General features: G+C 71.0%; 117 protein-coding genes (2 of these 117 running past the window's edge). 56 read left to right on the top strand and 61 right to left on the bottom strand.

The window, feature by feature from the left end; translation table 11 throughout:
• The 3 genes in view from bchB to bchF are tightly spaced (at most 4 nt apart) and all read right to left on the bottom strand, a layout consistent with a single transcriptional unit that may run on beyond the window.
• On the bottom strand, positions 1-1455 hold the 5' portion of the coding sequence (bchB, locus tag AC3WSN_RS04810) for a ferredoxin:protochlorophyllide reductase (ATP-dependent) subunit B (RefSeq protein ID WP_492536569.1). It extends 138 nt beyond the left edge of the window; only the first 1455 of its 1593 coding nucleotides appear in the window; its start codon is at positions 1453-1455; its stop codon lies beyond the left edge, outside the window.
• Positions 1456-1459: 4 nt separating this feature from the next.
• Positions 1460-2734 carry a ferredoxin:protochlorophyllide reductase (ATP-dependent) subunit N gene (locus tag AC3WSN_RS04805; protein ID WP_492536568.1) on the bottom strand — a complete coding sequence of 425 codons (1275 nt, stop codon included), beginning with the start codon at positions 2732-2734 and terminating at the stop codon, positions 1460-1462.
• Complete coding sequence (gene bchF, locus AC3WSN_RS04800; RefSeq protein ID WP_192710294.1) at positions 2731-3237, bottom strand: 2-vinyl bacteriochlorophyllide hydratase; 507 nt, start codon at positions 3235-3237, stop codon at positions 2731-2733. The genes AC3WSN_RS04805 and bchF overlap by 4 nt, the downstream gene beginning before the upstream one ends.
• Before the next feature lie 321 nt (positions 3238-3558).
• Between bchF and AC3WSN_RS04795 the strand changes: the two genes are divergently transcribed.
• The 10 genes from AC3WSN_RS04795 (at position 3559) to AC3WSN_RS04750 (ending at position 15177) form a co-directional block, all read left to right on the top strand.
• On the top strand, positions 3559-4455 hold the full coding sequence (locus tag AC3WSN_RS04795) for a cobalamin B12-binding domain-containing protein (RefSeq protein WP_192710295.1): 897 nt from the start codon (positions 3559-3561) through the stop codon (positions 4453-4455).
• A 29-nt stretch (positions 4456-4484) separates the two neighbouring features.
• Positions 4485-5942, top strand: a complete 1458-nt coding sequence (gene ppsR, locus AC3WSN_RS04790) for a transcriptional regulator PpsR (protein WP_492536567.1) — start codon at positions 4485-4487, stop codon at positions 5940-5942.
• A 440-nt stretch (positions 5943-6382) separates the two neighbouring features.
• The gene (gene chlG / locus AC3WSN_RS04785) at positions 6383-7267 is read left to right on the top strand and encodes a chlorophyll synthase ChlG (RefSeq protein ID WP_492536566.1); all 885 of its coding nucleotides are present in this window, start codon (positions 6383-6385) and stop codon (positions 7265-7267) included.
• Positions 7267-8598 (top strand): BCD family MFS transporter, encoded by a 1332-nt coding sequence (locus tag AC3WSN_RS04780; protein ID WP_492536565.1) that lies wholly within the window; start codon positions 7267-7269, stop codon positions 8596-8598. Before chlG ends, AC3WSN_RS04780 begins: the two co-directional genes overlap by 1 nt.
• 4 nt (positions 8599-8602) lie before the next feature.
• Positions 8603-9829, top strand: a complete 1227-nt coding sequence (locus AC3WSN_RS04775) for a geranylgeranyl diphosphate reductase (RefSeq protein WP_492536564.1) — start codon at positions 8603-8605, stop codon at positions 9827-9829.
• Positions 9826-10326, top strand: a complete 501-nt coding sequence (locus AC3WSN_RS04770; RefSeq protein ID WP_492536563.1) for a TspO/MBR family protein — start codon at positions 9826-9828, stop codon at positions 10324-10326. The genes AC3WSN_RS04775 and AC3WSN_RS04770 overlap by 4 nt, the downstream gene beginning before the upstream one ends.
• On the top strand, positions 10326-10670 hold the full coding sequence (locus tag AC3WSN_RS04765) for a hypothetical protein (protein ID WP_192710300.1): 345 nt from the start codon (positions 10326-10328) through the stop codon (positions 10668-10670). Before AC3WSN_RS04770 ends, AC3WSN_RS04765 begins: the two co-directional genes overlap by 1 nt.
• Before the next feature lie 35 nt (positions 10671-10705).
• Positions 10706-12295 carry a c-type cytochrome gene (locus tag AC3WSN_RS04760; protein ID WP_492536562.1) on the top strand — a complete coding sequence of 530 codons (1590 nt, stop codon included), beginning with the start codon at positions 10706-10708 and terminating at the stop codon, positions 12293-12295.
• Positions 12296-12701: 406 nt separating this feature from the next.
• The gene (locus AC3WSN_RS04755) at positions 12702-12875 is read left to right on the top strand and encodes a YqaE/Pmp3 family membrane protein (RefSeq protein WP_192710302.1); all 174 of its coding nucleotides are present in this window, start codon (positions 12702-12704) and stop codon (positions 12873-12875) included.
• Positions 12876-13014: 139 nt separating this feature from the next.
• On the top strand, positions 13015-15177 hold the full coding sequence (locus AC3WSN_RS04750) for a molybdopterin-containing oxidoreductase family protein (protein ID WP_192710303.1): 2163 nt from the start codon (positions 13015-13017) through the stop codon (positions 15175-15177).
• 206 nt (positions 15178-15383) lie between these two features.
• Here the strand turns inward: AC3WSN_RS04750 and AC3WSN_RS04745 are convergent, their stop codons facing one another.
• The 4 genes from AC3WSN_RS04745 to AC3WSN_RS04730 form a co-directional block, all read right to left on the bottom strand.
• Positions 15384-16868 (bottom strand): L,D-transpeptidase family protein, encoded by a 1485-nt coding sequence (locus tag AC3WSN_RS04745; protein WP_492536561.1) that lies wholly within the window; start codon positions 16866-16868, stop codon positions 15384-15386.
• Between the two features lie 198 nt (positions 16869-17066).
• Positions 17067-17798: a DUF1796 family putative cysteine peptidase gene (locus AC3WSN_RS04740; RefSeq protein ID WP_492536560.1), complete on the bottom strand. Its 732-nt coding sequence runs from the start codon at positions 17796-17798 to the stop codon at positions 17067-17069.
• Entirely contained in the window at positions 17795-18757 is a 963-nt protein-coding gene (locus AC3WSN_RS04735; RefSeq protein ID WP_192710306.1) for an acetyl-CoA carboxylase carboxyltransferase subunit alpha, read from the bottom strand. Before AC3WSN_RS04735 ends, AC3WSN_RS04740 begins: the two co-directional genes overlap by 4 nt.
• A 116-nt stretch (positions 18758-18873) precedes the next feature.
• Complete coding sequence (locus AC3WSN_RS04730) at positions 18874-20082, bottom strand: DUF2252 family protein (RefSeq protein WP_192710307.1); 1209 nt, start codon at positions 20080-20082, stop codon at positions 18874-18876.
• A gap of 177 nt (positions 20083-20259) precedes the next feature.
• Here AC3WSN_RS04730 and AC3WSN_RS04725 point away from each other — a divergent pair, with 177 nt between their 5' ends.
• Positions 20260-20478, top strand: coding sequence for a hypothetical protein (locus AC3WSN_RS04725; RefSeq protein ID WP_192710308.1), 219 nt, complete (start codon positions 20260-20262; stop codon positions 20476-20478).
• 247 nt (positions 20479-20725) lie between these two features.
• Here the strand turns inward: AC3WSN_RS04725 and AC3WSN_RS04720 are convergent, their stop codons facing one another.
• Together AC3WSN_RS04720 and AC3WSN_RS04715 are read right to left on the bottom strand one after the other, a co-directional pair.
• A complete protein-coding gene (locus AC3WSN_RS04720) occupies positions 20726-22099 on the bottom strand; it encodes a PleD family two-component system response regulator (protein ID WP_192710309.1) in 1374 nt (457 codons plus the stop codon).
• A gap of 135 nt (positions 22100-22234) precedes the next feature.
• A complete protein-coding gene (locus tag AC3WSN_RS04715) occupies positions 22235-22606 on the bottom strand; it encodes a response regulator (protein WP_007560977.1) in 372 nt (123 codons plus the stop codon).
• A 74-nt stretch (positions 22607-22680) separates the two neighbouring features.
• Here AC3WSN_RS04715 and AC3WSN_RS04710 point away from each other — a divergent pair, with 74 nt between their 5' ends.
• The gene (locus AC3WSN_RS04710) at positions 22681-22983 is read left to right on the top strand and encodes a DUF3572 domain-containing protein (RefSeq protein WP_373622396.1); all 303 of its coding nucleotides are present in this window, start codon (positions 22681-22683) and stop codon (positions 22981-22983) included.
• Between the two features lie 242 nt (positions 22984-23225).
• Here AC3WSN_RS04710 and AC3WSN_RS04705 read toward each other — a convergent pair whose 3' ends face one another.
• Together AC3WSN_RS04705 and AC3WSN_RS04700 are read right to left on the bottom strand one after the other, a co-directional pair.
• Entirely contained in the window at positions 23226-24131 is a 906-nt protein-coding gene (locus tag AC3WSN_RS04705) for a cell envelope integrity EipB family protein (RefSeq protein ID WP_192710311.1), read from the bottom strand.
• A gap of 238 nt (positions 24132-24369) precedes the next feature.
• On the bottom strand, positions 24370-26217 hold the full coding sequence (locus AC3WSN_RS04700) for an ABC transporter ATP-binding protein (RefSeq protein ID WP_492536559.1): 1848 nt from the start codon (positions 26215-26217) through the stop codon (positions 24370-24372).
• A 380-nt stretch (positions 26218-26597) separates the two neighbouring features.
• On the opposite strand from AC3WSN_RS04700, the gene AC3WSN_RS04695 reads away from it, so the two are divergent.
• Positions 26598-26906, top strand: a complete 309-nt coding sequence (locus tag AC3WSN_RS04695; RefSeq protein WP_492536558.1) for a helix-hairpin-helix domain-containing protein — start codon at positions 26598-26600, stop codon at positions 26904-26906.
• Positions 26907-27077: 171 nt separating this feature from the next.
• Here AC3WSN_RS04695 and trpB read toward each other — a convergent pair whose 3' ends face one another.
• Complete coding sequence (gene trpB / locus AC3WSN_RS04690; RefSeq protein WP_192710313.1) at positions 27078-28319, bottom strand: tryptophan synthase subunit beta; 1242 nt, start codon at positions 28317-28319, stop codon at positions 27078-27080.
• Positions 28320-28459: 140 nt separating this feature from the next.
• Here trpB and msrA point away from each other — a divergent pair, with 140 nt between their 5' ends.
• Positions 28460-29176: a peptide-methionine (S)-S-oxide reductase MsrA gene (msrA, locus tag AC3WSN_RS04685; RefSeq protein ID WP_492536557.1), complete on the top strand. Its 717-nt coding sequence runs from the start codon at positions 28460-28462 to the stop codon at positions 29174-29176.
• 125 nt (positions 29177-29301) lie between these two features.
• Here msrA and AC3WSN_RS04680 read toward each other — a convergent pair whose 3' ends face one another.
• Both AC3WSN_RS04680 and AC3WSN_RS04675 read right to left on the bottom strand, forming a co-directional pair.
• Positions 29302-30243, bottom strand: coding sequence for a prephenate/arogenate dehydrogenase family protein (locus tag AC3WSN_RS04680; RefSeq protein ID WP_492536556.1), 942 nt, complete (start codon positions 30241-30243; stop codon positions 29302-29304).
• Positions 30236-31351, bottom strand: a complete 1116-nt coding sequence (locus AC3WSN_RS04675) for a pyridoxal phosphate-dependent aminotransferase (RefSeq protein ID WP_192710316.1) — start codon at positions 31349-31351, stop codon at positions 30236-30238. Before AC3WSN_RS04675 ends, AC3WSN_RS04680 begins: the two co-directional genes overlap by 8 nt.
• A gap of 215 nt (positions 31352-31566) precedes the next feature.
• Between AC3WSN_RS04675 and AC3WSN_RS04670 the strand changes: the two genes are divergently transcribed.
• The 7 genes from AC3WSN_RS04670 (at position 31567) to cysC (ending at position 36782) form a co-directional block, all read left to right on the top strand.
• Complete coding sequence (locus AC3WSN_RS04670) at positions 31567-31860, top strand: hypothetical protein (protein WP_192710317.1); 294 nt, start codon at positions 31567-31569, stop codon at positions 31858-31860.
• 142 nt (positions 31861-32002) lie between these two features.
• A complete protein-coding gene (locus AC3WSN_RS04665; RefSeq protein ID WP_192710318.1) occupies positions 32003-32170 on the top strand; it encodes a hypothetical protein in 168 nt (55 codons plus the stop codon).
• A gap of 109 nt (positions 32171-32279) precedes the next feature.
• Positions 32280-32459, top strand: a complete 180-nt coding sequence (locus AC3WSN_RS04660; RefSeq protein WP_192710319.1) for a hypothetical protein — start codon at positions 32280-32282, stop codon at positions 32457-32459.
• A gap of 150 nt (positions 32460-32609) precedes the next feature.
• Positions 32610-33815, top strand: a complete 1206-nt coding sequence (gene metX, locus AC3WSN_RS04655; protein WP_192710320.1) for a homoserine O-acetyltransferase MetX — start codon at positions 32610-32612, stop codon at positions 33813-33815.
• Between the two features lie 5 nt (positions 33816-33820).
• Positions 33821-34525 carry a methionine biosynthesis protein MetW gene (gene metW / locus AC3WSN_RS04650; protein WP_373622394.1) on the top strand — a complete coding sequence of 235 codons (705 nt, stop codon included), beginning with the start codon at positions 33821-33823 and terminating at the stop codon, positions 34523-34525.
• A 468-nt stretch (positions 34526-34993) separates the two neighbouring features.
• The gene (locus AC3WSN_RS04645; RefSeq protein ID WP_492536555.1) at positions 34994-36052 is read left to right on the top strand and encodes a hypothetical protein; all 1059 of its coding nucleotides are present in this window, start codon (positions 34994-34996) and stop codon (positions 36050-36052) included.
• An 82-nt stretch (positions 36053-36134) separates the two neighbouring features.
• On the top strand, positions 36135-36782 hold the full coding sequence (cysC, locus tag AC3WSN_RS04640; protein ID WP_492536554.1) for an adenylyl-sulfate kinase: 648 nt from the start codon (positions 36135-36137) through the stop codon (positions 36780-36782).
• Between the two features lie 185 nt (positions 36783-36967).
• Here the strand turns inward: cysC and AC3WSN_RS04635 are convergent, their stop codons facing one another.
• Genes AC3WSN_RS04635 through AC3WSN_RS04625 form a run of 3 tightly spaced genes read right to left on the bottom strand, consistent with a single transcriptional unit; the run spans position 36968 to position 39306 of the window.
• The gene (locus AC3WSN_RS04635) at positions 36968-38311 is read right to left on the bottom strand and encodes an ATP-binding protein (protein WP_492536553.1); all 1344 of its coding nucleotides are present in this window, start codon (positions 38309-38311) and stop codon (positions 36968-36970) included.
• Positions 38308-38976: a response regulator transcription factor gene (locus tag AC3WSN_RS04630; protein WP_238197382.1), complete on the bottom strand. Its 669-nt coding sequence runs from the start codon at positions 38974-38976 to the stop codon at positions 38308-38310. Before AC3WSN_RS04630 ends, AC3WSN_RS04635 begins: the two co-directional genes overlap by 4 nt.
• A gap of 12 nt (positions 38977-38988) precedes the next feature.
• Positions 38989-39306 (bottom strand): PepSY domain-containing protein, encoded by a 318-nt coding sequence (locus tag AC3WSN_RS04625; RefSeq protein ID WP_492536552.1) that lies wholly within the window; start codon positions 39304-39306, stop codon positions 38989-38991.
• Positions 39307-39418: 112 nt separating this feature from the next.
• Here AC3WSN_RS04625 and AC3WSN_RS04620 point away from each other — a divergent pair, with 112 nt between their 5' ends.
• Together AC3WSN_RS04620 and AC3WSN_RS04615 are read left to right on the top strand one after the other, a co-directional pair.
• Positions 39419-39997, top strand: a complete 579-nt coding sequence (locus AC3WSN_RS04620) for a thermonuclease family protein (RefSeq protein ID WP_192710327.1) — start codon at positions 39419-39421, stop codon at positions 39995-39997.
• A gap of 88 nt (positions 39998-40085) precedes the next feature.
• Entirely contained in the window at positions 40086-40340 is a 255-nt protein-coding gene (locus AC3WSN_RS04615) for a hypothetical protein (RefSeq protein ID WP_492536551.1), read from the top strand.
• A 181-nt stretch (positions 40341-40521) separates the two neighbouring features.
• Here AC3WSN_RS04615 and AC3WSN_RS04610 read toward each other — a convergent pair whose 3' ends face one another.
• Both AC3WSN_RS04610 and AC3WSN_RS04605 read right to left on the bottom strand, forming a co-directional pair.
• Positions 40522-41508, bottom strand: a complete 987-nt coding sequence (locus tag AC3WSN_RS04610; protein WP_492536550.1) for a catalase family peroxidase — start codon at positions 41506-41508, stop codon at positions 40522-40524.
• 353 nt (positions 41509-41861) lie between these two features.
• The gene (locus AC3WSN_RS04605; protein WP_492536549.1) at positions 41862-44201 is read right to left on the bottom strand and encodes a lytic transglycosylase domain-containing protein; all 2340 of its coding nucleotides are present in this window, start codon (positions 44199-44201) and stop codon (positions 41862-41864) included.
• A gap of 200 nt (positions 44202-44401) precedes the next feature.
• On the opposite strand from AC3WSN_RS04605, the gene dapA reads away from it, so the two are divergent.
• The 3 genes from dapA (at position 44402) to AC3WSN_RS04590 (ending at position 46496) form a co-directional block, all read left to right on the top strand.
• Entirely contained in the window at positions 44402-45301 is a 900-nt protein-coding gene (gene dapA, locus AC3WSN_RS04600) for a 4-hydroxy-tetrahydrodipicolinate synthase (RefSeq protein ID WP_492536548.1), read from the top strand.
• 15 nt (positions 45302-45316) lie between these two features.
• Positions 45317-45790: an SsrA-binding protein SmpB gene (gene smpB / locus AC3WSN_RS04595; RefSeq protein WP_020095208.1), complete on the top strand. Its 474-nt coding sequence runs from the start codon at positions 45317-45319 to the stop codon at positions 45788-45790.
• A 136-nt stretch (positions 45791-45926) separates the two neighbouring features.
• Positions 45927-46496, top strand: coding sequence for a peroxiredoxin (locus tag AC3WSN_RS04590; protein ID WP_492536547.1), 570 nt, complete (start codon positions 45927-45929; stop codon positions 46494-46496).
• A gap of 4 nt (positions 46497-46500) precedes the next feature.
• On the opposite strand, the gene AC3WSN_RS04585 is transcribed toward AC3WSN_RS04590, so the two are convergent.
• From AC3WSN_RS04585 to rpoZ, 3 genes are all read right to left on the bottom strand, one after another.
• Entirely contained in the window at positions 46501-47142 is a 642-nt protein-coding gene (locus AC3WSN_RS04585) for a LabA-like NYN domain-containing protein (RefSeq protein WP_492536546.1), read from the bottom strand.
• A gap of 351 nt (positions 47143-47493) precedes the next feature.
• Complete coding sequence (locus AC3WSN_RS04580; RefSeq protein ID WP_192710365.1) at positions 47494-49743, bottom strand: RelA/SpoT family protein; 2250 nt, start codon at positions 49741-49743, stop codon at positions 47494-47496.
• A gap of 205 nt (positions 49744-49948) precedes the next feature.
• The gene (gene rpoZ / locus AC3WSN_RS04575; protein WP_010685409.1) at positions 49949-50359 is read right to left on the bottom strand and encodes a DNA-directed RNA polymerase subunit omega; all 411 of its coding nucleotides are present in this window, start codon (positions 50357-50359) and stop codon (positions 49949-49951) included.
• A 449-nt stretch (positions 50360-50808) separates the two neighbouring features.
• Between rpoZ and fabD the strand changes: the two genes are divergently transcribed.
• The 4 genes from fabD to fabF all read left to right on the top strand — a co-directional run bounded on the left by fabD (position 50809) and on the right by fabF (position 54527).
• Positions 50809-51753 carry an ACP S-malonyltransferase gene (gene fabD, locus AC3WSN_RS04570; RefSeq protein ID WP_492536545.1) on the top strand — a complete coding sequence of 315 codons (945 nt, stop codon included), beginning with the start codon at positions 50809-50811 and terminating at the stop codon, positions 51751-51753.
• Between the two features lie 18 nt (positions 51754-51771).
• Complete coding sequence (gene fabG / locus AC3WSN_RS04565; RefSeq protein WP_238197372.1) at positions 51772-52509, top strand: 3-oxoacyl-[acyl-carrier-protein] reductase; 738 nt, start codon at positions 51772-51774, stop codon at positions 52507-52509.
• Positions 52510-52829: 320 nt separating this feature from the next.
• On the top strand, positions 52830-53069 hold the full coding sequence (locus tag AC3WSN_RS04560) for an acyl carrier protein (protein ID WP_007559070.1): 240 nt from the start codon (positions 52830-52832) through the stop codon (positions 53067-53069).
• Positions 53070-53264: 195 nt separating this feature from the next.
• Positions 53265-54527, top strand: a complete 1263-nt coding sequence (gene fabF, locus AC3WSN_RS04555) for a beta-ketoacyl-ACP synthase II (protein WP_492536544.1) — start codon at positions 53265-53267, stop codon at positions 54525-54527.
• Positions 54528-54893: 366 nt separating this feature from the next.
• On the opposite strand, the gene AC3WSN_RS04550 is transcribed toward fabF, so the two are convergent.
• The 4 genes from AC3WSN_RS04550 to AC3WSN_RS04535 all read right to left on the bottom strand — a co-directional run bounded on the left by AC3WSN_RS04550 (position 54894) and on the right by AC3WSN_RS04535 (position 58625).
• A complete protein-coding gene (locus tag AC3WSN_RS04550; RefSeq protein ID WP_492536543.1) occupies positions 54894-55607 on the bottom strand; it encodes a YidB family protein in 714 nt (237 codons plus the stop codon).
• Positions 55608-55934: 327 nt separating this feature from the next.
• Positions 55935-56141 carry a hypothetical protein gene (locus AC3WSN_RS04545; RefSeq protein ID WP_192710338.1) on the bottom strand — a complete coding sequence of 69 codons (207 nt, stop codon included), beginning with the start codon at positions 56139-56141 and terminating at the stop codon, positions 55935-55937.
• A 107-nt stretch (positions 56142-56248) separates the two neighbouring features.
• Entirely contained in the window at positions 56249-56518 is a 270-nt protein-coding gene (locus AC3WSN_RS04540) for a hypothetical protein (RefSeq protein WP_492536542.1), read from the bottom strand.
• Between the two features lie 85 nt (positions 56519-56603).
• Positions 56604-58625: a hypothetical protein gene (locus tag AC3WSN_RS04535; protein WP_492536541.1), complete on the bottom strand. Its 2022-nt coding sequence runs from the start codon at positions 58623-58625 to the stop codon at positions 56604-56606.
• Between the two features lie 183 nt (positions 58626-58808).
• Between AC3WSN_RS04535 and AC3WSN_RS04530 the strand changes: the two genes are divergently transcribed.
• The 3 genes from AC3WSN_RS04530 to AC3WSN_RS04520 all read left to right on the top strand — a co-directional run bounded on the left by AC3WSN_RS04530 (position 58809) and on the right by AC3WSN_RS04520 (position 60509).
• The gene (locus AC3WSN_RS04530; protein ID WP_492536540.1) at positions 58809-59783 is read left to right on the top strand and encodes a hypothetical protein; all 975 of its coding nucleotides are present in this window, start codon (positions 58809-58811) and stop codon (positions 59781-59783) included.
• A 79-nt stretch (positions 59784-59862) separates the two neighbouring features.
• Complete coding sequence (locus AC3WSN_RS04525) at positions 59863-60111, top strand: hypothetical protein (RefSeq protein ID WP_492536539.1); 249 nt, start codon at positions 59863-59865, stop codon at positions 60109-60111.
• 71 nt (positions 60112-60182) lie between these two features.
• Positions 60183-60509 carry a hypothetical protein gene (locus AC3WSN_RS04520; RefSeq protein WP_492536538.1) on the top strand — a complete coding sequence of 109 codons (327 nt, stop codon included), beginning with the start codon at positions 60183-60185 and terminating at the stop codon, positions 60507-60509.
• Positions 60510-60544: 35 nt separating this feature from the next.
• Here the strand turns inward: AC3WSN_RS04520 and AC3WSN_RS04515 are convergent, their stop codons facing one another.
• Positions 60545-60772 carry a hypothetical protein gene (locus AC3WSN_RS04515; RefSeq protein WP_492536537.1) on the bottom strand — a complete coding sequence of 76 codons (228 nt, stop codon included), beginning with the start codon at positions 60770-60772 and terminating at the stop codon, positions 60545-60547.
• A gap of 411 nt (positions 60773-61183) precedes the next feature.
• Between AC3WSN_RS04515 and AC3WSN_RS04510 the strand changes: the two genes are divergently transcribed.
• Positions 61184-61441: a hypothetical protein gene (locus AC3WSN_RS04510; protein WP_492536536.1), complete on the top strand. Its 258-nt coding sequence runs from the start codon at positions 61184-61186 to the stop codon at positions 61439-61441.
• 86 nt (positions 61442-61527) lie between these two features.
• On the opposite strand, the gene AC3WSN_RS04505 is transcribed toward AC3WSN_RS04510, so the two are convergent.
• From AC3WSN_RS04505 to AC3WSN_RS04495, 3 genes are all read right to left on the bottom strand, one after another.
• Positions 61528-61770 (bottom strand): hypothetical protein, encoded by a 243-nt coding sequence (locus tag AC3WSN_RS04505; RefSeq protein WP_192710346.1) that lies wholly within the window; start codon positions 61768-61770, stop codon positions 61528-61530.
• Positions 61771-61837: 67 nt separating this feature from the next.
• Positions 61838-62314, bottom strand: a complete 477-nt coding sequence (locus AC3WSN_RS04500) for a phasin (protein WP_492536535.1) — start codon at positions 62312-62314, stop codon at positions 61838-61840.
• Positions 62315-62402: 88 nt separating this feature from the next.
• Positions 62403-62597 (bottom strand): hypothetical protein, encoded by a 195-nt coding sequence (locus AC3WSN_RS04495; protein ID WP_492536534.1) that lies wholly within the window; start codon positions 62595-62597, stop codon positions 62403-62405.
• 119 nt (positions 62598-62716) lie between these two features.
• Between AC3WSN_RS04495 and AC3WSN_RS04490 the strand changes: the two genes are divergently transcribed.
• The gene (locus AC3WSN_RS04490) at positions 62717-62908 is read left to right on the top strand and encodes a hypothetical protein (RefSeq protein WP_010685423.1); all 192 of its coding nucleotides are present in this window, start codon (positions 62717-62719) and stop codon (positions 62906-62908) included.
• Positions 62909-62919: 11 nt separating this feature from the next.
• On the opposite strand, the gene AC3WSN_RS04485 is transcribed toward AC3WSN_RS04490, so the two are convergent.
• From AC3WSN_RS04485 to AC3WSN_RS04450, 8 genes are all read right to left on the bottom strand, one after another.
• Positions 62920-63225, bottom strand: coding sequence for a hypothetical protein (locus AC3WSN_RS04485; RefSeq protein WP_492536533.1), 306 nt, complete (start codon positions 63223-63225; stop codon positions 62920-62922).
• A gap of 115 nt (positions 63226-63340) precedes the next feature.
• Positions 63341-63592, bottom strand: a complete 252-nt coding sequence (locus tag AC3WSN_RS04480) for a hypothetical protein (RefSeq protein WP_492536532.1) — start codon at positions 63590-63592, stop codon at positions 63341-63343.
• A gap of 65 nt (positions 63593-63657) precedes the next feature.
• Entirely contained in the window at positions 63658-63837 is a 180-nt protein-coding gene (locus AC3WSN_RS04475; RefSeq protein ID WP_192710350.1) for a hypothetical protein, read from the bottom strand.
• 87 nt (positions 63838-63924) lie between these two features.
• Entirely contained in the window at positions 63925-64224 is a 300-nt protein-coding gene (locus tag AC3WSN_RS04470) for a PilZ domain-containing protein (protein WP_373622389.1), read from the bottom strand.
• A gap of 230 nt (positions 64225-64454) precedes the next feature.
• Positions 64455-64637 carry a hypothetical protein gene (locus tag AC3WSN_RS04465; RefSeq protein ID WP_192710351.1) on the bottom strand — a complete coding sequence of 61 codons (183 nt, stop codon included), beginning with the start codon at positions 64635-64637 and terminating at the stop codon, positions 64455-64457.
• Between the two features lie 250 nt (positions 64638-64887).
• Positions 64888-65148 carry a hypothetical protein gene (locus AC3WSN_RS04460; protein WP_492536531.1) on the bottom strand — a complete coding sequence of 87 codons (261 nt, stop codon included), beginning with the start codon at positions 65146-65148 and terminating at the stop codon, positions 64888-64890.
• A 205-nt stretch (positions 65149-65353) separates the two neighbouring features.
• On the bottom strand, positions 65354-65629 hold the full coding sequence (locus tag AC3WSN_RS04455; RefSeq protein WP_192710366.1) for a hypothetical protein: 276 nt from the start codon (positions 65627-65629) through the stop codon (positions 65354-65356).
• A 280-nt stretch (positions 65630-65909) separates the two neighbouring features.
• The gene (locus tag AC3WSN_RS04450) at positions 65910-66377 is read right to left on the bottom strand and encodes a Ros/MucR family transcriptional regulator (protein WP_492536530.1); all 468 of its coding nucleotides are present in this window, start codon (positions 66375-66377) and stop codon (positions 65910-65912) included.
• 341 nt (positions 66378-66718) lie between these two features.
• Here AC3WSN_RS04450 and AC3WSN_RS04445 point away from each other — a divergent pair, with 341 nt between their 5' ends.
• The 5 genes from AC3WSN_RS04445 to AC3WSN_RS04425 all read left to right on the top strand — a co-directional run bounded on the left by AC3WSN_RS04445 (position 66719) and on the right by AC3WSN_RS04425 (position 68330).
• Positions 66719-66925: a hypothetical protein gene (locus AC3WSN_RS04445; protein ID WP_192710353.1), complete on the top strand. Its 207-nt coding sequence runs from the start codon at positions 66719-66721 to the stop codon at positions 66923-66925.
• A gap of 34 nt (positions 66926-66959) precedes the next feature.
• Positions 66960-67145 (top strand): hypothetical protein, encoded by a 186-nt coding sequence (locus AC3WSN_RS04440; protein WP_492536529.1) that lies wholly within the window; start codon positions 66960-66962, stop codon positions 67143-67145.
• 52 nt (positions 67146-67197) lie between these two features.
• Positions 67198-67452, top strand: a complete 255-nt coding sequence (locus tag AC3WSN_RS04435; RefSeq protein ID WP_492536528.1) for a hypothetical protein — start codon at positions 67198-67200, stop codon at positions 67450-67452.
• 117 nt (positions 67453-67569) lie between these two features.
• The gene (locus AC3WSN_RS04430; RefSeq protein WP_492536527.1) at positions 67570-67803 is read left to right on the top strand and encodes a DUF6894 family protein; all 234 of its coding nucleotides are present in this window, start codon (positions 67570-67572) and stop codon (positions 67801-67803) included.
• Between the two features lie 98 nt (positions 67804-67901).
• Positions 67902-68330, top strand: coding sequence for a hypothetical protein (locus AC3WSN_RS04425; RefSeq protein ID WP_492536526.1), 429 nt, complete (start codon positions 67902-67904; stop codon positions 68328-68330).
• A 32-nt stretch (positions 68331-68362) separates the two neighbouring features.
• On the opposite strand, the gene AC3WSN_RS04420 is transcribed toward AC3WSN_RS04425, so the two are convergent.
• The 4 genes from AC3WSN_RS04420 to AC3WSN_RS04405 form a co-directional block, all read right to left on the bottom strand.
• The gene (locus tag AC3WSN_RS04420; RefSeq protein WP_192710357.1) at positions 68363-68656 is read right to left on the bottom strand and encodes a hypothetical protein; all 294 of its coding nucleotides are present in this window, start codon (positions 68654-68656) and stop codon (positions 68363-68365) included.
• A gap of 356 nt (positions 68657-69012) precedes the next feature.
• On the bottom strand, positions 69013-69147 hold the full coding sequence (locus tag AC3WSN_RS04415; RefSeq protein WP_492536525.1) for a hypothetical protein: 135 nt from the start codon (positions 69145-69147) through the stop codon (positions 69013-69015).
• Between the two features lie 143 nt (positions 69148-69290).
• Positions 69291-71318, bottom strand: a complete 2028-nt coding sequence (gene thrS, locus AC3WSN_RS04410) for a threonine--tRNA ligase (RefSeq protein WP_492536524.1) — start codon at positions 71316-71318, stop codon at positions 69291-69293.
• A 1238-nt stretch (positions 71319-72556) separates the two neighbouring features.
• A complete protein-coding gene (locus AC3WSN_RS04405) occupies positions 72557-73951 on the bottom strand; it encodes an RsmB/NOP family class I SAM-dependent RNA methyltransferase (RefSeq protein ID WP_492536523.1) in 1395 nt (464 codons plus the stop codon).
• Positions 73952-74008: 57 nt separating this feature from the next.
• Here AC3WSN_RS04405 and AC3WSN_RS04400 point away from each other — a divergent pair, with 57 nt between their 5' ends.
• On the top strand, positions 74009-74230 hold the full coding sequence (locus AC3WSN_RS04400) for a DUF1674 domain-containing protein (protein WP_238198866.1): 222 nt from the start codon (positions 74009-74011) through the stop codon (positions 74228-74230).
• Positions 74231-74289: 59 nt separating this feature from the next.
• Positions 74290-74598: a cupin domain-containing protein gene (locus tag AC3WSN_RS04395; RefSeq protein ID WP_492536522.1), complete on the top strand. Its 309-nt coding sequence runs from the start codon at positions 74290-74292 to the stop codon at positions 74596-74598.
• 13 nt (positions 74599-74611) lie between these two features.
• Here the strand turns inward: AC3WSN_RS04395 and AC3WSN_RS04390 are convergent, their stop codons facing one another.
• Positions 74612-75121 (bottom strand): L,D-transpeptidase, encoded by a 510-nt coding sequence (locus tag AC3WSN_RS04390; RefSeq protein ID WP_492536521.1) that lies wholly within the window; start codon positions 75119-75121, stop codon positions 74612-74614.
• Positions 75122-75555: 434 nt separating this feature from the next.
• Here AC3WSN_RS04390 and AC3WSN_RS04385 point away from each other — a divergent pair, with 434 nt between their 5' ends.
• On the top strand, positions 75556-77160 hold the full coding sequence (locus AC3WSN_RS04385; RefSeq protein WP_492536520.1) for a Na+/H+ antiporter: 1605 nt from the start codon (positions 75556-75558) through the stop codon (positions 77158-77160).
• 47 nt (positions 77161-77207) lie between these two features.
• On the opposite strand, the gene AC3WSN_RS04380 is transcribed toward AC3WSN_RS04385, so the two are convergent.
• Together AC3WSN_RS04380 and AC3WSN_RS04375 are read right to left on the bottom strand one after the other, a co-directional pair.
• The gene (locus AC3WSN_RS04380) at positions 77208-77486 is read right to left on the bottom strand and encodes a hypothetical protein (protein WP_192711036.1); all 279 of its coding nucleotides are present in this window, start codon (positions 77484-77486) and stop codon (positions 77208-77210) included.
• Between the two features lie 144 nt (positions 77487-77630).
• Positions 77631-78089 carry a GNAT family N-acetyltransferase gene (locus tag AC3WSN_RS04375; protein WP_492536519.1) on the bottom strand — a complete coding sequence of 153 codons (459 nt, stop codon included), beginning with the start codon at positions 78087-78089 and terminating at the stop codon, positions 77631-77633.
• Positions 78090-78235: 146 nt separating this feature from the next.
• On the opposite strand from AC3WSN_RS04375, the gene AC3WSN_RS04370 reads away from it, so the two are divergent.
• Positions 78236-79144, top strand: coding sequence for a glycine--tRNA ligase subunit alpha (locus tag AC3WSN_RS04370; protein ID WP_492536518.1), 909 nt, complete (start codon positions 78236-78238; stop codon positions 79142-79144).
• Between the two features lie 14 nt (positions 79145-79158).
• Here AC3WSN_RS04370 and AC3WSN_RS04365 read toward each other — a convergent pair whose 3' ends face one another.
• Together AC3WSN_RS04365 and AC3WSN_RS04360 are read right to left on the bottom strand one after the other, a co-directional pair.
• Positions 79159-79500 carry a DUF6883 domain-containing protein gene (locus AC3WSN_RS04365; RefSeq protein WP_192711033.1) on the bottom strand — a complete coding sequence of 114 codons (342 nt, stop codon included), beginning with the start codon at positions 79498-79500 and terminating at the stop codon, positions 79159-79161.
• Between the two features lie 5 nt (positions 79501-79505).
• Positions 79506-79745: a DUF4926 domain-containing protein gene (locus tag AC3WSN_RS04360; protein WP_192711032.1), complete on the bottom strand. Its 240-nt coding sequence runs from the start codon at positions 79743-79745 to the stop codon at positions 79506-79508.
• Between the two features lie 141 nt (positions 79746-79886).
• Between AC3WSN_RS04360 and AC3WSN_RS04355 the strand changes: the two genes are divergently transcribed.
• Both AC3WSN_RS04355 and glyS read left to right on the top strand, forming a co-directional pair.
• A complete protein-coding gene (locus AC3WSN_RS04355) occupies positions 79887-80330 on the top strand; it encodes a DUF3828 domain-containing protein (protein ID WP_492536517.1) in 444 nt (147 codons plus the stop codon).
• 51 nt (positions 80331-80381) lie between these two features.
• Entirely contained in the window at positions 80382-82481 is a 2100-nt protein-coding gene (glyS, locus tag AC3WSN_RS04350; protein WP_492536516.1) for a glycine--tRNA ligase subunit beta, read from the top strand.
• A 36-nt stretch (positions 82482-82517) separates the two neighbouring features.
• On the opposite strand, the gene bluB is transcribed toward glyS, so the two are convergent.
• A complete protein-coding gene (gene bluB / locus AC3WSN_RS04345) occupies positions 82518-83156 on the bottom strand; it encodes a 5,6-dimethylbenzimidazole synthase (protein ID WP_492536514.1) in 639 nt (212 codons plus the stop codon).
• A 356-nt stretch (positions 83157-83512) separates the two neighbouring features.
• On the opposite strand from bluB, the gene AC3WSN_RS04340 reads away from it, so the two are divergent.
• On the top strand, positions 83513-83887 hold the full coding sequence (locus AC3WSN_RS04340; RefSeq protein WP_192711028.1) for a DUF2794 domain-containing protein: 375 nt from the start codon (positions 83513-83515) through the stop codon (positions 83885-83887).
• Positions 83888-83980: 93 nt separating this feature from the next.
• Here the strand turns inward: AC3WSN_RS04340 and AC3WSN_RS04335 are convergent, their stop codons facing one another.
• The 5 genes from AC3WSN_RS04335 to AC3WSN_RS04315 form a co-directional block, all read right to left on the bottom strand.
• The gene (locus AC3WSN_RS04335; RefSeq protein ID WP_492536512.1) at positions 83981-84874 is read right to left on the bottom strand and encodes a dihydrodipicolinate synthase family protein; all 894 of its coding nucleotides are present in this window, start codon (positions 84872-84874) and stop codon (positions 83981-83983) included.
• Between the two features lie 92 nt (positions 84875-84966).
• The gene (locus tag AC3WSN_RS04330) at positions 84967-85737 is read right to left on the bottom strand and encodes a Bax inhibitor-1/YccA family protein (protein ID WP_091786357.1); all 771 of its coding nucleotides are present in this window, start codon (positions 85735-85737) and stop codon (positions 84967-84969) included.
• A gap of 338 nt (positions 85738-86075) precedes the next feature.
• Positions 86076-87203, bottom strand: a complete 1128-nt coding sequence (locus AC3WSN_RS04325) for an L-talarate/galactarate dehydratase (RefSeq protein WP_492536511.1) — start codon at positions 87201-87203, stop codon at positions 86076-86078.
• 292 nt (positions 87204-87495) lie between these two features.
• Positions 87496-90072: an ABC transporter permease gene (locus AC3WSN_RS04320; RefSeq protein ID WP_492536509.1), complete on the bottom strand. Its 2577-nt coding sequence runs from the start codon at positions 90070-90072 to the stop codon at positions 87496-87498.
• Positions 90072-90773, bottom strand: coding sequence for an ABC transporter ATP-binding protein (locus AC3WSN_RS04315; RefSeq protein ID WP_492536508.1), 702 nt, complete (start codon positions 90771-90773; stop codon positions 90072-90074). The genes AC3WSN_RS04320 and AC3WSN_RS04315 overlap by 1 nt, the downstream gene beginning before the upstream one ends.
• Positions 90774-90974: 201 nt before the next feature.
• Between AC3WSN_RS04315 and AC3WSN_RS04310 the strand changes: the two genes are divergently transcribed.
• Together AC3WSN_RS04310 and thpR are read left to right on the top strand one after the other, a co-directional pair.
• A complete protein-coding gene (locus tag AC3WSN_RS04310; protein ID WP_492536506.1) occupies positions 90975-91574 on the top strand; it encodes an arylesterase in 600 nt (199 codons plus the stop codon).
• Positions 91574-92113: an RNA 2',3'-cyclic phosphodiesterase gene (gene thpR, locus AC3WSN_RS04305; protein ID WP_492536504.1), complete on the top strand. Its 540-nt coding sequence runs from the start codon at positions 91574-91576 to the stop codon at positions 92111-92113. The genes AC3WSN_RS04310 and thpR overlap by 1 nt, the downstream gene beginning before the upstream one ends.
• A 229-nt stretch (positions 92114-92342) precedes the next feature.
• Here the strand turns inward: thpR and coaA are convergent, their stop codons facing one another.
• The 3 genes from coaA to AC3WSN_RS04290 all read right to left on the bottom strand — a co-directional run bounded on the left by coaA (position 92343) and on the right by AC3WSN_RS04290 (position 94724).
• Entirely contained in the window at positions 92343-93332 is a 990-nt protein-coding gene (gene coaA, locus AC3WSN_RS04300; RefSeq protein ID WP_192711022.1) for a type I pantothenate kinase, read from the bottom strand.
• A complete protein-coding gene (locus AC3WSN_RS04295) occupies positions 93329-93652 on the bottom strand; it encodes a phosphoribosyl-ATP diphosphatase (RefSeq protein ID WP_192711021.1) in 324 nt (107 codons plus the stop codon). Before AC3WSN_RS04295 ends, coaA begins: the two co-directional genes overlap by 4 nt.
• Positions 93653-93776: 124 nt before the next feature.
• A complete protein-coding gene (locus AC3WSN_RS04290; RefSeq protein ID WP_132369350.1) occupies positions 93777-94724 on the bottom strand; it encodes an aspartate carbamoyltransferase catalytic subunit in 948 nt (315 codons plus the stop codon).
• A 168-nt stretch (positions 94725-94892) separates the two neighbouring features.
• On the opposite strand from AC3WSN_RS04290, the gene AC3WSN_RS04285 reads away from it, so the two are divergent.
• The 3 genes from AC3WSN_RS04285 to topA all read left to right on the top strand — a co-directional run bounded on the left by AC3WSN_RS04285 (position 94893) and on the right by topA (position 99533).
• Positions 94893-95753: a cytochrome b/b6 domain-containing protein gene (locus AC3WSN_RS04285; RefSeq protein WP_492536502.1), complete on the top strand. Its 861-nt coding sequence runs from the start codon at positions 94893-94895 to the stop codon at positions 95751-95753.
• Complete coding sequence (locus AC3WSN_RS04280) at positions 95750-96685, top strand: molybdopterin-dependent oxidoreductase (protein ID WP_492536500.1); 936 nt, start codon at positions 95750-95752, stop codon at positions 96683-96685. The genes AC3WSN_RS04285 and AC3WSN_RS04280 overlap by 4 nt, the downstream gene beginning before the upstream one ends.
• A 163-nt stretch (positions 96686-96848) precedes the next feature.
• Positions 96849-99533 carry a type I DNA topoisomerase gene (gene topA, locus AC3WSN_RS04275; protein ID WP_492536498.1) on the top strand — a complete coding sequence of 895 codons (2685 nt, stop codon included), beginning with the start codon at positions 96849-96851 and terminating at the stop codon, positions 99531-99533.
• Between the two features lie 181 nt (positions 99534-99714).
• Here the strand turns inward: topA and AC3WSN_RS04270 are convergent, their stop codons facing one another.
• Positions 99715-99903 carry a hypothetical protein gene (locus tag AC3WSN_RS04270; protein ID WP_238198890.1) on the bottom strand — a complete coding sequence of 63 codons (189 nt, stop codon included), beginning with the start codon at positions 99901-99903 and terminating at the stop codon, positions 99715-99717.
• A gap of 357 nt (positions 99904-100260) precedes the next feature.
• On the opposite strand from AC3WSN_RS04270, the gene parE reads away from it, so the two are divergent.
• Positions 100261-102318, top strand: coding sequence for a DNA topoisomerase IV subunit B (gene parE, locus AC3WSN_RS04265; protein ID WP_492536496.1), 2058 nt, complete (start codon positions 100261-100263; stop codon positions 102316-102318).
• A 61-nt stretch (positions 102319-102379) separates the two neighbouring features.
• Here the strand turns inward: parE and AC3WSN_RS04260 are convergent, their stop codons facing one another.
• Together AC3WSN_RS04260 and AC3WSN_RS04255 are read right to left on the bottom strand one after the other, a co-directional pair.
• Positions 102380-102874: a PRC-barrel domain-containing protein gene (locus AC3WSN_RS04260; protein ID WP_492536494.1), complete on the bottom strand. Its 495-nt coding sequence runs from the start codon at positions 102872-102874 to the stop codon at positions 102380-102382.
• A 220-nt stretch (positions 102875-103094) separates the two neighbouring features.
• Positions 103095-103964, bottom strand: a complete 870-nt coding sequence (locus AC3WSN_RS04255; protein WP_192711015.1) for an outer membrane protein — start codon at positions 103962-103964, stop codon at positions 103095-103097.
• A 402-nt stretch (positions 103965-104366) separates the two neighbouring features.
• Between AC3WSN_RS04255 and AC3WSN_RS04250 the strand changes: the two genes are divergently transcribed.
• The 3 genes from AC3WSN_RS04250 (at position 104367) to AC3WSN_RS04240 (ending at position 107488) form a co-directional block, all read left to right on the top strand.
• Positions 104367-104699 (top strand): hypothetical protein, encoded by a 333-nt coding sequence (locus tag AC3WSN_RS04250; protein WP_492536492.1) that lies wholly within the window; start codon positions 104367-104369, stop codon positions 104697-104699.
• A gap of 187 nt (positions 104700-104886) precedes the next feature.
• A complete protein-coding gene (locus AC3WSN_RS04245) occupies positions 104887-106326 on the top strand; it encodes a DEAD/DEAH box helicase (RefSeq protein WP_492536490.1) in 1440 nt (479 codons plus the stop codon).
• A 103-nt stretch (positions 106327-106429) separates the two neighbouring features.
• Complete coding sequence (locus AC3WSN_RS04240; protein WP_492536489.1) at positions 106430-107488, top strand: GGDEF domain-containing protein; 1059 nt, start codon at positions 106430-106432, stop codon at positions 107486-107488.
• Between the two features lie 11 nt (positions 107489-107499).
• Here AC3WSN_RS04240 and AC3WSN_RS04235 read toward each other — a convergent pair whose 3' ends face one another.
• Positions 107500-107877 carry a HesB/IscA family protein gene (locus AC3WSN_RS04235; RefSeq protein WP_192711012.1) on the bottom strand — a complete coding sequence of 126 codons (378 nt, stop codon included), beginning with the start codon at positions 107875-107877 and terminating at the stop codon, positions 107500-107502.
• A 223-nt stretch (positions 107878-108100) separates the two neighbouring features.
• On the bottom strand, positions 108101-108382 hold the end of the coding sequence (locus AC3WSN_RS04230; RefSeq protein WP_492536452.1) for an IS110 family RNA-guided transposase. Its footprint extends 687 nt past the window's final position; the window shows 282 of its 969 coding nt (coding positions 688-969); its start codon lies beyond the right edge, outside the window — the gene reads right to left on this strand; the stop codon is at positions 108101-108103.

Genomic DNA, 108382 nt, shown 5'->3' with positions numbered 1-108382 from the left:
GGCTTCCGGCGACCAAGGGGCCGCACGGTCCAGTAGAATCGGAACGGGCCCCGGCGTCGGAGGGGTGTCGGCCGGCGCCCGTTCCGCGGCCTCGAACGCCCGGTCCGCCGGAGTCTCGAAGGACTTGCCGCCGAGATGCGAGGGGCCGACGCCGTCGTGAAATTCGGGATCCTCCCGGAACATGCCGAGGAGGTGCTCTTCGAGGCCCATCATCAGCGGATGGACCAGGGTGTCGAACAGGACGTTGGCGCCCTCGAAGCCCATCTGCGGGGCGTAGCGCGCCGGGAAATCCTGGACGTGGACCGGCGCGGAGATCACCGCGCACGGAATGCCGAGCCGCTTGGCGACGTGGCGCTCCATCTGGGTGCCGAGGACGAGTTCCGGCGCGGCCGCGCGGATCGCGGCCTCGACGTCCAGGTAATCGTCGGTGATCAGCGCCTCGATGCCGTGCTCGGCCGCCTCGGCGCGGACCTCGCGGGCGAATTCGCGGCTGTAGGTCCCGAGCCCGACGACGGTGAAGCCGAGTTCCTTCGCGGCGACCCGGGCGATGCCGATGGCGTGCGTGGCGTCGCCGAACACGAAGACGCGCTTGGCCGTGAGATAGGTCGAATCGACCGAGCGGGAGTACCAGGGCAGGCGCGAGCCGGCACCGTCGAGTACGGGGGCCGGATCGATACCGGCCAGCGCCGCCACCTCCTCGACGAATCGGCGCGTGCCGCCGACGCCGATCGGGACGGTCTGCGTGAACGGCTGCCCGAAGCTCTTCTTCAGGTAGTCCGCCGCCGACCGGGCGGTCTCGGGATAGAGCACGACGTTGAAGTCGGCCTCCCGGAGCTGGCCGAGATCGGCGGGCGTGGCCCCCAGCGGCGCCACGACGTTCACAGCGACGCCGAGCGAATCCAGCAGCCGGCGGATCTCGATCAGGTCGTCCCGGTGGCGAAAGCCCAGTGCCGTCGGCCCGAGGATGTTGCAGAGCGGGCGCTGTCCGGGCTCGCGCGCGGGGCGCTGACCGGGGGCACCGGCGAGCGCGCGGACGAGCCGATAAAACGTCTCCGACGCGCCCCAGTTCTCCTTCTTCTGGTAGGCCGGCAGCTCCAGCGGGATCACCGGGATCGGCAGGTCCAGCGCCTTGGCCAGCCCGCCCGGATCGTCCTGAATCAGCTCGGCCGTGCAGGAGGCGCCGACGACCATCGCCTGCGGCTGGAACCGCGCGTGGGCGGCCGAGACCGCCTGCTTGAACAGCTCGGCAGTGTCGCGGCCGAGATCCTGGGCGCGGAAGGTCGTGTAGGTCACGGGCGGGCGGGCGTCCCGCCGCTCGATCATCGTGAACAGCAGGTCGGCGTAGGTGTCGCCCTGCGGCGCGTGCAGAACGTAGTGCAGCCCGGACATCGCCGTGGCGACGCGCATCGCGCCGATATGGGGCGGGCCCTCGTAGGTCCAGAGGGTGAGCTGCATGGCGCTACACCTCCAGCAGGGCGCGGCGCCGGAGCGGGCGCACGAACAGCTCGGCGAGGTCGCCGGCCTGCTCGTAGCCCTGCACGGGCGTGAACAGCAGCTCGATCGACCACTTGGTCGACAGCCCCTCCGCCTCCAGCGGGTTGGCCAGCCCGAGACCGCAGACCGTCAGATCCGGCCGGGCCGCCCGGCAGCGGTCCATCTGGTCGTCGAGGCTCTGGCCCTCGGTCACCCGCGTGCCCGCAGGCAGCAGCTCGATCTCGGCGGCGAGGTGCCCCCGGTGTAGGTAGGGCGTCCCGACCTCCACGAGCTCCGCGCCGAGTTCCCGGGCGAGGAAACGGGCGAGCGGCACCTCCAATTGCGAATCGGGGAAGAAGAACACGCGCTTTCCGCCGAGTTTTTCGCGCTGGGGCGCCAAGGCGGTCTCGGCGCGGGCGCGACCCGGGGCGGTCGCAGCCTCGAAGGTTTCGTCCGAGACGCCGAACGACTCGGCGGCCGCCCGCAGCCAGCCGGTGGTGCCCTCGGCGCCCAGCGGGAACGGCGCGGGCAGGCGGCGGGCGCCGCGCTCCTCAAGGGCACGGGCGGTGTCGGTCAGGAAGGGCTGGGCGAGCAGGTAGCGGGTAGCCCGCCCCACCGCTGGCATCGCGCTGGCCCGGCGGGCGGGCAGGAACCGGACATCCGCGATACCCATCGCGGCGAAGATCCGGAGAAACTGGTCCTCGACCACGTCGGCCAGCGCGCCGATCACGAGGAGCGACGGCGCGGCCGTCTCGATCTCGCGCGGCAGGTCCGGCACCAGGGCGGCGAGGCAGGCATCCTCGCCCTGCGTGAAGGTCGTCTCGATGCCGGAGCCCGAATAGTTCAGCACCCGCACCGGGGCGAGCCGGCCCGACAGGCGCTGCGCCGCCCGGGACAGGTCGAGCTTGATCACCTCGGACGGGCAGGAGCCCACCAGGAACAGGAGCTTGATGTCCGGCCGTCGCTCGATCAGCCGGGTGACGACGCGGTCCAGTTCCTCGTTGGCGTCGGCGAGGCCGGCGAGATCGCGCTCGTCGATGATCGCGGTCGCGAAGCGCGGCTCGGCGAAGATCATCACCCCGGCCGCAGACTGGATCAGGTGCGCGCAGGTGCGCGAGCCGACCACGAGGAAGAAGGCGTCCTGGATCTTCCGGTGCAGCCAGACGATGCCGGTGAGCCCGCAGAACACCGCCCGCTGGCCCTGCTCCTGATGCAGGTCGATGCCGCCGCAGGAGGCCGCGTGCGCCAAGGGGGCGTTCATGACAGCGCCTCGGCGAGGCGCGCCGTGCGGCGATCGCCGCCCTCCAGGCGGGCGGCCCGCAGCTTCAGCAGGAACTGGCCGGCATTGACCACGTAGCTCGCGTAGGCGGCCAGCGCGAGGAGGAGGAGTGTCCGACCATCGATGGCGTGCGTGGCGAGGGCGGCGAGGTAGGCGGTGTGGAGGGCCAGCACCAGCATGCTGACCACGTCCTCCCAGAAGAAGGCGGGCGCGAACAGCCAGCGGCCGAACACGACTTTCTCCCAGACCGATCCGGTGATCATGATCGCGTAGAGCGCCAGGGTCTTGAGCACCACCGAGGCTTCGGCGGCGAACAGGCCCGCGCCGGTGGTGAGGGCGCGCAGCACAAGGATCAGGCTGACGAGGAAGATTGCGAATTGCAGGGGCGCCAGGATCCCCTGGACCAGCGTCCACGGCGTCGCGTCGCGCCGCTCCCGCTCGGCGGGCGTGTAGAGCGGTCGTGCCGATCGGTCCCTGGGACCCATGCATCCGCCCCCCATGCACCCGGCGGCGCCTGCGGCTCCGTCGTTGACAGAGGCTAGGGCGTCGTTCCCAGAAGTGTCAAGTGCGCTTGACGGTATCCTGCTCTGACAGGGGGTGCGATCTTTTTTCTTCGTCTAAGATCATTGCCAAGTTCGTCAGGAAGCGTATCGTCGCGCTGCTACCGGAGACTGTGGCGACTTGGCTGGTCAGATTTAGGGACCAACGAAGACGAAGAATAGACAGGCGAGCAACGCCGCACCCGATTCGCAAGCGGGGGGGCGCCGGACCTTTGATGGCCGGGGCCGTTTCAGGGAGGGATGCCGATGGGAGACTGGAGGCATTTCGGTGAGCGCCTGGAATACGGCCCGCCCTCGGCAGGCTGCGGACCCGCGTGCGATGCCCTTCCCCTCTACCGTGATGTGCCCGCCGCCTGGCCTGACCGGCAGTCGCCTCTGCCCGAGGCGCTCGCGCGGGTCGTCGAAGCCGAGATCCTGCCCCGGCTGATGCTGGCCCACCGCCCGGTCGCCGGGCGTCGGGCGCAGCAGGCCGGGCGTGCACCGAGCCTGCATGAGATCGCGGCGTTCAGCGCCCTGCTCCTGGCCCCCGGACCGGTCGATCTCGACGCCGAGGTGGAGGCTCTGCGGGACGGCGGTCTGCCGCTGGCGCGCCTGCTCCTCGACCTGCTCGCCCCGGCGGCGCGGCACCTCGGGGCTCTCTGGGAGGAGGATGCCTGCGACTTCCTGGCCGTCACGGAGGCGCTCGGCCGGCTCCAGACGATGAGCCGGCACCTCTGCGCGGAGCTGGAGAGCGAAACGGTCTCCGCGAACGGGCGCAGCGTCCTGCTGCTGCCCTGCCCCGGCGAGACTCATCGATTCGGCCTGTCGATCGTCGCGAGCTTCTTTCGGGAGGCCGGCTGGGACGTGACCACGGCGGCGCCGGGACCCGATCTCGATCCCCTGGACCTGCTCGGCATCGAGTGGTTCGACGTGGTCGGGCTGTCGCTCTCCTCGGATGTCCTCCTGCCGGCCCTGGCGACCGCCGTCGCGGATGTGCGCCGCGTCTCGCGCAATCCGGGAATCCGCGTGCTCGTCGGCGGCCCCTATTTCGCGCGCCCCGGCGGCGATGCCGGGATCGTCGGCGCCGATGCCTGCGCGGCCGATGCCTGCCTCGCACCCGCCGCGGCGGAAGCTTTGCTGGACAGACAGGCATTGGCCTGCTGAAAGGGTTGTAACCCGAACATCACATTACGGTGACCGTGACTCTCCAGCCTCGCCCCACCCCGCAGCAGCCGCCGGCGGCCCTGCAGCAGGTGGCCGGTCACCTCGACGGAGAGGTGGCCGGGCGCATCGTCGCGGCCTCTGCCGACCTGTCCCTGGTGATCGACGCCGACGGCGTGATCCGCGACGCGACGGTCGGCACGGATCTCGATGCGGAGAACATCCCCGGCTGGCTGGGCCGGCGCTGGGTCGACACCGTGACGGTGGAGAGCCGGCCCAAGGTCGATGCCCTGCTGCGCGACGCCCGGCCCGAGGGCATCACGCGCTGGCGCCAGATCAACCATCCTTCCCCCAGCGGCATCGACCTGCCGATCCGCTACGCCTCGATCCGTCCGGCCGAAGGCGGTCCGATCCTGGTTCTCGGGCGCGACATGCGGGCCGTATCGGCGCTCCAGCGCCGGCTGGTGGAAACCCAGCAGGCGCTGGAGCGGGATTACGACCGCCTGCGCGCCGCCGAGACCCGCTACCGGCAGCTGTTCCAGATCTCCGGTGAGCCGGTTCTGGTGGTCGATGTCGGCACGCGGCGGGTCGCCGAGGCGAACCCGGCTGCCGCACGCCTGCTCGGGCGCCCCGCCAAACGCATCGTCGGCCAGGACGCGGTCGATCTGTTCGATGCCGCCAGCACCCGGGCCCTCGAAGCCCAGTTCGCCGCCCTTCGGGCGACAGGGCAGGCCGGGGAGATCCGGGCCACCCTGCCGCACGGGCGCGGCGAGGTGACCGTCTCGGCCTCGCTGTTCCGCGGCGAGGGCGGCGCCAGCGCGCTGATGCGGCTCGTGGCCGATCCGGTGACCGCCGAGGCCGGGGCCGATCAGGAGGCGCCCACCCGCGCGGTGATCGAAGCGATGCCAGAGGGCTTCGTGGTCACCGACCCGTCCCGGCGGATCCTCACCGCGAACGCGGCCTTCCTGGAATTGGCGCAGCTCGCCACCGAGGGGCAGGCGCGGGGGCGGACCCTGGACCATTGGCTCGGCCGCGAGGAGACCGAGGCGCAGGCCCTGTTCGCCACTCTCGTCGACCACGGGGCCGTGCGCCGGTTCGCCACAGTGATCCGCGGCACGTTCGGCGGAATCGAGGACGTGGAGGTCGCCGCCGTCTCGGTGGCGGGCGCGCGGCCCTGCCTCGGCTTCGCGATTCGGCCCGCACCGCGGCGGATCCCCGAAGGGCGGTTCGAGGGCCGCATGCCGGGCGGGCGGGAGGTGCCGCGCTCGGTGGAGCAGATGGCCGAGCTGGTCGGGAGGGTCTCGATGAAGACCCTGGTGCGCGAGACGACCGACCTGATCGAGAAGCTCTGCATCGAGGCAGCCCTGCGGATCACCCGGGACAACCGGGCCTCGGCGGCCGAGATGCTCGGCCTCAGCCGGCAGGGCCTCTATGCCAAGATGCGCCGCTACGGCGTCGGCGATCTCGACGGTCCGGTCGAGGAGGACTGAGGCCTCCGGCGGCGATCTGCGCCTTCGGCCGTCACCCGGGGCCGCGGAGCGGAGCCCAGGATCCAGATCTACCAACATGCCTGGAACCTGCACTCACGGCGGCTCTGGATTGCCCGCCTCCGGCGTGACCCTCCGGGTCCGGGCTCTCCTACGGCGCCCCGGAAGGACGAAGTCCATATCGGCGCGCAACGCAGGCCGCATCCGCAAGGCAGCGCATTGCCGACAAGGGTGCGCGCCGCAGGCCCTGTCGAGGAACGCGCCCCGCCCCGATTTCGCATTGCATCGAGGGTAGCTTCCTGCCCTTCGGCCCGCCACTCCGCGGTGCGCTGAATAATGTATTTTCAACTCGCGGCTGTATTCGCGAGACAAATGACGCGCACGCCGAAACCCGATATGTAAATCTCACTTGACACTCGGTGCCGCGCCGGTAGCCTCCTGCCATGGCCGCCACGCCCGCCCCGAGCGCAGTCATCGAGCTGCTGAAGCCGCTGACATGGTTCGCACCGATGTGGGCGTTCGCCTGCGGCGTGATTTCGTCGGGCCAGCCGGCGAGCGGCCAATGGCCGGTGATCGCCGCCGGGGTGCTGCTGGCCGGCCCTCTGGTCTGCGCCACCAGTCAGGCCGCCAACGACTGGTTCGACCGCCACGTCGACGCGATCAACGAGCCGGACCGGCCGATTCCCTCCGGGCGCATCCCGGGCCGCTGGGGCCTCTACCTCGCGCTCGGCTGGACGCTGCTGTCGCTGGTGGTGGCCGCCGCCCTCGGACCGTGGATCCTCGGAGCCGCCCTGTTCGGCCTGGTGCTCGCCTGGATCTACTCGGCCCCGCCGGTGCGGCTGAAGCGGAACGGCTGGTGGGGCAACGCCGCGGTGGCACTCTGCTACGAGGGGCTGCCCTGGTTCACGGGCGCCGCCGTCATGGCCGCCGCCCTGCCCGACCGGCGGGTGCTCCTGGTGGCGCTGCTCTACGCCGCCGGCGCCCACGGCATCATGACGCTCAACGATTTCAAGTCGGTGGAGGGCGACCGGCGCATGGGCCTGCTGTCCCTGCCGGTGCAGATGGGCTCGGAGCGCGCCGCGCGCTTCGCCTGCCTGGTCATGGCCCTGCCGCAGGTGGCGGTGATCGCGCTCCTCGTCGGCTGGGAGCGGTACTGGCATGCCGGCCTCGTCGCGGCGCTGCTCGCCGGCCAAGTCGCCCTGATGGCCCGGTTCCTCGAGAATCCCCGGGAGCGGGCGATCTGGTACAACGGCACCGGCACCACCCTCTACGTCCTCGGCATGCTGGTCGCGGCCTTCGCGCTGCGCCCGCTGGTGGGAGGGGCGTGATGGCACCGGACCCGAACGCAGGCCTCGGCTGGCCCCAGATCGTCCGCCTCGGACTCGTCCAGACCGCGCTCGGCAGCGTCGTCGTGCTGATGACCGCCACCCTCAACCGGGTGATGGTGGTGGAGCTGGCGCTCCCCGCCGTCGTGCCGGGCCTGCTGGTCGCCCTGCACTATGCCGTGCAGGTCCTGCGCCCGCGCTGGGGCTACGGGTCCGACCACAGCGGCCGGCGCACCCCCTGGATCGTCGGCGGCATGGCGGCCCTCTGCCTCGGCGGATTCGGCGCCGCCTGCGGCACCGCGCTGGCCGCCGAGAACCTCGCTCTGGGGCTGGCGCTGGCCGCCCTCTCCTTCCTGTGCGTCGGGATGGGCGTCGGCGCGGCCGGGACCTCGCTCCTCGTCCTCCTGTCGGGGGGCGTCGCGCCGTCCCGGCGGGGCGCGGCCGCCACCATCGTCTGGGTGATGATGATCGTCGGCTTCGCCGTCACGGCGCCGCTTGCCGGGCACTTCCTCGACCCGTTCTCGGGCCTGCGACTCGTGGCGGTGTCGGGCACGGTCTCGCTCGTCGCCTTCTGCGTGGCGGCGCTCGCGGTCGCCGGCATCGAGCGCCGCCTGCCGGTCCGGGCCCCCGAGCCCGCGGAGGCGCGCCGGCCGTTCCTCGCCGTGCTGGCCCATGTGCTGGCCGACCCCGTGAGCCGGACCTTCACGATTTTCGTCTTCGTCTCGATGCTGGCCTACAGCGCCCAGGAGCTGATCCTGGAGCCCTATGCCGGCCTCGTCTTCGCGATGACGCCCGGCGCGACCACCAAGCTCGCCGGCCTCCAGCACGGCGGCGTGCTCGCCGGCATGCTGCTCGTGGCGGTGATGACCCTCGTCGCTCGCGGCACCGCCCTCGCCTCCCTGCGGCTCTGGATCGGGATCGGCTGCGCCGGCTCGGCCGCCGCCCTGTTCGCCCTGGCGAGCGGCGCGGCGTCGGGTGCGGACTTTCCCTTGCGCGCGACGGTGTTCGCCCTGGGCGCCGCCAACGGCGCCTACGCGGTCGCCGCCATCGGCTCGATGATGGCGCTCGCCGGCCGCGGCGACGCGCGGGAGCGCGGCACCCGCATGGGCGTCTGGGGCGCCGCGCAGGGCGTCGCCTTCGGGGCCGGCGGCTTCCTCGGGGCCGTGGCGGTGGATGCCGTCCGGCTCGTCACCGCCGAACCCGTCCAGGCCTACGCGGCGGTGTTCGCCGCGGAGGGCGTGCTGTTCCTCGCCGCGGTCGTCCTGGCGGCGCGGCTCGACTCAGCCCCGGCACCGGATCCGGTGCCGCTCGATCCTGCCTTCAGCGTGAGGTGAGGCCATGGCGCGGTTGGATGATGGCGGCTCCGGTCGCGACCGCTACGACGTTGTCGTGGTCGGCGGCGGTCCCGCCGGGGCCACGGCGGCGACCGACCTCGCCCGGGCCGGGCACGCGGTGCTGCTCCTCGACAAGCCCGGCCGGATCAAGCCCTGCGGCGGTGCCATTCCGCCCCGGCTGATCCGCGACTTCGCGATCCCCGATGCGCTCCTCGTCGCGAAGATCCGCTCCGCCCGGATGGTGGCGCCGAGCGGCAAGGCCGTCGACATGCCCGTCGGCGAGGGCTTCGTCGGCATGGTCGACCGCGAGCATTTCGACCCGTGGCTGCGCGCCCGCGCGGAGACGGCCGGTGCGGACTTGCGCGAGGCCGCGTTCGAAACGATCACCCGGCCCGATGACGGGCCGCCGCTGGTCCATTTCACCACCGGCGCGGGCGAGGCGCTCGTCCGCCACGCCGTCCGGGCGCGCCTCGTCATCGGGGCCGACGGCGCCTGCTCGCCCGTCGGCCGGGCGGAGGTGCCGGGCCACGCCAAGATGCGGCAGGTCTTCGCCTATCACGAGATCCTGCAGGTGCCGGAGGCCGGCGCCCCCGGGGCCGAGGCGGTCGAGGCGACGCGCTGCGACGTCTACTACCAGGGCCGCCATTCGCCGGACTTCTACAGCTGGATCTTCCCCCACGGCGACACGCTGAGCATCGGCACCGGCAGTGCGAAGAAGGGCTTCTCCCTGCGTTCCTCGATCCGGGCCCTGCGCACGGCGACCGGGCTCGACCACGCGAAGACCCTGCGCCGCGAGGGTGCGCCGCTGCCGCTCAAGCCCCTGAAGCGCTGGGACAATGGCCGGGACGTGCTGCTCGCGGGCGACGCCGCCGGCGTCGTGGCGCCGGCCTCGGGCGAGGGCATCTACTACGCGATGCTCGGCGGCCGGCTCTCGGCCGAGGCCGCCGCCGCCTTCCTGAAAACCGGCGATGCCCGGGCGCTCGCGGGCGCGCGCAAGCAGTTCATGAAGCTGCACGGCCGCGTGTTCTGGATCCTCGGGATGATGCAGTGGGTCTGGTACCGCAGCGACGGGCTGCGGGAGCGCTTCGTCTCGATCTGCCGGGACAAGGATGTCCAGCAGCTCACCTGGGACAGCTACATGAACAAGGAGCTGGTTCGCGCCAAGCCCGCCGCCCACGCGCGGATCTTCTTCAAGGACCTCGCCCACCTGTTCCGCTGGGTCTCGCCGTGACCATCCTGGCCGGCTCCGGCTGGGGGCCGCCCGCGGTCGCGGCCGTGGCCGCCGTGCTGGTGGCGATTGCCGGCGCCGTCGCGACCACCACGGACGGCTGGTACCGGGGCCTGCGCGTGCCGGCCTGGAAGCCGCCGGACTGGGCCTTCGGGCCGGTCTGGGCCGTGATCTTCGCGCTCACCGCCACCTCCGGGGTGCTCGCCTGGACCGGCGATCCCGGCCCGATTGCCCGAGGCGTGCTGCTCGCCGCCTTCGCGGTGAACGGGGTGCTCAACATCGCCTGGAGCGTGCTGTTCTTCCGGTGCCGCCGGCCCGACTGGGCGCTCGCCGAGGTCGCGGCCCTGTGGCTGTCGATCGTCGCGCTGGTGCTGGTCACCGGCCGGGTCTCCGGCGCGGCGGCGCTGATGAACCTGCCCTACCTTGCCTGGGTCAGCACCGCGGCCTGCCTGAACCTGCGGATCGTCCGCCTCAACGCGCCCTTCGGGAAGCCCGCGTGATGGAGGCGCCGATCGCCGCCGCATTCGCCTCGGGGCGGATCATCGATGCCATTCTCCTGCTCGTCGCCTGCGAGGCGCTCGCCCTCGCCTGGATCGGCCGCCGGCGCGGGCTGCCGCTGCCGTCGCTGCTGACGAATCTCGCCTCGGGCGCCGCGCTGATGCTGGCCCTGCGGGCGGCTTTGGTGGGGGCCGGCTGGGTCGCGGTCGCCGGGTGGATGCTGGCGGGGCTCGTCGCCCACCTGGCCGATCTCGGTCTGCGGTTCCGGGCGGCCACGGCACAACGCCGCAGCCCGGCGCCGGCCGGAACAACGCCGCAAACGGTCGCGTTCACGCGCGTCACCTGATTGTAGAAACTCTAAAGATGCCCCGGGAGGTTGCCATGAAGCGCACGAACGCCCTCCCGTCCGGCTGGGCCTCCGCCCCGATCCTGGCGAGCCTGTTCCTGGCCGCCCCGGCCCTTGCGCAGGACGGGTCGTCCGACCAGATCGAGCGCGGCAAGTACCTCGTCACGATGGGCGATTGCGCGGCCTGCCACACGGCGCCGGGCGGCAAGTTCCTCGCCGGCAACTATGCGCTGAACATGCCCTTCGGCGTGATCATGACCCCCAACCTCACCCCCGATAAGGACACCGGGCTCGGCAACTGGAGCTACGACGACTTCGATAAGGCGTTCCGGCACGGCTACAGCAAGAATGTCGGCTACCTCTACCCGGCCTTCCCGTTCGGCTGGTTCACCAAGGTCACCGACGACGACACCAAGGCGATCTGGGCCTACCTGCAATCGGTCCCGGCGGTGAACGAGAAGCGGCAGGAGAGCCAGATCCCGTTCCCGTTCAGCGTCCGCACCGCGCTGGTGACGTGGCGGACGGCCTTCTTCACGGATGAGCGCTTCAAGCCCGACCCGAACGCCAGCGCCGAGGTGAACCGCGGCGCCTATCTGGTCGAGGGCCTGGGCCACTGCGCCATGTGTCACAACGAGAACAAGCTCGTCGGCAATTCGAGCTTCGCGGGCCGGTTCGGCGGCGGCGTGATCGACGGGTGGTACGCCCCGAATATCACGCCCGACGGCCACCAGGGCATCGGCGCCTGGACCGACGAGCAGGTGGTCACCTATCTCAAAACCGGCACCGCCCCCGGCGACCGGCCGGGCGTCGCCGCCGGCCCGATGCGCCAGACCATCATGGAATCCCTCTCTAAGGTGAAGGAGGAGGATCTGAAGGCGATGGTCGCGTATCTCCGCACCGTGCCGGCCAAGCAGACCTACAAGCCCAAGGACCTCGCGGCCTTCGACAAGCCGGACGCGCCGGGCGCCTCGACCTACCTGACCTACTGCTCCTCCTGCCACCAGCCCGACGGCAAGGGCATCCAGGGCGCGGTCCCGGCGCTGGCCGGCAACACCTCGGTAATGTCGGAGGGGCCGGAGACGGTGCTGCGGGTGATCTACGGCGGGCTCGCCGCCCAGAGCGGCCTCGCCCCGATGGTGGCGATCGGCCAGCAGATGACCGACGTCGAGGTCAAGAACGTCACCGACTACATCCGCAATTCCTGGGGGAACAAGGCGCCGCCGGTGACCGGCGACAAGGCCTCCGAGGCGCGGGCCGCCACCAAGACCATGCTGGCCGGCACGGCGCCCTGCGCGGAGATCGAGCAGGACAAGCTCAAGGCCGCCTTCGACCAGCTCGGCGTCCAGAACACCCTCAAGGGCGTGAAGCAGCAGGACTTCGTCCCGACGCTGGTTCGGCTGGTGCCGCAGATCAAGGCGGCCGATACGGGGGCCAACGACGACGACGTGGTGAACGCCCTGACCACGGCCTTCTGCAAGGTCGGCCGCGACGATCCGCAATATGGCAGCCCGAGCTGGCCGGCGGTGATCGGCACCTTCGCCAACGTGGCCTACAGCCAGGTGAAGCATCCGGAGAAGCAGGCGGCGAACGTGCCGTCCGCGACGACGCCGCCGATGAAGAACTGAGAGGCGCCCCGTCTTTCCGGAGCGCATCGGCTGCCGGACGAGACGGGGTTGCCGATCTCATCCTGCCCCGTCGCGGTTCTGGGTTGCCCGCATCCGGCGTGCCCCTTCGGGTCCGGGCTCCGCTGCGCGGCTCCGGAAAGACGGGTCGGGCTGCGGGCCGGTCCGGCTCCCAGGGTCCCGCAGAGATCCGACCAGCGCCGTCTTTCCGGGGCGCCGCAGGCGAGCCCGGAATCCAGAGCCGCAACGCCTGCCGGATTGGTTCAGGCCGCGTAGGTCCAACCTGCCGATGCGGCGCGCCCGGAATCCGGGCCCTGCTGCGCAAGCCCAGGATGACGGGCTCGGTGGAACGCGGACGGTCGCGCTTCGTTTGAGGGTCGGCCCTTAGATCCCCAGACCCGGAGCCGCCGTGTCCAGCCTCATCCGCATCCTGCTCGCGATCTTCTTCCCGCCGATCGCCGTGCTCGTCACCACGGGCTTCGGCCTGCAGTTCCTTCTCAACATCGTCCTGTGGATCCTGGGTTGGCTGCCCGGCACGGTCCACGCCCTGTGGCTGATGAACCGCGACCGCCCGCTGGTCTGAGCCATCTCCGGCGACACCCGTGCGGAAAATCCGCGCGGGGCCTATTAGAACTTTTATTCCTTACCCTGTACGCTATCGACGCGTGAGACCGGGATGCCTGAACAATAACAGGCCTCGAAACCCCGGCCAGGGAGGACCCATGAACGAGATCGTCAAGCCGGATTCTCTGATCGTCTCCGAGGCCGAGAGCCTGACGGAGACCTTCTTCGGGGGCTGCCCGCACGATTGCCCCGACACCTGCTCGATGCTGTTCGACGTCAAGGACGGCCAGCTCCAGGGCGTGCGCGGCAATCCGGATCACCCGATGACCCGCGGCGGTCTCTGCGTGAAGCTGAAGGATTACGAGAAGCGCCACTACCACCCGGACCGGCTCCTCTACCCGATGAGGCGGGTCGGCCCGAAGGGCTCGAAGCAGTTCGAGCGGATCACCTGGGACGAGGCGCTCGACACCATCGTGTCGCGCTGGAAGGCGATCATCGACCAGTACGGGCCGCAGGCCATCGCGCCCTACAGCTACCTCGGCAACCAGGGCCTCGTGCACGGGCTGAACGGCGGCGACGCGTTCTTCAACCGCATGGGCGCCACCGTGACCGAGCGCACCTTCTGCGGCGAGGGCTCGTGCACCGCGTGGCTCCTCACCGTCGGCCCGACGGCCGGCCTCGACCCGGACAGCTACATCCACTCCAAGTACATCGTGATCTGGGCCTGCAACTCGGTCAGCACGAACCTGCACCACTGGGCGATCGTGAAGGACGCCCAGAAGAAGGGCGCCAAGGTCGTGGTGATCGATACCTACGCGTCGCGCACCGCCAAGGCCGCCGACTGGCACATCGCGCCGAAGCCCGGCACGGACGGCGCGCTCGCCATGGCGCTGATCAACGCGATCATCGCGCAGGGCCTCGTCGACCAGGACTACGTCGACAATTACACGGTCGGCTTCGAGGAGCTGAAGGAGCGGGCCGCGGACCGCACGCCCGAATGGGCCGCGGAGATCACCGGCGTCTCCGCCGACGACATCCGCAAGCTCGCCCGTGAAATGGCCACCGAGCAGCCGGTGGGCATCCGCATCGGCGTGGCCCTTGAGCGGCACTATGGCGGCGGCCAGACCATCCGGGCGGTCGCCTGCATCCCGGCGCTCACCGGGGCGTGGCGCCATGTCGGCGGCGGCATCACGCAGTTCGGCGTCTGGGAGCACCCCTACAAGTTCGACGTCATCTGCCGCCCGGACCTGATCCCGGAGGGCACACGCGTCGTCTCGAACCTCCAGATCGGCCGCGCGCTCACCGGCGAGATGAAGCTCGACCCGCCGATCATGTCGATGATGTGCTGGAACTCGAACCCCGTCACGCAGGCGCCCGAGACCGACAAGATCGTCGAGGGGCTGATGCGCGAGGACCTGTTCATGGTCTCGGCCGAGCACTTCATCTCGGACACGGCCTCCTACGCCGACATCCTGCTGCCCGCCACCATGGGCGCCGAGATGGAGGACATGATCCTGTCCTGGGGCCATCTCTACCTGACCTACAACACCAAGTGCGCCGAGGCGCCGGGCGAGGCGATCCCCAACAACGAGATCTTCCGCAGGCTCGCCGCGCGGCTCGGTTTCGAGGAGGAGAACTTCAAGTGGAGCGATGCTGAGTGCCTTGAGCACTACGTCGACTGGAACGCCCCCGCCTGCGAGGGCATCGACCTCGCCTACATGCGCGAGCACGGCTTCGCGCGCCTCAAGGTCGGCACGCCGGACGACCGGGCGCCGCATCGGGAGGGGAACTTCCCGACGCCGACCGGCAAGTGCATGCTGAAGGTCGAGGGCGCCACGAACTTCGTCGCCCCGCCGTTCCGGCAGATGTACGAGGGCTTCCAGCCCGGCGAGGCGCTGGACCCGCTGCCGGACTACCTCGGTCCGCGCGAGTCGCACACGAACGATCCCGAGCTCGCCAAGCGCTATCCGCTCAACATCGTCTCGCCGAAGAGCCACTACTTCCTGAACTCCTGCTACGCCAACATGGAGGACAAGCAGAAGGGCCAGGGCGAGCAGTTCGTGATGATCAGCCAAGCCGATGCCGACGCGCGCGGCATCCGGGACGGCGACCGGGTGAAGGTCGGTAACGACCGCGGGGCGTTCAAGGGCGTGGCGCGGATTACCGACGACGTGAAGGCCGGGATCGTGGTGGCGACGCTGGGCTACTGGCGCCAGCTCAACGAGGGGACGGTCAACAGCATCTCGTCCGGCGCCTTCACCGACATGGGCCACGCCCCCTCGTTCTCCGACAACCTCGTCGAGGTGTCGCGCGCGAACTGAGGCTGCGGGCGGCGACCGGCGCGAACGGCTCGGCTTCGGCCGGGCCGTTCGTGCATCGCGGCACGGTGCAGCGCACGCTCATCGTGAGGAGTCCGCAGGGATCACGGCACCTTTCGGCGCCCGCCTTCGAGGCCGACGCCGCGCGCCGGCCGCTCGGAACGACGAGGCGGACGGGATCCCGTGCCCTGGCGCGATCGGAACGCGCCTTACGGCTTGGCCTTGTCGTCGCCCTTCCGGAGGGCGGGCTTCGCGTCGACCTTCGACTCCGTCTTGGCCTCCACCTTGGCCGTCCTGACCGCATGCGCCTTGGCGGCCGGCTTCGGCGAGGCCGTCTCGGCGTGCGCGAGCTTGACCGGCTCGGGCACGACCGCCGCGTCGACCGCCGGGGTCGGCGGCGCGACCGGGGCCGGATTGTCCTTGGCGAACAGCTTGCCGAACAGCTTCTGGTAGGCGCTCGGGTCGCCATCGGCATCCGCCACGGCGATCCGCGCGGGCTTCTCCGGCAGCGCCGCGGTGGTCTCGACCTTGGCGTCGACCTTGGGCTCGGGCTCGACCCGGTTGGCCATGAGGGTCGTGGCCGCCGGCTTGGCGCCCTTGACGGCCCCCGCCTTCGCGGCCTTCGCCGGCTCGGCGCCGGCCATCATCACTGTCTGGCCCTTCGGGCTGACCTCGATCTCCTGCGGCCCGGCCGCCAGGGTCTCCGGGCGGCTGACGTCGCCGAGATTGTGCCGGCCGTATTCCTTGGCATCGTAGGGCAGCACCGTCTCGGTGCCGCCGAGGCTCGCGAAGGCGCTGGTGTTGGCCGGCGGGCGGAAGACCGGGTTCTGGCCGCCGTCCTGGTAGACCACCCGCACCGCCGGGGTGCCCTTGGCGACGAGCTCGGCCACCGCGTGCGCGTCGCGCTCGCTCTTCTCCGCGACCTGCGGATCGACCTTCGGCTTGCACGAGCCTGCCGCCGCGTCGGCGCCGCCGAACACGTACTTGGTCCCGCACTGGCCGACCTTCGGCTCCTCGCGCAGGGCCTCGAAATAGTCCGAGCCCTCCTTGAGGTTCTGCCAGAACCCGATGTTCGGGTCGTTGCGGAACTTGGCCATGTTCTCGGCCGTCATCCGGAACGGGTAGGACTGGAACTGGAAGCTGCGCTGCCCGCCGATGAACGCCTCGCGGGCGATGGCGTAGATCTCCGCGATGGTGGCGTCGGTCATGGCGAAGCAGCCCGCCGACGAGCAGGTGCCGTGCACCATCAGGTACTTGCCGGTGCGCCCGTTGGCCCGGTCGACGGCGTTCGGGAAGCCGGTATCGAACGAGAGATAGTACGAGGAGTTCGGGTTCATCAGGCCCGGGGTGATCGTGTAGAACCCCTCCGGCGCCTGCCGGTCGCCCTCGCGGGTCTTGGGGCCGAGCTGGCCGGACCAGCGGCAGATCGGGTAGGTCTTCAGGAGGGCGTAGCGGCCGTCGCCGCCCCGCTTCCAGACCTCCATCTCCGCTTCCTTCTTGAAGGTGCGGATCAGGATCGGGTCGGATTGCTGCATCCCCTTGGTCTGCATCAGGGCGACCGTCTGGGGGGCGATCGGCGCGAGGCTGCGCGCGCTCGGGCCGTTGATTCCGGAACCGTCCTGGCAGGCGGCGAGCGACAGGGCCAGCAGGGACGCCGCCGCCAGCAGTCGCGCGGTCGCGAGACGCGCCGTCATGGGGAACCTCGATGTCCTATGCGCGCCCGCGGGCCTTATTGGCCATCGTCGGGCGCCACTCCCCAACCCAATAGGCTCGTTAAGCTTGCGCCTTCCTTACCGCAAGGACCCGGTTGCAACACTGGATTGTTCCCACATGCGCCGAGCCCGCGAATGCGCGCTTTCCACAGGCGGCCCCGGGATGGCGACAGGGCTCGCTCAGCCGAGCACGGCGGGCCGCCGGGCCGCCTCGGCGCGGATGATCTCGACGAGCCGGGCATCGTCGGCCGGGTCGGCGAGGCGCATGCCGACCGGCTCCGAGGGGGTGCGCACCGTGAGCCAGCGGAGCGTCGGCCGCAGGTCGGTGGCTTCCGCGACCGCCATGCCCGGGTGCCCCGGCTCGAGCTGGAGGAAGGTCAGATGGTTGCGGCTCGGCCGCAACCCGAGGAGGTCGTCGATCGCCTCGACCACGTCCCGGGGTGTGTGGAGATGGGTCATCATCCACAGGCGGTTGTCGGTGCCGGGCGTGTCGAGCGCCTTGCGGATCCGGCGCACGCCCTCGGTGAGGAAGGCGTAATCCGCGTCATTCGCCGCCGGATCGTGGTGGTTGAACACGCATTCGAGCCCGTGACGCTCGCGATAGAGCCGGTGACGCCCGCGCCAGATGCCGGGCCCGCGCCGCTCCGCCTCCGGGATGGTCTCCAGCTGGCTCCGGTCGACGAGCGCGGCGAAATCGTCCGCGAGGCAGTCCCGGGCCATGCCGGGCATCGAGAAGATCCAGTCGAGCGGGCCCGACCACTGGCGCAGATCCAGGGTCTTGAGCACGTGCGCCATCTGGCAGTTGCAGCCCAGCGAAATGTGGTTGTGCGAGCCCGGCTCCCGGGCGTCGCGCCGGCCGATGAGCCGCCCGAGGGCGCCCAGCAGGCCCCCGGTCGCCCCGGGCGCGGTCACAGCGTCCGGCCGATGGCGAGGAACTTCTCGGCGCGGCGGTCGCGGATCTCCTCGGGCGTGAGGCCGTCGAACGGGGCGAGCGACTCGGCGATGGCGTCGCCCGCGGCGCGAATCGCGCCCTCGCGGTCGCGATGGGCCCCGCCGGTGGCCTCCGGGATGATGGTGTCGATCACGCCGAGGCGCAGCAGGTCCTGGGCGGTGATCTTCATGGCGGTGGCCGCGTCGGAGGCGCGGCCCTGGTCGCGCCACAGGATCGAGGCGGCGCCCTCGGGGGAGATCACCCCGTAGATCGCGTGCTCCAGCATGAGCACCCGGTTGGCGGTGGCCAGCGCGATCGCCCCGCCCGAGCCGCCCTCCCCGATCACCACGGCGACGTTGGGGACGCCGAGGGCGAGGCAGGCCTCGGTCGAGCGGGCGATGGCCTCGGCCTGGCCGCGCTCCTCCGCCTCGATGCCCGGATAGGCGCCGGCGGTGTCGACGAAGGCGATGACCGGCAGGCCGAACCGGTCGGCGGTCTCCATGAGGCGCACCGCCTTGCGGTAGCCCTCGGGGCGCGCCATCCCGAAATTGTGGCGCAGCCGCGCCTCGGTGGTGGCGCCCTTCTCCTGGCCGAGCACCAGGACCGGCCGCCCGCGGAAGCGGCCGAACCCGCCCAGGATCGCCTCGTCCTCGCCGAAGCTGCGGTCGCCGGCGAGCGGCGTGAATTCGGTGATCAGCCCGCCGCAATAATCCACGAAGTGTGGACGCTGCGGGTGGCGCGCCACCTGGGTCTTCTGCCAGGGGGTCAGGTTCGCGTAGATCTCGGCGAGCGCCTGGCCGGCCTTGGCCTCGAGCCGGCCGACCTCCTCGGCGATCGAGACCGCGCCGTCGCGCGCACTCACGGCGCGCAGTTCCTCGAGCTTGGCCTCCAGCTCGGCCACCGGCTTCTCGAAGTCGAGGTAGGTGCGCGTCACCGCCATCGTGTCACAGGTCTTCCCGGAGTCCGCCGCGCGAAGGGCGGCGGGCGCGAGGTGTTGGCGATGGCGGGATTGGTGTCAACCGGCGTCGTGGCCGAAGGGCCCGCGCCGGCCGCCCGTCACCCCCGCGTCAGGTCCTCGCGAGCGATCCGGTGACAATGCTCCAGGTAGCCGCGCTGGTGCTCGCCCATCAGGTCGGTGACCACGGTCCAGAGCCAGCCCGGCGCGTCCGGTCCCGGGCCGGAGGCGCGGACCGCTGCGATCCAGCTCCGGCGGGCGTCCCCGTCCATCTGGCGGCCGTGGGCCCGGCCGAGGATCGCCGCGAGGTGACCCGAGACGCGCACCGCCTCGCTCCGCGAGAATTGCTCGGCGTCGATCTTGAGATCCTGCGGCATCAGCTCGCGGACCGTGACCGGCGTGCCCTGGAAGTGCGCGGCCACCATCCGGTCGCCGAGGTTGGGCGACAGCGCCCGGGCGCCCGCGACGACCCGCTCGGCATGGTCGGCCGGCATGGCGGCGCCCGGGGCGGCGGGCGCGAGATGCGGCACCGCCTCCTTCACGTCGAGGAGCGCGAGGTGCGGACGGTCGCCGCCCAGGACCTCCACCAGGCCGGCATAGCGCAGGCGTCCGAGGGAGCTGCAGCCCTTGATCCAGTAGGCGGCATCGAGCAGCCGGATCTCGGCATCCGAAGCCGCGCCGCCGAGCGCCAGGACGAGCCGCCGCACCTCCGGATCGCGGCTGAGGGCGTCGAAGGCCGCATGCTCGTCGGGGTCGAGGTCGAAGAACCGGCTGCCGCGCGGAAGGCGGCCGGCCTTGCCCTTCAGGCGCTCGCGGGACAGGTGGCGCCAGCGCCGCCCGAGCGCCCGCCGCTTCGTCGTGGCGACGATCTCGGATTCGGCGATGTCGCGCTCGGCGCCTTCGGGGTCGGCGATCCCGTCGGCGTAGCCGTCGGCCATGGCATCCATCATCCGGGCGGTGACGATGCCCGGCAGCGTCGCGTTGAGCGCGGCGGTGACCAGGGAGAGCGCCAGCCGGACGAGGTCGAAGGCCGGGTTCGCCACCACGGTCTGGTCGAGGTCGCGGACCTGGATGTCGATCTGCCCGTCCGGGCCAGCGAGCGCACCGAGATTGCCGAGATGGGCGTCGCCGCAGATCCAAACCGGCGGCCCCTCGGGCAGCGCCCCCGCCGGCATGCGGGCGAGGAGCTCGTAGAAGTGGGCCGTGCTGCCGCGGACATAGGCGTGCGGCGAAGAGGCGATCTTGCACAGGCGGCGGTGCTCCAGCACGCTCGCGTCGCGGCCGGTCTGTGCCGGCACCTGCATGTCCATCCGGGTCGTCCGATTCTCTGCCGGCGCCGAACTGGCACCGGGCTGTCCTGGTACGGCTATCCTAGGGTTTTCATCCCTAAGCAGGGGTAAGCGATTTGACGCGCCCCGCCTTGAAGGGCCTGCGATGATGCCGCGCTCCGAACGCCCCGCACCCCGTCCCGCTGCCGGGTCCACGCGGTGATCGGCGAGCCTACCCTCGAGATGGTCGCGATCCGCCCCGGCCTCTGCTTCCCGGCGGCCTTCGCTGGGCTGGGACCGGGAGGAGCTCGGCCATCCGGCCTGCGGACCATGGTGCCGATCTGCGTCTCGGCCGGCACGGCGATGCTGCTGGCCGACTGGCTGCTGACGCTGCAGCGCCTGCGGCGGCTCGAGACGGTGCTCCGGCGGCGCAGCTAGGGCACCGTGACCGTCGCATTCGGGCCGGACGCGGATCTGGCCACGCTGCTCGACCTGCGCGCCACGATGGGCTTCCGGGTGAAGGCCAGCACGCTGGTCCAGGGCAGGACGGCGGCAGCCTGCGCTGCATCGGATCCCGCCGCGGGGTCTCGCCGGCCTGGGCGCTCGACGCCGTGGCGCGGTTGTGGGCGGCGCGGGCGGGCAGGCCGGCTGGGAGGATCTGAGCTGAGCGGACCGCTCGCGGCGCTCAGGCCGCCTGCGGCTCGACCCGGTTCCGTCCCGCCGCCTTGGCCCGGTACAGGGCGAGATCGGCACGCCGGAGCATGTCTCCGGCGCTGGCATCCTCCGTGTGCCGCACGGCGACGCCGATCGAGACCGTCACGGGGACCGATCGGGTGCATCGCTGCACCGTGAACGGCACCGCTTCGACCCGCTCGCGGATGCGCTCCGCGATGATCTGCGCCTCGACAAGGCCGGCCTCCGGCAGGATCACCACGACTTCCTCGCCGCCGTAGCGCGCCACGATGTCGACCGGCCGCGTGTGCTGGCGGACCCGCTCGGCGAAGCCGCGCAGCACTTCGTCGCCGGCCTCGTGGCCGAAGCTGTCGTTGATGCCCTTGAAGTGGTCGATGTCGAGGATCAGCGCGGCGAGCGCCGGTCGCCGCGTGGCCTCGTCGGCGAAGAGCGCGCCGAGATGGTTGTCGAGGTAGCGCCGGTTGTGCAGGCCGGTGAGGGCGTCGGTCACGGCCATCTGCAGGGAGGCCTGCATCGCCCCCCGGAGCGCGTCCGTGAAGCGCTTGCGCTTCACCTGCGTGCGGACACGGGCCGTCAGTTCGTTCCGGTCGACCGGGCGCATCAGGAAGTCGTGCACGCCGAAATCGAGGCCGCGCACCACGCGGGCGCGGTCGTGCTCCTCCGCCAGCATGATCAGCGGCGTGGCGCGGGTCCGGTCCAGGGAGCGGAGCTGGCTGCACAGGCGCAGGCCGTCGAAGCCCGCGAGGTCGAGGCTGACCAGGGCGAGGTCGAACCCCTCCTCGGCGGCGCGTTGGAGGGCGGCGTGCGGGTCGGGCTCGATCGTCACCGCGTGGTGCTGGCGCAGCGCCCCCGCCATCCGGTCCGCCGCGCCGGGACGGTCCTCGATCAGCAGGATCCGGGCGTCGAGGCCGGTCTCCGCGGTGGCGAGCGCCAGGGGATCGCCGATGCCGAACTCCCGCGAGGCCAATGCCCGCTGTCGCAGCTCGTCGGTGACCGCCTTGAGGCGCACGAGGCTGCGGACCCGGGAGAACAGGGCGGTGTCGTCCACGGGCTTCGTCAGGAAGTCGTCGGCGCCGGCGTCGAGCCCGCGTAGACGGTCCGAGGGCTGGTCGAGGGCCGTGACCATCACCACCGGGATGTGGGCGGTGACCGGGTTGCTCTTGAGGTGGCGGCAGACCTCGAACCCGTCCATGCCGGGCATCATCACGTCGAGCAGGACGAGGTCGCACAGGCCCTTCTCGCAGATCGCGATGGCGTCAGGGCCGTTCATGGCGGCGAGCGTGTCGAAATATTCCAGCCCGAGCTTCGTTTCCAGTAGCTTCACGTTCGGGAACAGATCGTCGACGATCAGGACGCGGGCCGACATGGTTCCTCGCTGACACGCGGCTGGGCGGCCCGGATCGGGCGGGTCGGCGTACGGCCGCGCATCGGGGGGACGGTTGAGGAGGCGACCCGGTCCGGCGCGGCCGGGTCGCCTCCTCAACGGTGCGCCCCTGCGGGGTCACCGCGGCTCAAGATACGCGCGAACCGTTGCTAAAAACTTCGCGACCGAGATGGGCTTCGACAGGTAGGCCTCGCAGCCGCCCTCGCGGATCCGCTCCTCGTCGCCCTTCATGGCGAAGGCCGTGATGGCGATCACCGGGATGCTCTTGAGATCGTCGTCCTCCTTGAGCCACTTGGTCACCTCCAGCCCGGAGACCTCCGGCAGCTGGATGTCCATGAGGATCAGGTCGGGATGGTGTGCCCGCGCGAGCTCGATCGCCTCGATCCCGTGGGCGGTTTTCAGAGTCGCGTAGCCGTTCGCTTCCAGGAGGTCGTTGAACAGCTTCATGTTCAACTCGTTGTCCTCGACGATCAGCACCGTCTTCTTCATGATCCGTTGTCCCGGTGCGCGCCGATCATGATTAGTGGGCGGTGAAGCCCCTCCGTCGCCTTTGTAGCGTTCACATGTTGATGAATGGCAAACCTCTTCAAGGGGATGAAGCCGCCGAACGGCTCGCCCTGGACGTTCTTTTGTGGATCACGGCCGAGGATGACCGCCTCTTGCCGTTCCTGGCAGCGAGCGGACTCGGCCCCGAGACGCTCCGGGAGAGCGCCCGGGAGCCGGCCTTTCTGGTGGGCGTTCTCGACCATGTGATGGGCGACGAGAACGTGCTCCTCGCCTGCGCGGCGGCACTCGGCGTCAAGCCCGAGCGGATCGCCGCGGCGTGGCACAGGCTGTCGCCGCGCCCCGACGACGAGTGGGCGTGAGGGGCTGAACGCTCGGGACGTTCGTTTCCGGAGGCGTCGATCCGGCCATCATTCCGGGGCGCCGCAGGCGAGCCCGGACCCGGAGGGGCACGCCGGAGGCGGGCAATCCAGACGCACCGATGTGCCGGGCCTGGCCGCGTCGGCGGATCTGGATCCCGGGCACCGCTGCGCGGCCCCGGGATGACGGTGCGCACCGGGTCGCCCCGGTTCCTGCGGGAGACAGGCCCGGGTGGTCCGGGCCCTCAGGGCGTGCAGCCCTTGCCCGAATCCTTGTCGCCCCGCCCCGCCTTGGCGTCGATGTCGAGGGCGGTCATGTCGCCCAGGATGGCGAAGTCGCCGTAATCGAGCTTGAGCGCGCCGCTGACGCCGTTCTCGTAGAGGTCGAAGCCGAGGGTGTAGATCGGCGTGCGCTCCCCGGCGCCCTCCGTGTAGTAGCTCAGGCGCACCGGCCAGTGCGGCATCCCGGCGAGCGGCCCGTCGCGCAGGGGCTTGTCCCGCGCGCCATCGGCGGCCGGGGCCGGGCCGGTCGCCGTATGGCCGATCACCGCGAAGGTGTCGTAGACCTTCTTGCCGTCGTCCGAGCCGTCATAGACCTTGACCGAGACGGTCGACTGACCCGCCCGCGCCGCGTCGATCAGCCGGCGCATGTGCTCGCTCGGGAACAGCACCGGCCCCGTCACGGTGAACGGCTTGGGACCGCCCTTCAGCTTCACCGTGAGGGCGTCGCCCTGCTCGGAGGCGGTCCCGTCCACGGGGGCGGCGGGTTGGTTGTTGGTGAGCGTCGTCGTCTTGAACCGGAACTCGCGGCCTTCCCCGCCCTCAAAGGTGGTGCTGCGCATGTCGGACAGGCGCGTGCCGGACTCGCCGGAGGAGAGTTCCGTCACCTGGCGGGTCAGCATCGTGTAGCCGCGGCAGGCATCGCCCCGGAAATCGATGACGATGCGCCCGCGGGCGCTCTCCACCGAGCGGGTGCCGCTGCCCTCGGCGAGCGACAGGTCGTAGACCGCGCGATGGTTGGCCAGCACGATCGCGGGGGCCGCGGTCGGCGCCCCGGGCGCGGGGGGCTCGGAGACGGCGGGGGCCGCCTGCGCCCCCCACGCGGAGACGAGAAGGCCGGCCGTCAGGAGTCGGGAGAAGCGCAGGCGCATGGACAACCTCGGTTCGGTCCGCCGCAGATAGCAGGCTCAGGGAATCGGGCAATGGTTGGGTGACGGTGCGTCCGGTGATCCACGCCGTCATTTCGGGGCGCCGCAGGCGAGCGCGGAAACCGGAAAACGCCCCCGGTGCAGATGCTTGCCGCGTCGGCGGCTCTGGATTGCCCGCCTCCGGCGCGCCCCTTCGGGTCCGGGCTCCGCTGCGCGGCCCCGGAAAGACGGCGGGGCTTGCCTACCGGTAGCCCTCCGCCTGCAGGGTGAACAGCGCGGCGTAGCGGCCGCCCCGCGCCATCAGGGCGGTGTGGCTGCCTTCCTCCAGGAGGCGGCCGCCCTCCAGGACCAGGATCCGGTCGGCCATGCGCACCGTGGAGAAGCGGTGCGAGATCAGCACGGCCGTCCGCCCGGCCGACAGCTCCCGGAAACGCGCGAAGACATCGTGCTCGGCCTGGGCGTCGAGGGCGGCGGTCGGCTCGTCGAGGATCAGGATCTCGGCCTCGCGCATGTAGGCCCGGGACAGCGCGACCTTCTGCCACTCGCCCCCCGAGAGGTCGAGGCCGCCGGCGAAGCGCTTGCCGAGCGGCTGGGCGTAGCCCTCGGGCAGGCGCTCGATCACCGGGGCGGCGAGCCCCCTTGCCGCCGCGGCCGCGATCCGGTCCGCGTCCGCGGCGGCCTCGATCCGGCCGACCGCGACGTTCTCGCCCGCGGTCAGGTCGAAGCGGACGAAATCCTGGAAGATCGCCCCGATCCGCGCCCGCAGGTCGTCGAGGTCGTAGGCCGGGAGTGGCACACCGTCGAGGAGGACGCGGCCCTCGTGCGGGTCGTAGAGCCGGGTCATCAGCTTGACGATCGTGGTCTTGCCGGCGCCGTTGCCGCCGACCAGCGCCACGGTCTCGCCGGCGCGGATCGCGAAGGAGAGGTTGCGCAGCGCCCAGGTCTGCGTGCCGGGGTAGCGGTAGCCGACATCCTCGAAGACCAGCCCGTCCCGGATCGGGCGCGGGATCGGGACGGGCCGAGCGGGCGCGCGGATCTGCGGCCGGATCGCGAAGAAGGAGTAGAAGTCGTCGAGGTACTGGGCCTGGCCGGTGATCTGCGTGAAGCCGAGGAGCAGCCCCTCGATGCCGCCGCGCAGGCGCTGGAAGGCGCCGGCCAGAAAGGCGAGGTCGCCCACCGAGAAGGATCCCGCCACCGTCCGCCAGACGATGACCGCGTAGGCCGCGTAATAGGCGAGCGTGCCGAGGCTCGCGAAGGCGAAGCCCCAGCCGGCGCGGGCCGTGGCGAGGCTGCGGCTCTCGGCCAGCAGACGGCGCGCCACCGTCGCGTAGAGGTCGGTGACATAGCCCGAGAGGCCGAACAGCTTGACCTCCTTGGCGGTCTCGACGCTGGCGCCGAGGTAGCGGAAATAGTCGAGCCGGCGCCGCTCGGGACTGCGCAACCAGGCCAGCCGGTAGCCGGCCTTGGTGAAGTGCCACTCGTTGAGCAGAGCCGGGACCAGGGCCAGGGCGATCAGCACCACGAGCCAGGGGGTGAAGGCGGCCACGCCCGCCGCCAGGGAGGCCAGGGTGACGAGCGCCTGGACCTGCCCGAGCACCGTCCCGATGAGGCCGGTCCGGCCGCTGACCTGCCGGCGCGCCCGCTCGAGCCGGTCCTGCTGGGCGCTGTCCTCGAACTGCGCGAGGTCGAGGGCGGCGGCATGCGCCATCAGCCGCAGGGAGGCCGCGTTGGCGTAGAGGTCGCCGATCAGGGTCTCGGTCAGGCTCGAGAGCCGGCCGGTGAGGTCCGAGACCAGGGCGAGGCCGAGCTCGGCCGCCACCAGAGCGGCAAGCCGGGCGCGTCCCGGATCGGCGAGCCAGTCCGCGATCCCGCCCCCCGGCGCCGGACGCGCATGCTCGGCCACGATCCCGTCGAGGATCAGCTTGGCGAGGTACAGGGTCAGGACCGGCAGGCAGGCCGCAACGAGCCGCAGGGCGAGGCTCGCGGCGAAGAGGCGGGGACTGGCCGCGGCAATCTCGCGGAACAGGGCGGGCAGGTAGCGCAGGGCCCCCAGACGCGCGCTCTGGCTGGGCCCCCGGCTGGTGGTCATCGCCGCCCGATCCCACGCTGAAGAGACGCCGCCGGTTGGCCGAAAGGCGAAGAAAGCATAAGCTGTAGCATTATCTAGACTTAGATCTTGTCGAGTGGTGCGTGCTCAGCGGCCCTGCAATCCTGAGAATTTCGGTCTTACTCATTATCGCCGGCCTGCTCGCCGCGGTGGTGCAGTTCCTGTTGCCGAGCCCGGCGCCCGAGCCGGCATCCCGGCCCGCGTCGCCGGCCGCATCCTCGTCCAAGCCTGCGCCCGTGGCCGAGTCCCCGACCCCCGTCCAGCCGACCGAGCCGCTAGCCCCGCCGGCCGCGTCGGCTGAGCCTGTCCGGGCGCCGCCCGCCCCGCCCAGGACCGCCGCGGCCCCCGCCGCCCCGACCCAGATGCCGTCCGACGCCCTCGCCGTCCCCACCGATCCGGCCGCGCCGCCGGAGGCGCAGGCCCAGGTGCCTGACGCCGCGGGCCAGGCCGAGATCGACCGGGCCGAGGACAATGCCGGGCCCCGAGCCGTGGCCGTGGTCGACCTGAACACCGCCTCGGTGGCGGATCTCAACCGCCTGCGGGGCGGCGGCGCCATCGGCCGGGCGATCGTCGCCAAGCGTCCCTACACGTCGGTGGACCAGCTTCTGTCGAAGCGCGTGCTCAGCCGGTCGGTCTACGAGCGGATCAGGGATCAGGTCACGGTGCGGTGAGGCTTGGCGAGCCCTGTCCTCGACCGGATCGACACGGGGCCGCGTTATCCCGGGTCCGCGCGGCAGGGCCGGGAATCCACGCCCGCCGACGCATGAACGCCCTGCGCCGGCAGGAATGATGGGTTCGCCGGCGGTGACCCGGAGCCACGGCGCGGCTCCGGCTTTGCGGCCTCAGAGCTTCGTCCCGAAGATCTCGGCCACCTGCGGGATGTCCTTGTCGCCGCGGCCCGACATGTTCATCACCATGAGGTGCTCGGCCGGGCGCTGGGGCGCGAGTTCCAGGACCTTGGACAGGGCGTGGGCCGGCTCCAGAGCGGGGATGATCCCCTCCAGCATCGAGCAGAGCTTGAACGCGTCCAGCGTCTCGGAATCGGTCGCCGACAGGTAGGTGACCCGGCCCATCTCGTGCAGCCAGGCGTGCTCCGGCCCGATGCCCGGATAGTCGAGGCCCGCCGAGATCGAGTGGGCGTCAGAGATCTGGCCGTCCCCGTCCATCAGCAGGTAGGTGCGGTTGCCGTGCAGCACGCCCGGCTTGCCGCCGGTGAGCGAGGCCGCGTGCAGGCCGGACTGGACGCCGTGGCCCGCCGCCTCGACGCCGAAGATCTCGACCTCGCGGTCGTCGAGGAACGGGTGGAACAGCCCCATGGCGTTCGAGCCGCCGCCGATGCAGGCGACGAGGGAATCCGGAAGCCGGCCTTCCTGGGCGATCATCTGCTCGCGGGTCTCGCGGCCGATCACCGACTGGAAGTCGCGGACCATGGCCGGGTACGGGTGCGGGCCTGCCACCGTGCCGATGCAGTAGAACGTGTCGGCGACGTTGGTGACCCAGTCGCGCAGCGCCTCGTTCATGGCGTCCTTGAGGGTCTTGGTGCCGGATTCCACCGGGATCACCTCGGCGCCGAGCATCTTCATGCGGAAGACGTTGGGCGCCTGCCGGGCGACGTCGACCGCGCCCATGTAGACGACGCACTTGAGGCCGAAGCGCGCGCACAGCGTCGCGGTGGCGACGCCGTGCTGGCCGGCGCCGGTCTCGGCGATGATCCGCGGCTTGCCCATGCGGCGGGCCAGCAGGATCTGGCCGAGCACGTTGTTCACCTTGTGGGAGCCGGTATGGTTCAGCTCCTCGCGCTTGAAATAGATCTTGGCACCCTGCCCCGCCGGCGCCTTGGCGCGCACGTGCTCGGTGAGGCGCTCGGCGTAGTAGAGCGGGCTCGGTCGGCCGATATAGTGGGTGCCGTAGCTCTCCATCTCGGCCTTGAAAGTCGGGTCCTGCTTGGCCGTCTCGTAGGCCGCCTCCAGCTCGAGGATCAGCGGCATCAGCGTCTCGGCGACGAAGCGGCCGCCGAAGATGCCGAAGCGGCCGCGCTCGTCGGGGCCGGTGCGGAAGGAGTTGGGCTCGGGCGCGATGGTCACGGGACGGATCCTGCGGGCGAAGCGATGATTTGCGCGGTGCCTAGACCCATGTGGGCGACACCGCAATGCGGCCTCGCGCCCGCGTAACCGGATCGGGCGTCGGCGCGAACACGCTGTCAGCATCCGGCAGGAGGTTGACCATGGCCCTTCGCGACACGATCCGCCCGGTTCTCGGGGCCGCTCTCGGGCTGGGCCTCGCCGCAGCCGTCTTGCTGCCGCGCCTGCCGGCCTTCGCCGAGGAGGCGCCCCGGCGCCTGCCGGAGGCCGTCACCCGTGCCGCCGAACAGCCGGGGCCGCACGTGGCCGTCTTCGCCGGCGGCTGCTTCTGGGGCGTGCAGGGCGTGTTCCAGCACGTCCGCGGGGTCAGCAGCGCGGTGTCGGGCTATGCCGGCGGCACCCGCGCGGAGGCCGATTACCGCACGGTGAGCGGCGGCGGGACCGGCCATGCCGAGGCCGTGGCCGTCACCTACGACCCGGCCCTGATCCGCTACGACGAGCTCCTGCGGATTTTCTTCTCGGTGGCGCTGGACCCGACGCAGGTGGATCGCCAGGGGCCCGATTCCGGGCGCCAGTACCGCTCGGCCCTGTTCCCGCAGGATGCCGATCAGGCGCAGGTGGCGCGGGCCTACATCGCCCAGCTCGACGCGGCCAAGGCCTACGCGCGGCTGGTCGCCACCCGAATCGAGCCGGGGGCCGCCTTCTACCCGGCGGAAGGCTATCACCAGGACTTCATGGCCCTGCATCCGGGGCACCCGTACATCGCCGCCAACGACGCGCCGAAGCTCGAGGCGCTGCGGGCCCTGTTCCCGGAGCGGACGGCGCCGCAGCCGGTCCTGGTCAACCGCCCGCCGGCGTGAGTTTGGGCGGCTGGTTGACCAGCCAAACCCGTCTTTCCGGGGCGCCGCAGGCGGGCCCGGAAAGACGGGTTTGCTCATCGGCCGACCGGGCGTGCGCCACACGGGTCGGCCTGCGCCGCCTTCCCCTACTCCTCCGGCGGACGCGGCCGGCCGAAATCCGGGGCCGCGGTCTCCTGACCCGAGGCCACGATGCTGCGCCGGATGGCCCGGGTGCGGGTGAACATCGCGTGGAGCGCCTCGCCGTCGCCCCAGCGCACGGCCTTGGCGAGCGCCGACAGGTCCTCGTTGAACCGGCCGAGCATCTCCAGCACCGCCTCGCGGTTGTTGAGGAAGATGTCGCGCCACATGGTCGGGTCGGAGGCCGCGATGCGGGTGAAATCGCGGAATCCGCTCGCCGAGAACTTGATCACCTCGGATTGCGTCGCCGATTCGAGGTCGGCGGCGGTGCCGACGATGTTGTAGGCGATCAGGTGCGGCAGGTGGCTGGTGATCGCCAGCACGTGGTCGTGGTGCTCGGCGCTCATCGTCTCGACGTTGGCGCCCATCCCCTCCCACAGGGCGCGGACGGTCTCGATCGCCGCCATGTCGGTGCCCTCGGGCGGGGTGAGGATGCACCAGCGACCGTGGAACAGGGTCGCGAAGCCGGCATCCGGCCCCGAGAACTCGGTTCCGGCGATCGGGTGGCCGGGAACCAGGGCGACGCCCTCGGGCAGGTGCGGCCGGATCGCCGCCACCACGGCGCCCTTCACCGAGCCGACATCCGACACGATCGCGCCGGGTTTCAGATGCGGCGCCATCTCGGCCGCCGCGGCGCCGATCGCGCCGACCGGCACGCACAGGATCACCAGATCCGTATCGGCCGCGCCCTCGGCCGGGTCGCCCGTGACCACGTCGGCGATGCCGAGCTCGCGGACCCGGTCGCGCACGGACTCGTCCCGGTCGACGGCCACGATCGTGCGGGCGAGGTTGTAGCGGCGCGCCGCCCGGGCGATCGAGGAGCCGATCAGCCCGAGGCCGACGATGGCGAGGCGGTCGATCGCCGGCACGCCCCCGGATGTCTCAGGCATGGTGGCTCCGCACGAAATCGCCGAGCGCCGCCAGGAAGGCTTCGTTCGCCTCGGCGCCGGCCACCGTCACCCGCAGGGCGTTCGGCAGACCGTAGGCGGTGACCCGGCGGGTGATCAGCCCGCGCTCGGTCAGGAACGTGTCCGCGTCTTCCGCCGAGCGGCCCGGCGCGTCGGGGAAGTGGATCAGCACGAAGTTCGCGACGCTCGGCGTCACCTCCAGGCCGAGCGCGCGGGCGCCCTCGGTGAGCTTCGGCAGCCACTCGGCATTGTGGGCGGCGGCGGCCGCCATATGCGCCTCGTCGGCGATGGCCGCCGAGCCGGCGGCGATCGCCGGGCCCGAGACGTTGAACGGCCCGCGGATGCGGTTAACCGCGTCCGCCACGTGCGCCGGCGCGACCATCCAGCCGATCCGCACGGCGGCGAGGCCGTGGATCTTCGAGAAGGTGCGGGTCATCACGACGTTCTCGGCCTCGAGCGCCAGCTCGAGCCCGGCCGAGTAGTCGTTCGCCCGGACGTACTCGGCGTAGGCGCCGTCGATCACCAGCAGCACGTGCGGCGGCAGGCCGGCGTGGAGGCGGCGGATCTCGTCGAACGGCAGGTAGGTGCCGGTCGGGTTGTTGGGGTTGGTGACGTAGACGATCCGCGTCCGGTCCGTGACCCGGGCCAGGATCGCGTCGACGTCGACGGTCAGGTCGCGCTCGGGCGCGACCACCGGCTCACCGCCCGAGGCCAGGATCGCGATCCGGTAGACCAGGAATCCATGCTCCGAGTAGATCCCCTCGGTGCCCGGCCCGCCATACGCGTAGGCCAGCAGCGAGAGCAGCTCGTCCGAGCCCGCGCCGCACACGATCCGCTCAGGGTCGAGCCCGTAGCGCTTGGCGATGGCCGTGCGCAGCACCGTGGCGCGCCCGTCCGGGTAGGTCTCCAGCTTGGCGGTGGCCTCGTGGAGCGCGGCCAGCGCCACGGGGCTCGGGCCGAGCGGCGTCTCGTTGGACGAGAGCTTGTAGACCTTGCCGCCGCCGGGCCGACTGCTCTTGCCGGGCACGTAGGTGTCGATCGCCAGGACGCCGGGGCGCGGTTCCGGACGGGCGGGTCGGGGGGCGGACATTGCGGGGCGACTCGGGATGGGCGGGGTTCGGTCGGTTCCGCGTCCGTCTACAGCATTTCCCCGGCCGGTGAACCCGGGGCTGCCGCAGGGCCGCCGGCCGGCGATCGCGGCTGGCGCGCCGGTCCGCCAGTCGATTGCGCCCTGCCGATCGATACAAGCCCGTCCGCGCCGCCCTACCTGTCGGAACATCACCTTCCGAAGCACGGAGCGGTCTCATGCCCCTCGAACGGTACCTGGACGGCGGCGCCCATATCCTGCCCGCCGACGACAGCCTGATCCGCTTCGCCATGACCAACGGCGAGCGGGTGATCGGGATCGACGTGCCGATCCCGGTGCTGCGCCAGCATTTCGGGGGCGGCGATCTCGCGCCCCTCGATCTGTTCGCCCGCAACCAGGCGGTGATCGAGGCGGCGGCCAGCCAGGCCTACGACCGGACGCCGACGCCGAACGATCTCCTCGACATGGGACCGGAGGATTTCGACACGCGGCCAGCTCCGGGACAGCTCTGAGGCGTAGGTCCATCCGCACCCGCCGCGGCAAAACGGCGAAGCGCAAATGCCGCGGGGCACTCGCCACGTTTCGGCCTGTTGAACCCGGAGAAAGGGGCGCGTCGGGCGTGCCGCGCCCCGCGTGCTCCTGGATGGTTCGACAATGCCCGGTGACCTGATCCCCTGCAGCCTGTTCCTGATTGGGATCCTCATCTCGGTGGCCGCGGATTGCCGCCTCCGCCGCGTGGACGCCGCCTCTTGGTCGAACGGGTGCATCACGGCGGCGGGCGCCGCCCTGGTCTTCGCCGCCTGCGCGACGGCGATGCGCTGAGGCGGGGCGCCGAGGAACCGTCCGGCACCGGGCGGACTTCTCCACGCGGAAGCGGGCGCCGCGCGGTCATGCGCGGCGCGGCATGGCGCGACCGCTGGGTGAGGTATTCATGGTTTCGTTGCAGGCCGCCATCGGCTGTGCGCTCGTCCTCACCGGGCTCGGCATCGAGAGCGCGGCGAGCCGGCACTGGCGTGCGGGCGCCCGCGCCGACCGGATCGACGCCCGCGCCGCCCTGGCACTCGGCCTGCCGGCCCTGGGCCTGGCGGTGATGGCCGCGCCGTTCGCCTGAGCGGAGGCCGACGGCCTTCCGCGTTGACGCTCGCCGCCGGGAGCATTACCTCCGGAGCCTGCTGGCCGCGTCGGGCGAGTGCGGCGCGTCAGGCGGCCCCGTGCTCTCCCGGTCCGGATCCGAACGGATACACGGTCGTCAAGACCCGCCATGGACACCCAACCGGACACGGCCCTGCGGCCTGACCCGATCGACGAGCCGTCGCGGCGCGCGTCCGAGCGCTCGCAGGCGCTCGACCCGAAGAGCCCGGTGGCGCGCTTCTCCGCGGACACGCCGCTGCTGACCGATGCCGGCGTCGAGCTCGCGCCGTTCCAGATCGCCTACCAGACCGCCGGCACGCTCAACGCCGCGCGCTCGAACGCGGTGCTGATCTGTCACGCGCTCACCGGCGACCAGTACTTCGCCCACACCCATCCGGTCACCGGCAAGGGCGGCTGGTGGGAGACCCTGGTGGGCCCCGGCAAGCCGATCGACACGGACCGCTACTTCGTCGTCTGCTCGAACGTCATCGGCTCCTGCATGGGCTCCACCGGCCCGGCCTCGATCGACCCGGCGACGGGGCGGCCCTACGGGCTGAACTTCCCGCTGGTGACGATCCGCGACATGGTCCGGGCGCAGGCGATGCTGCTGGAGCATCTCGGCATCCGGGACCTGTTCCTGTGCATCGGCGGCTCGATGGGCGGGATGCAGGTGCTGCAATGGGCGGCGCTCTATCCCGAGCGCGTCTTCGCCGCGATGCCGATCGCCACCGGCGCCCGCCATTCCGCGCAGAACATCGCGTTCCACGAGGTCGGCCGGCAGGCGATCATGGCGGACCCCGCCTGGGCGGACGGGCGCTACCTGGAGGCCGGCACCCGGCCCGCCAAGGGGCTCGGCGTCGCCCGGATGGGCGCACACATCACCTACCTGTCGGAGCCAGCGCTCCACCGGAAGTTCGGCCGGCGCTTCCAGGGCGGCACGGCGCCGACCTTCTCGTTCAACGCCGATTTCCAGATCGAGAGCTACCTGCGCCACCAGGGCCTGAGCTTCGTCGAACGCTTCGACGCCAACGCCTACCTCTACCTCACCCGGGCGATGGATTATTTCGACCTCGCCGAGGACCATGGCGGCGTGCTCGCCAACGCCTTCCGGGGCACCAAGACCCGCTTCTGCGTGATCTCGTTCACCTCGGACTGGCTGTTCCCGACCCGCGACTCCCGGGCGATCGTCCACGCGCTGAACGCCGCCGCGGCGCCGGTGGCCTTCGTGGAGGTCGAGAGCGACAAGGGGCACGACGCCTTCCTGCTCGACGAGCCGGCGATGTTCTCTGCGGCCCGCGGCTTCATCGACGCCGCCGCCCGGGCGCGCGGGCTGTGATGCGGATGGCGTTCGGCAAGCTGCCTCTGGGCAAGGCTCAGCACGGGGCGCCCTGGGAGAGCGCGGACGCCCTGCCCCACGCGGCCGAGGGCAACGGCGCCCGCGTCGACCACCTCGTCGTGCTCGGCCTCGTGCCGGCCGGCGCCCGGGTGCTCGACATCGGCTGCGGCGACGGCTCGCTGCTGGCGCTGCTGCGCGACCGCCGCGGCATCGACGGGCGCGGGATCGAATTGTCCCGCGAGGGCGTGAACGCCTGCCTCGCCCGCGGCCTGTCGGTGATCCAGGGCGACGCCGACACCGACCTCGCCAACTACCCGGACGGCGCCTTCGACGTGGTGGTCCTGTCCCAGACCATCCAGGCGACCCGCAATCCCCGGGTGGTGCTGGAGCACCTGCTGCGGATCGGCCGGCAGGTGATCATCTCGTTCCCGAATTTCGGGCATTGGCGCGTCCGGTCCGAGCTGGCCTTCCGCGGGCGGATGCCGGTCACCGAGATCATGCCGGACGCGTGGTGGGAGACGCCCAACATCCACCATTGCACGATCCGCGACTTCGTCGGCCTGTGCCGCCTGATCGGCGCCCGGATCGAGACCGCCACGGCGCTGGACGCCCGCGGCCGGCCGATGCGCTTCGCCATGCCCTGGTGGGTCTGGAACCTGTTCGGCGCGCAGGGCGTGTTCCTGCTCCGGCGCGAGGGTGCCGGGCACTAGCGGACGCGGCGTAGCCCCTTCACCCCGTCATCCCGGGGCCGCGCAGCGGAGCCCGGGATCCAGACACGCCGACGCGACAAGGTCCGCACCGTCAGCGGTCCTGGGTTGCCCACCTCCGGCGTGCCCCTTCGGGTCCGGGCTCGCCTTCGGCGACCCGGAAAGACGACCGGGATCGGCCGACGCGGGACATCCCGGCCAAACGTCCGGCATCCCTGCCCGCGGCGCGCCGAAATAGATCAGAAACGGAGCTTGGCTATTCCTGGTCGCGTTCCCGTGATCGGACCGTGATTACGGATTCGTTTGGCGTTTTCCAAAGACGTGCGCGTTCACGAGGGGTCGTGGACTGTGTCCGGCTGGGCGGAAGACTTGCCGCAATCACGAATTCCAGCAGGGTCGACAGGACACGTGCGCCGCGCAATCGTTCACATCGGCATGCCGCGAACCGGCTCCACCTCGTTTCAGGAGGTGATGGCCCGGCTGCGGCCGCACCTCGCATCGGTCGGGATCTGCTACCCGAACCTCGCTCCGCCGGGCTCTTCGGGGAGTGACGACGTCAACCATTACCGGCTCGGCCAGGCGCTGGACCGCCGCCGCAGCGCGGCCGAGCGGCGCGAGGCCCTCGCGCGCCTCGATGCGGTCCTCGCCGCCACGCAGGCGGATACGGTCCTGCTCTCGTACGAGGACTTCGCCGTGCAGCGGCCGCTTTGGCGGGTTCCCGAGATCCTGGCGGATCTGTTCGCGCGGCGCGGCTTCGCCCTGGAGGCGGCGCTCGTGGTCAAGCCGCAGGGGGAGCAGCTGGCCTCGGCCTATGCCCTGCGCGCCCAGGTCGTCGCCGAGGGCCGCACGTTCCGCGGCTTCCTGCGCTCCGAGGGTGCGTCCGGGCGCTACGACTACGCGGCCCGGGTCGAACCCTGGCGCCGGGCCTCGGCGGGGCGCGTCACGGCCGTGCCGTTCCGCGACCGGCGGTCCGACGCGCCGCTGCTCGAGCGGCTGATCGACGGGCTCGGCCTGGGCGGCCGTCTCGCACCCCTGCTCGCGCCCGCCGACCTCGCGTACCGCACGAACCGGAGTTCCGGACCCATCGCGGTCGAGGCGTCGCGCCGCCTGTACCGGCTCGGCGTGCATCGTCAGGTGACCGGGCATCGCCGTCTGCTCGGCCATGTGGTCGACGACTGGGCCTGGGCGCGGGGGCTCGATGCGGAGCGGTTCCGGGGCGACGCGCCGGACGGTCTGGCTCGCGTCGCCGCGCGCTTCGCGGAGTCGAACGCGCGCTTCGCCGGCGCCTGCTGGGGGAAGGCCTGGGACGCAATCGTCGCGCCCGCGCCCGCCGCACCGCCGAACGAACTCGCCGCCGGGCCGATCCCGCCGGAGACGGAGGCTTTGGTCGAGCAGCTCGTGCGCGCGGCGGCCGCGCAGGCCGCCTTCCGGTCCCCGCCCGCGTGGCGGCGCCGGACGGCTCACATCCTGGAAGAAGGCAGGGAGCGGCTCGGCGAGGCCCTCGGCTACCCGATCTGGCGCGTGCCCTAGCGGCCAGCGCCGATCTCCCGAACCTGCATCGATGTCCGGACACCGGCAGCTGCGCCCGCGGACGCTGCCTCAGGCGGTGGATATGCACGTCTCTCAGAAGATCCCGACCGACCTCCCTCCTGGCCCCGTGAGGTGGCACCCCCTCCAGGCCCGCGAGGCGCGATGGGCGCGCCTCGGTCAGGTGCCGGTGATCGCGTGGCTGACCGGCCTGTCGGGGGCCGGGAAGTCGACCCTCGCGGCGGCGGCAGACCGGACCCTGGTCGCGGGCGGTCGGCACAGCGCGGTCCTCGACGGCGACAACCTGCGCCACGGGCTGAACGCCGATCTCGCCTTCTCGGCGGAGGACCGGGCCGAGAACGTCCGGCGCACCGCCGAGGTGGCGCGGCTGATGGCGGAGGCGGGGACGGTGGTGATCGTCTCGCTGATCTCGCCCTACCGGGCCGACCGGGCGCTGGCCCGCCGGATCGCCGGCGACATCCCGTTCCTGGAGGTGTTCGTCGATACGCCGCTCGGCCTGTGCGAGGCCCGGGACCCGAAGGGCCTGTACCGGCTGGCCCGCGCCGGCCGGATTCCGGACTTCACCGGCATCTCGGCGCCCTATGAGGCGCCGGAGCGGCCGGACCTGACGATCGCCACCGCGGGCCGCAGCACCGGGGCCTGCGCCCGCGCCCTGAGTGCGCGGCTGATGCGGCTGAGCCGGGCGGCCGCGGGAGGGTCGGGCCGGCGGTGAGCGGGACGGTCCCCGACGTGCGCGCCCGGTCCTCCCAGCCATCCCCTCATCCTGAGGTGACCGCGAAGCAGGCCTCGAAGGAGCCCTCCAGCCGGCCGCGCGATCCCTGGCGCCCACCTTCGAGGCCTCCGCTGCGCTCCGGCACCTCAGGATGAGGGCGCGAATGGGGAGGCGCCCGGCCCGCCCTACCCGCCCGGCCAGCTCAGCTCCGCCCGCAGGCCGCCCATCTCCGAGCGGCCGAAATCCAGCTGGGCGCCCGCGGCCTCGGCGACGTCGCGGGCGATGGCGATGCCGAAGCCGGTGCCCGGCCGGCTCTCGTCCCAGCGCTGGCCGCGCCCGATCCGCGCGATGGCCGCGGCGCTCATGCCGGGGCCGTCATCCTCGACGGCGAGGCCCGGGCGGCCGGCGTCCGTCCCGGTGATCCGGACCCGCCGGTGCGCCCATTTGCGGGCATTGTCGAAGAGGTTGCCCAGCACCTCCATCAGCTCGCCCTCCTCGCCCGGATAGGCGAGGGTCTCGGGCACCGCCACGTTCCATTCCAGGGAGTCGGCCTCCGGCAGCCGCCGCAGGGTCGCGACGAGGCGCTCTGCCACCGGGGCGACCCGGCAGGACCGCCGCCGCAGATCGCCCGCGGCCGCGACCCGCGCCCGGGCCAGCGCCCGCTCCACCTGACCACCCATCGCCCGCGCCTGCTCGGCGATCTCGGCCGCCAGCGCCGGCTCGGCCGATCCGGTCCGGCGCGCCAGGGCGTCCAGCACGGCCAGCGGGGTCTTGAGGCCGTGGGCCATGTCGGCGGCGGCGTCGCGGGCGCGGACCAGGGCCCGCTCCTGCGCGTCGAGCAGCCGGTTGAGGTCGGTGACCAGCGGCCGGACCTCGTCGGGAAAATGCTCCGGCAGCCGCGCCCGCCGGCCCGCATGGACCGCCAGGAGGTCCGCCTGCAGCACCCGGAACGGGCCGAGCGCCCGGTGCACGAACAGGCCCATCGCCAGCGTCAGGACGAGGAACAGGGCGATCAGGGCCGGGATCAGCAGGTGCAGGAACGTGCTCCGGCTCGCCGCGAGGCCGCGCCGGTCCTCCGCCACCGCGACCCGCAGCGCGGTCTCGGAGCCCTCCGCGCCAATCTGGACCGGCCGCACCACCGCGATGAGCCGGCCGCCATCGGGCCCGGTCGTGTCGAGGGTGGCGGGAGTCTGCGCGCCCGTTCCGGCCCGGCTCAGGTCGAGGCTCTTGTCCCAGAGCGAGCGCGAGCGCAGCAGGTGCGATCCCGCCTCGACCTGCCAGTACAAGCCGCCATAGGGCGTGGCGAAGCGCGGGTCCGGCAGGTCCCGCGAGAGCGTCGGCGCCCCGTCCGGCGCGAGGCCGACCCGCCCGGCGATGAGCTTGGCGGTCCGGTCCAGCTCCTCGACGGTGCGGGCATCGAGCACCCGGTCGAGGATCACCGTGAGGCCGATCCCGGCGAGAACCAGCGCCAGCGCGATCAGCGCGGCCGCCGCGAGGCCGAGCCGCAGGCGGAGGGAGTCGCGCCTCACGATCCGCCCGGTCCGGCAATCAGGTAACCCTGGCCGCGCCGGGTCTCGATCACCCCCGGCCCGAGCTTGCGGCGCAGGCGGGTCAGGAGCGCCTCCAGGGCATTGGCCTCGCGCTCGGTCCCGACCCCGTGGAGGTGGTCGAGCAGCTCGCCCGCCGGCACGACCTGCCCGGGCCGGTGCAGCAGGAAAGCGAGGAGCCGGTACTCCAGGGCGGTCAGCTCCGTGGGCCTTCCGTCGACGCTGACCGCGCGGGTGCGGGTGTCGAGCTCCACGGTGCCGGCCCGGAGCACCGGCGAGGCGTGCCCGGCGGTGCGCCGCAGGATCGCCCGCAGACGCGCGACCAGTTCCTCCATCCGGAACGGCTTGGCGAGGTAGTCGTCGGCGCCGGCGTCGATGCCCTCGACGCGCTCACGCCAGCCGTCGCGGGCGGTGAGGATCAGAACCGGCAGCGCCACCTCGGCGGCGCGCAGGCGGCGCAGCACGCCGAGCCCGTCGAGCCGCGGCAGGCCGAGATCCAGCACCATTGCGTCGTAAGGCTCGGTCTCGGCCCGGAACCACGCCGCCTCGCCGTCCGCCACCACGTCGGCGACGTAGCCGGCCATCTCCAGCCCCTGCCGGATGTCGGCGGCGATGCGCGGCTCATCCTCGACGATCAGGACGCGCACGGCCCGGCCTCCTCAATCATCGTCGTCCTCGTCCAGGATCTTGAGGCTGCCGGCATCGACCTTCACGGTCCGGCGCTTCCCGTCGGTGCCGAGGATGCGCAGCTTGTACAGCCAGCGCCCGTCGTCGTGCTTGAGATCGACCGACACGACGTCCCCCGGCACCGCCGCCCGGGCGGCCGCCAGCACCGCGTCGAGGGGGCGGATCTCGCCGCTCTCCAGGGCCCGGCGAGCCCGGTCGGCATCCTCGGAGGCGTGCACGGGCCCGCCCGCGAGGGCGGCCAGCAGACCGAGGGCGAGAACGAGGGCGCGGCGGGGCGGGAACGGGCTCATGCGGGCGCAGGCTAGTCGGCGCCGCCTGACGGGACGCTGACAGGCGCCGTCAGGGTCGCGGGGCGGGGCTTCGGCACAAGGGCGGCCATAGCCCTTCCGGAGACCTGAGACCATGTCGCTCTTCGTCGGTATCCTCCTCGCCTGCGCGGCCGGCCTCGCCGGCACCCTCCTCTGCCCGGACGACAAGGGAGGCCGCTCGCGCCTGCCGCTCCTCGCCGCGCTCCTGATCGGCGGCCTGTCCTGGCACGCTCCCGCTCGGGCCGGCGAGATCCTGCGCGGCCCCGCCCAGGTGATCGACGCCGGAACCCTCCGCGTCGGCGCACGCCAGGTCAGCCTGTTCGGGATCGCCGCGCCGGACGGCGACGCGACCTGTTCGGATGCCCAGGACCGGCCCTACCCGTGCGGCCGGGACGCCGCCCGGGCCCTGGCCGAGCGGATCGGCGGCGCCGCCGTCGCCTGCGAGCCGCGCGGTGACGCGAACACGGCGCTCTGCCGGGTCGGCGAGGCGGATCTCGGGGCCTGGATGGTGGCGCAGGGCCTCGCCCTGCCCGATCGGAACGTCGCGCCGGACTACGCGCCCGCGGCGGACCGCGCCTGGGGGCGCCGGCTCGGCCTGTGGTCGGGGGTGTTCCAGGATCCCGCCGAGCGGCGGGGCCGGCGCGCCGCCGCCGCGCTCGGCGCCGCCGGGTAACAGGCCGGTTGTCAGCGGGAACGCTGCCGGACGCACCCGGTTGGACCGGCAAGCCCGTCCGGGGCGCACGAGGACTCGCGGAGGCCCCATGACGATCCTGAATCGTACCATCCTGCTCGCCACCCTGCTCACCTGCGTGGCGGGTGCCGCGGGTGCCGCCGAGGGCCAGGGCAAGGCCGAGGGACGCAAGGATGCCGGCGCGCCCACGACCAGCATGGGCGCCGGTGGCCTCAGCGGCACCGGCTCCACCCAGGACGGTGCCCGCACGGGCTCGGTCGAGAGCAAGGGGCCGCCGGGCGGCACGACGGCGCCGTCCGCCCCGAAGGCCGGGACGGGCCGCTGATCCGCCGAGACGCGGGCGATGTTCCGCCCTGGACCTCATCCTGAGGTGACCGCGTCAGCGCGCTTCGAAGGAAGGCTCCAGACATCGCGCGTCTCGCTGGAGGCCTCCTTCGAGGCCTCCGCTGCGCTCCGGCACCTCAGGATGCGGCGACGGGTTGGAGATTTCGTCCGGCCGGACCGCGCTACTGCGAGCGGCGGCTGAACGAGATCGCGTAGGCTTGCACGCGGGCGTCGATCAGCGGGTCGTCCGAGACCTCGATCCCGTCGGTGAGGTTGTTGGGCATGAACAGCAGCGCCTTCTCGGCCTCGGCGCTGTCGGGCACGACCTTGCTCACCGTCACCGTGCCGAGATCCACCGTCTTGCGGTCGTCCGGCCAGGGCTTGGTGGCGTCGTTGGTCGGGTCGCCCGGCTCGGCGAGCTGGGCCAGCATCCGGAACTTCGCCGGAGTCTTGGCGACCCGCGGGCCGATCTCGGCCATCAGGAAGTTCGGGTCGCGCTTGGCCGCGTCCTCGGGCGCGAGGATCTCCTCGCCCTCCACGGGCACGAAGCGGAACCGGAACGGCTGCCGCTTGCCGGCGGCATCCACGAGGATGAAGGCGTTGACGCCGTTGTAGGTCTGCCGGGCGAGGCTCGACGGCGTCTTGGCGGTCGCGCCCGCGGTCGCGGCAGCCGGGTGGGCGGCGGCGAAGCGCTCCAGCGCGGTCGGATGGGCGGCCTTCGGGCCGCTCTCGGCGGCGGCCTTCAGGAGGTCGCGGAACTCCTCGCCCGTGGCGACGGGGAAGTACTTCAGCGCGTTGGTGACGACGTCCATCTCCGAGCCGTCGCTCAGCTTGAACTTGAGCGAGAGGCCGTGCGGGTTGGCGTCGGCGACGCCGTCCGGGATGGTCGGGACGCCGGTGGAATCCGAGAACCGGATCGTCACCGGCACCGCCGACCCCTTGAACAAGGAGGCCTTGCTGATCTTGGCCGCCTCGGGCGACGGGGTGAAGCTGCCCTCGGCGACCACGCCCTTGGCGTGGTTGGCCCGCGCGCCCGGATGCTTGCCGAACAGCGTGTTCATCACGTCGATCGTCTGCTCGGCGGTGGAGGCCTCCTGGGCTAGGGCCGGCGCGCCGGCCGCGAGCCCTGTGCTCAGCAGGAGGGCGAAACCCAATCTCGAACGCAGCATGGGGAACCTCTCGGCGGCGCGGGCTCTCGGGAGCCGGTCAATGCGGACCGGCCCATCTTCTAGGGAGCCAACCGCCGGAGACACAACCAAAAGCTATGCCGTGGCGGAGCGGGAGGCGGGGAAAACCGGAAGGCGCCGACGTCTCGCCGGTCCACGGGGTCTCTCTGTTATCCCGGGGCCGCGCAGCGGAACCCGGGATCCAGAACCGCCGACGCGTCATGGTCAGGCAGCCACGGCGATTCCGGATCGCCCACCCCCGGCGTGCCCCGTCGGGTCCGGCTCACCTGCGGCGCCCCGGAACGACGAACACGGCCCGGGTCCGCGGCGGCAGACGGGTGACCCGATTGGGTGTCCTACCGCGCGCCGCGGTGGAGGTCGCCCTCGATCAGCAGGGCGCTGCGGCTGTCGAGCCGCGAGCGGTAGACCTGCAGGTTTTCCATGACCCGCTGCACGTAGTTGCGCGTCTCCGTGAAGGGGATGCGCTCGACCCAGTCGATCACGTCGACGTCGCCCTTGCGCGGGTCACCGTAGGCGTCGATCCACTTCTTCACGTTGCCGCCGCCCGCGTTGTAGGACGCGAAGGCCAGCACGTAGGAGCCGCGCCAATCCTCCATCAGCTCGCCGAGATGGGCTTGGCCGAGCTTCGCGCAATAGGCGGGATCGCTGGTCAGACGCTCGACGTCGAAGGCGGTCGAGACCCGGCGGGCGGTGCGCTGGGCGGTGGCCGGCATCATCTGCATCAGCCCCCTTGCGCCGACGCCCGACTGCGCTCGCGGATCGAACTGGCTCTCCTGGCGGGCGATGGCGTAGACCATGGCCCGCTCCACCTGCGGCACCGCCGTGAAGGTCTCGTAGCTGGGGATGCCGATCGTCGGGTAGGCGTGGGCGTCGAGCGGCAGGCCGCGCTGGACCGCGAGCTTGCCGATCGCCACCAGGGCGCGCGGATCCTTCATGTCGGTGGCGAGGTCGCCGAGCGCCTGGAGCTCGCGCGGGTCCGACAGGTCCCGGGCGGCGTCGATGTAGAGCGGCAGCGCCAGCTCCTTGATCCCGGCCTCGCCGAGCAGGCGCAGGGCACGGATCGAGAGCCGCCCGTCGAACGCCTGACGCTCGGCGCCCTCAAGGTCGGCGGGCGCCCGCAGGGGCAGGCTGGTCTGGCCGAGCCGGGCCCGGGCGACCTGGCCGTAATAGGCGATCGGCTGCAGGGCCGCGCGCTCGTAGAAGCGCTTCGCCTCCTCGGCCTGGCCCAGCGCCTCGGCCGCCCGGCCCTGCCAGTAGGCGGCCCGCGCCACCGAGATCGGGCTCTCTGCGATCGCCGCCACCTGCGCGAAGTGCTGCGCGGCGGCCGCCGGATTGCCGGCGAAGCGCAGGGCGATCCAGCCGGCGTGGAACTCGGCCTCGATCCGCTTCTCGGGCGTGCGCGCCGCCTGCTGGCTCGCCACCGCGTAGGCGGTCTTGGCGTCGCCGAGGTCGAGGAGCTTGCGCGCCACGATCCGGCGCTCGATCCACCACTCGTCGCCGTCGACCAGCACGTCCGGGTTGCTCGGCGCCGTCGCGAGCACGGCGGCCGCGGCTTCGGGCTTGTCGGCCCGGCGGAAATACTGCGCCCGGGAGAAGATGTAGGACGCGTCGCTGCGCAGCGACGGCGGTACCGCGGCGAGCGCGGCCGCGGCGCCGGACGACTTGTCCTCCACGGCCCGGCGGGCGCGCACGAGGCTGGCATAGCCGCCGCCCGCATAGCCGGCGGCCCGGCCGGCGCTCTCCCAATCGTCCTTCAGGAGCGCCCGCTCCATCCGGTAGCGGTGGTCGACCCGGGTGAGCACGTCCGGGAAGGCGTCCAGCACCTTGGCCTCGAGGCTGCGGCCGAAGCTTTCGGTGCGCCAGAGGTCGCGGATCATGTCGGCGGCGTCGGTCTCGCAGCCGTCGGCGCGCAAAGCCAACGCCAGGGCGAACTTGCCCGGCGCGCTTGACGGCTTCGCCGTGGCGAAGAAGGCCCGGACCGTCGCGGGGGATTTCCGCTCGGAGAGCAGCGCCTCCTCGGCCCGGCGGCGCAGCAGCGGGCCGGCCGGCCAGTCCGGATTGGCCCGGACGAAGGCGACGGTGCGGTTGAAGCCGATGCCGGCGCCCGCGCGGATCGCCACCCATTCGAGCAGCGCCCGCGCGGCCGGGTCGGTGAAGCCGTCGCGCATCCGGTCGCCGTCGGCGACCCGGCCCTTGCGGTAGAGGTCGATGGCGCCGCGCAGCAAAGTCGGGTCGGTGTCGCCGGAGATCTTGGGCCGCGCCGGATCGGGCACCTCCGGCACCGGGGCCGCCGGGGTGACGGCGGCGTCCGGCAGCGGGAAGGCCACGGGGGCATCGGGGTCCGCAGAGGCGTAGGCCGAGGCCGCGGCGGGCAGCGTCCGGGCGGGCTCCTCGCCCTTGTCGTCGCTGCCGGAGGCGTGGACCGGGTCGAGCTTGAGGGCGTCGGCCGCGACCGGGTCGGCGGCCTTTTCGGCCTGCGCGCCACGGACCTGGGCGGTCGAGAGGGCGGCATCGCTCGCCGGCGGTGCCGGCTGCGAGGCTGGCGGCGTCGTCGGCGCCTCGGTGCCGGCTTGGCCGACCTGACCGGCCAGCGCGACGCCGACCGTGGCGATGAGCGCGGCGGCGGTGAGGGACGTGCGCTTCGAGGCCGGAGACGAGGCCGCGGGTCGGATCACGATTCCCCCCTACTGATCATCGGAGCGGGAAAGGCAGAGGATCGGGCCGGGACCATTAAGATCGCGTTAACCGTCGCCACGATCTGTTTGCGCGCCGTGACGCGACCGCCTATGTCTGCCGGTCCGTGCCCGTACGATGCGGACCACGCGCGGCGCCGAGACCGCCGAAATCCCAGCTGGGACCCTTTGGGACGCCTGAGATGACCGAGATGACCGGGAGCCGCCTGCGGGGCTCGCTCACCGCGCTTGTGACGCCCTTCCGGAACGGGGCCTTCGACGAGGCCGCGTTCCGAAAGTTCGTGCGCTGGCAGATCGAGCAGGGCAGCCACGGCCTCGTGCCCACCGGCACCACCGGCGAGAGCCCGACCCTGACCCATTCCGAGCACGACCGGGTGGTCGAGGCCTGCATCGACGAGGCGGGCGGACGCGTGCCGGTCGTGGCCGGCGCGGGCTCCAACTCCACCGCCGAGGCGGTCGAGCGGGCGCAGCACGCCGAGCGCGCGGGTGCCGACGCCGTCCTGGTGGTGACGCCGTACTACAACAAGCCGACGCAGGCGGGCCTCTACGCCCACTTCAAGGCCGTCAACGATGCGGTCGGCATTCCGATCATCATTTACAACATCCCGCCGCGCTCCGTCGTCGACATGAGCGTCGAGACGATGACCCGGCTCTTCGAATTGAAGAACATCGCCGGCGTGAAGGACGCGACCGCCAAGATCGATCGCGTCAGCCAGCAGCGTCAGGCCATGGGCGAGAGCTTCATCCAACTTTCGGGCGAAGATGCGACGGCGCTCGGCTACAACGCCCAGGGCGGCCACGGCTGCATCTCGGTGGTGGCGAACGTCGCCCCGCGCCTCTGCGCCGACCTGCAGGAGGCGACGCTGTCGGGCGACTATGCCAAGGCGTTGACCCTCCAGGACAAGTTGTTCCCCCTCCAGACCGGTCTGTTCGCCGAGGCCAACCCGGCGCCGGTGAAGTACGCGCTGTCCCGGCTCGGCCACATGACCGACGAGCTGCGCCTGCCGCTGGTGCCGGTGACCGAGCCCACGAAGCGCATCGTCGACGACGCCCTGCGCCACGCCGGCCTGCTGGTGGACTGAGGAAAGTCACGCATCATGGCCCCGAAACCGGAGCCCAGTCGGCGCATCGTCGCCGACAACCGCGCCGCGCGCTATCACTACACGATCGAGGACACGCTCGAGGCCGGCATCGCGCTGACCGGCACCGAGGTGAAGTCCCTGCGCGGCGGCAAGGCGACGATCGGCGAGGCCTATGCCGGCCCTTCCGGCAACGACCTGATGCTGTTCAACGCCTACATCCCGGAATACCTGGAGGCGAACCGCTTCAACCACGACACCAAGCGCCCGCGCCGCCTGTTGCTGCACCGCCGCCAGATCAACAAGCTGATCGGCGCGACGCAGCGCCAGGGCTACACGGTGGTGCCGCTGAAGATCTACTTCAACGACAAGGGGCGGGCGAAGGTCGAGCTGGGCCTCGGCAAGGGCAAGCAGGCCCACGACAAGCGCGAGGCGGTCAAGGAGCGTGATTGGCAGCGCGACCGGGCGCGGCTGCTGCGGGACCGGGGCTGAGGCCGGGCCGTCATCGCGAGCGGAGCGAAGCGACCCAGGGTGTCGCGACGTCGGCGAGCGGTGCGCTTCTGGATTGCTTCGCTCCGCTCGCAAAGACGGATGCCGAGGCCGGGCGCCGAGTCGGGAGGAGATGTCCATGCCATCCACCCACGATGTCCTCCCCGACGACCTGCCGGTCCCGGTCGACGACGGCGCGGCCGACCATCTCCGCGGGATGCGCCTGCCCGACGTGGCGCTCACCGCCACGGATGGTCGCACGGTCTCGCTGGCGCGGCTGACCGGCCGGACCGTGGCCTACGCCTACCCGCGCACCGGCGAGCCGGGACAGCCGGGCCTGACGCCCGACTGGGATGCGATCCCCGGCGCCCGGGGCTGCACGCCGCAGGCCTGCGATTTCCGCGATCACCACGCCGAGCTGACGGCGCGGGGCGTCGCCCAGGTCTTCGGCCTCTCGACCCAGACGAGCGCCTACCAGCGCGAGGCGGCCGAGCGCCTGCGCCTGCCCTTCCCGCTGCTGGCCGACCCGCATCGGGCCTTCGCGATGGCGGCGCGCCTGCCGGTCTTCGAGGCCGGCGGCCAGATCCTGCTGCGCCGCCTGACCCTGGTGATCGACGACGGGGTGGTGAGCCAGCTGTTCTACCCGGTCTTCCCGCCGGACCGGAGCGCCCGGCAGGTTGTCGACTGGCTCACCGGGGCGGCCGCCTGAAGCGCTACTCCTCCTCGGCTTCCGGCTGGCGGATGCCGTAGCGGTTCTCCAGGCCCGGATTCGCCCGGGCCTCGCCGCGGTAACGGGTCGGCGCCTCGCCGGAGGCCCGGGCCGGACGCTCGCTGGGCTCGCGCCCGATCCGGCCTGCGAGGCTCGCGAGGTCGACGAACTCATCGGCCTGCCGCCGCAACTCGTCGGAGATCATCGATGGCTGCGTCTGGATGGTGGAGATCACCGTCACCTTGACGCCGCGCCGCTGCATTGCCTCGACCAGCGAGCGGAAATCGCCGTCGCCGGAGAACAGGATCATCTGATCGATATGGGGGCTGAGTTCGAGGGCGTCGATCGCCAGCTCGATATCCATGTTGCCCTTGTACTTCCGCCGCCCCATCGAATCCGTGAATTCCTTCACGGGCTTGGTCACGACCCGGTAGCCATTGTAGTCGAGCCAGTCGATCAGCGGGCGGATCGACGAATATTCCTGATCCTCGATCATCGCGGTGTAGTAGAAAGCGCGAAGAAGATTGTCCCGGGACTGAAACTCCTTCAAGAGCTTCTTGTAGTCGATATCGAACCCGAGGGCCTTGGTGGTCGCGTAGAGGTTTGCGCCGTCAATAAAGATGGCGCTGCGCTGGGTCGCTGGCATGGACAGGTTGAATCCTGAAAAATATCGGGCGACGGGAAATCGTCAGATGAAACGGACTTGCTCCGTCCGATCGGCGAGGCCGGAGACGGATTGCCGCGATGGATCGTCGATCTGGTCTGCAATCCGGGGCGAAAAGCGCGGCCCCTTTCCATGAACCGCCGCCCCAGCCGAGGAACCATTCGTGTCAAATGCGGCTGTGTCAAGCAGAGCTGAAGACTTTCGATCGTGAAGACCGACACTTTCGGGCGCGACCGCCGCATTGGCACGTCACGACGACGTCCACGACAATGGTCGGACAATTTACCGAGGTCTTCCTCATAAACCTGAGGTCATACCACCTGCCGGGGAACCTCAGCCGTTCACGCGCTCCACGCTGTTGACCGGACGCTTGCCGCGCAGCTCCGCGATGATCGCGTTGAGATGCTGCAGGTCCCAGACCGACAGGTCGATCGTGATGTCGGTGAAGTCCTGCGTGCGCCGCTTCATCGAGATGTTGTCGATGTTGCCGTCGTGGTCGGCGATCACCTGAGCGATCTGGGCGAACACGCCCGGCTCGTTGATCGACTTGAGCGCCAGGCGCGCGGGGAAGCGCTCCCCGCCCAGCGCCTCCGTATCCCAGCGAACGTCGAGCCACCGCTCCGGCTCGTTGTCGAAGGCGGCGAGCGCCGCCGACTGGATCGGGTAGACGGTGACGCCGACTCCGGGGGTCAGGATACCGACGATGCGGTCCCCGGGGACCGCGCCGCCGTTCGGCGCGAAGGTCACCGGCAGGTCGCCCGCGAGGCCGCGGATCGGGATCGCGTCGCTCCGGTCCCCGGTGCCCTCCTTGCCTTCGGCGCCCGGGAAGGTGAGCCGCATGGTCTGGTCGGCCGAGCGCACGAGGCGGCCGGCGCCGCTCGCGGCCCCCTGCGCGGCGGAGGGCCGGCGCTCGTCGCGATGGTCGGGGTAGACGGCCCGGACCACGTCGCCCGAGAACATCTCGCCGCGCCCCACGGCGGCGAACACGTCCTCGGTGGTGGCGCGGGCGAGCCGCGGCAGGGCGCCCCGGAGCTTGTCCTCCGAGAAGGTCTTGGCCGCGCGCTCGAAGGCTCGATCCAGGATCTGGCGCCCGAGCCCGGCATATTGCCGGCGCACGGCCGCCCGGGTCGCTCGCCGGATCGCCGCCCGGGCCTTGCCGGTCACCACCAGGGATTCCCAGGCCGCCGGGGGCGAGGCCCCGTCGGAGCGGCTGATCTCGACCTCGTCGCCGTTGGCGAGTTCGTGCAGCAGCGGCGCCATCCGGCCGTTGATCTTGGCGCCCACCGCGGTGTTGCCGACGTCGGTGTGCACCGCGTAGGCGAAGTCGATGGGGGTTGCGCCCCGCGGTAGGGCGATCAGCCGGCCCTTCGGGGTGAAGCAGAACACCTGGTCTTGGAACAGCTCCAGCTTGGTGTGCTCCAGGAATTCCTCGGGGCTGTCGCCCTCGGCGAGCAGCTCGATGGTCCGGCGCAGCCATTGATAGGCGCCGCTCTCGGCCGCCAGCTTCGGGTGGACGCTGCCCTCGCCCTCGCGGCGGCTCAGATCCTTGCCCAGCTCCTTGTACTGGGCGTGGGCCGCGATGCCGTACTCGGCGATGTCGTCCATGGCGCGGGTGCGGATCTGCAGCTCGACGCGCTGGCTCTTCGGCCCGATCACCGTGGTGTGGATCGAGCGGTAATCGTTCTGCTTCGGCGTCGAGATGTAGTCCTTGTAGCGGCCCGGGACCATCGGCCAGCTGGTGTGGACGATGCCGAGCGCCGCGTAGCAGTCCTGCACGGTGTCGACGACGACGCGGAAGCCGAAGATGTCGGAGAGCTGCTCGAAGGCGACCGACTTGCGCTCCATCTTCGACCAGATCGAGAACGGCCGCTTCTGCCGTCCGCTCACATCGGCGGTGATGCCCTGCGCGCCGAGCTTGTCGGTGAGCACCTGCGCGATGGTCTCGACCACGCTCTCGGACTTGGCGGTGAGCCGGACGAGCCGCTGCGTGATGGTGGCGTAGACGTCTGGCTCCAGGTTGCGGAAGGCCAGATCCTCCAGCTCCTCGCGCAGCTCCTGCATGCCCATGCGGCCGGCGAGCGGCGCGTAGATGTCGAGCGTCTCCTGCGCGATGCGGTGGCGCTTGTCCTCCCGCATGTGCTGGAGGGTGCGCATGTTGTGCAGGCGGTCGGCGAGCTTGACCAGCAGCACGCGGACATCCGCCGCCACCGCAAGCAGCAGCTTGCGGAAGTTCTCGCCCTGCGCGGCCTGCTTGGAGACGAGGTCGAGGCGCTTGAGCTTGGTCAGTCCGTCGACCAGGGCACCGATCTCGGGCCCGAACAGGCGCCGGATCTCCTCCAGCGTCGCCTCGGTGTCCTCGACGGTGTCGTGCAGGACCGCGGCCACGATGGTGGCGTCGTCGAGGTGGAGGTCCGTGAGGATCGCGGCGACTTCGAGGGGGTGGGCGAAGAACGGGTCGCCCGAGGCGCGCTTCTGCGTGCCGTGCGCCTGCATGGCGTACACGTAGGCGCGGTTGAGCAGCGCTTCGTCGGCGGCCGGGTTGTAGCGCTTGACCCGCTCGACCAACTCGTACTGGCGCATCATCCGCCGGGACGGGGCCGGTGCTTCCTGGGTGGTACGCGGGGTCGGGATCACGCGCGATTGTTTCGCAACCGCCGTGCCGGCGCCAGCCCCCGGCGGCGGTAAAGCGCCGGTCGCCGACGAGTCGGCCTCGGAACGAGAGAACCCGGCGTCTCCGCCGGGTCCGGTTTCGGTCAAGTCGTGCGCGTCCAGGCCCACGGTGTCAGGCTCACTCGCCCTCGTCGTCGGTCTCGACCGGCGGGGCGAGGTTCTCGAGGCCGCGCAGGAGGTCCTCCTCGCTCATGCGATCGAACTGGACCGCCGCATCGTCGCTGGAGGATTGCGGTGCCACCGCGGCGGCGGCCGGCGAGCTCGACAGCAGCGGCACGGTCTCGGCCTCGGGCTCGTCCACCTCGACGTATTTCTGCATCGAGTGGATCAGCTGCTCCTTGAGGTCGTCGGCCGTGATCGTCTCGTCGCCGATCTCGCGCAGGGCCACGACCGGGTTCTTGTCGCGGTCGCGGTCGATGGTCAGCGGGGCGCCGGCGGCGAGCAGGCGCGCCCGGTGGCTCGCGAGCAGGACGAGCTCGAAGCGGTTCTCGACCTTCTCGATGCAATCTTCGACGGTGACGCGCGCCATGCGGGGCGGCTCCTTGGGCTTGAGCGACGGATGCTGTCGGGTATGACGCCGTCTTACACCGGATGCCGTTGTGCAACAAGCACAGCGGGTTGCGCAGGGCGCGCGTCTGCCGGGCCCGCAACGAGAGCGGGTCTAGGGCGACACCCCGTCGTTCCGGGGCGCCGCAGGCGCGCCTGGAACCCAGAACCACCGTCGGCGCGATGTCTTGGCGTGTCGGCGGGACCGGATCCCGGGCTCCGCCGCGAGGCCCCGGGATGACATGGCGGATGTGATCGGACGCGTGAGCGAAGCCGTGTTCCGCCGCGTCGGCTCCGCTGCGCGGCGCGCCGCCATGCTGCGGCGCATTGTTGACAACCCGCCGCCGCGGGTGCGAGTGCGCGGCCCATTCCAGAGTTTCGGCCGACACGGGCGGCGTTCGCGCGCGCCGATGCCGGCCATCGGGATTCACTATGCGCGCACTCATCTTTCCCGGCCAGGGCAGTCAGGCGGTCGGCATGGCGCGGGACCTCGCCGAGGCCTTCCCGCAGGCGAAGGCCGTGCTCGACGAGGTCGATGCCGCCCTCGGCCAGAACCTGTCGCGGCTGATGTTCGAGGGGCCGGTCGAGGAGTTGACCCTCACCACCAATGCCCAGCCGGCGCTGATGGCGGCGAGCCTCGCGGTCCTGCGGGTGCTGGAGGCCGAGCGCGGCCTCGACCTCGCCCGCGACGTGGCCTGCGTGGCCGGGCACTCGCTCGGCGAGTACGCGGCCCTGGCGGCGGCCGGCAGCCTCACCATCACCGACGCGGCCAAGCTCCTGCGCCTGCGCGGCGAGGCCATGCAGGAGGCCGTAGCGCCGGGCGCGGGCGCCATGGCGGCCCTGATCGGCACCGATCTGGACGGGGCCCGCGCGGTGGCCGAGGCGGCCGCCCAGGAGGCCGGGGGCGGCGCGGTCTGCGACGTCGCCAACGACAATGGCGGCGGTCAGGTGGTGCTCTCGGGCGACCGGCCGGCCGTGGAGCGCGCCATCGGCATCGCCACCGGCCGCGGCATCAAGCGCGCCGTGATGCTCAACGTCTCGGCGCCGTTCCATTGCCGCCTCATGGCGCCCGCCGCCGAGGCCATGGCCCGGGCCCTGGCCGCCGTGACCCTGACGGCGCCGCGGGTCGCCCTCTACCCCAACGTGGCGGCCGCCCCGGTCTCCGACCCCGAGGCGATCCGGACGGCGCTGGTCGAGCAGGTCACCGGCACCGTGCGCTGGCGCGAGAGCGTCGCCGCCATGGCGGCCTCCGGCGTCGACCGCTTCCACGAACTCGGCGCCGGCAAGGTGCTCACCGGCCTCGTCAAGCGTATCGCCCCGCAGGCCTCGGCCTCCGCGATCGGTACGCCCGCGGACGTCGCGGCCTTCGCGCTCTAATCACGGCAGGATCCCGGCATGTTCGATCTCACCGGCCGCAAGGCCCTCGTCACCGGCGCGACCGGAGGCCTCGGCCAGGCGATCGCTCGGGCGTTGCACGCCCAGGGCGCGACCGTGGCGCTCTCCGGCACCCGGCCGCAGGCCCTGGAGGCGCTGGCCGCCGAACTCGGCGAGCGCGCGAGCCCCGTGGCCGCCGACCTCGCCGACAAGGACTCGGTCGAGGGGCTGGTGCCGGCCGCCGAGGCGGCGATCGGCCCCCTCGACATTCTGGTCAACAATGCCGGCATCACCCGGGACAACCTGTTCATGCGGATGAAGGACGAGGAGTGGGAGCAGGTGCTCGCCGTCAACCTCACCGCCGCTTTCCGCCTGTCGCGCGCCGCCGTGAAGGGCATGATGCGCCGCCGCTCCGGGCGGATCGTCAATATCGGCTCTGTGGTCGGCAGCACCGGCAATCCCGGCCAGGGCAACTACGCCGCCGCCAAGGCCGGCCTCGTCGGCATGACCAAGGCGCTCGCCGCCGAAGTCGCCTCGCGCGGGATCACCGTGAACTGCATCGCGCCGGGCTTCATCAGCTCGCCGATGACCGATGCGCTGAACGAGAAGCAGCGCGAGGGCATCTTGGCCCGCGTGCCCGCCGGGCGCCTCGGCGAGGGGGCGGAGGTGGCGGCGGCCTGCCTCTATCTCGCCTCCGCGGAGGCCGGATACGTCACCGGTCACACCCTGCACGTGAACGGCGGAATGGCGATGTACTAGGACCTGTATACTGGTCTTGGCGTTAGGCGAATCACTCCGTCCGGCACGCAAACGCCACACCCATGAAGGGTTTCTGAACGGCCCCTCGCCAGGGCTGGAACCCTGTGCTACCAACCCCCCGCAGCCGCACAGGGGGTTGACGGTTCAGCGGGTTTTCAGTCCAAGGCCTCCCGGCGGGGCCATGCCGGCTCAACGCGCCGGATCACCTCGAAGCACGCGCGATCGAACACCGGCCCGTCAACAAGCCCGCAGGGGCGCGACGCGGCCACGGCACCACCCCAAGAAGTCTGACAGACCAGAAGGACGAGGACGGAAGACCGATGAGCGATATCGCTGAGCGCGTGAAGAAGATCGTCGTCGAGCACCTGGGCGTGGAGCCCGAGAAGGTGGTCGAGAGCGCCAACTTCATCGACGACCTCGGTGCCGACAGCCTCGACACCGTCGAGCTGGTCATGGCCTTCGAGGAAGAGTTCAACGTCGAGATCCCGGACGACGCGGCCGAGACCATCCAGACGGTCGGCGACGCCGTGAAGTTCCTGGAGAAGAACTCCGCCGCCTGAGGCGCCGGGGCTTCTCGTTTCCTGCGGCGCGGGCGAGGCGGAACAGCCCCCGCGCCGTTACGCGTTTGAAGGCTCGGAGGCGTGACCAGTCCCGCCGGGACCGAATCCGCCTTCGGCAGTTATAGACGGTGCGCTCCGGCCCCGCGGGGGCCTCCTGCCGGCGGCGGGGAAGCGCTTCAAGACGGGACGAGTGCGATGCGGCGGGTGGTGGTCACGGGTCTGGGGATGGTCACGCCGCTGGGTAGCGGGGTCGAGCACACCTGGAGCCGGCTGATCGCGGGCGACAGCGGCGCCGGCCCGATCCGCGGCTTCGAATCTGCCGACCTGCCCTGCCGGATCGCCGCGCAGGTCCCGTTCGGCGACGGCACCGACGGCACCTTCAACCCCGACGCGGTGATGGAGCCCAAGGAGCAGCGCAAGGTCGATCCGTTCATTGTCTACGCGATGGCGGCGGCCGACGAGGCCCTGAATGATTCCGGCTGGCTTCCTAAGAGCCACGAGGACCAGTGCGCCACCGGCGTGCTGATCGGCTCCGGCATCGGCGGCATCGGCGGCATCTACGACGCCTCTGTGACCCTGCACGAGAAGGGTCCGCGCCGGATCTCGCCGTTCTTCATCCCGGGCCGGATCATCAACCTCGCCTCCGGCCAGGTCTCGATCGCGTACGGCCTGAAGGGTCCGAACAACGCCGTGGTCACGGCCTGCTCCACCGGCGCCCACGCCATCGGCGACGCGAGCCGCCTGATCGCGCTGGGCGATGCCGACGTGATGGTGGCGGGCGGGGCCGAATCACCGGTCAATCGCCTGTCGATCGCCGGCTTCTCGGCCTGCAGAGCGCTGACCACCGGCTTCAACGACACGCCCCAGAAGGCGTCCCGACCCTACGACCGCGACCGCGACGGCTTCCTCATGGGCGAGGGTGCTGGCATCGTGGTGCTCGAGGAATACGAGCACGCCAAGGCGCGCGGCGCGAAGATCTACGCCGAGGTGGTCGGCTACGGCCTCTCGGGCGACGCCTACCACATCACCTCCCCCTCCCCGGACGGCGATGGCGCTTTCCGCTGCATGAGCGCGGCGGTGAAGCGCGCCGGCATCTCGCCCGCCGAGATCGGCTACATCAACGCCCACGGCACCTCGACGCCCATGGGCGACGAGCTGGAGCTGAAGGCCGTGGAGCGCCTGCTGGGCGATGCCGCCGTGAACGCCACCATGTCGTCGACCAAGAGCTCGGTCGGCCACCTGCTGGGCGCCGCCGGCTCGGTCGAGGCGATCTTCTCCATCCTCGTCCTGCGCGACAACGTCATCCCGCCGACGCTCAACCTCGACAATCCCTCGGTCGAGACCAGGATCGATCTGGTGCCGTTCGAGGCAAAGCGGAAGCAGGTCGATGTCGTGCTTTCGAACTCGTTCGGGTTTGGTGGGACGAATGCTTCGCTGGTGATGCGGCGGGTCGCGTAAAGACAAACGTTCTTTGGAAGTCTAATCTTTGAAGAACTTTCGGCGACGCCGGACGCCTACCTTCTGCTCTCCTGCATGGAGTGTGGAAGGAGGCCGCGCACGTCAGGTTCGTTCTCTTCCGGCCCGCATGCGCAGGCCGTGAGATCGCGTTGCTTCACAAGCGAAAATTCCGGAAAAAGTCGGGGAGCGCAGGGGACCACGATATCCCACGCGCACCCTCATGCTGAGATGCTGTGAAGCGCCCTGAAGGTAAGCTTCAGAACGCCCTGTTATCCCTGAGGTCTCTTTCACACGAAGTGTGGTGTTGTTGAGATTGCAAGATGAGCTGAGTCTTCTCCCAAGATAAGAACAGTACTCGCCTGTCCTTTACCACCCCCGCCGCTCATCTGCCCCAGGCACCCGCCCTTGGGGCGTGAGCGTGTGCACCACCTCCGGCAGCGCCTGAGCCAGCTGTGACAGCAGCGTCTCGCGGTCCATCCCGGTCTGCTGCTGGAGGGTGTCCACCGTGTCGGGGCCGAGCGCCCGGGCGAGCTGGTCCGGGGCCACCGGGCGGTTGGCGCCATGGCCGATCCAGGACTCGATCACGTCGCCGAGGCCGCCCTGGCGGAACCGGTCCACCAGCCCGTCGAGGCCGCCGAGATCCCCCTGCCCCTCCGGGGCGGCGCGGCTCGGGGCCGGAGCGTCGCCGGGGCCGTCGAGCATGCCCGAGAGGTCCGAGAAGTCGCCGGGCGGCAGGGACGGGTCCACGGTCCCGCCCGGGCCGCTGTCCCGGCGGCCGCCATACTGGTCCCAGCCGCCGATATCGCCGCCCTCCTCCGGGGAGCGGCGCCCGCCGGCATCGGCGGGGTCGTGGCCGGGATCGCGCCCGTAGGGTCCGGCGCCGCCGGAGCGATCGGCCTCGGGGCCGGGCTCGCCCTGCCGGCCGCGGCCGAAGATGTCGCCGAAGCCGCCGCTCGCGCCCTTCGCGAGGAGCAGCATCAGCAGGGCCTTCACCAGGGGCGACATCCCGGCGGAGCCCTGCCTCTGCCCGCCGAAGACCTGACCGAGCACGCCGCCAATCGCCGATTCGAGCAGTCCCATCTGCGTCTCCCCCGGGCCTCATCACCGGCCCGGGCGGACAACCCCCGGAGGCGGGTGCGGGTTGCTTTCGTCGCCGCACTGGAAGGGTTGCTCAACCCGCGTCCGTGCGGGGACCCGGCCGACATCGCGTCCGCCGCGTCATCCCGGGCCGCGCAGCGGCGCCCGGGATCCAGACCCGCCGAGGTGCCAAGCCTGGTATCCGACGGCGGCTCTGGGTTGCCCGCCTTCGGCGTGCCCCTCCGGGTCCGGGCTCGCCTGTGGCGCCCCGGAACGCCGGAGCGGGGGCGATCGGGGATGCGTCGGCTTCTGTCCGGAGAATCCGCCGCCTCAGCGGGCGGCCGGTGCGGAGAGGGCCGCCTGCGTGGTGCCGTGCGAGGTGGTCGCGTCCGCGGGTTCGACCAGCGGCACCGTCGCGGCGGAGAGCGCCAGGGCGGCGAGGAACAGGCCGGTGGCGGCGGCGCCGGCGCGGGGACGCGGCAGGCGAACGGCGTAGCGGCGCTTCGTCGGGTTCAGACTCCGATCGGATCGGGACATGGCAGGTCTCGTCTGGTTCGGGGTGGGCGTCATGCGCCCGTCATGCCGAAGCAACGCCCACGGGGGGCGCGACGGTTCCCGGCGCGACGCAGCCGGTGCGGCGGCGATCAGCCCCTGGCGGCGAGGCGCCGCGCCAAGGCCCCGAGGGCGCAGCCGGCGAGATACGGCGGCAGGATCAGGGCGGCGCCCTCCAGCCAGAGGCCGGCCAGGCCGGGCACGAACCCGGCCAGCGCCGCAGCCGCCACGAGCCCCGCCAGGACCCAGAGCCCGAGGGGCACGGCGTACCAGTCCGGCCAGCCCGCCAGCGCCCCGACCACGAGGCCGAGCGCGGCCGCCCCGGCGAGCCCGGGCCAGAATGCGGCAAGCAACAGCGTCACGGCCGTCCGGCCTCCCTGGGCGCGCGGACCCCTCGCGCAGATGGGCGCGTCCCGGCGGGCGCGCGTGCGGCGGATCGGACGGCGCTCACGGCAGCAGCGCGAAGACGACGGGCCCGGCCGGCCCGTCCGGCCCGACGCTCACCTGCTCGGGCCGTGCCCCGGCCTGCAGCAGATACTCGATCACGGACTGCGCCCGCAGCCGCGGCAGATCCGGCGGCGGCTCGTCGGCGGTCTCGGCGGGCTTCTTCGCAGCCGGCTTACCGGGCTTGGCCGCCTCTTTCCCGGCCGGACCCTTGACGGTCTTGCCGGTATCCTTGCCGGAATCCTTGGCCGCATCCCTGGTCTTGTCCTTGGCCGTATCCTGGGACGTCGGCTTGGCGGCCGAATCCGGCTTGGCGGTCAGGTCCGGCTTGGCGGAACTGGCGACGCGGGCCGGCTCGACGGCGTCCGGACGCGCCTCGTCCCCGGGGGCCGGGGCCGGCGCTTTGGGCTTGGCCGGGTCGCCGGTGCCTGAGACCGTGATGCGCAACGCCGGGCACGCCTTGGCGACGGTCGCCAGCGCATCGAGCGTCGGATAGAAGGACGGGGCCAGCACGGGGCTGCCCGCCGGGAAGCGGAGATCGGCCCCCGCCACGGCGGCAGCGAAGTCCGCGCGGCAGGTCTCGGGATCGCGCCGCTCCGGCGCCTGGCGGGCGGACACCGCCGCCTGCCCGGTCCAGCCGGGTGGCAGCGCCTCGGCCAGCCGCCCGGGCACGCGGCTGGCGGTCTCGCGGTAGAGGCTCTCGCCGGTGAGCGTCAGAGCGCGGTCCGAGACGGCGATCTCGCCGGAGGCCAGGCTCGTCACCAGGGGGGCGGCGGCGGCCAAAGCCGCGCCGAGGTCGGGCGGGGCGCCCTCGGCGAGGCGCGTACGGTCAACGACCGGCTCCCGGAACAGGCGCGGCCGCAGGGCATCGAGCACCCGCTCGCGCGTGGCCGTATCGGGCAGGTGGCCGGTGAGCGTGACCGAATCCGCCGTCCGCCGGATCACCACCCGGTAAGGCGAGAGCGGCCGCGCCGTCAGCGAGACCGTGCCGGCCCTGATGCCGGCCGGGCGGGCGTCGCGCATCAGCGCCTCCGCGTCGGGGATCGCCTGCCCGTCGATGGCATCGCCCGTGACCGAGATCGCCCCGTCCGCGAAGGCGACGCGGCCGGACTGGATCAGGTCGGCGAGGCGGAATGCGAAGGCGATCAGGCCTTTCGGGTCGATCGTCGGGTCGAGGCCCCGGGCGGCCAGCAGGTGATCGTCGACGGTTCCGCCCGCCGCGGCCTCGGTGGCGGCACGCAGCGCAGCCTCGCGGTCCGACGCGGTCGGCGCGAACCCGTCGAGCGCGATGCCGCGGGCCGTCTTCTCCACGACGAAGCGGTAATCCGGCACCACCGGCGGCACGATCTCGATCCGCCCGATGCTGAATCCCGCCGGCGGGTCGGACAGGGACGCCCGCAGCGCCTCGTAGGCCGGCATGTCCAGGGCCTCCCCCGAGAGGCTGAGCACGGTGTCGCTGAGCGCCGCCCGGCCGCCCTTCGCGAGCCCGGAGAGCCGCGCCGCCAGGAACGCCGCCGCGCTCGGGAAATCCGGCGGGGCGCCGCGGGCCGCCCGGGCCGTGTCGTCGAGGGTGGTGCCGGGGTTCAGCACGCCGGAGATCCGCGCCTCCAGCGACAGCCGGCCGATCTCCACCGGGCGGCTGCCTTCCAGGGCGATCCGGTTCGGCCCGCTGCGGATCGCCGCCCACTGGAACGGCGCGGCAGTCTCGACGATCCCGACCTCGGAGACGATCCGGTGAGGCCCGTCGAGAGCGGCGAGGCGGGACAGCACGGTCTCGCGCTCGCCGACATCCGGCGCCTCCCCGGCCGCCAGGAGATCGCGGCCCCTCGTCTCCAGGCGGAGCCAGGGCTCGCCCGTGGCGGTGGCCGTGCCGGCCGCGACCGTCGCACCTTCGGCCTCGAGCCGGTCGGCGATCTGCGGGGCGGCGTAGAGCGTCGCGCTTACCCAGATCAGCGCGAGCGCCGGCAGGCCGGCGAGCCAGCCGGCGCGGCGCAAGCCTGGGGCGAAGGATTCGGGCAACGGCACGATCGCAGGTTCGGGCGGATCCGCTTGGGAGACGACACCGCCTTTCCGGCAGCATGAAGGCCGTTCGCGTCCGTCCCGGACATCGCGGGCGCGCCTCCACGGAGCCGGCCCGCGTCGGCGCGCCGCCGGAACCCCCTTGGAATCGGTGCCGTTGGCCTCCCAATGCCTCCTGCGGAGATCGTCATGCGGGCCATCCTCGCCACCGTCCTGCTGCTGCCATCCGCTCTTCCCGCGGAGGCCCAGAGCCTGTCGGCCACCGCGACCGTGCCCAATTCGGCCGCGCTGGAGCCGACCACGGCGATCGCCAATCCCGGGCAGCTCAGCCTCGGCGGCGGCACCACCACGAGTCCTTTCCCGGTCCTGTCGGCGCAGTCCGGGGGCTTGGTGAATGCCGGCCAGCTCAGCTTCGGCGGCGGCGGGGCCGGCGGCAGCATCCGAGCGCCCGGCGGCACGGGCCTGGGCGGCAGCCAACTCGGCCTCTCGGGATCCGGAAGCACCGGAGGGGCCGGCATCGCCGGATCGACGCTCGGCGTGCTCGGGACCAGCGCCACGATCGGCGCCACCGGGACGCGGAGCGGGTTCAGTACTTCATCGAGCGCAGCCTTGGGCTCGATCTCGGGCAGCGCCCTGTCGTCCACCTCCGGCACGATCGGTCTGGGTGGCGGATCAGCCATCGCCACGAGCCTGAACACCAACGCCAACGCGGCCTCGACGGTGGCCTCGTCGTTCGGGACATCCGGATTCGGGAACGGGTCTGGGATCGCCGCGAGCCTCAGCACGACCGCGACCTCCGCGTCGGCGCCCGGTTCCGGAGCGACCGCGAGCAGCACGGCCACCGGCGCCGCCCTCGGTTCCACCACAGGCCCGACCTTCGGAACCTCCGGCGTCGGCGGCGGGACGGGCCTCGCCACGAGCCTCAGCACTGGTGCGGCAGCGTCGCCCGCCGCGACGGCGACTGGCGGGGGCGGTTCGGGCGGCGCCGGGATCGCCGCGGGATCGGGCGTGACGGCAGCCCGGGATCTCGTCCCGCCGACCGCTGCGGCCCGGGCGGGCGGCGCGGGCATCGGCGGCGGCGCGGCCGCCGCCCCGGGCCGGACCAGCGACATCTGCAGCGGTCCCCTGGCGGAAGCCTGCCTCGGCGGGGCCGGCGCGTTCTGATTGGCGGCGCTGCGCGGAACCGCGGCTCTGCCGTCGCGGTTCATTCTGCTCCGGCACCTCGGTCGGACAGGAGGCAGAGATGAACGTCATTCTGGGCCGCGTGTCTCTCGCGGCCGCTCTCGTTCTGGGTGTCTCAAGTGCGGCCCTGGCGCGCGAGGCTGGTCCCAAGGCCCACGGCGCAGGGCATGCGTCGGGTCTTCACGGGATCGGTTTCGCTGAGCCGAAGTTCCGGTCCGCCCTGCGCACCGGCAAGGATCAACCCTACACGTGGCCGGTGAGCGACCGCTACCGTCCGGTGTCGCAGCCCTTCTACGGCCGGGCCTACTGAGGCCTCTCCATCGCAGGGGCCGGCACGGGTGCGCCGGCCTCGCTCCAGCGTCTGAGCCAGGAGAGTGCGTGATGCGTCCGCTGAGCCGGCTCCTCCTCGCGGCCTTCGTCCTCGCGCCCGCGGCAGCCCGGGCCGGCGAGTTCGCGCAGACTCCCCCCGCCCCGGGTATGGCGCTGACGTTGCCGGATCCCGGCATGGCCAGCGGCACCCCTGCGCCTGCCCCGCCCCCCGCGCTTGGGGCGCCACCGCCGGTCGCGGCCCAGGCCGACTTCACCGGCGGCCGGCGGCGGCTCCGGGCTCTCGGCAGCGGCTTCCCGTCCATCGACGGCCAACTTCCCAACCAACGCACAGGGCCGCGGCGCGAGCACGTGGTCCACGACATCTGCATCGGCTGCTGAGTGGGACGCCGGCCTCCACGATTCCTCAGTATGCTTTATTGCAGCGCGCGCGAGAGCGTGTTCGCGCGGATCCAGCGAGGCGAGAGGATGTCGCCCGCCTCCGTGATGATCCAGGGCTGCGCGTCCTCGGACTCGATGGCCTGGGCTGCGGCGGCCAGGGCCTCGCGCAAGGTGGCGAACGGGCGCCCCTCGGCTGAATGGCCAGGTGCGCGCTTCGGCCAGACGGTCAGCTCGGCGCGCTTGTCGAGATCGGCGGGCGTCATGCTCTCGCTCCGGAGGTTTCGTCGGTTGAGGGGCTCTAACGCGCCCGTGTGACGCGGATCTGGCGACGGTGTTGCCGATTCGTGTCGGGCGCCGCGCGAGATGCCGACGGCCGAGTTTTGGACGGCAAAGGCTCCACCTGGGCCGTGTTCGAAAATTTAATGTGCCCACGCCTCAATTTTACTTTGAGAGTTCATGAGCGGAAGTTTATTTCATTTGCGCTGAATGCATGACGCGATCAGTGTTGCCGTTGAGGAAGCACCTGTGCATCGATCTCGAACACTGCATTACCCTGCCGATTTGGCGCTATGTTGCATTGCGTCATTATCATGACGCGCCGCACAAATCCGTGCTCTCATGCGGTCTCCCATCGCAGCCTGTGATGGGAGCCGCGATCGAAACGGAGACGCACCATGCGCACGATCCTCATCCTCGCGTCGGCCGCGCTCACCTCGGCCGCCGTCCTCACAGTTCCTGCCAGGGCCGAAGAGCTCCTGCACCTGACGCCGCCGCTCTATCGGGAGCAGGCCCGGGCCACGCAGCAGGCGCATCCGGCCGGCGACCTGAAGACCACACCGCAGCCCGTGGCGGTGCCGGTGAATGGCGGCAGCCGGACCGTGTCGATGGTTGACCGGCCGATGATTCAGGCCTCCGCTGAGGCTTTGCGCTGACGGCCCCTGCGGGACCGTTCTGACGGTCCCGCATCGAAGCGGTCGGCATCGTCCGCGTGGCGCGCGGGACTTCGTACCACCGGCGGTCAGACGATGTGCAAGTCCTGTGCGGCCGCCGCTGGTGACACGCCCCGTCGGATCAGCCGCCGCGTCCGCGCCTGCTGATCCAACTCGGCTTTCAACCCGGTCCCGGCCGCCCGGTAGAGGTCCAGGTACAGATCCCACCACGCATATTGGGCCGCCGTCACGAGCAGGACAGCAATTTCGGCCTGTCGCAAGCCCAGCCGCAGGCTCTCGTCCGCCAAGCGGCCCACCTCCCCGTAGATCATCCGCGTCCCCGCTTCGATCCGGCCGGCGGCACCCAGGTGCGACGCCGGCCATCCTGTCCCGATGCGCTCAGTGCGCGGCCTGCTGCGCCTCGTTCGCCGCCTGCTGAGCTGCATCCTGGCCCTGCTCGACGGCCTTACGGGCCTCGTCGGCCCCCTGTTGCACCGCCGCCCGAGCCCGCTCCGCACCCTGCTGGAACGCGCCCTGTGCGAGGCCGCCCAGCTCCTTGGCCTGCGCCTGCATGGCGGCGAACCGCTCGCGCACGTACTCGGCCTGAATCTGTGCCGCTTCGGGGAGCGAGCGCGCGGCCGCGAGCTTCTGCCCGAGATCCAGCGCGGCGCGGACGTTCTGCTCGGCGTAGTCCAGGCCGCGGGCATAGATGTCCTGCGTGCTGGTGCGGGCGAGATCTGCCGAGCCCTGCAGGGTGTCGGTCGTCCGCCGTGCGGTTCCGATGAAGCTTTCGAACGCTTTCCGAGCCTGCTCAAGGCTGGTCTCGGCCATATCGCGCAGCTGCGGTGGGACCTCGTAGCTTGGGATGTTCGCCATGATTGGTCTCCTCTAGGCCGCCTTGCAGGCGCGGCCGGCTTGTTTGTGCGCCGCACAAGCTGCCGCGTCCAGGCACGATCGAGTCGGATCAAATCTCGGTCTCGCGGCGCACCACGGCGTCCTCACCGCTGCCCTTCTGCGACAGGCCGACATCCGGATCCTCGTCGGTGATCGGCACCGGCTTGTGCTCGGCATCCGGAGCGGTAGCAGCGGGTTCGTCCGGTCCCGGACCTTGCTGTCCGGCACCGGAACCTGGTGACGCTGCCGGGTGCGCGGTCGTCATCCGGAACCTCCCTGCCCCATCAACGCGGGGGTGGCTCTCAGGCTCCCGGCTGGTCGATTCGGCAGGAGCCGGATCGCCGCCGCGGCGCTATATGGGGTCCGGAGAGCGAGGAGAGTGTTGTGTTCACCGTGAAGGGGATCGATCCGTCCGGGCGCGTCATGACCTTCGCCTGCGGAACCGATGAGCAGGCGATGGAGAAGACCTGGGAACTCGCGCGGCGCGGCTTCCGCGAGATCACGGTTGCCGATCCGAAGGGCAAGGAGATGTCCGCTGCCGCCTTCGAGCGATCCCTGAACATCGATTGGGATTGAGGACCGAGCCCCTACCGATTCCCCAGAGCCGGCCCGCCGGCCGTGCCGCCCGTGCCCGGAGGACCGCTCGTCGGGGTGCCGCCGATCGTCGCCCCCGGCGTGGTGCCCGGTACGGTGGCGTTGCCCTGCGCAGCCGCCGCGCCGTTGCGCGGTTCGCCCGCACGATCCGAGCCCACCGACCCGGCCGGGACCCCGCCGGTCGTGGCCGGGGCCTGCACGCCGGTATTGCCGGCGCCGCCGGTCGTCACCTGTGCCCGTGTGGGAGCGGTCACGAGGACGGCCAAGGCCGCGGAGAGCAGAAGAGTCGTCAGCTTCATCAATCGATCCGTCGTGCGTGGTGCGACGCCAACGGCTGCCGGGCGGAGAAGTTCAGCCCCCAGGCACGAGCCCACGCACGAAACCCTCCGAGTTCCTCCCGGAACACAGGGGCTTTCAGTGCAGCTCGTAGCAATTCGTGACCACGCGCGGGCTGCGCGTCACGTCGTACAGGATCGAGCACTGGACGAGATACGGCCTGTCTTTCCTGCGAAACAGAATCAGGGAGGAGCGATTGTCCAGGGTCCCGGCATAGCCTGCGATCTCCCAGCCGTCCGCTGTGAGCCGCTCAATGCTGAGCGGGGGCTCCGCAGCGCGCGCCGTAGAGATCCAGCCGAGACAGGCGAGGAAGCCCGCAGACCATCGCATCCCCGCAGCTTAGTCCCGCTGCCGCCCCGCATACAACCGGGGCTTCACCATGTGGACGGGGCGCCTCAGAGCCCCGGCACCTCGTCGATCTCAGGCGCCGGCTCGTCGCGCGGCGCCGGAGGCTCCTCGGGCGCGGGCGGGAGTCGCGGCGGCGGCATGTCGCCGGTATTGGGCGGCATCGGCAGGCCGTGCGGCAGATCGGGCTCGGGCAACTCGCCCGGGTTCGGAGCTTTCGGATCCGGCATGAGGCGTCCCCGGCATATCCCTCGTGTGAACGATCGGGAGGCGCGAAGGTGCCCGAATTCTCGCGAAGGGCCGGACTGCCGCTGCGTTCAGGCCGGCTGCAGGGCTTCCCGGGCGGCCGGCCGGCCTGGATGCAGGGACGACACGCCGTTGGCGGTCGCGCCGATCTCCTCCGCTTTCCGCCAGACGGCGCTGCACACGAGGATCTCGTTGCTCGCGTCGAGGCTCAGCACGAAGCTGTCCGGAACGATCTCGGCCTCGGGGAGCGCCACGCGCACGCCTCCGAGAGACCGGTCGTAGACGATGCAGGGCAGGCTTCGATGCTCGTCCACCGAGATGCTGCCGGTCTCATTCAGCAACGTGCGCGAAGCGCTGCGTCGTTCGAACATTGCCGCCTCTTGAAATTCCAGGCGGCAGGATCGGCTACCCGCGTTCAGGCAGGGTTTTCAAAATGCGTTGGATTTTCGCTATCGCGATCGTGCTGTGAATTATGAGTTCTATTCTCGCATTCTGGGGGTATTCAGCGGGCAAATACAGATCGCACGTCGCCGCCCGCCGGGCGAGAGACCCGGCGGCCTGCAGGATGCGTATCCGTCCGCTCCAGGCGACCGCGGCCTCCCTATCCGGTGATCACTTCGACAAGGGTGGTCAGAAAGCCGAGGGCGACAGCGCCGATCCCGCTCATGAACGCGACATCCCAGCCGGCGAAGTCCTTCGACCGGGGCGCACGCAGGAAGGCGAAGAGCGTGACGGCAGCCCCGCACACGACGAGGGCAATGGCGAGATAGATGGACCGAGACATGACGCTTCCTCCTGCGCCGGTCTCGCGGCCCTTCAGGGCTCTTGTGCGGACGTGTGCGACCGGCGTGATGTGTTTAAGCTCATCCGTTGTCGAAAGATGACAGACGATCAAGCGGTGAACAAGTCGCTATTCTGTTCTGCACTGCGGAACGACATGTCTATGCGCCGCTGAGATCTGACCTGGGCGCGGAGCTCTTGCCAATTCGTGCGCCAGGGCTGTTCTTTCGAAGGGGCGTGCGCGGCCGTAGTGGTCAATCGGTGAAGTTGCGGACGCCGTCGATATTCAGGATGTCGCACTGGTCGGCGCACCATTGCTCCGCGCCCACCGCGGCGATCTCGCTCGCAACGCGCTGTCCCTTCTCGACGATGATGGCCTGCGCCTTGTGGTGGCCGATGGCCGCGTCGAGGGCGCGGCGGACTGTCCGGGACAGTCCATCGGAGACCGCGTCATTCACCGTGTAGAGCTTGCGACAGTCCAGCACGATGCCGGCCTGCGCCCCGACGATCCGCACCAGCCGTCGATCGCGTTTCCTTGCGCTGCTCGGCTCGCTGCTTCCTCGGCCGCCTGGTCACGTGGCAGCGGCCAGCAAGCGGGGCGTAGAACGCCTCTCATCTCGGGCATTTCCCTTGCCGGCCCGAAAGCGGACCGGCCCACGGGAACGCCGTAGCCTCTGTGCGGTGCCCGGAGGGCCGTGAGGTTCAGTCAGGCCCGGCCGTTCACTTCCGCGCGGCCATGAGATCGTGGGTCAGGACCGTCAATTTGCCGATGAGACTGCTGATGTCGGAGCTCTTGCACGACCACTGCGTGCCGATCGCCTCGCCCTCCGCGGAGACGGAAACCACCGCCACCGAGCGCAGACGGCCTTCGCGGGCGAGCGCCAGCTGATCCTGCAGCACGGCGATGATCGATGCCGTATCCTCGTCGGCCACGGCGGGCGTGATATGCGCCGGGAACGGCACCACCGTGCTCGTCATCGTCTGCTCTCGCTTCATGGTCCGGAATCCCTCGGTTTTCGTCCTCGGGCTCCGACGTGCGCAGCAGCTTTGTGCAGAGTAAGGCAGCTTGTCCGTGTCGCGCGATGTCTTGGACAAGTGTGGCGGCGCGGCAACGATGGCAGGCGCGTCAAAGACCTGATCATCGGTGGGGCCGCCGCCGCGGCATGCGCCGACGCGTATTTCGGATGCGGTCCACCGGCGCATCATCGGCCGGGCACCCCGTCGCAGCGCCGCGCGGGTCGGTGCTGTGACGGGGTGCCCCGGAGACGGACGGCCCTCAGGCGGCCTTGCGGCCCTTGCGCTCGCGCTCGGCCATGGCGCCGGGCTGTCCGAGGCCGATCGCCTTGGCCAGGGCGGAGCGCTGCTCGGCGTAGCTCGGGGCGACCATCGGGTAGTCGGCCGGCAGGCCGTAGCGATCGCGGTAGCTGCGCGGGTCGAGGCCGTGGCTGGTCAGGTGACGCTTGAGCGTCTTGTAGGTCTTGCCGTCGATGAAGCTGACGATCCCGTCGGGGCGGACCGACTTGCGGATCTGGGCGGCGCTCGGCTTCTCGACATCGGCCTGCACGGCCGCGCCGGTGTCGGCGGTCAGCGTGCCGGAGACGAGGCCGGCGATCGCGCCGTGCACGCGCGTGATCAGGGCCGGCAGCTCGGCAACCGGCACGGGATTGTTCGACACATAGGCGGCCACGATATCGCCGGCCAGCTCGATGAAGTTGGTATCGGGCCCGATGGTTTCTTCTGTCACTTCAAGATTCCTAGTGTGCCCCTCACGGCCGATTTGCTACTTTTGATGGATGAATGCAAGTTACAAAACGGTTTTGCGGGCAGCATTTCGCGCATGATTGGCATGCCTGGCGCGACCGGTGGGCGGGTATTTTTGGCAATCGATGCCGAGACCTTGTGCAGCCGCATGCGGATCTGTGTCGGGATCACGATATTTTTCACGGTGCGGGGCCGGGAGACTTCAGCACCTAGAGTCACCGATCCTGCCGCGCGGATACGCTGAAGTTTGTCCCTTGCCGGAACGCGCGGTCCGGCTGACGCTCGTGCGGTGACGCAGAGGCCGAGTCGTGGCATGGCCCAGCCATGCTCCTGCTCGCGCTGCTCCTCGCCCTCGTGGCCGTCCTCGTGGCGATGATCATCCTCCGCCGATGGACCGGCCGTCTGGCCTCACTGGCCACGCTGATCGCGGGGGCGATCATGGCCCTGTGGCTGGCCGAGGTTGGCCTGCTTCCCGGGTCGAAGGGGCCGCTCACCGAGACCCGGCCACTCGTTCCCGGGCTCGACCGGTAACGGTTCGGTAAACGTGTCGGCGCGAGCATGCCGCATGCCCACGCTCTCCGCCCCGCGCCTGCTCACCTTTCTGGTATCGATCGTCCTGATCGGCCTCGCCGTCGCCAGCCTCTACACCCGAATCCCCATGGTTGGACGTGCGGTGGTCGCGCACCGGCAATGGTTCTTCATCGGCGCCTACGTCCTGCTGGCGCTCGGGGTTACCACCCGCAGCCTGTGATCGACGGCGCTCCCGTCTGGTCGGAGCCGCCGACCGCCCGGACGAGATCGGCATGACCCTGAAGACCAGCTTCGTGGTGCAACCGTTCGAGATGCACCGGAACCGCCTGCGGCCCGCCCGCCAGGAGCCTGCCCAGAGCGAGTTCGGTGCTCTCAAGAAGGCTGAGGCGCTCGCCGCGCACCTGCCGGGCGCGGCGGCGCTGAAGGTCGTTGCCGATGATGAGACGTGTGAACTCGAAGGCGTGACGATCCTCGGCCAGTTCGGCACCATCCCGGACGATTTCGCCGAGACGCTGCAAGGCGGTTGACAGGCCCTCCGCTTCCTCATGCGACATCAATGACGCCCGGTTGCTGCTCACCGGAAACTACGTAGAAACAACCTAGACTGATCGTTGCGGCCACAAGAGCTTGCCGAGCCGAAGCCCGTGCCCCGCTACTTCATCGATCTTCACGACGGCGCCAACTTCGTGCGCGACCATAAGGGATTCGACCTTCCGGACCTCGCTGCGGCGCGGGCGCAGGCGGTCCGGATGATGACGCGCTTGGCGCAGGGCTTGGCGGATCCCCAAGAGCGTCAGGATTACGTCATCGCCGTGCGCGACGATCAGGGCGCAATCCGCCTGCGCCTTCGCCTCTCCTACGACGTCGAGCCGGGCTGAGAGCGTCGCCGACATCAAGTCGGGCAGGCCGGCGGGATAGCGCGACGCGCATCCGCGTTGACGCTGCGCCGGCGCGGGCGCACGGCTGAGGAGATCGGATGCGACGTTCACCCCCTGCGCTCAAGCCACTTGCGGCGGCGCTCGTGCTCCTCTGTGCCGTAGACCGGGCGGCGACGGCCCAGACCACGGCAGCGCCGCAGGTCGGCTCGGCGACGGCATCCGCCGACAACGCCGTTCTGCTGACGGTTTTCCTGCGTCACGACCAGTCGCGCCCGCTGGCCGAGCTGAATGAGCAGCTCGCCAAGCAGGGCTTCTACAAGGCCTTCCCGCCGCCGGGGATCGAGGTCGTCTCGTGGAACGTCGTCATGGGGATCGGGCAGATCATCACGCTGCGGTTGCCCGCCACGCGGCTCCGGGAGATCAACCGCGTCCTTGAGGATACCGCCTGGGGCGCGTACCGGACGGAGTTCTATCCCACCTACGATTACAAGGCTGTCGGCCTCGGGGAGCACGAGAAGGCGCGCTGAGCCGGCGCCGCCCGTCTCGTCGGATCTCGGCGTCAGCGCTGGCCGCTGTCGCTGTTGCGCTGCGTGCAGCGCCACCCGGCGAGGCAGTTCGGCACGTCCGCGGACGGCTCGAAGGCCGGCGCGCCGGTCTCGTCCTGCTGGCACGCGCCAGAATCCAGGTGGACGGTCTCGTAGGCCGTCTCGCTCCGCGCCAGCATGACGGTCCGATCGTGGGCGACGCGAGCCTTCAGCGCCGCGCAGGTGAGGTTGCGCGTATAGACCCGCTCCTGCGCGGCGGCGCCGGTGGCGACGACGGCCAGAGCGAGAACGGCAGCGAGACGGATCATGTAGACCTCCGGGCGTGTTCGGGCGCGGCTCGCGTGGCGGTATCGCGCCGGCCTTGCGTCCTCAACCACCCGTAGCGCCGCGCCCCGCAGGGTCCAGCCTGCGGGGTGTCTCGGTGTCGATGCGGATCGGGAAGCGAAGCGCATGGGCCTCCGGTCAGGCGAAATGCGCCGGTAGCGACAGGCTCTGCGCGTACAGGGTCAGGGCCATGGCGCCGCCCATCAGGGTAGCGGCCAGGGCGACGCGGTTTGTCCAGTTCATCGTTCGTCTCCACTCACTGCATCTCTGTCTTCGCGGTGTGGAGATGACATAAGCTCAAGCATTCGGGCCGGGTGTGCTCCATGACACACCCGACAGGTCAGGCCGGTGCCGCGGCGCCCGCAAAGGAACCGAGAACCGCCGCGTCGGCCCGCTCGGCCAGGGCCTTCGCCCGCGTCGCGTGCAGAGGGGCGCAGGCGATGACGATGGCGGCCGCGCGCGCCAGCTCCTTCAAGGTCTTGCGCGCAGGCTGCGCCAGCGCCGGATTGTACGATCTGAGGTAGATCCCGCGAATCGATGATCGCGAAATCTCGAGCGTGACTACTCCCGATCCGGAGAATTTTCCGCGCCCCGGCAGGTCTCGAACCGGAAGACCCCTCAGGGGGCGTTGTGCTCGACATGATGCCCGTCGAGCACCGTGTCGCTGGTCGGGACCGTCTCGGCCACGGCTTGTGCCCGGCGGAGGTCCGGCGCGGTCGCCTCCTCCAGGAAGGCCGCCACGGCGTCGGAGAGCGGCAGCGTGCGGGTCTGCTGGCTGCCGAGCCGCCGGATCGAGACCGTCCGCTCCTCGGCCTCGCGCTTGCCGAGCGCCAGAAGCACAGGCACCTTGGCCAGCGAGTGTTCCCGGACCTTGTAGTTGATCTTCTCGTTGCGCAGATCCGCCTCGACCCGCAGGCCGGCGCGCTCCAGGGCGCGGATGACGTCCCGGGCGTAAGCGTCGGCCTCGCCGGTGATCGTCGCCACCACCACCTGGACCGGCGCCAGCCACAGCGGGAAATGCCCGGCGAAGTGCTCGATCAGGATGCCGGTGAAGCGCTCCATCGAGCCGCAGATCGCCCGGTGGACCATCACGGGCGGCTTCCGGGCGCCGTCGGCGTCGATGTAGAAGGCGCCGAATCGCTCGGGCAGGTTGAAGTCGACCTGCGTGGTCCCGCATTGCCAGTCGCGGCCGATCGCGTCGCGCAGCACGTACTCGAATTTGGGCCCGTAGAACGCGCCCTCCCCCGGGTTGACCGCGGTCCGGATCCGCCCGCCGGACTGCTCCTCGATCTGCGCCAAGACCCGGGTCATCACCGCCTCGGCATGATCCCAGAGGGCGTCGGAGCCGACGCGCTTCTCGGGCCGGGTCGAGAGCTTCACGATGATCTGGTCGAAACCGAAATCCGCGTAGGTCGAGAGGATCAGGTCGTTGATCTTCAGGCACTCGTCGGCGAGCTGGTCCTCGGTGCAGAAGACGTGGGCGTCGTCCTGCGTGAAGCCGCGCACGCGCATCAGCCCGTGCATGGCGCCGGACGGCTCGTAGCGGTGGACGATGCCGAACTCGGCCATGCGCAGCGGCAGGTCGCGGTAGGATTTCAGGCCGTGCTTGAAGATCTGCACGTGGCCCGGGCAGTTCATCGGCTTGAGGGCGAACCAGCGCTTGTCCTCGGCCTCCTCGCCGGCCGATTGCGCGGCGAACATGTTCTCCCGGTACCAGCCCCAGTGGCCGGAGGTCTCCCACAGGGCCTTGTCGAGGATCTGCGGCGCGTTGACCTCGGCGTAGTCGCCGCGCAGGCGGCGGCGCATGTAGGCGATCAGCTCCTGGAAGATCGTCCAGCCCTTGGCGTGCCAGAAGACGACGCCCGGCCCCTCCTCCTGGAAGTGGAACAGGTCCATCTCGCGGCCGAGCCGGCGGTGGTCGCGGCGCTCGGCCTCCTCCAGCCGATGCAGATAGCCGTCGAGATCGGCCTGATTCGCCCAGGCCGTCCCGTAGATGCGGGTCAGCATCGGGTTGTTCGAATCACCCCGCCAGTAAGCCCCCGCGACCTTCATGAGCTTGAACGCGGTGCCGACCTTGGCGGTCGAGGTCATGTGCGGGCCGCGGCACAGATCGAACCAGTCGCCCTGGCGGTAGATCTTGAGATCCTCGCCCGGCGGGATCGCGTCGACCAGCTCGACCTTGAACTTCTCCTGCTTGCCGGCGAACAGCGCGCGCACGTCCTCCCGCTTCCAGACTTCCTTGGTGAAGGGCGCGTCGCGCGAAATGATTTCGCGCATCTTCGCCTCGATCTTCGGGAAGTCCTCGGGCGTGAACGGGGTCTCGCGGAAGAAGTCGTAATAGAAGCCGTTCTCGATCACCGGGCCGATCGTGACCTGGGTCTGGGGCCAGAGCGATTGAACCGCCTCGGCGAGCACGTGGGCGCAATCGTGCCGGATGAGTTCCAGGCTGCGTGGGTCGGTGCGGTCGAGGAACTCGATGCAGGCATCGCGGTCGATCGGATCGTCGAGGTCGGCGACCGTGCCGTCGAGCGCCATGGCGACGGTGCGCTTGGCCAGCGACTTGGCGATGCCCTCGACCACGGCACGGCCGGTTGTGCCGGCGGCGATCTCACGGGTGTTGCCGTCGGGGAAGGTGAGAATCGGCATGGGTTCAAGCGTCTCCGGGCTCAGTCCTGCATACGGGGCAGGTAAGCGTCTGCGGGGGAGCGGCCGTGTAGACCGAATTCTTTGGGGAGGAAACGGCCGTGCCGCGCATCGCTGGCCCGAGCCTGTCCACAGGCCCCGCGCCATCGTCTCCGCGCACGTCCGGCCATCCCGGGGCGCTGCGCGCGACGAGACGGGTCATGCGGTTGCCGCTTCATGTCCTCGCCCGCCCACCGCACGCCGTCCTCCCGGGGCCGCGCAGCGGAGCCCGGGATCCAGAGCCGCCGCGGCGGCAGATCCGGCGACGACGCGTGTCTGGATTGCCCGCCTCCGGCGTGCCCCTCCGAGTCCGGGCTCGCCTGCGGCGCCCCGGAATGACGGCGCAGGGTGGGAAATCGGCAAAGCGTCCGGCAGGCAGGTTACCGCCCGCCATGCGCGATCGTCCCCGCGCGCGGTTGGCGCCGGGGGCATGGCCCAAGAGACGAACACGCGGGACGCGGGACGCCGCGGGAACCCAGGTGTCGGCCAGTCAACGCGCGGGATCCGATCCCCGCGGCGCCCGCGGCATCGACCGGGCATGGTCCCCGGCCGGTGCCGTCTTTCTCGTCGCGGTGTCTCCGACGTCCCGGTCCTGCGCCGGCCTGCCAAGCGGTCTCAGGCGAGGCGCACGCGCCTCCGGAACCCGCTATCAATGCCGTGGCCTTCCAGCCGTGTGCCCGCCTCGTAGTGGGCGGATCCGCAGGGTGCGTAGGGTCGGCCCAGTGGCGGGTCGGCGCGGGGACATTTCGGCCCCCGCCGGGCAGACTGCCGCCCGGTCTCACGCCCGCCACCGAGACACGCCCCGTACCGGCACGCCGCCCGGGGCGATGGCGGCTGAGAGCCACCGACGCGGGCACCGCCCCGCGCCACGGACCCACCCGGTCAGCCACCGGGCGGGCCCCGTAAAGGACGCCCCGGGATCGCTCCCGGACCGCCGTGGGCAGGTGGCGGCTAATGAGCACAAAATAGGAAAATTGTCAAGGGCGGAGCGTGCTCTTCGCCGCGCTGCTGAGTGTATATCGCCCCCGCATCGTCGTTCCGGGGCGCCGCAGGCGAGCCCGAACCCGGAGGGGCACGCCGCAGGCGGGCAACCCAGACCCGCCGACGGTGCCAAACCTGGCCGCGTCGGCGTGTCTGGATCCCGGGCTCCGCTGCGCGGCCCCGGGATGACGGGGTGGGGCGGCACCGGTGCGGCCGAGCCCCTACCCCGCGCGCTGCAGCCGGCTCGCGAAGAAGCCGTCGAGGCCGCCGCGGGCGCCTGGAACCTCGGACAGGTGACACGGAAGGGTGCGCAGATCGCCGTTGGCATCGATCAGCGCCGTGGTGCCGCCGACCTCCTCGGGCTGGACCGGCACGCGCACGAACCGTGCGTCGCGGGCCAGGAAGGCGGCGACCTGCGCCTCGCCCTCCTCGGGCTCCAGGGAGCAGGTGCAGTAGACGAGACGCCCACCCGGACGCACCAGCCCGGCCGCGTGGTCGAGGAGCTTGGCCTGAAGCGCGGCGAGCCGGGCGATGTCGGCCTCCGACTTGGTCCAGGCGACATCCGGGTGGCGCCGGATCGTGCCGGTCGCCGAGCATGGGGCGTCGAGGAGCACCGCATCGTGATCCTGACCTTCGAGCGCCAGGGCGTCGGCGACTACGATCTCGACGGCGAGGCTGAGCCGCGCGACGTTCTCGCGCAGGCGCTCCAGCCGCGGCGCCGACCGGTCGACCGCGGTGACGCGCGCCCCGGCGGCGGCGAGCTGCATGGTCTTGCCGCCGGGCGCGGCGCAGAGGTCGAGGATCCGGGCGCCGGGCTCGGGCGCGAGCAGCCGGGCCGGGATCGCCGCGGCGGCGTCCTGCACCCACCACGTGCCCTCCTGGAAGCCCGGCAGTTCGGGGATCGCCGGCCCGTTCTCCGGCAGGCGCAGGGAGCCGGTGGGGAGCCGCACGGCGCCGAGCCGCTCCGCCCAGTCCGCCGGGTCCCCGCGGAGGGTGAGATCGATCGCCGCCCCCGCGAGATGGGCCTGCGCGATGGCGCCCGCGCGCTCCGGCCCGTAGGCCGCGCTCCAGCGGCGGGCGAGCCAGTCCGGCGTGTTGGCGGCGAGCGCGTCGGCGCCCTCGGCCAGGATGGCGTCGCGCTCCCGGGCGATCCGGCGCAGCACCGCGTTGACGAGGCCGACGAGATGCGCCGTGCGGCTGTCCGCCTTGGCCAGCCGCACCGCGAGGTCGACGGCCGCATGGTCGGGGACCGCGAGGTCGAGGATCTGGGCGGCCGCGGTGGCCAGCAGGGCCGTGAGCTGGGGCTTGGCCGCGGGGAGCCCGCGTTCCAGCCGGGCGGCGAGCGCCGCGCGGATCATCCCGTAGCGCCGGAAGGTCGCGACCGCGATGGCGCGCGCCAGGCCGGCATCCGCGGGCGCCAGCGCCTCGGACCGGATCGCCTGGGCGAGGGCTTCGTCGAGCGCGGGCGGCCGCTCCTGGCCGATCAGGGCGGCGACCGCCTGCTGCGCCGCGCGCCGCGCGCCGAGTCCCGCCGCGTTGGCGTCGGCCCTATCCGGGCCCGTGCCCCGCGCCGAAGTCCTGTCCCGCGTGTTGCGGCCTGTGTCCCGCGATGCCACTTCTTCTCCCGAGCCGAATGCTTTTCCGATCCACGCCCTCACACCCGAGCGAGCGCGATGCAAGACCCGAACAGACACGACCCGGATGCAGCCGGGGCCGAGCCCCGCAAGCTCAGCCCGGCGGCGGAGCGCGCCCTGGCCGAGGCGGCCGAACGCCGCGCCGCGATCGACGCGCGCGCCGCCGAGATCAGCGCCCGGCCCGAGCGCCTGGGCCGCGGCGGCCTGGAGCCGGTCCGCTACGATGATTGGGAGGTGAAAGGCCTCGCGGTCGACTTCTGAAGCCGGAACGCCGCGGCCCAAGGGCCGTTCCCCTGGCTGACCGACAGGGAGATCAGGCGATGGCGACAAAGGTATCGGCGCGGGGCGCGGCCGAGGGGCCGCACGGCGAGATTACCCTGGCCCGGGGCGAGCGGCTCGGGATGCGGATGTGGCGGGCCGAGGCGCCGAACGCCGACAAGCCGATGACCACCTCGCCCCACGAGACCGTGGGCTACGTGATCAGCGGCCGGGCCGAGCTGGTCGTCGGCGGCGAGACGGTGGCGCTGGCGGCCGGGGATTCCTACTGCGTGCCGGCCGGGGCCGAGCACACCTACCGGATCCTGGAGACCTTCACGGCCGTCGAGGCCACCGCCCCGCCGGCCGGCTGAGCGCGGCCGGAGGTCAGTGCGTCATGTAGACCTGCGTGCCGACATCGACACGCGCGTAGAGGTCGACGACGTCCTGGTTGAACATCCGGATGCAGCCATAGGACGCGTAGGTGCCGACCGAGCCCGGCCGGTTGGTGCCGTGGATGGCGTATTCACCGCCCGCCAGGGTCATGGCCGCCGCGCCCATCGGGTTGTGCGGCGAGCCGCCGGCGATGAGGTTCGGCAGGCGCGGGTTGTCGCGCTTCACCTCGGCCGGGGGCGACCAGGCGGGGGCGACGTATTTCCCGTCGATGGGCTTGGTGCCGAACCATTGCTTGCCCGGCCGGCCCACCGCCACGGGGTAGCGGATCGCTGTCCCGTCGCCGTTCACCAGGTACAGCTTGCGCTGCGACACGCTGATCACGATCGAGCCCGGCTCGACGCCGTTCTGGAAGGGCACGATCTCGCGCGCCTGCGCCGTGCCGAAACAACCCGCCAGCACCGCGCCGGCCATTCCCAATAAAGCCGCGACCCGACCCGACATGATGTGTTCCTCGACAAGCAAGAGCATCTGCGACCCAGTAATCCACGGTCGAGCTTGTCGTTCCAGGAAAAGCTATGGTTGATGCCGTGTCGTTCCCCGAAACTGTCGGCGACGGTAAAGGAGCAACGTAAATCGACGGGGCGTGAGCGGGGCGCTGTTGGATAAGAATAGCTTTCTCCGGTTGCTTCAAAGATCTCGGCTGCGTTCACCGATCGGAGAATTGTCTGGACTGTGGGCAGCTCCGTCGCTGCGGGAGCGCAGTGGCGACCCCGCAGGAGGCGGCCGAGGATTGCGCCGCCGGCTGGAGGGCTTGCGTCGCGGCCTGCCGACGCGGGCCGCTCCGGGCGCGCTCGCGCTTCGGGTATCCAGCCTTGAGGTAAGCGTCCTAGAACAGCCGCGCTTGCCGGAGTTCCGGCGCCGAGACCGGTCGATCCATGACATCCGTTGCCCTGTTCGAGCTGATCCTGGGCCTCCTCGGCGCGGCCCTGCTGCTGTCGCTGGCGGCCGGGCGTCTCGGCTTCCCGCCGGCCGCCGCTTTGGTCCTCGGCGGCATGGCGCTGGCGGTGGCGCCGGGTCTGCCGGCCTTCGATCTCGATCCGGACCTGATCATGGTCCTGTTCCTGCCGCCGCTCCTGCTCGAATCGGCCTACTTCACCGTCTGGCGCGACTTCCGGGCGAGCTTGAGCCCGATCCTGTCCCTGTCGCTCGGGGCGGTGCTGTTCACGACGCTGGTGGTCGGGCTCGTGGCGCACATGATCGTGCCCGCCCTGCCCTGGGCCGCCTGCTTCGCGCTGGGGGCGATCGTCTCGCCGCCGGACGCCGTGGCCGCCAAGGCGGTGCTCGCCCGCGTCGCCCTGCCCCGCCGGATGATCACGATCCTGGAGGGCGAGAGCCTCGTCAACGACGCCTCGGGCCTCGTCCTCTACCGCTTCGCCGTGGCGGCCGCGCTCACGGGTAGCTTCAGCGCCTGGGCGGCGGCCGGCAGCTTCGCATGGCTGGCGGTGGCCGGCGTCGCGGTCGGGTGCGCCTGCGGGCTGGCGGTGAACGCCGTGATGCGGCGGTTGCAGGACGCCAACGCCATCACGGTGCTGAGCTTCCTGGCCGCCTACATTGCCTACCTGCTGGCCGAGGAGGTCCACGCTTCAGGCGTGCTCGCCGTGGTGGCCTGCGGGCTGATGATGGGCGGCCGGGAGCACGAGACCTTCGACGCGCACGCCCGTCGCCATTCCGTGGCGGTGTGGGAATTCGTGGTGTTCGTGCTGGAGGCCCTGGTCTTCGTGCTGATCGGGCTGGCGCTCCGCGGCGTGCTGGCCCGGACCGGCGGCGAGACCGGCGCGCTCGCGTCGGCGCTGCCGCTGGCGCTCGCCGTCACGGCGGCCTGCGTGGCCGCCCGCCTGCTCTGGGTGTTCCCCGCCGTCTACCTGCGGCGGATCCTCTCGGCCCGGCTGCGGATGCAGGAGCCGCCGACGAGCCCGGCCGTGCCGCTGGTCGTCGGCTGGGCCGGCATGCGCGGGGTGGTGACCCTTGCGGCCGCCCTGGCGCTGCCGGTGGACTTCCCCGGCCGCGACGCGATCCTGATCTCGGCCTTCGTGGTCATCCTGTTCACCGTGCTGGTGCAGGGCACGACCCTGGGCCCGCTGATCCGCCGGCTCCGCCTCGATCCCGCGGCGCACCTGCCCGACGGCCATCTCGACGCGCCCATGGCCCGGGTTGTCGTGAATGAGGCCGGCCTCGGCGCCCTCGAGCGGCTGGTGTTCCCCGAGACCGGCGCGCTGCAGCACCCGCGCCTCGTGGAGGAATATCGCCGCCGGGTCCGGGCCACGTCCCGGGACCGCGACGAACGCAAGGCTCTGGAGACCGAGAAGAGCGAGCACTTCGCCGCCGCGCTGCTCGCGGTGCGGTCCGGCCGAGCGGCGCTGATCGGACTGCATCGGGAGAACCGGATCCACAGCTCGGTGCTGCGGCAGCTGGAGGCGGAGATCGACCTGGAGGAACTCCACCTCAAGCGTCTGGCCGGGACCGCGCCGGCCCATGGCTAGACTGGCTCATAGCTAGACTGGCCCATGGCTAGACTGGGGCGCAGCCCTCAATGGGCGGCGCAGCCATCCGCCGGCTGGCCGTAGCCGCCATAGACCACCCGCACCTTGCGCAAGCAGGCACCCTCGGCCTTCGCCCCCGTGGCCACGGGGGCGACCTCGACCGGCTCGACCCGGAGGGTCGCGGCGACCGGCTGGTCCTCGGAGATGGCCAGCGCGCGGCTGGCGCTCATCACGAACGGCGTGGCAACGAGAGACGAGATGGCGAGCGCGGCGAAGACGGCGATGTTCTTGCGGCCGAAGTTGTTAACGGTGCGAGCGGTTCGCATGACTGGTCTTCCGACGTGTTCGGCAGCGCTGAGGTGCCGATATCCCCTGTTGCGGCGATAACTTGGCCGCGGGCTTGGCGGTTCCAGGTATTGCCCCAAAAACCGCCACGCTTGGGTGTCCCGCCACACGTGGGAAGAACGTCTTCAGATAATCTTGCGGTACTGCACGAAGCCCGATTTCTCCGCGATCCGGTCATAGAGCTGCATCGCGTCGGTATTCGTCTCGTGCGTCAGCCAGTGGACGCGGGAGCAGCCTGCGGCCTGGGCCGCCGCGTAGACGTGCTCGATCAGCCGCCGGCCGATCCCGAGCCCCCGGGCTCCGTCCGCCACGAACAGGTCCTGGAGGTAGCAATAGTCGCCGATCGTCCAAGCCGAGCGGTGGCGGATGTGGTGGACGAGGCCGATCGCCTCCGCGCCCCGCCACGCCAGGGCGCCGTCGACCGGCTCGGCCGGGTCGTTGAGGCGGGTCCAGGTGGTGTCGGTGACGTCGGTCGCGAGGTCGACCTTGTAGAAGGCCTGGTAGCTCCGCCAGAGCGGCAGCCAGGCCTCCCTGTCCCCGGAACCGATCGGGCGGATCGCGAGGGCGGCCGTGTCAGCGTCCATGGTGTTCTCCGGGTGCAGTTCGGGACGATCGGATCATCATCCGGCTCCGTCACGCAAGCGCCGCCGCCTTGCACCCCCGCCCCCTCGCACCTAAACCGGCCCGCCAGCGGCCCGACCCGCCGTGCGAGCCCGAGCCATCGAGTCCCATGTCCCAGAAAAAATCGTTCCAGGGTCTGATCCTGACGCTTCAGGAATTCTGGGCGGCGCAGGGCTGCGTGATCCTCCAGCCCTACGACATGGAGGTCGGCGCCGGCACGTTCCATCCGGCCACGACCCTGCGGGCGCTCGGCCCGAAGCCCTGGAAGGCGGCCTACGTCCAGCCGTCGCGCCGGCCCAAGGACGGCCGCTACGGCGAGAACCCGAACCGGCTCCAGCACTATTACCAGTTCCAGGTGATCCTGAAGCCGAACCCGCCGAACCTGCAGGAACTCTACCTCGCCTCGCTCAACGCCATCGGCGTCGACCTGAAGCTCCACGACATCCGCTTCGTCGAGGACGACTGGGAGAGCCCGACGCTCGGCGCCTGGGGTCTCGGCTGGGAATGCTGGTGCGACGGGATGGAGGTCAGCCAGTTCACCTATTTCCAGCAGGTGGCGGGCTTCGAGTGCGCGCCGGTGGCGGGTGAGCTGACCTACGGGCTGGAGCGGCTGGCCATGTACGTCCAGGGCGTCGAGAACGTCTACGATCTGGACTTCAACGGCGCCGAGGGGCCGGACCGGATCACCTACGGCGACGTGTTCCTGCAGGCCGAGCAGGAATATTCCCGCCACAACTTCGAGGCGGCCGACACCGCCATGCTGTTCCGCCAGTTCACCGACGCGGAGGCCGCCTGCCGGACCTATCTCGACGCGGGGGCGCCGGCCTCGGACGGCGAGCGCCACCGCATGGCGCAGCCGGCCTACGACCAGTGCATCAAGGCGAGCCACGTCTTCAACCTGCTCGACGCGCGCGGCGTGATCTCCGTGACGGAGCGCCAGAGCTACATCCTGCGGGTGCGGGAACTGGCCAAGGCCTGCGGAGCCGCATGGTTGAAGACCGCAGCCGGGGGTGCGTAAGGTCCCCGCTCGGCCTACAGCGGATAGGCCGTACAGAAGAAGCGGCGTGGATCGTCGGGCTTCGATTGCCAGACGGAACGAAACAGCGGATTGCTGCCGTCGGGGGTCTCGAGGGGACCCTCGTAGACGTATTTGCGTCCGTAGGTGGCATCGACCTCACGCACCAGCTGGCTCGGGCGCGCATGGCTGAACAGGGCCGCGATCAGCAGGGAGCCGCTGGCTTGCGTGAAGCCGCACGCTAGGAGGACGCGTGCCTTATGACGGCCTTTTCGGTGATCGAGATTGAGCAGGTAGCCGTGGATCTTGGACTCCGCGATCGTCAGATCAGGAGTCCAGTCGCCGTGATCGTCAGCCACCTGCCTCAGACCGCACGCAGAGCGTCCGCTCGGACCGTGGCATTACCGACCACCGGCTCATCGAACTCGACCTCGTAGGCCTCGCCGTCGCCCCAGATACCGACAATGGTGCCTTCCGCGTCTGCGGGAACCGTCATCCCGTCATCGGTCACCACATCGTGCAGCAGTACGACCACGCTCAACTCTGCGAGGCCCTGCGGCTGCGTGACCGGCGCACGCGACTGATACAGCGTGTCGAACGACATGCCTTATCATGTGCGCGCGGCGCCTGAGCGTGCAAGGGCCGCCCCGGTAAATCTTCATTGCGGAGCCCCTTGCCCCCTCATGCGTTGCAACCCCCGCCAACCGGCGCGCTTCGGCGCGTCCGCAGACGCGGGAACCTCGTGATGAAGAAGACCCTCCTCGCCCTCAGCCTCCTCGGGTTCGGCCTCGCCCCCGCGCTGGCGGCCGATCCTGGTCCGGAGGCCGTGGTCAAGAAGCTCTACGCCGAGCCGCACCCGAATCACTCCGCCGTCTACTCGAAGCGCCTCCAGAGCCTGTTCGATGCCGACGCCAAGCAGGCCAACGGCGCCACCGGCAACCTCGATTTCGACTATCGCCTCAACGGCGAGCCCCTGAAGCCCGACACCGTGAAGAGCCTGACCTTCAAGGAGGCCACCGAGGGCAAGGACCAGGCGAAGGTCACGGTGGAGCGCAAGGGCGGGGACGGCTCGAAGGCGATCGTCTACGACCTCGTGCGCGAGGACGGCGGCTGGAAGGTCTCCGACGCCCACGCGATCGGCGACCGGAAGTGGCAGCTCTCGGCCATCCTCAAGGGCGAGGCGCGCTGAGGCGGATCCCCGGCCCTCGACAGGGGTGCGGCGCGGCGATATGGCCGCGCCATGCCCGACCTCCTGCTCGAACTCCGCTCGGAAGAGATCCCCGCCCGCATGCAGCGGCGCGCGGCGGAGGATCTCAAGAAGCTCGTCACCGACGCCCTGGTGGCGCGCGGCTTCCTGTACGAGGGCGCCAAGGCGTTCTCGACGCCACGCCGGCTGGCGCTCCACATCGCCGGCCTGCCCGCCCGGGGCGAGGCGGTGCGCGAGGAGCGTCGCGGCCCGCGGGTCGGCGCCCCCGAGGCGGCCGTCCAGGGGTTTCTGAAGGGTGCAGGGCTGACGAGCCTGGATCAGGCCACGACCGTCACCGACCCGAAGAAGGGCGAATTCTACCTGGCGGTGATCGAGCGGCCCGGCCGCGAGACGCTGGACGTGCTCGCCGAGCTTCTGCCCGAGATCATCAAGAGCTTCCCCTGGCCGAAATCCATGCGTTGGGGCGCGGCCTCGGCCGAGCCGGGCGCTTTACGCTGGGTGCGCCCGCTGCAATCGATTGTCGCGACCTTCGGGCCGGAGACCGAGACCCCGGAAACCGTGCCGTTCTCGGCCGGCGGGATCGCGGCCGGCACCGTGACCTATGGCCACCGCTTCCTCGCCCCTGAGGCGATCGAGGTGCGCCGGTTCGACGACTACATCCAGGCGCTGGAGCGGGCGAAGGTCGTCCTCGACCCTGAGCGGCGCAAGGACGTGATCCTGCACGACGCCCGCGATCTCGCCTTCGCCCGCGGTCTCGACCTCGTCGAGGACGAGGGCCTGCTGGACGAGGTGTCGGGCCTCGTGGAATGGCCGGTCGTGCTGATGGGTTCGTTCGACGAAGCCTTCCTCGACATTCCCGCCGAGGCGATCCGGGCGACCATCCGGGCGAACCAGAAATGCTTCGTCCTGCGCAAGAGCGGCTCGGACGATCTGGCGCCGGCCTTCATCCTGGTCTCGAACCTCGTCGCCAGCGACGGCGGGCAGGCGATCACCGCCGGCAACGAGCGGGTGGTTCGCGCCCGCCTCTCGGACGCGAAGTTCTTCTGGGAGACCGACAAGGCGATCCGCCTGGAAGACCGCCTGCCCAAGCTCGACAGCATCGTCTTCCACGAGAAGCTCGGCACGCAGGGCGAGCGGATCGCCCGCATCGCCGCCCTGGCGCAGGCGCTGGCGCCGCTGGTCGGCGCCGACCCGGCACTGGCCGAGCGTGCCGCCCGCCTCGCCAAGGCCGACCTCGTCACCGAGATGGTCGGCGAGTTCCCCGAGCTTCAGGGGTTGATGGGCCGCAAATACGCGGCGCTCCAGGGCGAGCACGACAGCGTCTGCGCGGCCATCGAGGAGCATTACAAGCCGCTCGGCCCCTCCGACCGGGTGCCGAGCGACCCGGTCTCGATCGCGGTTGCGCTGGCCGACAAGCTCGACACGCTGGCGGGGTTCTGGGCGATCGACGAGAAGCCCACGGGGAGCAAGGACCCGTTCGCCCTGCGCCGGGCGGCTCTGGGTGTGATCCGGCTGATCCTCGACCGCGGCCTGCGCCTGCGCCTCTTGGAGCAGGTCGGCGCGGCGGATCGCGGCCTCGCCGGCCGGGCCGGCGCGGATGCGAAGGATCTCCTCGCCTTCTTCGCCGATCGCCTGAAGGTCTATCTCCGCGACCAGGGTGCCCGCCACGACCTGATCGACGCCGTCTTCGCCCTGCCCGGCCAGGACGACCTGCTGATGGTGGTCCGCCGGGTCGAGGCGCTCGGGACATTTCTCGACACCGAGGATGGGAAAAACCTGCTCGCGGGCTACAAGCGCGCGGCCAACATCCTGCGGATCGAGGAGAAGAAGGACGGCCGCGCCTACGATTCCGCGCCGGACGCCGCCCTGGCCGCCGCGGGCGAGCCGGCCGAGCGGGCGCTGGCCGAGGCTCTCGCCAAGGCCCGGGAGACCGCCTCGGCGGCCGTGGCCCGCGAGGATTTCGCCGGCGCCATGCAGGCGCTCTCGACGCTCCGCGCGCCGGTGGACGCGTTCTTCCAGGACGTGACCGTCAACGCGCCCGATCCGAAGCTCCGCGAGAACCGCTTGGCTCTGCTCAACGCGCTGCGCGCCGCGACGCGGGAGGTGGCGGAGTTCGCGAAGATCGAGGGGTGAGATCGTCCCGGCGGGCGGGCGCCGAGGCGCGCGGCCTCAGCGCTCCACCAGGGTGCAGCCCCGCCGGTCCTCGGCCTGCCAGCCGTGGCGCTCCAGCTCCGGGTCGAGATGCTCCTCCACCGGGTATCCGACGCAGAGATAGGCCACGAGCCGCCACGTCTCCGGCACCGCCAGGATCGCCGTGACCGCCGCCGGCTCCAGGATCGAGACCCAGCCGACGCCGAGCCCGCGCGCGCGGGCCGCGAGCCAGAAGCACTGCACCGCCCCCACCACCGAGTAGGCCAGCGTCTCCGGCATGCTCGCGCGCCCGAGGCCGAGGCCGGTCCCGGTGGCGGCGTCGCAGAACGCCGCGAGATGCACCGGCGCCTCCTTCAAGCCGGCGAGCTTGAGGGCCCGGTACTGCGCGGCGCGGTCCGGATCGTAGCCCGCCGCCGCGGCGGCGTTGCAGCGGGCGAAGCTCTCGGCCACGCCGGCGCGCCGGCCGGGATCCGCCACGCGCACGAAGCGCCACGGGCGGCTGTTGCCGACCGAGGGCGCCCGATGCGCCGCCGCCAGGCAGGCGTGCAGCAGCGCCTCGTCGACCGGGTCCGCCCGGAAGCGGCGCACGTCGCGGCGCCACGCGAACAGCGCGTCGAGATCGTGCAGGAAGGCGGCGTCGAAGGCGGGCGGGCCCATGATCCACTTGGCATACCCGCAACGCCGGGCGCTCCGGAACCATAAAAAAGGCCGCCCCTTCGGAGCGGCCTGAAGTCTTGGGTCTCGAAACCTCGGAGTGCCGGATCCTGGGATCCCGAACGGCGACCGAGGGCTGGGGAGCTGGGTCTCGGGCGCCGGCCGGGCAAAACCCGGCGAGGTTCACGGGCTGTTGTGTCGGTGCAACGCGGCCCGCAAAAGGCGTGAATCGGGCAGAACCGTGTTTTTTGTCGCTTGGGCGTGTCTTGTGTGACACGGGCATTGCGGCCGCGGCCGCCCTTGCAGGCCGCTGCGGCGAGGCCCATCATCCGGCAAAGGATGGATGCGCGGGAGCCAAGATGACCGAACGGACGAGCGCCGGGCCGAGGCCCGACGAAGCGGCGGGCCATGTCATTCCCTTCCCTGCCCGCGCGGCTCCTCCACAGGTCGCCTTCAACCGGGACGAGCTGCGCACGATCTTCAACATCTACGGACGGCAGGTCGCCGCGGGCGAGTGGCGCGACTACGCCCTCGATTTCCGCCGCGACAAGGCGGTGTTCTCGATCTACCGCCGCACCTCGGAGATGCCGCTCTACCGGATCGAGAAGGACCCGAAGCTCGCCCGCCGCCAGGGCGCCTTCGCGGTGATCGCCGCCAGCGGCCACGTCCTCAAGCGCGGCACCGACCTCGCCCGCGTGATCGCCGTGCTGGAACCGGCGCCCCGGGCGGTCTGACCGAGCGAACATGCGCGGCTCAGGGATAACGCTTCATGCCGTCATTCCGGGGCGCCGCAGGCGAGCCCGGAATGACGGGGACGAGGCGACCGCTCAGGAGAGTGACAGGCCCCGGACGGTCCGGGCGATCTCGGCCACCACCTCCGACGGCAGCGGCTGGATCGGCCGCGGCGGCTCGGCGCGGCACAGGCCCATGAGGTCGGCGAGGGCATAGACCACCCGCAGGCTGGAATGCGTCCGGAACAGCGTCCAGAGGGGTTCCAGCTCGGCATTGAGCATGCGGGCCCGCTCCGTCTCGCCCGCTGCGACGGCCCGGACGATCGCCAGGCAGGTCTGCGGGAAGAGCCCGCCCGCCACGCTGAACCACGCCGCGCCGCCGGCGATCAGGGCTTCGGTCACGTTCCAGTCGCCGCTGAAGCCGATCGGGAAGCCCGCCGGGACAGCCGCCTGCAGGGCCGCGACGCCGGCCTCCGCATGGGCCGGGTCGGGTGCAGCGCATTTGGCCGCCACGATCCCGGGCCGACGCGCGATCCGGCCGATCAGGTCCGGCGAGAAGCGGAAATGCGTGGTCGCCGGATTGTCGTAGAGGACGAGCGGCAGGCCGCCCGCCTCCGCCACCGCGCTGAAATGCGCCTCGACCTCGGGCTCGGTGAGCGGCGTGTACGAGACGGGGGCGAGGAGCCCCGCATCCGCGCCGGCCGCCCGCGCATCCTGCGCCAGGCGGATGGCCTCGTCGGTGCGCAGGGCCCCGATGCCGACCAGGAGCGGGACCCGCCCGCCGACCGCCTCGGCGGCGATCGCGACGGCCCGGCGCCGCTCCTCCCGGGACAGGTAGGCGTAGGTGCCGGTGCTGCCGAGCAGGCCGATCGAATCGACGCCGGCCGCCGCCAGCGGCTCCAGCAGCCGGCGCAGGGCGTCGGCGTCGACCCGGCCGTCCGCGTCGCTCGGGGTGATCGGGAAGGCGGAGAGGCCGGAGATCGCACGCATCGCCCGAGCTTAGCGCATCCGAGGGCGGCCAGACAAAAAGAAACCCCGGCGGTTTCCCGCCGGGGCTCCTCTCAACGCTCAGTCTCTGGAGCCTAGCGGCGATCGCCGATCAGGCTGAGCAGGAACTGGAACATGTTGATGAAGTCGAGATAGAGCGTCAGGGCGCCGTTCACCGACATCTTGGCCGCCATCTCGCCGTCGAAGCCGCCGTAGAGATACATCTCCTTGAGCTTCTGCGTGTCGTAGGCGGTCAGGCCCGCGAAGATCAGCACGCCCAGCACCGAGATGGCGAACTGGAGGGCCGACGAGGCGAAGAAGATGTTCACCAGCGACGCGAGGATGATGCCGATCAGGCCCATCATCAGGAACGAGCCCATGCCCGAGAGGCTACGCCGGGTGGTGTAGCCCCAGAGGCTGAGCGAGCCGAAGGCCGCCGCCGTGATGAAGAACACCTGCACCACGCTGCCGCCGGTGAAGACCAGCAGGAGCGAGGACATCGAGGCGCCCATCACCGCCGCGAAGGCCCAGAACATCGTCCGCGCCGACGAAGCCGACATGCGGTCCATCCGCATCGAGAAGACGAAGATGAACGCCAGCGGGGCGAGCATCAGGACCCACTTCAGCGGGCTGAGATAGAGGGTCTGACCGAACGGGGTCAGGATCGGACGCGTGCCCTGGTAGGCCGCGACCGACGCCATGTTCAGGCCGAGCGCGACAAGACCGGAGATGCCGAGCCCGACAACCATGTTGTTGTAGACGCCGAGCATGAACGTGCGCAGGCCCTGGTCGACTTCGACCTGGGTGCCGGCGTAGCCGGTCGGCTGCTGGGCGCCGTACCGGAAGGGGCTGTTTTCGAATGCCATGGGAGTTTCCTTGCGGAGGCTCTCTCAGCGTGGTGTTCGGGCGAGGCCCACGCAGGACCTCTGGCGCCGGACTGGCGCCTCGACCGGGAATATGTTGCGCCCGCGTCCTCGACACAAGTCCCCGGCCACGGTTGCGGTTCGTGTTTTCCGTGTCCGGATGATGTAATTTTGTCCATCGAGCCGGGGATTAAAATGCATCTCTGACATTGCGGCCGGTATTTCGACTTCCGGTTGCCGGTCCGGGGCAGTTCGAAGGCTTCGTGGAGAGTCTTAACAGCTTCCGAATGCCGCGGCGTCGGACCGCCTTGTGACCGCGGAAGCGCCGGATGCCGGTCGCCTCATGCCAGGCTGCCGAATCCGGCGGTCTCGCGCGTCCAGGCAAAGGCCTGCTCGCTCAGGGAGATCCCGAGACCGGGCCGGGTGGGCACCACCATGCGCCCGTCCTTGAGTTCCAGGCGCTCGTTGAACAGCGGCTCGAGCCACTCGAAATGCTCGACCCAGGGCTCCCGCTGCATCGCGGCGGCGAGGTGGATGTGCAGCTCCATTGAGAAGTGCGGCGCGATGGTCAGCCCGGCGAACTCGGCGAGCGCCGCCACCTTGAGGAAGGGCGTGATGCCGCCGACCCGCGGCGCATCGGGCATCAGGTAATCGGCGCCGTTCTGGCGGATGAAGTCCCAGTGCTCGCCGACGCTCGTCAGCATCTCGCCGGTGGCGATCGGCGTGTCGAGGGCGGCGGCGAGCGCCGCGTGGCCCGCGGCGTCCATGCAATCGAGGGGCTCCTCGATCCAGATCAGGTTGAAGCGCTCGAAGGTCCGACCCATCCGCATGGCGGCCGGCCGGTCCCATTGCTGGTTGGCGTCGACCATGAGCGGGAAGGCGTCGCCCAGATGCTCGCGCACGCGGGTCACCCGCCGGATGTCCTCCGCCCCGTCGGGCTGCCCGACCTTCAGCTTGATGCCGCCGATGCCCCTCGCCCGGGAACGGTCCGTGTTGACCAGCAGCTCCTCCAGCGGGGTGTGCAGGAAGCCGCCGGAGGTGTTGTAGCAGCGCACCGTGTCGCGCTGCGCCCCGAGGAGCTTGGCGAGCGACAGGCCGGCCCGCTTCGCCTTGAGATCCCACAGGGCGACGTCGAAGGCGCCGATCGCCTGGACCGCAAGGCCGCTGCGGCCGACCGAGGCGCCCGCCCAGGCGAGCTTGTCCCAGGCCTTGGCGATGTCGCTCGGATCCTCACCGAGGAGCGCGGGGGCGAGCTCGCGCGCGTGGGCGAACTGGCCCGGCCCGCCGGCCCGCTTCGCATAGCTGATCCCGAGACCGCGATGGCCGGCGCTGCTCTCGACCTCGCAGAACAGGATCGCGATCTCGGTCATCGGCTTCTGGCGGCCGGTGAGGACCTTGGCGTCGCTGATCGGGGTCTTCAGCGGCAGGTAGACCGAGCGGAGCCGGATCCCGGTGACGGTCTCATCCATGGTCTGCCTCGTGAATCGACGGTGGCCTCCGGCCGACGCTTCTCCATGATCGGGCAGACCGATCCTGTCCAAGCCTAAGGCTGAATGGGTCGATGCAGGACGCGTATCGATCGGCCGATATGGCTGCCGCGCGACGGACCCGCTCCGTCAACACGCGCGTAGCGACGTGACCCAGGGCAGCGCGGCCCCGATCCGCGTGGCGCAGTCTGGATTGCTCCGCTCCGCGCGCAACGACGGTGAGGCGGCAGCGATCACCCGAACAGGGATCGGCGGACCGGATCGTCCGCCCTCCTCAGATCTGCCGCAGATACGGCGCGGGCTTCTGCCCCAGGATCCGCCACGTGCCGGCGAGTCCGAGCAGGATCGCCAGCGCCACCGCGGCCACGGCCGCGACCAGCGCGCCCGACAGGTCGAGGCGGAAGTCGAGGTGCATGACCTTGGCGACGATCACCCAGCCGGCGATCGTCCCGGCCAGGAGGCCGAACAGGGCCGTGGCGAGGCCCAGGGCGGCGTACTCGATACCGTAGGCGGTGAGCAGCCGCGCCCGGCTCGCCCCCAGCACCTTGAGCACGACGGCGTCGTAGAGCCGCGCCCGGTGCCCGGCCGCGATGGCGCCGGCCAGCACGAACAGGCTCGCCAGCACCGCCACGGCGCTCGCCCCGCGGATCGCCAGGACCAGCCGGCCGACGAGGTCGCCGATGGCGTCCAGCGCGTCCTTGACCCGCACGGCGCTCACCGACGGGAAGGTCTTGGCGACGTCGCGCAGGATGTGGTTCTCGGTGGCCGCGTCGGTGCCGCCGGGTAGGGTCAGGGTGGCGAGGTCGGAATGCGGCGCGCCCCGGAAGGTGCCCGGCGAGAACACCATCACGAAGTTGATGCCGAGGTTGCGCCACTCGACCCGGCGCAGGTTGAAGATCGTCGCGGTGAGGTCGCGGCCAAGCACGTTCACCGTCACGGTGTCGCCGAGCTTGAGGCCGAGCTGGCGGGTGAGGTCGGCCTCGAAGGAGACCAGGGGCTTCGCGCCCTGCTCGGCGCTCCACCACGCGCCCTCGGTGAGACTGGAGCCGTCCGGCACCGTGTCGGCGTAGGTGATGCCCCGGTCGCCGTCGAGCACCCAGGCGGCGTCCTCCGGAGGGCGGATCTTGCTCGCCGGCACGCCGTTGAGGGCGACGATCCGGCCGCGCATCATCGGCACGTCCTCGACCTTGCCGTTGGGGGCCGCGCGCGCCAGGAACTCGCGGAACTGGGCGGCGTCCCGCGAGGGGATGTCCAGGAAGAAGAGATTGGGCGCGCGGGCCGGCAGGGTCGCGCTGATCGTGCGGCGGACATTGGCGTCGATCAGGCTGAGCGTCACGAGGAGCGTCACGCCGAGGCCGAGCGACAGGACGATGGCGGGCGTCAGGGCGCCGGGCCGGTGCAGGTTGGCGAGCGCCATCCGGGGCGCCGGCCAGCGCGGGTGCGGCAGCCGGCGGGCGAGCGCCATCAGGCCGAGCGCCACCAGATGGAGGAGGCCGAACGCGATGGCCGCGGCCGCGATGAATATCAGCGCCACGCGCCGGTCGAACGCGGTCGCCACCGACAGGCCGACCAGGGCCGCGAGGCTGACGGCGAGCCAGATCCGGTAGCGCCAGCGCGGGCTGACGCGCGCCGGGTCGACCGTGTCGCGGAACAGCCCGGAGACCGGGACGTCGTGGGCGCGGCCGAGCGGCGTGATCGCGAACGCAAAGGCGGTGATCAGCCCGTAGGCGGCGGCGAGCGCCAGCTCTCCCGGGGCAAGCGTCGGGTTCAGCGGCAGCGGCAGGTCGGCGGAGAACAGCGCGTCCAACAAGAAGGGCAGGCTCGCGCCGATCGCGAGGCCGATCAGGGTGCCGAGGCCGGCGATCAGCATCACCTGCGTCAGGTACAGGGCGACCACCTGCGAGCCCGGCGCGCCGACGCTCTTGAGGGTCGCGATCGACGGGCGCTTGCGCTCCACGAAGGCGTGGACCGCGTTGCCGACCCCGACGCCGCCGACGATCAGCGCGGTGAGCCCGACCAGGGTCAGGAACTGCGTGAAGCGCTCGATGCTCTTGGAAAAGCGCGGATCGGCATTGGTGCGCGAGCGGATCTCCCAGCCGGCCTCGGGGGTCGCGGCGCGGATCCGGGCCTGCGCGGCGTCGAGGTCGGCATCCGGCGCGCCGGGCGGCAGGAGGAGGCGGTAGCTCCAGCGGTTGAGGCTGCCGGGCTGGACGAGGCCGGTGGCCCGGAGCGTCGGCTCGGCGATCATCAGCCGCGGCCCGAAACCGATGCCGCTGGCGATCTTGTCGGGCTCGGACACGATGGTGCCGCGGATCGCCACCGGGTGCCCGGCGAGCGCGATCCGGTCGCCGACCTTGACGTCGAGGCGGGTGAGGAGCGCCGGGTCTGCGAGCGCCCCCGGCACCCCGTCGCGCTCCGCCAGCAGGTCGGCGAGGCGGCCCGGCGGGTCGGTGGCGAGGTCGCCCGCGGCCGGGTAGGTGGCGGGATCGACGGCCTTCAGTTCGACCAGGGCCGCGTCGCCGCTGCCCGCCACCGCCATGGCCCGCAGGGAAGCGACGATGTCGAGGCGGCCTTCGCGTGCGAGGGCCTGTTTCTCCGCGTCGGTCGCCTCGCGGTTGATAAGATTGTAGGCGAGGTCGCCGCCGAGGATGCGCCGGCCCTCGCGGCCGAGCCCGTCCGAGAGCGAGCGGGAGATCGACGCCACGCCCGCGATGGCCATGACGCCCAGCGCGATGCAGGCGAGGAACACCGCGAAGCCGTTGAGCCCGGCCCGCAATTCGCGCAGCGCGAGGCGCAGGGTGAGCGGGATCCGGCGGGGCGCGGGGTCGGGGCGGGTGATCGTGCCGTGCATCAGGCGGACACCGCCTCCTCGATCCGCCCCGAGCGCAGGCGCACGGTGCGGTCGCACAGGCGGGCGAGGCCGTTGTCGTGGGTGACGAGCACCAGCGTCGCGCCGCGGTCGCGCTTCAGCCGGAACAGCAGGTCGACGATCTGGCGGCCGGTGGCCTCGTCGAGGTTGCCGGTGGGCTCGTCGGCCACCAGGATCGCCGGGTCCGGGGCGACCGCCCGGGCGATGGCGACGCGCTGCTGCTCGCCGCCCGAGAGCTGCGCCGGGTAATGGTGCAGCCGGTGCCCGAGGCCGACCGCCTCCAGCTCGGCGCGGGCGCGCTCCAGGGCGCCGGGCCGGTCGGCGAGTTCCAGCGGCAGCGCCACGTTCTCGAGCGCCGTCATGGTCGGCACGAGGTGGAAGGCCTGGAACACGATGCCGATCCGACGGCCGCGGAACCGGGCGAGCGCGTCCTCGTCGAGGCGGACGAGGTCGGTCTCCTCGATCACGACGCCGCCGGAATCGGGCCGCTCCAGGCCGGCCATGACCATCAGCAGCGTCGATTTGCCGGAGCCGGACGGGCCAACGAGGCCCACCGCCTCGCCGCGGCCGACGCTCAGCGAGATGCCGCGCAGGACGTGGACGCGGGCGGCGCCGCGCCCGAGGCTGAGGTCGATGTTCGACAGCGCGATCGCGGGCTCGCGCAGCACCTTGCCTTGGCTCACCGGTGAGCCGATCTGTGGGCAATGACGAGCATGGCGCGCGAGGTCCTCGGTTGGCTTCGATCTTGGCTGCACGGGCCGCGGGTGCACCGCGATATGGGTTGGGCATTGGGGCCGCGCCATGACGGCGGCGCTGTGTTCCGGCGCACGGCCCTGTTTGCCGCAGCGCTAGCCTGTCTCGTCCTCCCTTTCATGACGGCTTCCATGACCGACGCCCACGCCGCCCCGGGCGGTCCGATCAAGCTCGTCGCCCTCGGCGACAGCCTGACCGCCGGCTACCGCCTGCCGGCCGACGCCGCTTTCCCGACCGTGCTGGAGCGCCTGCTCAAGGCCAAGGGCGCGGACGTGACCGTGGCCAATGCCGGCGTCTCCGGCGACACCGCCACCGGCGGCCTCGACCGGGTCGACTGGTCGGTGCCGGACGGGACCGCGGGAGTGATCCTCGAACTCGGCGCCAACGACATGCTGCGCGGCACCGACCCGAAGGTGACCGAGGGCGCATTGTCGGCGATCATCGAGCGGCTGAAGGCGCGGGGCATCCCGGTCCTGCTCGCCGGCATGCAGGCCGCGCCGAATCTCGGGCCGGACTACAAGGCCCGGTTCGACGCGATCTACCCGGCGCTTGCCAAGCGCTACGACCTGACCCTCTACCCGTTCTTCCTCGACGGGATCATCGGCGACCGGGCGCAGCACCTCGATGACGGGCTGCATCCGAACCGGCAGGGCGTGGAGACCATCGCGGCCCGCATAGCGCCCACGGTCGAGGCGTTTCTGGACCGACTTCGCCAGCAGCCGGTGCGCTGATGCCGCGCCTGTTCACCGGCCTCGCGGTGCCGGCGGAGATCGCCGCGGCGCTCAAGGTCTACCAGGGCGGCTTGCCCGGCGCCCGCTGGATCGAGCCGGGGGATTTCCACGTCACCCTGCGCTTCCTCGGCGACGTGGAGGCGACCGTGGCCGACGACGTCGTCGAGGCGCTGTCGGAGATGCGGGCGCGCCCGGCCCTGACGGTGACGCTCGACGGACTCGGCATCTTCGGCGGCGACAGGCCCCGGGCGCTCTACGCGTCGGTGGTGCCGGAGGCGGGGCTGATGGATCTCCAGGCCGAGCAGGAGCGGCTCGTGCGTCGCGCCGGGGTCGAGCCGGAACGGCGGAAATTCACCCCGCACGTAACCCTGGCCCGGCTGCGGCGCGACGCCACGCCGGAGGCGACCGCCATGTACCTGTCGCAGGCCCCGGTCTTCACGTCACTGACCTACACGTTGGACCGGGTGACGCTGTTCTCGGCGCGGGACTCGACCGGGGGCGGGCCGTATGTGGCGGAGGCGGAATTTCCGTTCGCGTGAGCTGTGCGACGGCTTCGCCACATCGCACCGGTCGGCTCCTGGATCCATCCCGCGTCATTCCGCGGCTCGCCGCAGGCGAGAGCCCGGAATCCAGAACCGCTTCCGAGGCCCGGGCGCGCGCGGCCCCGCGCCAATCTGAACACGCGTCGCAGTCCTGGATTCCCGGCTCCGCTGCGCGGCCCCGGAAGGACCAGCGCGTTTCACGACTCGCTCCGGTTGCGCGCCGCCCTTACAGCCGCCGCAGCGCCACGCTCTCGATCCGGTGGCTCGCGCCCTTGGTGAGGATCAGGCTCGCCCGCTGGCGCGTCGGGACGATGTTCTCGCGCAGGTTCGGCAGGTTGATCGTCGTCCAGAGCCGGTCGGCGATGTCGAGCGCCTCGGTCTCGGGGATCTCGGCATATTTCCGGAAGTAGGAGCGCGGGTCGCGGAAGGCGGTCTGGCGCAGCTTCATGAACCGGGTGACGTACCAGCGGTGCAGGTCGTCCTCGTGGCCATCGAGGTAGATCGAGAAGTCGAAGAAGTCGGACACGAACGGGATCGCGGTCCCGTCCCGCGGCAGGCGGGCGGGCTGGAGCACGTTCAGGCCCTCGACGATCAGGATGTCGGGGCTCTCCACCACCCGCTCCTCGCCGGGCACCCGGTCGTAGACGAGGTGCGAGTAGAGCGGCGCGGTCACGCGCTTGTGGCCGGCCTTCACGTCGTGGAGGAAGCGCAGCAGCGCGGCGGTGTCGTAGCTGTCGGGGAACCCCTTGCGCTCCATAAGGCCATTGGCGGCCAGTTCGGCGTTCGGCAGCAGGAACCCGTCGGTGGTGACGAGGTCGACCTTCGGGGTGTTGGGCCAGCGCGCCAGCAGGGCGGTCAGGATGCGGGCCGTGGTGGACTTGCCGACCGCGACGGAGCCGGCGAGCCCGATGATGTAGGGCGCCTTGGTCTCGCGCTCGGCCAGCAGGAAGCGCTGCGTCGCCTTGAACAGCCCCTGCGTCGCCGCGACGTAGAGGGCGAGCAGACGGGACAGCGGCAGGTAGATCGCCTCGACCTCCTCGACCGAGATCGGGTCGTTGATTGATTGCAGCCGCTCGAGATCTTCCTGCTTGAGGGTCAGCGGCGTGTCGGCGCGGAGCTGTGCCCATTCTTCGCGGCTGAAGCGGCGATAGGGCGAAAGCCGGTCCGACGCTTCGAGGATCGCCTCGACCGAGCCCGGCAGCGCGGCCGCGTTCACGCGTGGCGCCTCGCGGCCTTCTCGGCGATGCCGCTCTGGGCGGTGCGCCGCTCCAGCTCGGCCATCACGTCGGCGAGCTCGACCCCGCCGGCCCGGAGCAGCACGACGAGGTGGTAGAGCACGTCGGCGGCCTCGTTGCGCAGGCCGGTCTTGTCGCCCTGCACCGCCGCGATCGCCGCCTCGACCGCCTCCTCGCCGAGCTTCTTGGCCGCCTTGGCGGGGCCTTCGGACAAGAGCTTGGCCGTGTAGGAGGTGGCCGGGTCGGTCCCGGCGCGGCTCGCCACGAGGGCGGCGAGGTCGGCGAGCGTATAGGCGGTCATGAAGCGATCTGCATGTTACGACGGCCCCGTATACGGATCAGAGCCGGATTTCGGCAGGAAACTGCGCTACCGCCGGCCCGCGGGCAAGCGGGGCGGGTGAAGGCCGCCCGGCTTTGTCCGGGGCTCACCCGTTCGGCAGGTGCCGGGCGAGCGCCTCCAGCACGGCCATGCGGACGGCCACGCCCATCTCGACCTGCTCGCGGATCAGCGACTGCGCGCCGTCGGCGATCTCGGAGGAGATCTCGACGCCGCGGTTCATCGGCCCCGGATGCATCACCAGCGCGTCGGGCTTAGCGAGCGCCAGCTTCTCGCCGTCGAGGCCGAAATAGCGGAAATACTCCTTCACGGAGGGCACGAACGAGCCGTTCATGCGCTCCCGCTGCAGGCGCAGCATCATGACGATGTCGCAGCCGACCAGGCCCTTGCGCATGTCGGTGAAGGTCTCGACGCCGAAGCGCTCGATCCCGGCGGGCAGCAGCGTCGAGGGCGCGATCAGACGGACCCGCGCGCCCATCGCCTGCAGCAGGATGATGTTGGAGCGCGCCACCCGCGAGTGCAGGACGTCGCCGCAGATCGCCACCTGCAGGCCCTCGATCCGGCCCTTGTTGCGGCGGATGGTGAGCGCGTCGAGGAGCGCCTGGGTCGGGTGCTCGTGGGCGCCGTCGCCGGCATTGACCACCGCGCAGTCGACCTTGCGGGCGAGGAGGTGCACGGCGCCGGCCGATTCGTGGCGGACCACGATGATGTCGGGCCGCATGGCGTTGAGCGTCGCGGCGGTGTCGATCAGGGTCTCGCCCTTCTTCACCGAGGACGAGGCCACCGACATGTTCATCACGTCGGCGCCCAGCCGCTTGCCGGCGAGCTCGAAGGACGATTGCGTCCGCGTCGAGGGCTCAAAGAACAGGTTGATCTGCGTGCGGCCCCGCAGGGTCGTGCGCTTCTTCTCCACCTGCCGCGAGATATCGACGGCGGATTCGGCGGCGTCGAGCAGCACCTCGATGTCGGGCCGGGTCAGGCCCTCGATGCCGAGGAGGTGCCGGTGCGGGAAGGCCGGGGTCGGAGGCGTCGTCATGATGAGGCCCGGGTGTAGGTGCGGCGCGCCCGGCGGGCAAGGCGGGGCGTCGCCTGCGGCCTTTTTTCCGGCGGATGGTAACCGAATGGCCCCGCCCCACGTATCCGCCCGAACGGTCGGGAAGCATACGGTTCCCGGCCCCGCGCCGCATGCCCGGGATCCAGACGCTTGGCCGCCTCCCCTGTCCTCGAAGCCCCCGAGACCGTCGACCGCCAGGGGCGCCGCTGGTTCTACCGCCACCCGCTGGTGATCCGGCTGGCGCACTGGATCAACGCCGCGGTCCTGCTGGTGCTGCTGATGAGCGGCCTGCAGATCTTCAACGCCCATCCGGCGCTCTACTGGGGGGCGGTCTCGACCTTCGACAACCCGGCGCTCGCCATCACCAGTGAGCAGGGTCGCGACGGCCTGAGCCGCGGCGTCGTGACGGTCGGCTCCCACACCCTCGACACCACCGGCTTGCTCGGCCTGTCGAAGGAGAGCGGCACCGAGGTGGAGCGCGCCTTCCCGGCCTGGGCGACGCTGCCGGCCAACCAGGACCTCGCGACCGGACGGCGCTGGCACTTCCTGTTCGCGTGGCTTCTCGTGATCAACGGCGCGGTCTACCTGCTCTACGGCCTGGTCTCGGGCCAGCTCCGCCGCCGGCTGATCCCGGACGGCGACCAGATCCGCGAATTGGGCGGCTCCGTGAAGGAGCACCTGCTCCTGCGCTTCCCCGAGGGCACCGAGGCCAAGCGCTACAACGTCATCCAGAAGCTGACCTACCTCGTCCTCGTGCTCGGCCTGCTTCCCGCGATGGTGCTCGCCGGCCTCGCCATGTCGCCCGGGATGGACGCCGCCTGGCCCTGGCTCACCGAGCTGTTCGGCGGCCGGCAATCGGCGCGCAGCGTCCACTTCATCGCTGCCGGACTGATCGTGCTGTTCGTGGTGGTCCACGTGCTGCTCGTGATCGTGTCCGGGCTCGTCAACAACATGCGCGGCATGATCACCGGCTGGTTCAGCCTCGGCCGAGATCGGGAGACCGCACGATGATCCTCCACCGCCGCAAGCTCCTCACCGCGGGCGCGGGCCTGATGGGCACCGCCCTCCTCGGCGGCTGTGACCGGTTCGCCGGGACCGAGACGGGGCAGCGCACCCTCAAGGTCGGCGAGGACGCGAACGCCTACGTTCAGCGCCTGCTGATGTCGCCCGCGACCATGGCCCGGGAATTTCCGGCCTCGATGATCTCGCCCTGGTTCAAGCCGAACGGGACCATCGACCCGCCGGACCGCGCCTACCGGGCGCTGGCCGCGCAGAAGTTCTCGGACTTCAGGCTGACGGTGGACGGGCTGGTCCAGACCCCGCTCGCGCTCAGCCTCGCGGACCTCCGCGTCCTGCCCGCGCGCACCCAGATCACCCGTCACGATTGCGTCGAGGGCTGGAGCTGCATCGGGCAGTGGAGCGGCGTGCCGCTCGCCGAGGTGCTGAAGAAGGCCGGGCTGAAGCCGCAGGCGCGCTACGCGGTGTTCCACTGCGCCGACACGCTGGAATATGCCGGGAGCCAGGACGGGGCGTCGCTGTTGCGGCCCGGACATCCGGGCGCGGTGCGCGACGCCTATATCCAACTCGCCGCCGCCGAGGATTGGGGCGGCGCGCCCACCGCCACCGACGCGCCCAAGGATGATTGGGGCCAGGGCAGCCCGGCCTCGGAGCCCGAGGATAAGCGGATCCCGATCCGCTACTACGAGAGCATCGACCTCTACGACGCCGTCAACCCGCAGACGATCCTGGCCTACGACCTCAACGGCAAGCCGCTGCCGGTCTCGAATGGCGCGCCCCTGCGCCTGCGGGTCGAGCGGCAGCTCGGCTACAAGCAGGCCAAATACGTGATGCGGGTCGAGATGGTGGAGTCGCTCGCCGGGATCGGCCAAGGCGGCGGCGGCTACTGGGAGGATCGCGGCTATGAATGGTACGCGGGGATCTGAGACGCCTGCTCGGCCAAACGCCCCCGCCATTTGACAACCCGCCGCCCGTGACCCACTTGTGCCCGGCGCGCGGCCCCGGCCCGACGGCGGGCATATGTCCCACGCGAATCTCGAACAGAATTCGTCCGTCGCGCCCAGGCTCCGTCGAGGGGCAGAGGTCTGAATGAAAGTCGTCGTCGTCGAGTCGCCGGCCAAAGCCAAGACGATCAATAAGTATCTCGGCCGCGACTATGAGGTCATCGCCTCCTTCGGGCATATCCGCGACCTGCCGCCCAAGGACGGCTCGGTGGATCCCGAGCAGGACTTCCACATGGTCTGGGAGCTGGCCGACCGCGGGGCGAGCCGGGTCTCCGAGATCGCCAAGGCGGTCAAGGGCGCCGACAAGCTGATCCTCGCCACCGATCCGGACCGCGAGGGCGAGGCGATCTCCTGGCACGTGCTGGAGGCGCTCACCGCCCGTAAGGCGCTCAAGGGCATCCCGGTCGAGCGCGTGACCTTCAACGCCATCACCAAGGCGTCGGTCGAGCAGGCCATGCGCAAGCCGCGGGAGATCGACCAGGCGCTGGTCGACGCCTACCTGGCGCGCCGGGCGCTCGACTACCTCGTGGGCTTCAACCTCTCGCCGGTCCTGTGGCGCAAGCTGCCGGGCGCCCGTTCGGCGGGGCGCGTCCAGTCCGTGGCGCTGCGCCTCGTCGTCGAGCGCGAGATGGAGATCGAGCGGTTCAAGCCGCGCGAGTACTGGACGCTCATCGCCACGCTGACGACCGCCGACGGCGCCACCTTCGAGGCCCGCCTCGTGGGCGCCGACGGCAAGCGCATCCAGCGCCTCGACGTCGGCACCGGCGACGAGGCGGCCGCCTTCAAGCGCGACCTCGAACTCGCGACCTTCCAGGTGGCGAGCGTCGAGGCCAAGCCCGCCAAGCGCCACCCGCAGCCGCCCTTCACCACCTCGACGCTGCAGCAGGAGGCCTCCCGCAAGCTCGGGATGGCGCCGGCCCAGACCATGCGGGTCGCCCAGCGCCTCTACGAGGGCGTCGATGTCGGCGGCGAGACGGTCGGCATCATCACCTACATGCGGACCGACGGCGTCGACATGGCGCCGGAGGCGATCCAGGACGCCCGCCGGGTGATCGGCAAGGAGTTCGGCGACCGCTACGTGCCGGACGTGCCGCGCAAGTACAGCGTCAAGGCCAAGAACGCCCAGGAGGCCCACGAGGCCGTGCGGCCGACCGACATGGGCCGCCTGCCCAAGTCGGTGGCGCGCCACCTCGAGCCCGAGCAGGCCAAGCTCTACGACCTGATCTGGACCCGCACCATGGCGAGCCAGATGGAGTCGGCCGAGCTGGAACGCACCACCGTCGACGTCACCGCCAAGGTCGGGCCGCGAACCATCGACCTGCGCGCCACCGGCCAGGTGGTGAAGTTCGACGGCTTCCTCGCGCTCTATCAGGAAGGCAAGGACGACGAGGAGGACGAGGAGAGCCGCCGCCTGCCCCCCATGAAGGCCGGCGACCCGCTCAAGCGCGAGCGGATCAGCTCGACCCAGCACTTCACCGAGCCGCCGCCGCGCTACTCCGAGGCGAGCCTCGTGAAGCGCATGGAGGAGCTCGGCATCGGCAGACCCTCGACCTACGCGGCCGTGCTGCAGACTCTTCGGGATCGCGAATACGTAAAAATCGAAAAAAAGCGGCTGCAGCCGGAGGATAAGGGGCGGCTCGTCACGGGCTTCCTCGAGAGCTTCTTCCGACGTTACGTCGAGTACGACTTCACCGCCGACCTGGAGGAGCAGCTCGACCGCGTCTCCAACGCCGAGGTCGACTGGCGGGCGGTGCTCCGCGACTTCTGGCGCGATTTCTCGGCGGCGATCGGCGAGACCAAGGAGCTGCGCGTCACCGACGTGCTGGAGGCGCTGAACGGCCTCCTCGGTCCGCACATCTTCCCCGACAAGGGCGACGGCTCGAACCCGCGCACCTGCCCGACCTGCGGCTCCGGCCAGCTGTCGCTGAAGCTCGGCAAGTTCGGCGCCTTTATCGGCTGTTCGAACTACCCGGAATGCAAATACACCCGCCAGCTCTCGGCCTCGGGCGTCGACGGCGAGGGTGACGGCTCCTCGGCCGAGGGCGGCCAGCCGGGCGTGCGCGTGCTGGGCGACGATCCCGCGACCGGCCTCCCGGTGACGCTCCGCGACGGCCGGTTCGGGCCGTTCCTGCAGCTCGGCGAGGCCTCCACCGAGAAGGGCGCCGAGAAGCCGAAGCGCTCGTCGCTGCCGAAGGGGCTCAGCCCCTCGGATGTGGATCTGAACAAGGCGCTGGCGCTGCTGTCGCTGCCCCGCGAGGTGGCGCGCCACCCTGAGACCGGCGAGCCGATCGTGGCCAATCTCGGCCGGTTCGGGCCCTACGTGCAGCACGGGAAGACCTACGCCAATCTCGGCAAGGATGACGACGTGCTGGAGATCGGCGGCAACCGCGCCATCGACCTGATCGTCGCCAAGGAGCAGGGCGGCGGGCGCGGTCGCCCGGCCGCCGATCCGGGCCGGCCGCTCGGCAAGGATGAGACGAGCGGACGCGACCTCGTGGTCAAGGCCGGCAAGTACGGCCCTTACGTCACGGACGGCGAGGTGAACGCCACGCTGCCGAAGACGATGGCCGCCGAGGCGCTGACGCTGGACGAGGCGATCGCCCTGGTGAACGCCAAGCGTGCCGCAGGCGGTGGCAAGCCAGCCAAGCGCGGGGCGGTCCGGAAGAGTTCGGCGCGCAAGGCGAGCGGCGACAAGCCGGCGGCGAAGAAGACCGCCACCAAGAAGCCGGCGGCCAAGAAGGCGGCTGCGAAGAAGTCGAGCGCGGGCTGAGAAGGCTCGCTAACCGGGCTCGAAAGGCCCGGTCCTTGCGAGCGGAGCGAAGGAATCCAGGTCGCCCCGAGTTTGTCGAGCGTGGCGCCGACTGGGTTGCCTCGCTCCGCTTGCAACGACGTGGGTGAGGCAGAGGCAGCGTTGCCGCCCTCTCACCGCGGGCTGCGGTCAGCGATCGGGATCAGACCAGGTAGGTGATCGTCGCCGCGACCGCGGTCGCGAAGGTCGCCAAGGTGATCGTGGTGGCGTTGACCAGCGCGCGGGCGGGCGGCACGCCGGCCGCGTCGTCATCGCAACCGAAGGCAGCACCGGCCGCGTGCTCGAAGCGGATCAACGTGAGGCGGCGGGCCTCGATCGCGGCGTCGCTCATGGACTGCGGCTCCCTGACCACGGTCAAGATTATCTCCGCCATCAACGTCGATTGTCCCGTTCTGTTCCGGTGCAGGCTGTGGAAGCCGGACGGGGCGGTCACGAGAAAGCCTTAACCCATTGTTGTGCAACGTCGTGATGACAGACGGCCCTGCCGGTCGAGGCATCGGCGCCGTTCCGGCCCTCGCTCGCGGCAGCGCAGCATGCGATGATGCGCGCGCGTCGCCGCAGGGCGAACGGCTTTGATGTTTACGGTTTGTTCCGCTATCATGCGGGGATGAAGGCGCATGCTCCACGACCCAAGACCCGTCTGCGCGAAGTCGAGCCGGCCGATGCGCCGCGCCCGCGGAGGCCGCGCGTGAGCGATCCGGCGCGGGACCTGTTCGGGCCGGGCAAGGGCCCGGCCGCCCGGCCGCCCGAGCCGCGGCGGCGCCTGGACGCCTCGGCCTCCGTGGCGACGCTCGCGGCCGCCGAGCCGGAGGGCGGCTACACCGCCTCCGACATCGAGGTGCTGGAAGGCCTGGAGCCGGTCCGGCGCCGGCCCGGCATGTATATCGGCGGCACCGACGAGCGGGCCCTGCACCACCTCTTCGCCGAGGTGATCGACAACTCGATGGACGAGGCGGTCGCCGGCCATGCCAGCTTCATCGAGGTCGAGCTGGAGGAATCCGGCGCCCTCGTGGTGACCGACAACGGCCGCGGCATCCCGGTCGACCCGCACCCGAAATTCCCCGGCAAGTCGGCGCTCGAGGTCATCATGACCACGCTGCACGCCGGCGGTAAGTTCGACTCGAAGGTCTACGAGACCTCGGGCGGCCTGCACGGCGTCGGCATCTCGGTGGTGAACGCGCTCTCCGACCTGCTCGAGGTCGAGGTGGCGCGCAACCAGACCCTCTACCGCCAGACCTTCTCGCGCGGTCATGCGCAGGGCGCGCTGGAGCTCGTCGGCCGGGTCCAGAACCGCCGCGGCACCCGGGTCCGCTTCCATCCCGATGCCCAGATTTTCGGATCGCTGAAGTTCGACCCGCGCCGCCTGTTCAAGATGGCGCGCTCGAAGGCCTACCTGTTCGGCGGCGTCGAGATCCGCTGGCGCTGCGCCCCTGCCCTCCTCGAAGGGCTGGCGGACGTGCCTGCGGAAGCCGTGCATCGTTTCCCCGACGGGTTGCGCGACTATCTCGCCCGGGACATCGACGGCAAGGAGCTCGTCACCGACGCGATGTTCTCCGGCAAGATCACCAAGCCGGGCTCGCACGGGTCGCTCGAATGGGCGGTGGCCTGGATGGTCGCCGAGGACGGGTTCTCGCACTCCTACTGCAACACCATCCCGACGCCCGAGGGCGGCACCCACGAGGCCGGTCTGCGCGTCGCCCTGCTCCGCGGCCTGCGCGAGCACGCCGAGCGGGTGAACCAGGCCAAGCGCATGACGGCGGTGACCACCGACGACGTCATGGCGACCTGCGCGTCGATGCTCTCGGTGTTCATCCGCGAGCCGGAGTTCCAGGGCCAGACCAAGGACAAGCTCGCCACCGTGGAGGCCCAGCGCATCGTCGAGACGGCGGTGCGCGATGCCTTCGACCATTGGCTCGCCGCCTCCCCGGCCCAGGCCAACAAGGTGCTCGACTGGGTGATCGACCGGGCCGAGGAGCGCCTGCGCCGCCGCCAGGAGAAGGAGGTCGCCCGCAAGAGCGCGACCCGCAAGCTGCGCCTGCCCGGCAAGCTCGCCGATTGCTCGGCGGCCGGCACCGCGGGCTCGGAGATCTTCATCGTCGAGGGTGATTCCGCCGGCGGCTCGGCCAAGCAGGCTCGGGACCGGGCGACCCAGGCGATCCTGCCGCTCCGCGGCAAGATCCTGAACGTCGCCTCGGCCTCGCGCGACAAGCTCGGCGCCAACCAGCTGATCTCGGATCTCACCCTGGCGCTCGGCTGCGGCACCGGCGCGGCCTTCCGCGAGACGGATCTCCGCTACGACAAGGTGATCATCATGACGGACGCCGACGTCGACGGCGCCCACATCGCCTCGCTGCTGATCACCTTCTTCTACCGCCAGATGCCGAGGCTGATCGACCGCGGTCACCTCTACCTCGCGATCCCGCCGCTCTACCGGCTGCAGCAGGGCTCGAAGGTCGCGTATGCCCGGGACGACGCGGATCGCGAGCGGATCGTCAAGACGGTGTTCAAGGGCGGCAAGGTCGAGATCGGGCGGTTCAAGGGCCTCGGCGAGATGATGCCGGCGCAGCTCAAGGAGACCACCATGGACCCGAAGAAGCGCACGCTGCTGCGCGTCGCGGTCCTGGACGAGGCCCGGGAATCGACCGGCGATACGGTCGAGCGCCTGATGGGCAACAAGCCCGAGGCGCGCTTCGCCTTCATCAGCGAGCGCGCGGCCTTCGCCGAGGGCGCCGACCTCGACATCTGACGCTGTCGCACCGACGCGGCTTGGCCGCGTCGGTCGATGGGTCACGGACTTCGGTCGTGGCTTATCGGGGCGCCGGAATCACCTTCGCGGGGTCGAAGGGCTGGGCGGCCGCCACCGTGTCCTTGCTCATGTTGAGGACCGCCGCATACCGGTCGCCGCCGGGCCGCAGCACAAGGGCGCCCGGCTCCACCGCGATCAGCTTGCTGCCCAGCCCGAGGAAGCCGCCGACATCGATCACCACCGCCCGGAGCAGGCCGCCGTCGGTGATCAGCAGGTCTTCGATCTTGCCGACGCTGTCGCCCGCGGCGTTGCGCACGGCCACGCCGATCATCTTGGTGCTCAGGAAGACGGCGGGCTTGAGCCCCCGACGCTTGGCGGCGTCGTCGGCGCTCGCCGCCTCCGTCAGCCGCCCGACGCCCTCACCGTCCGTCGAGGTGCCCGGCCCCGTGCCCGGCAGGACCGTATTCTTGCCGATCACGGTGGCGTCCTGCGCGGCCGCAGATGTGCCCGCCAGAGCGAGGACGGCGAGCGACAGGAGAAGGATTGGGCTTCGCATGGCTGATCGCTCCGGTGCGCCCAGTTCCGTCACGGGGTCCCGTCGCTGGTTGCCCGGGGGCGCCGCCGTCTCAATCGCGGGCGGCCCGCGCGGTTCCGGCCGTCCCTGTCGCACCGGGGCCGCCAGGTGGGCCGCCCGAAACGCGAAAGGGCCCGGCCTTGCGGCCGAGCCCTTCCCTTCCGTTGCGCGGAGCCGGTCGTGCCGGCTCCGCACCGTGATCTTAGTACGAGCCGAACTTGTAGTTCAGACCGGCGCGGACGACGGCGAACTCCGTGTTGGCGGCCGCGCCGTTGAGGTAGGCGGTGCCGTTCGGGGCCAGCAGGTTGCCGTAGAACACGCCGCCGGCGGTGTTCTTCTGGCGGTCGAGGTTCACGTACAGGCCTTCGACCTTCAGCGTCACGGCGGACGAGCGGAAGAAGTTCAGGAACGAGTCGGTGGGCAGGGCGTACTCGATGCCGCCGCCGACCGCGTAGCCGGTGCGGAAGCTGTCGCGGAAGCGGTTGCCGGAGAAGTTCTGATCGTCCTGGCCCGAGCCGTAGGCGAAGCCGCCGGTGCCGTACACGAGGGTCCGGTCGAAGGCGTAGCCGAGACGGCCGCGCACGGTGCCGAAGTAGTCGAGGCCGTTGCCGCTGGTGGCGACGAAGGCGCGCGGCGGGAGGAACGCGATGCCGGTGCTGGTGCCGCCAAAGGCGTAGTTCTGGGTGGCATTGGCGCGGCGGGCGAAGTCGACATACTGGGCGTCAGCTTCGAAGCCGATCACGACACCCGAGCCCGGCGTGAACTGATAGTTGTAGCCGATCTGGGCGCCACCCGAGAAACCGTCGTTGTTGCTGCGGTTGTTGACGCTGACGACGCCGTTCGTGCCGGGCGAGTTGATCAGCGAGCCGGCCGGCAGCGCGTAGTTGGTGGTGTTGCGGCTAGAGGCGTCGAAGCCGTAGCCGGCGTTCACACCGACGTAGAAGCCGGTCCAGGTGAAGACCGGCACCGGCGTGAACACCGGCGGCGGCGCGGCGCGACGCGGCAGATCGGCCGCGGACGCGGCAGCCGTCATGCCGGCCAGCACGGTGGATGCTAGGAGGAGCTTCTTCATGGTGTCGTAGGTCCTGGTTTGGCTTGAGCCGGCGGCCTGCGAGGCGCTCTGGGATGGCGTGTCTGTCGCTTTCCTGCAACAAGCATCCTCAGACTAGCTTGATCGCGTCAACGAAAGATGAAGACTAACGCCCCGTATCCCGCAGCACTGGCGCCTTTCGTCTCGCCACTGGCCGCATAGACCGACGAAAAGGCCCAGACGATTGTGCGAAACTTGTGGACCGGATGCGCGCCCGATCGCAGGCGCCGGGTTCGACATTGTCCGCCGCTGCGGAGGGAAGCCGTCGGGCTGGCGTTTTATTTCGGCACATCTGCCGAGCAACGGACGCTTCGGTGTAAGGCGGTGGTTAACCGTGTTGCCCGATGGTCCGGGGCCGGCGTATCGGCCGGTGAGGGTTTGGCCATGTACATCCGCGACGCGCGGGCCGCGAAGCCGTTCGGCAGGCGTCGGACTCGGGTCGAAGCGGGCGGCGGCGACTTGGCACCCGCAGGGGCTGATCGGCCCAGACACGATCGGCCGCCGAGCCCGCTCGGCTGGGCGCTGCGGATCACGGGGCTCGCCGGCCTCTTGGCAATCGCCGCCATCTCGTACCTGGCCCGTGTGAATCAACTGAGCCCGGCCCCCGCCTGGGCCGCCCTCGACGGACGTCAGGTGCTCGCCGACCCCGAGACGACCGGCGCGATCACGCGCCTGGACCCCTGCCAGAGGCCCGCCGCCGATCGCCTCAGGCCCTGATCGCTTGTGCGCCGCGGCGTCTTGGTGCGCATTGCGAGATTGACAAGCCGCGCCAAGGCCCTAACTGACAGACAGCATGCGCCCCGCGGCCCCGGGAGCATCCGAGCGTCCCGCGCGTGCCTTACCCAGCCGTTGCCGCGACGATGTCCATCGCGCCGGCCGGGCGCGCAACGGTTCCTGATTGCAGATGCCTTTTTCCGACCTGGGACTGAGCGAGAAAGTCCTGAACGCCGTCGAGACGGCGGGTTACACCGAGCCGACGCCGATTCAGGCCGAAGCCATCCCCCATGTGCTGGCGCGCCGCGACGTCCTCGGCATCGCGCAGACCGGAACCGGCAAGACCGCAGCCTTCACGCTGCCGATGCTGACGCTTCTGGAGAACGGTCGCGCCCGGGCTCGGATGCCGCGCACGCTGATCCTGGAGCCGACGCGCGAACTGGCCGCCCAGGTGGTCGAGAACTTCGACCGCTACGGTACCAATCACAAGCTCAACGTGGCGCTGATCATCGGCGGCGTGTCCTTCGCCGATCAGGATGCCAAGCTGATGCGCGGCACCGACGTGCTGATCGCGACGCCGGGCCGCCTCCTCGACCATTTCGAGCGCGGCAAGCTGCTGCTCACCGGCGTCGAGCTTCTGGTGATCGACGAGGCGGACCGCATGCTCGACATGGGGTTCATCCCGGATATCGAGCGCATCGTGAAGATGGTGCCGTTCACCCGGCAGACGCTGTTCTTCTCCGCGACCATGCCGCCGGAGATCGAGCGGCTGGCCGACATGTTCCTGCACAATCCGCAGCGGGTCGAGGTCGCCCGGCCCGCCTCCACCGCGACCACGATCACCCAGCGCCTGGTCGCCACCGGCTCGGAGGGCCATGCCAAGCGCGAGCGCCTGCGGGACCTGATCCGCGGCGAGGGTGAGCTCAACAACGGGATCATCTTCTGCAATCGCAAGCGCGATGTCGCCCTGCTCCAGAAATCCCTGGTGAGCCACGGCTTCGACGCCGCCGCTCTGCACGGCGACATGGATCAGCGCGCGCGCACCACCGCCCTCGACGCGTTCCGCAACGGTGAAACCGCTCTGCTGGTTGCCAGCGACGTCGCGGCCCGCGGCCTCGACATCCCGGCGGTCAGCCACGTCTTCAACTTCGACGTGCCGCACCATCCGGAGGATTACGTCCACCGGATCGGCCGCACCGGCCGCGCCGGCCGCGCCGGCACGGCCTACACCCTCGTGTCCCCGGAAGATGCTCGCTCGCTCGGGGCGATCGAGGCGCTGATCGGTCAGCCGATCCCCTGGTTCGATGGCGACCTGTCGACGGTGGCTGAGACCGCCTCCGATACCGGCACGCGCCACCGCGGCCGTTCGGCCGACAGCCGCCGCGGCGGGCGCACGGCCAAGGCCGGAGGGCGGAGCGTCGGCGAGGCTGCGGACAAGCCCAAGGCCCGCGGCGGACGCGGCGCCGTGGCCGCTCCGCGCGCCGAGACACCGCGGCCCGAGCTGCGCCGTGAAGCCGTGCGCGAGGAGCGCGGACGCCGGAACGAGTCCGAGGGCGAGACGCCGATCGGATTGGGTTCGCATGTTCCGGCTTTTCTTCTTCGACCAGTCCTGGCGAAGAAGGACAAGTAACAGGATTCTTTTCGGGCTTAACTGTCCAGCTACCAAGCTGTCTTAGACCAGTCTTGGGCGGCGATGCATCGGAGCATCGGCCGTCCGAGGCGGCAGGACACGGATGAGCCAGGAGACCTATTCGGATCGGGACCGGAGCTTCGCCCTGGCGAAGCGGACTCACGACCTGATCCGCGATTACGGCCCCTCCGCGACGCCGCGCGCCTACGCGGTCTGGTACGCCTACGTGTCGGGGGAGCTTCCGCTGCTGAGTGACGCGGTGAAGCGGCTCACCGCGCAGAACGGCTGCCTCACCGAGACCGACATCGACGATCTGCACGAGAGCTATTTGGACGGGCGCCGCCTGGCGAGCGCCACTGGCGAGATCAGCCGCGTCGTGCTGAGCGAGATCGCCGCCATCACCGAGATCCTCGACCTATCGCTCGGGTCCACGGCCCAGTACGGCGAATCCTTGCGCGGCCTGGCGCAGGATCTCGCGCAGGGCCTGCCCAACCGGGCCCGGCTCGGCGAGATCGTCTCGACGCTGGTGTCCACGACCCGCGAGGTGGCGGTCAACAACCGGGTTCTCGAGGCGCGCATGCGCGAGACCCGCAGCGAGATCGAGACCCTACGCGAGAAGCTCGAGGCGACCCGGTTGGAGAGCCTCACCGACGCGCTGACCGGCCTGTCGAACCGCAAGCATTTCGAGGAGACCCTGAAGGCGACCCTGGAGGCCGCCCGCGGGCGCGCCGTCCCGATGAGCCTGATCATCCTCGATATCGACTTCTTCAAGCGCTTCAACGACCTGTATGGCCATCTCACGGGCGATCAGGTCTTGCGGCTCGTGGCCATCGTGATGCGGGAGAATGCCGGCAGGGACGCGCATCTCGCCCGGTTCGGCGGCGAGGAATTCGGTATCGTGCTGCCGGGGACGGACCGCGCCGCGGCGCGTCAGGTGGCCGAGACCGTCCGCACCAGCGTGATGGGGCGCGAACTGGTCAAGCGCTCGACCGGCGAGTCGCTCGGCAAGGTCACCGTGTCGCTGGGAATCGCGGTGTACCGCCAGGGCGACACGCCGGCCTCGCTGATGGAGCGGGCCGATCTCTGCATGTTCGCCGCCAAGCGTGGCGGGCGCAACCGGGCCGTGGACGACACGGCCGAGGCGCTGTCCCAGGTGGCCTGAACGGCGGGCCCTCAGGCCCGGGCCGGCACCTGGTCGGCCGAGACCGGTGTGATCGCCACCGACTCGCCGCAGCCGCAAGCCGAAGTCTGGTTCGGATTGTTGAAGACGAATTGCGATGCCAGCTTGTTGGTCGTGAAATCCATTTCGGTGCCGAGCAGGAACAGCACCGCCTTCGGGTCGACGAAGACGCGCACGCCGCGATCCTCGACCACGTCCTCACCGGGCTTGACCGCCTCGGCATATTCCATCGTGTAGGACATGCCGGCGCAGCCGCCGTTGCGGACGCCGACACGGAGCCCGGCGATCGGCCGGTCGGCCTCCGCCATGATCGCCTTGATCCGATCGGCGGCCCGATCGGTCAGCGAGAGAACCTTGAACCCAGTCGACATCGTCACCCTCCCGCCCAACCGGGTTCAAGGCCCGGGGACGCGCATTCTGACGCTCACAAGATAAGCATTGGGTTGAGGCCGGTCCACCGCGCCCGGGTCACACCGGCCCGGCATTCGGCGTCTGCGCGCCCCTTTCCCGCACGGGCTTAGGTCTACGCGCATGGGACAAGTCATTTCTCCAGCGTGTGGACGCTCCGGATGACGAGTCTGCGCCGTCATCAACTCAGTTGGCGGCTGAGTTTTGTGGGTGTGCGTAGGCGTCGCGCAGGCGTGCGTTTGCGATGACGATGAGGCGTCGCATGAGGGCTGTGATGGCGACGAGGGGCTTCTTTCCGGCGGCGCGCAGGCGCTGGTAGGCGTCCTTGAGGGCGGGATTGTAGCGGCTTGCGGTGAGGGCGGCCAGGAACAGGGTCCGCTTGACCTCGGGTCGTCCGCCGCGGGTGCGTCGGTAGGCGTCGGCGGCGCCGCTCTGGTTGGGATGGGGGGCGACGCCGGCCAGGGCTGC

The sequence above is a fragment of the Methylobacterium sp. FW102-HT35C08 genome (assembly GCF_058790235.1).
Note: the sequence above shows the minus strand (reverse complement) of the source record. Positions and strands in the feature narration are given on the sequence as shown.

Coding starts and splice junctions, on each gene's coding strand:
- AC3WSN_RS04355 (WP_492536517.1), top strand. CDS start 79,887: ATGAAGAAGACCCTCCTCGCCCTCAGCCTCCTCGGGTTCGGCCTCGCC.
- AC3WSN_RS04505 (WP_192710346.1), bottom strand. CDS start 61,770: ATGATCTACGGGGAGGTGGGCCGCTTGGCGGACGAGAGCCTGCGGCTG.
- rpoZ (WP_010685409.1), bottom strand. CDS start 50,359: ATGGCGCGCGTCACCGTCGAAGATTGCATCGAGAAGGTCGAGAACCGC.
- AC3WSN_RS04360 (WP_192711032.1), bottom strand. CDS start 79,745: ATGTCGTTCGACACGCTGTATCAGTCGCGTGCGCCGGTCACGCAGCCG.
- AC3WSN_RS04675 (WP_192710316.1), bottom strand. CDS start 31,351: ATGTCCGCCCCCCGACCCGCCCGTCCGGAACCGCGCCCCGGCGTCCTG.
- AC3WSN_RS04620 (WP_192710327.1), top strand. CDS start 39,419: ATGTCGCTCTTCGTCGGTATCCTCCTCGCCTGCGCGGCCGGCCTCGCC.
- AC3WSN_RS04440 (WP_492536529.1), top strand. CDS start 66,960: ATGCCCACGCTCTCCGCCCCGCGCCTGCTCACCTTTCTGGTATCGATC.
- AC3WSN_RS04550 (WP_492536543.1), bottom strand. CDS start 55,607: ATGGGACTGCTCGAATCGGCGATTGGCGGCGTGCTCGGTCAGGTCTTC.
- AC3WSN_RS04710 (WP_373622396.1), top strand. CDS start 22,681: ATGTTGATGAATGGCAAACCTCTTCAAGGGGATGAAGCCGCCGAACGG.
- AC3WSN_RS04280 (WP_492536500.1), top strand. CDS start 95,750: ATGATCCTCCACCGCCGCAAGCTCCTCACCGCGGGCGCGGGCCTGATG.
- AC3WSN_RS04240 (WP_492536489.1), top strand. CDS start 106,430: ATGAGCCAGGAGACCTATTCGGATCGGGACCGGAGCTTCGCCCTGGCG.
- AC3WSN_RS04260 (WP_492536494.1), bottom strand. CDS start 102,874: ATGCGAAGCCCAATCCTTCTCCTGTCGCTCGCCGTCCTCGCTCTGGCG.
- AC3WSN_RS04485 (WP_492536533.1), bottom strand. CDS start 63,225: ATGAAGCTGACGACTCTTCTGCTCTCCGCGGCCTTGGCCGTCCTCGTG.
- AC3WSN_RS04390 (WP_492536521.1), bottom strand. CDS start 75,121: ATGTCGGGTCGGGTCGCGGCTTTATTGGGAATGGCCGGCGCGGTGCTG.
- AC3WSN_RS04290 (WP_132369350.1), bottom strand. CDS start 94,724: ATGACGACGCCTCCGACCCCGGCCTTCCCGCACCGGCACCTCCTCGGC.
- AC3WSN_RS04335 (WP_492536512.1), bottom strand. CDS start 84,874: ATGCGTGCGATCTCCGGCCTCTCCGCCTTCCCGATCACCCCGAGCGAC.
- AC3WSN_RS04400 (WP_238198866.1), top strand. CDS start 74,009: ATGCAAGACCCGAACAGACACGACCCGGATGCAGCCGGGGCCGAGCCC.
- AC3WSN_RS04775 (WP_492536564.1), top strand. CDS start 8,603: ATGGCGCGGTTGGATGATGGCGGCTCCGGTCGCGACCGCTACGACGTT.
- AC3WSN_RS04480 (WP_492536532.1), bottom strand. CDS start 63,592: ATGCGATGGTCTGCGGGCTTCCTCGCCTGTCTCGGCTGGATCTCTACG.
- AC3WSN_RS04580 (WP_192710365.1), bottom strand. CDS start 49,743: ATGATGCGCCAGTACGAGTTGGTCGAGCGGGTCAAGCGCTACAACCCG.
- AC3WSN_RS04330 (WP_091786357.1), bottom strand. CDS start 85,737: ATGGCATTCGAAAACAGCCCCTTCCGGTACGGCGCCCAGCAGCCGACC.
- AC3WSN_RS04455 (WP_192710366.1), bottom strand. CDS start 65,629: ATGAAGCGAGAGCAGACGATGACGAGCACGGTGGTGCCGTTCCCGGCG.
- bchF (WP_192710294.1), bottom strand. CDS start 3,237: ATGGGTCCCAGGGACCGATCGGCACGACCGCTCTACACGCCCGCCGAG.
- AC3WSN_RS04385 (WP_492536520.1), top strand. CDS start 75,556: ATGACATCCGTTGCCCTGTTCGAGCTGATCCTGGGCCTCCTCGGCGCG.
- AC3WSN_RS04660 (WP_192710319.1), top strand. CDS start 32,280: ATGGTTTCGTTGCAGGCCGCCATCGGCTGTGCGCTCGTCCTCACCGGG.
- dapA (WP_492536548.1), top strand. CDS start 44,402: ATGACCGAGATGACCGGGAGCCGCCTGCGGGGCTCGCTCACCGCGCTT.
- AC3WSN_RS04235 (WP_192711012.1), bottom strand. CDS start 107,877: ATGTCGACTGGGTTCAAGGTTCTCTCGCTGACCGATCGGGCCGCCGAT.
- AC3WSN_RS04495 (WP_492536534.1), bottom strand. CDS start 62,597: ATGACGACCGCGCACCCGGCAGCGTCACCAGGTTCCGGTGCCGGACAG.
- AC3WSN_RS04375 (WP_492536519.1), bottom strand. CDS start 78,089: ATGGACGCTGACACGGCCGCCCTCGCGATCCGCCCGATCGGTTCCGGG.
- AC3WSN_RS04750 (WP_192710303.1), top strand. CDS start 13,015: ATGAACGAGATCGTCAAGCCGGATTCTCTGATCGTCTCCGAGGCCGAG.
- thpR (WP_492536504.1), top strand. CDS start 91,574: ATGCCGCGCCTGTTCACCGGCCTCGCGGTGCCGGCGGAGATCGCCGCG.
- metX (WP_192710320.1), top strand. CDS start 32,610: ATGGACACCCAACCGGACACGGCCCTGCGGCCTGACCCGATCGACGAG.
- AC3WSN_RS04370 (WP_492536518.1), top strand. CDS start 78,236: ATGTCCCAGAAAAAATCGTTCCAGGGTCTGATCCTGACGCTTCAGGAA.
- AC3WSN_RS04730 (WP_192710307.1), bottom strand. CDS start 20,082: ATGGACATGCAGGTGCCGGCACAGACCGGCCGCGACGCGAGCGTGCTG.
- metW (WP_373622394.1), top strand. CDS start 33,821: ATGGCGTTCGGCAAGCTGCCTCTGGGCAAGGCTCAGCACGGGGCGCCC.
- AC3WSN_RS04590 (WP_492536547.1), top strand. CDS start 45,927: ATGCCATCCACCCACGATGTCCTCCCCGACGACCTGCCGGTCCCGGTC.
- AC3WSN_RS04525 (WP_492536539.1), top strand. CDS start 59,863: ATGAACGTCATTCTGGGCCGCGTGTCTCTCGCGGCCGCTCTCGTTCTG.
- AC3WSN_RS04380 (WP_192711036.1), bottom strand. CDS start 77,486: ATGCGAACCGCTCGCACCGTTAACAACTTCGGCCGCAAGAACATCGCC.
- AC3WSN_RS04695 (WP_492536558.1), top strand. CDS start 26,598: ATGCCGTCCGACGCCCTCGCCGTCCCCACCGATCCGGCCGCGCCGCCG.
- AC3WSN_RS04270 (WP_238198890.1), bottom strand. CDS start 99,903: ATGAGCGACGCCGCGATCGAGGCCCGCCGCCTCACGTTGATCCGCTTC.
- AC3WSN_RS04465 (WP_192710351.1), bottom strand. CDS start 64,637: ATGTCTCGGTCCATCTATCTCGCCATTGCCCTCGTCGTGTGCGGGGCT.
- AC3WSN_RS04340 (WP_192711028.1), top strand. CDS start 83,513: ATGACCGAACGGACGAGCGCCGGGCCGAGGCCCGACGAAGCGGCGGGC.
- fabD (WP_492536545.1), top strand. CDS start 50,809: ATGCGCGCACTCATCTTTCCCGGCCAGGGCAGTCAGGCGGTCGGCATG.
- AC3WSN_RS04245 (WP_492536490.1), top strand. CDS start 104,887: ATGCCTTTTTCCGACCTGGGACTGAGCGAGAAAGTCCTGAACGCCGTC.
- AC3WSN_RS04745 (WP_492536561.1), bottom strand. CDS start 16,868: ATGACGGCGCGTCTCGCGACCGCGCGACTGCTGGCGGCGGCGTCCCTG.
- AC3WSN_RS04445 (WP_192710353.1), top strand. CDS start 66,719: ATGCTCCTGCTCGCGCTGCTCCTCGCCCTCGTGGCCGTCCTCGTGGCG.
- AC3WSN_RS04395 (WP_492536522.1), top strand. CDS start 74,290: ATGGCGACAAAGGTATCGGCGCGGGGCGCGGCCGAGGGGCCGCACGGC.
- AC3WSN_RS04295 (WP_192711021.1), bottom strand. CDS start 93,652: ATGACCGCCTATACGCTCGCCGACCTCGCCGCCCTCGTGGCGAGCCGC.
- AC3WSN_RS04475 (WP_192710350.1), bottom strand. CDS start 63,837: ATGCCGGATCCGAAAGCTCCGAACCCGGGCGAGTTGCCCGAGCCCGAT.
- AC3WSN_RS04520 (WP_492536538.1), top strand. CDS start 60,183: ATGCGTCCGCTGAGCCGGCTCCTCCTCGCGGCCTTCGTCCTCGCGCCC.
- topA (WP_492536498.1), top strand. CDS start 96,849: ATGAAAGTCGTCGTCGTCGAGTCGCCGGCCAAAGCCAAGACGATCAAT.
- AC3WSN_RS04560 (WP_007559070.1), top strand. CDS start 52,830: ATGAGCGATATCGCTGAGCGCGTGAAGAAGATCGTCGTCGAGCACCTG.
- msrA (WP_492536557.1), top strand. CDS start 28,460: ATGGCCCTTCGCGACACGATCCGCCCGGTTCTCGGGGCCGCTCTCGGG.
- AC3WSN_RS04700 (WP_492536559.1), bottom strand. CDS start 26,217: ATGACCACCAGCCGGGGGCCCAGCCAGAGCGCGCGTCTGGGGGCCCTG.
- AC3WSN_RS04615 (WP_492536551.1), top strand. CDS start 40,086: ATGACGATCCTGAATCGTACCATCCTGCTCGCCACCCTGCTCACCTGC.
- AC3WSN_RS04545 (WP_192710338.1), bottom strand. CDS start 56,141: ATGTCCCGATCCGATCGGAGTCTGAACCCGACGAAGCGCCGCTACGCC.
- AC3WSN_RS04665 (WP_192710318.1), top strand. CDS start 32,003: ATGCCCGGTGACCTGATCCCCTGCAGCCTGTTCCTGATTGGGATCCTC.
- AC3WSN_RS04420 (WP_192710357.1), bottom strand. CDS start 68,656: ATGATCCGTCTCGCTGCCGTTCTCGCTCTGGCCGTCGTCGCCACCGGC.
- AC3WSN_RS04680 (WP_492536556.1), bottom strand. CDS start 30,243: ATGCCTGAGACATCCGGGGGCGTGCCGGCGATCGACCGCCTCGCCATC.
- fabF (WP_492536544.1), top strand. CDS start 53,265: ATGCGGCGGGTGGTGGTCACGGGTCTGGGGATGGTCACGCCGCTGGGT.
- AC3WSN_RS04645 (WP_492536555.1), top strand. CDS start 34,994: ATGGCCCGGCTGCGGCCGCACCTCGCATCGGTCGGGATCTGCTACCCG.
- cysC (WP_492536554.1), top strand. CDS start 36,135: ATGCACGTCTCTCAGAAGATCCCGACCGACCTCCCTCCTGGCCCCGTG.
- AC3WSN_RS04765 (WP_192710300.1), top strand. CDS start 10,326: ATGGAGGCGCCGATCGCCGCCGCATTCGCCTCGGGGCGGATCATCGAT.
- bluB (WP_492536514.1), bottom strand. CDS start 83,156: ATGGGCCCGCCCGCCTTCGACGCCGCCTTCCTGCACGATCTCGACGCG.
- AC3WSN_RS04325 (WP_492536511.1), bottom strand. CDS start 87,203: ATGGATGAGACCGTCACCGGGATCCGGCTCCGCTCGGTCTACCTGCCG.
- AC3WSN_RS04250 (WP_492536492.1), top strand. CDS start 104,367: ATGTACATCCGCGACGCGCGGGCCGCGAAGCCGTTCGGCAGGCGTCGG.
- AC3WSN_RS04585 (WP_492536546.1), bottom strand. CDS start 47,142: ATGCCAGCGACCCAGCGCAGCGCCATCTTTATTGACGGCGCAAACCTC.
- AC3WSN_RS04470 (WP_373622389.1), bottom strand. CDS start 64,224: ATGTTCGAACGACGCAGCGCTTCGCGCACGTTGCTGAATGAGACCGGC.
- AC3WSN_RS04720 (WP_192710309.1), bottom strand. CDS start 22,099: ATGTCGGCCCGCGTCCTGATCGTCGACGATCTGTTCCCGAACGTGAAG.
- AC3WSN_RS04515 (WP_492536537.1), bottom strand. CDS start 60,772: ATGACGCCCGCCGATCTCGACAAGCGCGCCGAGCTGACCGTCTGGCCG.
- chlG (WP_492536566.1), top strand. CDS start 6,383: ATGGCCGCCACGCCCGCCCCGAGCGCAGTCATCGAGCTGCTGAAGCCG.
- AC3WSN_RS04255 (WP_192711015.1), bottom strand. CDS start 103,964: ATGAAGAAGCTCCTCCTAGCATCCACCGTGCTGGCCGGCATGACGGCT.
- AC3WSN_RS04735 (WP_192710306.1), bottom strand. CDS start 18,757: ATGGCGGTGACGCGCACCTACCTCGACTTCGAGAAGCCGGTGGCCGAG.
- glyS (WP_492536516.1), top strand. CDS start 80,382: ATGCCCGACCTCCTGCTCGAACTCCGCTCGGAAGAGATCCCCGCCCGC.
- AC3WSN_RS04435 (WP_492536528.1), top strand. CDS start 67,198: ATGACCCTGAAGACCAGCTTCGTGGTGCAACCGTTCGAGATGCACCGG.
- AC3WSN_RS04715 (WP_007560977.1), bottom strand. CDS start 22,606: ATGAAGAAGACGGTGCTGATCGTCGAGGACAACGAGTTGAACATGAAG.
- AC3WSN_RS04610 (WP_492536550.1), bottom strand. CDS start 41,508: ATGCTGCGTTCGAGATTGGGTTTCGCCCTCCTGCTGAGCACAGGGCTC.
- AC3WSN_RS04510 (WP_492536536.1), top strand. CDS start 61,184: ATGCGCACGATCCTCATCCTCGCGTCGGCCGCGCTCACCTCGGCCGCC.
- thrS (WP_492536524.1), bottom strand. CDS start 71,318: ATGCCGATTCTCACCTTCCCCGACGGCAACACCCGTGAGATCGCCGCC.
- AC3WSN_RS04625 (WP_492536552.1), bottom strand. CDS start 39,306: ATGAGCCCGTTCCCGCCCCGCCGCGCCCTCGTTCTCGCCCTCGGTCTG.
- AC3WSN_RS04780 (WP_492536565.1), top strand. CDS start 7,267: ATGGCACCGGACCCGAACGCAGGCCTCGGCTGGCCCCAGATCGTCCGC.
- AC3WSN_RS04805 (WP_492536568.1), bottom strand. CDS start 2,734: ATGAACGCCCCCTTGGCGCACGCGGCCTCCTGCGGCGGCATCGACCTG.
- AC3WSN_RS04425 (WP_492536526.1), top strand. CDS start 67,902: ATGCGACGTTCACCCCCTGCGCTCAAGCCACTTGCGGCGGCGCTCGTG.
- AC3WSN_RS04310 (WP_492536506.1), top strand. CDS start 90,975: ATGACCGACGCCCACGCCGCCCCGGGCGGTCCGATCAAGCTCGTCGCC.
- AC3WSN_RS04795 (WP_192710295.1), top strand. CDS start 3,559: ATGGGAGACTGGAGGCATTTCGGTGAGCGCCTGGAATACGGCCCGCCC.
- AC3WSN_RS04760 (WP_492536562.1), top strand. CDS start 10,706: ATGAAGCGCACGAACGCCCTCCCGTCCGGCTGGGCCTCCGCCCCGATC.
- smpB (WP_020095208.1), top strand. CDS start 45,317: ATGGCCCCGAAACCGGAGCCCAGTCGGCGCATCGTCGCCGACAACCGC.
- AC3WSN_RS04500 (WP_492536535.1), bottom strand. CDS start 62,314: ATGGCGAACATCCCAAGCTACGAGGTCCCACCGCAGCTGCGCGATATG.
- fabG (WP_238197372.1), top strand. CDS start 51,772: ATGTTCGATCTCACCGGCCGCAAGGCCCTCGTCACCGGCGCGACCGGA.
- AC3WSN_RS04670 (WP_192710317.1), top strand. CDS start 31,567: ATGCCCCTCGAACGGTACCTGGACGGCGGCGCCCATATCCTGCCCGCC.
- AC3WSN_RS04530 (WP_492536540.1), top strand. CDS start 58,809: ATGCGGGCCATCCTCGCCACCGTCCTGCTGCTGCCATCCGCTCTTCCC.
- AC3WSN_RS04320 (WP_492536509.1), bottom strand. CDS start 90,072: ATGCACGGCACGATCACCCGCCCCGACCCCGCGCCCCGCCGGATCCCG.
- AC3WSN_RS04705 (WP_192710311.1), bottom strand. CDS start 24,131: ATGCGCCTGCGCTTCTCCCGACTCCTGACGGCCGGCCTTCTCGTCTCC.